The sequence below is a fragment of the Rhodococcus maanshanensis NBRC 100610 genome (assembly GCF_001894865.1).
Classification (GTDB): domain Bacteria; phylum Actinomycetota; class Actinomycetes; order Mycobacteriales; family Mycobacteriaceae; genus Rhodococcus_G; species Rhodococcus_G maanshanensis.
The window spans coordinates 1-107515 of record NZ_BCXA01000032.1 but is presented as its reverse complement, the minus strand read 5'-3'; the positions used below and the strand labels follow the sequence as shown (position 1 = coordinate 107515).

The following is a 107515-nucleotide window of genomic DNA, read 5'->3' as shown; positions in this document are numbered from 1 at the left end:
GCCCGCGCCCCCGGCGGGCGGCGGGTACACGCCCCCACCCGCACCCCCGCAGGGTGACGGCGGCGGCCAGATCGCGAACGACTTCGTCGACGGCGTCGGCGGGGTTGCCACCGGTGTCGGCAACGGTGTCGGCGGCGTCGTGGAGGGTGTCGGCAACGGCGTCGGCGGCGTGCTCGGCGGCCTTGGCGGGGTGGTCGGCGGCGTCGGACAGGGCGTCGGCGGACTGCTCGGCGGCGGGCAGTAGGACCCCTCACCGTGCTGACCTCCGAATCCACCGTCATCCCGGCGACCACCCTCGCCGGGATGCCCGGCGCGCAGGCGTTCCTCTTAGCTGCGCGAACGGGCAACCCGCACATGCTGATCCGCGGATCGGCTGGCAGTGGCAAAACAGCCCTGCTCGCCGCCATCCGAGAAGACCTGCGAGCCAACGGGATCACCGTCGCCACGACCGCGGGTGCGGGCCTCGAACCCGGCGGCGCGCTGGTCGTCGACGACGCCCATCGGCTGCCCGACGCCGCGGTCGACGCGCTGACCACTGTCGCGCACCGCCAGGACATCACAGTGATCGTCGCGACCGAACCCCGGCCGCACAGCCGGGTCCTGCGCGCGCTCGGCGACACGCTCGGCTCACTGGTCCTCGACCCGATGTCCGCGCGGGACATCGTTGTTCGCGCGGAATCGACACTGGGCGTACGCCTTCCCATCGGGCTGGCCGCCGCGATCCTGCGGATCACCGGGGGTGGCGTGCAAACCGTCGACGCTGCGCTCGGCGCCCTGTCCCACCTCGACCCCGCCGAACCCCGTACCCAGGCCGCCCTGGAACGGGTACTCGACGCCGCGACGGCCGCACACCTGCGCGCCCGGCTCGCCGAGCTCGACGCGGACCTGCTGTGCACCCTGGCGATCGCCGCGATCGGCTCCGGTCCCGACCCCGTCGAACTCGTCCGGGTGCTGTCCGTCGACCCGGCCGCGGCGCAGGACCTGATCGACCGGGCCCGTGGCACCGGGCTTGTCTCGCACACCCTCCTGCCCGTCGCCCGCGAACCGCTCGCCGCCGTCCTCGGAACGCAGCGGGTGGCCCGGCTGCATGCCGACTCGCTGCGCGCGAAGCTGGCGGACGGCACCCTCGACCTCCCCGCCGCCCGTGCCTACGGCGAGGCGGGCGTGACGGATCCGAATCTCGCCGGGTTCCTCTGTGGCGCCGCCGAAGACGCCGAACCACCGCTTGCCGCGAGCCTGTACGCCGAGGCCGTCCGCGCCGGTGCCGATCGGGCCACCCTTGCCCTGCGCTGGTCGGAGGCGGCGGCACTGTGCGCAGACTTCGACACCGCGGTCGCCCTCACCGACGGCCTGCTCGAACGGGCTGCGGACCTGACCGACACCGAACTCGCCGCGGCCGTGCGGATCGCGGCGAGCGTCGCGGCGCAGCAGGGCATGCTCGGCCGCAGCGCCGATCTCTACGAATGGCTCGGTCCGGCCCGCGTCGGCCCCGACGCACCCGTCGCGGCCACCGTGCTCCTTGCGGCGGGGCGGCCGGCACAGGCCGAGGCCATGACGGACCGCCAGGCCGGCGCGCCCCCGACGTCGACGTCTGCGGGTGCCTCGCTGCTCGCGCAGGGCCTGCGGCAGTCGATCGACGGCCAGGTCGCGATCGCGGTCAACTCGCTGACCCGTGGACTGTCCCTGTCCGTCAACGGTTCCCGTCCCCGAATGCTCCCCGACAGCGGGGCCGCCATCACCGCGCTGGCAGGCATCGCCTGCGGCGAACTCGCGGGCGCCCAGGCCGTGCTGCAGCGGGCCCTGGACACAGAGCCGCGCGAGAGCACCACCCGTCAGCGGCACGAGTTGCTCCTGACCTGGATCGCCATGATCCGCGGCGACCTGGACGCTGCGACGGCCCGGCTCGACGCGATGCCGACGGAGACCGAGCCCGCGCCGCGCGACGCGCTGTTCGTCGCGGCGCTGCGGGTCGGACTGGCCCGCCGCGTCGGGGACATCGGCGCCCTCACCCACTCGTGGGAGCGAGCACACGGCGTCATCGCGGAGCACTCTGCCGATCTCTTCAGCCTGCTGCCGCTCGGCGAACTGTGGCTTGGCGCGGCCCGGCTGCGAGACACCGACCGGCTGGCGCACCTCATCGAGCAGGCCAGGGAGCTGCTCACCCGGCTCGGCGAACCGACGCTGTGGGGCTCGCCGTTGCACTGGTACGGCGTGCAGGCCGCGATCCTGGCCGAGAGCCCGGCGGAACTGCTGCCGCACGCCAACGCCCTCGGTGTCGCGGCCGAGACCAGCCCGTACGCGGCAGGGCTCGCGGCCGCGGGCCGCGCCTGGCTTCGGGTGCTGCAGGGCGAGATCGACGCGACCGTGGTCGAACAGTCCGCCCGCACCCTGGACCGCATCGGGTTGCCATGGGACGGTGCCCGTCTCGCCAGCGAGGCCGCGCTCCGCGCCTCGGACACCAGGACCGCCACCACGCTGCTGCAGGTCGCGCGCTCCCTGCGTCCGGCCGCGTCGTCGGCACCCGGCACCGTGGCGGGAACCGAACGCGAGCTCAGCGCGGGCCTGACCGACCGCGAGGCCGAGGTGGCGAACCTGTTGGTGATGGGCCTGACCTACCGGGACATCGGCGCCCGGCTGTTCATCTCGGCGAAGACCGTCGAGCACCACGTCGCCCGGATCCGCCGCCGCCTCGACGCCACCTCTCGCGCGGACATGCTCTCGATGCTGCGCGCGATGGGCCACGGCGCGGAGAACTGACCGCCGGGCTCGGGTCACGACCCCGACACATCCGGCGTCGTACCCGCCTGTGACACCTATGATCACGACCTGACCTCTTCGCGTCAGACCCCGAGCAGGGAGGGATCATGTCACCGGACGAGCAAGTCACGCCAACGTCGAACCGGCCGTTGACGAGCCTTCCCGGCGCCGACGCGGTGTTCCTGACGATCGGCGCCGCGGTCACGGCGGCCGAGGCGGTCGGCGCAACGGCCCGCTTCGCCCTCGACACGCTGCGCCGGGTGCCCGGGTTGGCCCGGCGCCTCGACGCCACGGCGGACGCGTTGCGGGCGCGAGGCGAGGACGTGGTGCGGACGGCCGCCCCGACCGTCCAGGACCTGCTGCGGCTCGTGATCCGGGAGGTGGTCGCGGCTGCCCTGCTCGAGGTCGATCTCACCCGCCTGGTGCGCGAGAACGTCGACCTCAACCTGATCGCCGAGTCCCTCGATCTGGACCGGATCGCCGCCACCATCGACATCGACGCGATCGCGGCCCGGCTCGACGTGGACGCCGTGATCGGCAGGCTCGACCTGGACGGCATCGTCGACTCCGTCGACCTCGACAGGCAGATCGAGCGGGTCGACCTCGACGAGGCGGCGCGACGAATCGACATCGACGCGATCATCGCGCGCGTGGACCTCGTCGGCCTCGCCGACGAGATCATCGAGGGCGTCGACCTGCCGGACATCATCCGGGAGTCGACGGGTTCGCTGTCGTCAGAGGCGGTTCGCGGGGTCAGGAGCCAGGGCATGCAGGCCGACGACGCCGTCGCAGGCTTCGTCGGCAGGCTGTTCGGCCGCGGCCCCGGCCAGGACGACGAGCTGCCGATGGGCGGCGACGATCGCCCCGGGAACCCGGCGCCGTGACCGACCGGATCGAGCAACCTCCGCACCGGCCCGCCGGGATCGTCACCCGCGCGACCGCCGCCCTGATCGACCTCGGGGTGGTGCTCGCGATCATGGGCGTGACCTACCTGGGCCTGGCCCTGGTGCGATTGCTGTACTCCCCGCAGAACTTCCGGTTCCCCGAGCCGGCCGCGCTGGCCTCCGCGACCGTCACCCTCACCGTGTCGATCGTGTACCTGACCGGTTGCTGGGCGACGACGGGGCGCACCGTCGGCGCGCTGGCGATGGGGCTGCGGGTCGTCACCGTGAAGGGCAGGCTGCTCCGGCTGCCCCGCGCCACCCTACGGGCCGTGCTCTGCGTCCTGTTCGCCTTCGGCCTGCTGTGGGCGGCCGTCGACCCCCACCGCCGGTCGCTGCAGGACATCGTCCTGCGGACCCGGGTCGTCTACGACTGGCGGAAGGAATCGAGCGAGCTGGTCGGCTGAGCGGTGAGACCCGTCCGTCGTCGGCCTCAGCCGCCCGCCCTTGGTTCGAGCACCATCACCGGGATCCGCCGATCGGGCGCGCGCTTCTCGTAGGCGGCTCTGCTGGGGTACACCTCCAGGTCCATGCGCCACAGTCGCTCCCGCTCCTCCCCCTCCGCCTCGTAGGCGACCACCCGCAGGGGCTCACCGCCCGCGACGGTGACCGTGGCGTCGGGGTGCTTGCGCAGATTGAAGTACCACGCCGGGTTCGAATGCTGTCCGTAATTCGAGGCGATCACCACGATCCGGTCCCCGTCCGGCATCCCGACAAGGGGGACGGTGCGGCTCGCCCCGCTCTTCGCCCCCGTGGTGGTGAGCATGACCAGCGGCAGCCCCGTGACGAGGGTCGTGAACGTGTTGCGCCCCTTGGTGAGCCGGTAGACCGGACCATCGATGTGGTGGAGCGTTCGGGCGAAGAACCACGACATGGGCTTGGTCCCGCCCAGGGTGCGCATGAACCTGAACAACGGATTCGCGTCCCGGTAGTTCGGTGAGTGCGTCATCGGTCAGCGTCCCAGGACGACGGCGGCCTCCGCCGTCAACGACGAAAAGGTCAGCGTCTCCTCGAGATACAGCGTCACCGACTCGGCGGTGTGGCTGTCGTACCCGATCGACAGGTCCGAACCCAGCGTGAGCTGGTTGTCGCCGCCCCTGGTGGACAGCACGTAGCCGCCCGTCACGGCCGGGGCCCAGACGATGTCGCCGACGAGATCCTTGAGGTGGTGGAACACCGGGTGTCCCTTGTCCCTGGTCTCGCTCACCGCCGTGTAGGTATCAGCATCGAGGACCAGCGAATACGGTCCCTCCACGCCGGCCAGTCGCAGCGCCGACAGCGCGGAGGCGACGGCGTCGGGGACCAACAGCGGGTCCTCGGGCAGCGACAGCGGCGGGTTGCTGCTCGACGGCCCCAGCCCGGCGATGCCGGCCTCCTCGAAGCCTGCGAACACGGTGCGGTCCTCGGCGAACGCGATCGCCTTGGCCGCGTCCTTGACCGGCTGCCAGTCGGAATCCAGCGACCCGCGGGCCACGTCGTCGATCTCCGCACGACTGAGCGTGAACGGGAAGCGCAGCTCGACCAGCGGGTGCACCTCGCGGAGCTGTGCCCGAATCCTGCTGTCCGATGCGGTGATCGAGCGCACGCGGCCGAGGTTGTGCGCGGAATAGGAGTAACCGAACGGACCGGCGACGTCGACAACCCGACGCCCGGCGACGTGACGCTTGAAGGTGCGCGCGGCCTCCTCGCCGATCTGCTCCCAGGCGGCCTCGGTCACCGGCGCCAGGTTCCGGTGCAGATTGCTCGAATCAGTCATTGGGACACTCCTTTGAGATCACCGATTTTCAGGGACAGGTCGCGCGGCGCGACCTCCTCCGGCTCCGCTTCCGCTTCCCCGGGCACGGGGACGTCGGCGAGCGCCTCCAACAGGTCCTGGCTCGGCACGAAGAACAGTGTGCCCGTCGCCGCCTGGGAGAAGTCCAGGATCCGGTCGTGGTTGCCGGGGGGATCGCCGAGGAACATGTGCTGCAGCATCAGCTCCGTGACGGCAGGGTCCTTCGCGTATCCGATGAAGTAGGTACCGAACTCGCCCGCGGAGAGGGACCCGAACGGCATGTTGTCGCGCAGGATCTCGCGCTCGGTCCCGTCGTCGTCGACGATGGTGTTGAGCGCGACGTGCGAGTTGTTCGGCAGGTCCGCGTCGTCGAGTTCGACGTTCTCGAGCTTCGTCCGTCCGATCACCCGCTCCTGCTCCTCGGTGCTCAGCTCGGCCCATGCGGCCATGTCGTGCAGGTACTTCTGGACGATCACGTAGCTGCCGCCCGCGAATGCGGGGTCCTCCGCCCCGATCAGGGCGGCCGCGCCGGCGCCTGCCCCTGTCGGGTTCTCGGTCCCGTCGACGAAGCCGAGCAGGTCGCGGGCGTCGAAGTAGCGGAATCCGTGCACCTCGTCCTCGACGGTCGCCGCATCGCCGAGCGCCGTGAGGATCAGACGCCCCAGCTCGAAGCACAGGTCCGCACGCGAGGCCTTGATGTGGAACAGCACGTCCCCCGGTGTGGCCGGCGCGCTGTGCACGTCGCCGCGCAGCGGGATGAAGGGATGCAGCCCGGCCGGTGTGGCGCTCGGCCCCACCCGATCCCAGAACTCCGAACCGAAACCCACCACGCAGGACAGTGACCCGGCGAGTTCGCGGAAGCCCACCGCCCGGACCAACGACCCGACGTCCGAGGCGACATCGCGGAGCCGGATCGCATCCTCGGTAGCGGGTCCCGCCGTCATCACCAGGAAGAGGGCCGCCGCGCTGAGCGGCACGAGGACCGGCTGTGGCACCGGTGGCGATGCGGGATCGGTCATGTTTCTCCCAGTACCTCGCGTGGGGCCACGGGTCACCGCCCCCACTTGCGTCGATGCTCTCGGACCGAGAGTAGGCGAATGGATAGGCTATCGCCCGAGATCGCGCATCGGTCCGGCAGCGCGACGCGCGACACCCCGGCGAGCGCGGCAGTTATGAGACGGGGGAAGACATGGCCGCGGGGCTTGGGCTGGGGGTCGGCGGCACCAACGCCGTTGCGGTCCTCCACACCACCGGTGATCCTGGTACCGACGCCGAGCCGGCCATCATCGCTCGCCCCGCCACACTGCAGTTGACGGCGGCGGGCGAGGCGGTGCTCGGCTCTCCGCTCGATGCACCCGACGTCATCTCCGGGTTCGCCGCGCACGCAGGCGATCCGGCCGGGCTGGTGATCGGCGACGGCTCCGCATACCTGGCCGAGGACCTGGTCGCCACCGCGATGCACAGTCTCGTGCACGAGGCCGCCGACGCCTTCCCCGGATTGTCCGAGCAGCCCGAGATCGTCGCCACCCACCCCGCGCGCTGGTCCGAGGCGACCGTTGAGTCGATGCGGGACGCCCTCGCGCACGTCGGGCTGGCCGGGGTGACGCTGACCCCGGAGCCGGTGGCCGCGGTGGCCTGGCTGGAGGCGGCCCACGGCAGGCTGGGCGACGCGATCGTCGCGGTCTACGACCTCGGTGGCAGCGGGCTCGACATCTCCCTGGTTCGCACGGGGGCGGAGGCAGGGCTGCTCCGGCCGTCGACCTTCACCACCCGATTCGGTGGCGACACCTTCGACCAGGCGATCCTCGAGCACGTCCTTGGCGCGGCCGCGGGCGACCTCGGGCCGGTGGACCTGAGCGATCCGGCCACCAGGGCCGAGCTGTCGGCGTTGCGGCGCCGGTGCGCCGACGCCAAGGAAGCACTGTCAACGGCGACCGAGACGTCGATCGCGGTGGAGATCGCAGGCGCGACCGCCACCGTCACCCTGCTGCGGAGCGAGCTCGAGGAGCTGCTGGAGTCGTCGATCACCGGATCGCTCGATCTCGTGGAGCAGACCATCGGCGCCCATGACCTGGCGCCGTCCGACGTGTGCGCTCTGTTGCTGACCGGCGGCGGCTCGACGATGCCGCTGGTGTCGCGACTGGCCGAGGCGACCATCGGCCTGCCGACGGTGCTCGCGCCCCGACCCGGATGCACGGGAGCGCACGGCGCCGCGATCATCGCGGCGGGCGAGGCCTCGTCCGCCACGGACGACGGCATCGCCACGGTGGTCGTCGCCCCGGTCCGCACCGACATCGACGGCGACGCCGACACCGTGACCCTTCCCCCGGTCCCGGTTGCCGGCCCGCCTACCGCGTTCACCGAGGCCGGGCCGGGCCGCCCGGTGCTGCCCGTCCTGCTGGACCCGGACCCGGTGCCGCCGTCCTCCGCCGCCGCGGCGACGCCGATCGCCGCGGCGCCCCGCTCCCGGTTCGAACGGACAACGGTGATCACGGCGGCGGCCGCCGTGATCCTGACCGTCGCACTGGTCGGTCTGGTGGTGAGCCTGCGCTCCTCCGACGCCCCCGCGACCGCGGTTCCCGTCATCGACGAGTCCACGACACCCAAGGTCACCGTCTCGCTGCGCCCAACCACCACGACGACCACCAAGGCGCCCGCGTCCACGACCGCAAGGAGCAGCAAGACGTCGAGCGCAGCCTCGACCGCGCCCACCACCACGGTTCGCCCGACGACCCAGGCCCCGCCGCCCGTCACCACGACGCCACCCGTACAGCCGAGCCCGTCCCATCGGCCGACCACGACCACCAAGACCACGACGACGACCGAGCCCACCACGACGACAACCACGACCACCACAACGACCACGACCACCACGACGACGACCACCACCACGACCACCCCCGAGGACATCGCCTGACGCACGGTGCCCGACTTGCCCGAGTTGCCCGAGCGGTGTACCAGGGACACGGGCGTCGGGGCCGCACTTGCCCTAAGGTGGAGCGCTGATACATCCGCGCTCTCGACGAAGGGTCTTCATGCGTCTCCGGCTGGCGTTCCGCGCCGCAATCCTCGCCTCGGCCACCCTGCTCCCCCTCTCCGCCATCGCTCAGGCCGAACCGCATGAACCCCAGTCGAATTCGCCCGCCGAGGTCGCGCAGCAGCTGCCCGCCGAACTCGTCGACGCGATCGCCCGCGACCTGAAGCTGAGCCCGCAGCAGTACATCGAGCGCGCCGAGGCCGCCCAGCGGCTGGCCGGCTACGCGCAGACCCTGCGCGAGGGCCGCCCCGCCACCTACGCCGGTTCCTGGATGGGCGTCGACGGTGTCCCCGTCGTCGCGGTCACCACCACCGCCGAGGCGCAGCGGGTGGCAGGCGACGGCTACGCCACCCACCTCGCCGCGGTGTCCGCGAAGGATCTCGAGGGTTCGCTGGCACAGCTCAACCAGTGGATCCTCGGGCTGCCGAAGGACGTCTCCTCACAGATCAACTCCACCTCCATCGACGTGCTGGAGAACCGGGTCGTCATCGACGTGGTGAACAGCCCGATCGGCCGGGCACTGAACCTGCCGACGCTGCTGGCCGGGCTGAAGGTCGTGCTGACCCCCGGCGGCCAGCCGCCCGTCGACCAGCACGCGCAGGGCGGCGACACCTACATCACCACGCCGCGCCCGATCACCCGCGACGTCGACCCGGGCGAGATCGGGGTCTGCTCGTTCGGCTTCAACGCCGTCGACGCCGCCGGCGCCCCCTACAACCTCAGCGCGGGCCACTGCGATCCCTCGCAGGAGAACGCGAAGGTGCCCGCGGGCGCCCCGGTCTACCTGCCCGACTTCGCCGACGTCACCCGCAGCACGCAGATCGGCACCTTCCGGCACTCCGCGATGGGTGAGCCCGCCGGCGGCCTCGACTACTCGGTGATCAAGCTCAACGACGCGGGCACCGCCGCCGGGCTGGACAAGCCGACCGTCCGCGGGGCCAACGGCACCACCGTCACCGTGACCGGCACCGCGCGTCCCGTCATCGGCGCGCCGATCTGCAAGTCCGGCCAGACCTCCACCTTCACCTGCGGCCTCGTCCTCGCCGACAGCGTCGACGCCCCGCTGCACATGGCGGACGGCAGCACCCGCCTGGTCCGTGGGTTCGCGGGCTCGACCTGCACCCTCGGCGGCGACAGCGGCGGCGCGATCCTGACCGGGACCAGGGCCCTCGGCATCACCAGCGGCTCCAACTCCGGCGGCGCCCCGAACTGCACGGAGGCCAACCTCGTGCTGGCGCCGGAGGGCGGCACCGCGAGCATCGGCATCCCGATCGAGAAGATCGTCGACCACGCGAACGCGGCTCTCGGCCTCGACCTGCAGGTCCGGGCCGCCGACGCGCGCCGCTGAGCCCAATCATCCGACAGATTCCGGTAGGCAACGGCGGGCGTAACCCATATAGTCGCTACAACTGACCCGGCCCCTTCGGCTTGGTCATGCCCGCATGCCCTCAATCCGAAAGGTCCCCATGCGTAGCGTTCGCGCCCGCCGTGCCGCGATGATCGGCTCTGCGGCCCTCCTCCTGATCGCGCCCGGCGCGGCCCTCGCACACGCGGAGCCTGCCGCACCGGCGCCCGCGACCGCGCTGCCCGCCGACCTGGTGGCCGCGATCCAGCGCGATCTCGGAATCAGCCCGGAGCAGTACCTCGACAAGGCCGAGGCCGGTCAGAAGCTGGTGGAGTTCGCCAACACGCTGCGCGGCAAGTTCCCCGAGTCCTTCGCGGGCGCCTGGCTCGATCCGGCCGGCTCGCCGCTGATCGGTCTGGCGGACGGACCGGACAAGGCCGCCGCCCGCGCCGCCGTCGAGGCCGCCGGCTACAAGGTGAAGGACCTGCCGCGCAGCGAGCGCGCGCTGCGCGACCAGCTCGGCCACATGAACAGCTGGATCGAGAAGCTCCCCGCACCGCTGTCCGGTCTCATCAGCGGCGCCGCCATCGACACGGTGAACAACGACGTCGTGCTGCGCGTCCAGAACACCGCCGAGGGCCAGGGTCTGCAGCTGCCCGACTTCCTCGAGTCCGCACGCGTGGTGCTGGCACCGGCCCTCGGCTCGTCCGCGCCGCCGGCCGCCGAGAGCCCCGTCGCCGCCGACGCCCGCCTCGGTGGCGACGCCTACGCCGCCGAGAACGCGGACGGCGCGTTCCGCTGCTCGCTCGGTTTCAACGGCACCGACGGCTCCGGCCGCACGGTGAACATCTCTGCCGGACACTGCGACCCGAACCGCGACGCCGCGGGCACCGGCGCCGCCTCGATCGCATTCGAGACGCACGGCGCCAAGTTCGGCGATCGCTTCGGCACCTTCGCGAAGTCGACCGTCGAGGGCCTCGACTACTCGGTGATCAAGATCGACGACGCGGCCACCAAGCGTTTCGAGAACAACTTCGTCCGCGCCCCCGGCGCGAACCCGGTGCCGATCACCGGCACCGCCGATCCCGTTGTCGGGGCGCCGGTCTGCAAGTCCGGCCTCACCACCGGCTTCAGCTGCGGCACCATCAACTCCGTCAACCAGATCGTGGACGTCGGAACCCGCACCCTGAAGAACGGCTTCACCGCGAACATCTGTGCGCTGCAGGGCGACAGCGGCGGCGCCGTCGTGACCGGCACCAGGGCGCTGGGCATCTCGAGCGCCTCCAACGTCGGCGACATGGGCTACTGCGAGCTGGCCTCCGTGGTCACCACGCTGGTCGGCGACAGCCCCCAGCTGTACGCCACGCCGATCAACGCGATCCTCGCGGCCAACCCGGGCCTGAAGGTCCGCACGAGCTAGACGAGAACTCTCGGCCTCACGAAAAGGGGCCTCGGACGCGAGATTTCGCGTCCGAGGCCCCTTTTCGCATTCCCGGGTGACACCCCGACCCGCAGATCCGAGCCGACGCACGCCCCTGAGTCCACATTCATCCCATCAATTTTCGGTAGGCAACGGCGGACATCGCCCATACAGTTCCGCAACCGACCCCGGCCCCAACGCCTTGGTCATACCCGCATACCGAAAGGTCCCCATGCGAAGTACCCGAGCCCGCCGTGCCGCGATGATCGGCACCGCGGCACTCCTTCTGGTCGCGCCCTGCGCGACCCTCGCCCAGGCGGCACCCGCCGCACCGACACCCGCGCTGCCCGCGGACCTGGTGGCCGCGGTCCAGCGCGATCTCGGACTCAGCGCGGCCCAGTACCTCGCACAGGCAGAGGCCGGGCGCGAACTGGCGACGTTCGCCGACACGCTGCGCGGCAAGTTCCCCACCGCGTTCGCCGGTGCCTGGCTCGATGCGGCCGGCACCCCGCTGGTCGGCCTGGCCGATGGACCGGACAAGGCCGCCGCCCGCACCGCCGTCGAGGCAGCCGGCTATCAGGTCAAGGACCAGGCGCGCAGCGAGAACACCCTGCGCGAGATGCTCGGCCAGCTCAACAGCTGGACCCAGCAGCTCCCCGCACCACTGTCCGGCCAGATCAACGGCGCCAAGATCGATGCCGTCCGCAACGACATCGCACTCGAAGTCAAGGACACCGCCGCGGGCCAGGGCCTGCAGCTGCCCGACTCCCTCAGCTTCGTGCGGGTGGCGCAGGGGCCAGCACAGGAACCCATCTCGCCCGACCTGCCGGGGCTCGGTTCGCTCGGCTCATCCGGCCCGACCAAGCCCACCGAACCCACCGCCGAGTCGAGCACGGTCACCCTCGACCCCATCACAGCGGCACCCGACGTCAATGAGTACGAGCTGACGGCGAAGGTCACTCCCGCGGCAGCGGGCGGCACCGTCGAATTCAAGGACGGCACCGACGTCATCGGTAGCACAAAGGTCGAGGCCGACGGCACCGCCGTATGGATCTGGAGCCCCGAAACCAACGGCAAGCACACCATCACCGCCACGTTCTCTGGCCGCGACGGCGTCGCCGGATCCACCACCACCCAGCAGGTCACGGTCACCACGGCCGAGGGCACCACGCCCCAGCCGGACCCCGATGCCTTCATGGGTGGCGACGTCTACGATTTCGTGGATACCTCCGGCGGTTCCCACATGTGCTCGCTCGCGTTCAACGCCACCGACGCCTCCGGTCACGCGGCGGTCCTCACCGCCGGACACTGCGACCCGGCCGACCCTTCGACCGCGGCACCCCTGAGGCCTCGAGCGCACACGAGGTGGTCGACGGCGTTCGCGGCGATCGCTTCGGCACCGCCATCAAGACGTCAAAGAGCCCACTCGACTACACGGTGATCAAGATCGACCAGAACTTCGCCAAGCGCTTCGAGAACAACTACGTTCGTGCCCCCGGCCAGGACCCGGTAGCGATCACCGGCACCGCCGACCCCGTGGAAGGGATGCCCGTGTGCATGTCCGGCCGAGTCACCGGCTACCACTGCGGCACGGTCGGATTCGTCGACATCGACACTATTCCCCTCTGGCCGAGTCGTTTCACCGTGAACATCTGTGGACTGGGCGGCGACAGCGGCGGCGCCGTGCTGTCCGGCACCACGGCGCTGGGCATCGCGGTCCGATCGAATAAGGCCATCGAGGGGACGTGCGATTCCGCCACGGTACCCGAGGTGACCGCGACACCGATCACCAACGTCCTCGCGGGAACCCCCGGCCTGAAGATCCGCACCAACTAGGCGCATAGCCTTCCCGAAAAGGGGCCTTGGACGCGAGCTTTCGCGTCCGAGGCCCCTTTTCGCATTCCGGGGTAACTCACCACTTAACCGTTGGTTAACGGTAGAATCCCGTTGTTCCTGGGGCGGGGAGGATTGCGCGCCAGCGACACACCTGGCTGGGGGGCCCAGCCAGAACGATGCCTGGCATTCGCGCCGGCGGACAGAAGGAAAGTTACATGGAGGCATTGCTGCCCGTTCTGATGGATTCGTTCGGCTACGTCGTCAAGATCGCGACGAACATCGGCGGCGCCAACCTGTCCTAGCGCGCAACGCCGGTGCGGGCCTTCCAGCCGGCACCGGCGCCGCTGTGGACCTCGACGGTGCGGGCTCAGACGCCAACGTCAAACGGGCCTACGCAGAACTGCGGCCCGTCACCTCCGGAGAGGTGACGGGCCGCAGTCGTGTTTCTGGGCTTACTACTTCTGCAGGTGCTCCGCGTACATGGTGGTACCCGGCTCGGCGAGCAGGGTCTGACCCAGGCCGATGCCAGCAGCGATCAGCGTCGGGCCGCCGACGGCGATGGTGCCGACGATCGCGCCGATGCCGGCACCGGTGACGCAACCGGGCAGCGCGCCGATGATGCCCGCCGCAAGACCGGGAACGAGGCCCACAACGCAGCCGATGATGGTGCCGGTCAGACCGCCGGTCGCGGTGGCCAGCGCGAGCTGCGAGTTGAAGGTGTTCTGAGCGATCAGATTCTCAGACGGCGAGGCGATGTCCTTGATCGCGATGTTGCCGACGGCGCGGTCGCCGCGATCGGCCGGGGTGACCGACTTGGCCTTGCCGAGATCGAAGATCGGGGTCAGGGTGACGGACTTGCCGTCCTCGCTGATCTTCTGCTCCATCGGGAACTTGAGCGAGTTGAGCTGGAACGCCAGCGGCAGGCTCACGACGGCCTTGCCCGCGTTGTCCTGCAGCTCGATGTTCTTGCCGTCGCCGGAGACCTTGAAGGCGCCCGCGTCGATGGTGGTGACGACCGACTGTCCCTCGACCTTCGAGCTCCAGTCGATGGTCTCGGGCGCTGCCGGTGCCGCGTACGAGGTGCCCGCACCCACACCCATCGCCGCGATCGCCATCAGCGACGTCGCCGCGAACTTCTTCAGCCTCATCTACAAATCCCCTCTGGAAACCAAAATTGACACATGGGTCACAACACAGTCTCGGTGGAGACTAATCTGTGATTCTTCTGAGAACAAGGCGCAGCAATTGCCCGCCAACCACTTCGATCCGCTTACTTCTCCGCAGGTCATCCGGCGAAGTTAGGTTGACCTGCGCTGAACCCCTCGAAGGGGCACAAATTACGGTGAGCGTGAGAACTCCTGTGTCTCGCGTCGGCCTCCCGCTGACGTGACCATGGACTCGACGTTGGCTCGGGATGCTACCGGCGGGTAACTTAACCCGTGTTGGCGTTGCCGTCGTAGAAGGAAAGGCCGTGACATGAACGCCCTGACGATCACGTTGGGCACGATCGGCGCACTGCTCAGCCTCGTGTGTTGGGCCTCATTCTTGAGTGGGGCCTGGACCATGGGGAAGACGGTGCAGCTCGGTCAACCAGCCCCTGACCGCTGGCGCCCGTTCCTCCCCCGCTTCAAGCAGATGATCGTAGAGTTCATCGCGCACACCCGGATGCAGAAGTTCCGCACCGTGGGATGGGCGCACTGGCTCGTGATGATCGGCTTCCTCGGCGGCTTCCTGTTGTGGTTCGAGGCCTACGGCCAGACCTTCAACCCCGAGTTCCACTGGCCGCTGTTCGGCGACACCTGGGTGTGGCACCTGTGGGACGAGCTGCTCGGCATCGGCACCATCGTCGGCATCATCACGCTCATCGTGATCCGCCAGCTCAACCACCCGCGGATCCCCGCGCGCCTCTCGCGCTTCGGCGGCTCGAAGTTCGGCCCGGCCTACTTCGTCGAGATCGTCGTGCTCGTCGAGGGCCTCGGCATGGTGATGGTGAAGGCAGGCAAGATCGCCACCTACGGCCACGCCAACCCGTGGACCGACTTCTTCACCATGAACGTCGCCAAGCTGCTGCCCGCCAGCGCGGTCATGGTCTCGATCTTCGCGTTCGTCAAGCTGATGTCCGGCATGATCTGGCTGTACGTGGTGGGCCGCAACATCACCTGGGGCGTCGCCTGGCACCGCTTCTCCGCGTTCCCGAACATCTACTTCAAGCGTGAGGACGACGGCGACGTCGCCCTCGGCGCCGCGAAGCCGATGATGTCCAAGGGCAAGGCCCTGACCATGGAGAACGTCGATCCTGACACCGACACCCTCGGTGCCGGTCAGATCGAGGACTTCTCCTGGAAGGGCTGGCTGGACTTCACCACCTGCACCGAGTGCGGCCGCTGCCAGTCGCAGTGCCCCGCATGGAACACCGGCAAGCCGCTCTCGCCCAAGCTGCTGATCATGTCGCTGCGCGACCATGGCTACGCCAAGGCGCCGTACCTGCTCGCGGGCGGCAAGAAGGACATGGGCGGCGACGAGGTCGGCCTGGTCGACGGCGACGGCAACGTCAACGAGGCCGCGCTGGCCAAGATCCCCGAAGCCGCACGCACCGAGGCCGAGCGCAAGCTGGTCGGCGAGACCGTCGAGGGCGAGCTCGCGCCGGTCATCGACCTCGAGACGCTGTGGTCGTGCACCAACTGTGGTGCCTGTGTCGAGCAGTGCCCGGTGGACATCGAGCACGTCGACCACATCATCGACATGCGCCGCTACCAGGTGCTCATCGAGTCGGAGTTCCCGTCCGAGCTGGCCGGCCTGTTCAAGAACCTCGAGAACAAGGGCAACCCCTGGGGCCAGAACTCCAAGGACCGCCTCAACTGGATCAACGAGATGGACTTCGAGATCCCGGTGTTCGGCAAGGATGCGGACACCTTCGAGGACTACGAGTACCTGTTCTGGGTCGGCTGCGCCGGTGCCTACGAGGACCGCGCGAAGAAGACCACCAAGGCCGTCGCCGAGCTGCTCGCCACCGCGGGCGTGAAGTTCATGGTCCTGGGCGCCGACGAGACCTGCACCGGTGACTCCGCTCGCCGCGCGGGCAACGAGTTCCTGTTCCAGCAGCTCGCGATGCAGAACATCGAGATGCTCAACTCCGTGTTCGACGGCGTCGAGCAGTCCAAGCGCAAGATCGTCGTCACCTGTGCGCACTGCTTCAACGCGCTCGGCAACGAGTACCCGGAGGTGGGCGGCGACTACGAGGTCATCCACCACACCCAGCTGCTCAACCGCCTGGTGCGCCAGAAGAAGCTGATCCCGGTCGCCTCGGTGTCCGAGGACGTCACCTACCACGACCCGTGCTTCCTTGGTCGCCACAACAAGGTGTACGACGCGCCCCGTGAGCTGATGGAGGCGTCCGGCGCCAAGCTCAAGGAAATGCCGCGCCACGGCGAGCGGTCCATGTGCTGTGGCGCCGGTGGTGCGCGCATGTGGATGGAAGAGAACATCGGCAAGCGCATCAACGTCGACCGCGTGGACGAGGCACTGTCCACGGATCCGAAGAAGATCGCGACCGGCTGCCCCTTCTGCCGCGTCATGCTCACCGACGGCGTCACCGCGCGCCAGGAGCAGGGCCAGGGCGAGGGCGTCGAGGTCGTGGACGTCGCCCAGCTGATGCTGAACTCCATTACCCGGCTCGAGCCGGCGGAGCTGACCGCGAAGATCAAGGTCGAGCCCCGAGTCAAGGCAGCGGCTCCCGTCGCCGAGGCCGCACCGGCCGCCGAGGCCGCACCTGCCGCTCCGGCTGCGGAGTCCCCGGCCGCCGCTCCTGCCGCCGCGAAGCCCCCGGTCAAGGGTCTGGGTATGAAGGGTCTGGCCAAGGCGCCTGGCGCAAAGGCTCCGGGTGCGAAGGCTCCGGGTGCCAAGCCCGCCGCTGCCGCTCCCGCCGCCGAGGCTGCTCCGGCCGCCGAGACCGCTGCTGCTCCGGCCGCCGCACCGAAGGGCCTCGGCCTCAAGGGTGGCGCGAAGGCACCGGGCAAGGGTCTTGGCATGAAGGGTGGGGCCAAGGCTCCGGGCGCCAAGCCCGCGGCCGCAGCACCCGCCGCCGAGGCTCCGGCCGCCGCCGAGGCCGCTCCGGCCGCTGCTGCGGAGGCTCCGGCCGCCGCTCCCGCCGCCAAGCCGAAGGGGCTGGGCCTCGCGGCCGGCGCCAAGGCTCCCGGCAAGGGTCTGCAGATGAAGGGTGGGGCCAAGGCTCCCGGCGCCAAGGCTGCCGCTCCGGCCGCCGAAGCACCGGCCGCACCGGCACCTGCCGCCGAGGCTCCGGTTGCGGAGACCCCAGCTGAGGCTCCGGCCGCCAAGGCTCCGGCCGCGCCGCCGCAGCCGAAGGCGGGCGGGCTCGGGTTCAAGGCGGGCGCCAAGGCCCCGGGTGCACGCAAGGCCGCTCCGGCCGCAGCGGCGCCCGCGGCTCCGGCCCCGGCCGCTGAGAGTGCACCTGTCGAGGCCGCACCCGCCGCCGAGAGTGCACCTGTCGAGGCCGCACCGGTCGCCGAGAGTGCACCTGCCGCCGAGGCTCCCGCCGCGAACGGTGCACCCGCCGACAACGGTGCTCCCGCCGCTGAGGCCGCTCCGCTGCCTCAGCCGAAGGCAGGCGGACTCGGGTTCAAGGCAGGCGCCAAGGCCCCCGGCCGCAAGAAGTAGCAATACCCAGCAACGCGCCCCCACCGACTCTCGGTGGGGGCGCGTTCTGTTTCCGCCCCCACCTGCACACCCTTTCTCCGGCCGTCACACGGCCACTGCACGCCGACTACGGGTGTGCACGCGCCAAAAGGGGTGTGCGATCAAGGGTCCGGCGGGTCGTCCACAGGTCGAAGGTTGTCCACAGCCCGGATGGATACCCCGCTCGACCCCCTCCCCTCCGCCGAGCCAGGGTGCACGATGCCGCTCATGGGCGAGATCATCCGGAGACCCGAGGCACTGCGGCGCGGCGCAACCGATCGGCAACTCCAGCGGATGTGTGCTCGGGGGAGCTGGCGGCGGCTGCGTCCGGGATCCTTCACCGACCGCGAGCAGTTCGACGCCCTCGATTCCGTCGGTCGACATCGGATGCTCGCGGAGTCGACGGTCCTCGCGTCCTCTCCCGACGCCGTGCTCAGCCACCAATCCGCCGCCGTCGTCCACGGTCTCGCGCTGTGGAACACACCCCTGCTGCGCGTGCACCTCACCCGTGATCGCCGCACCGGTGGACGCGCATCGGCGGTCCGGCACGTCCACTCCGCCGCGCTCGATGCATCGGAGGTGACCGAGGTCGACGGGCTGCGGGTCACCACGCTGGCGCGCACAATCCTCGACCTCGCGAGGACACTGCCGTTCGAGCAGGTCCTGGTCGTCGGGGACCATGCGCTGCACAGCACTCCGCTCTCGTCCGACGACCTCAATGATGCGGTCGCGTCGATCGCAGGCCGCCCCGGCAGCGCCGTCGCCCGGCGCGTGCTCGGCCTGCTCGACGGCCGGTCGGAGAGCGTGGGCGAATCCCGTAGCCGGGTGCTCTTCCTCCGCCACCAGCTCCCCTTGCCTGAACCGCAGCCGAATCTCTACACCGCCGACGGAGAACACCTCGGTCGGGTGGACTTCCTCCTCGAGGAGCTCGGTGTGGTCGGCGAGTTCGACGGTCTGTCGAAGTACGGCAGGCTGGTGCCGGATGGCCAGACCCCGGCGGACGTGGTGTGCGCGGAGAAGCTGCGAGAGGACGCGATCCGGGCGGAGGGCTGGGAGGTCGTTCGGTGGACCTGGAGCGATCTGGCCACCCCGCCGAAGCTGATCCGGCGAATCCTCGACGCGATCGAGCGCGCCCGGCCGCGGTCGGCACCGAGCGGAAGGGTGGCGTACACCCCGCGCCCATGAGCACACGGCGCCGTCGTGACCGCGGGCCGACACACACCTTCTGCCTCCGTCACACCCCCAGTGCACGCGCAATCCGGGTGTGCCGGCGCGAACGGGTATGTGCCGGCGGTGGCTACGGACGCCAGAGCTCGAGCCGCGGGATGCCGGGCGTCTCGAAGCCGAGCACCTGGCCGTAGAACGACAGCTCCGCCTCGCGCGAGCTGACGATGGTCTCCACCTTCCGGAAGCCGTGCGCCTCGCCCTCGTACGCCAGGTACGCGTGCGGTATGCCCTTGCGCACCATCGCGTCCCGGAACCGCTCCGCCTGCGACGGCGGCACGATCGGGTCCGAGAGGCCCTGCAGCAGCAGCACCGGGCAGGAGAGCCCGTCGACGTTGTTCACCGGTGCCCGCCGCGCATAGAGCTCCTTGCTCTCCGGCAGCGGACCGATCAGACCGTCGATGTACCTGGACTCGAAATCGTGCGTCTCCTGGACGAACAGTTCGAGCTCGGCGACACCGTAATACGAGGCACCGCAGGCGAACACGTCGGAGGTTGTCAGCGCCGCCAGCACCGTCCAGCCGCCTGCCGAGCCGCCCTCGATCGCGAGCCGCCGCGGGTCGGCCAGGCCGGCGTCGGCCAGCCCGCGGACGGCTGCGATGGTGTCCTCGACGTCGACGATCCCCCACTGCCCACGAAGCCGGTTGCGGTACTCGCGACCGTATCCGCTCGACCCGCCGTAGTTCACGTCGATCACGCCGATCCCGCGGCTGGTGAAATACGCGAACACCATGCTCAGTGCGGGCGCGACGTGCGCGGTCGGGCCGCCGTGCACGAACGCGACGTACGGCGGCAGCTCCCCGTCCACCCCCGTGTAGTTCGGGTTGCGCGGCGCGTAGGCGTACGCGTGCACCTCACGCCCCTGCGGACCGGTGAGCGTGATCGGTTGCGCGGTGGGCAGATACGCGACGTCGGGCAGACCGTCGACGCCGAGACGGACATCGGTGACCGCACCCGTGCCCAGGTCCAGCACCCGCAGTCCACCCGGCGTCTGGGCGCCACCGCTGCGCAGCAGCACCCGATCGCCGCGCAGGTCCGTGATGCCGAGCGAGGTGAGGTCGCCGAGGTCGAGATCCGAGATCGAGCCGTCGGACGGGTCGACCACCGCCAGGGTGTCCGTGCCGACCGTGCGGGTGGTGAGCAGGCGACCGTCCGCCAGCTCGGTGTACCAGCGGACACCGAGATGCCACAGGGGCGCGCCGAAGTCCGCATCCAGCGGGCACACCGGCCGCGGCGGCTGCGGACCGAGATCCACCCGGTACAGGTTCCACCAGCCGCTGCGGTCGCTGATCGCGTAGAGAGAGCCGTCGTCGAACCACTGGGGCTGCAGCACCGATTCCTCTGGCCCGCCGAGCAGCACCCGACCCGGTCCGCAGACTCCGTTCTCGTCGAGCTCGGCGACCCGCAGTTCGGTACCGTCCCATGGCATCTGCGGGTGGTCCCAGGCGATCCAGGCGAGTCGCCTGCCGTCGGGCGAGAGCCGCGGGTAGGCGAGGAAGTGCGAGCCCGACACCACCGATCGCGGCCGCGCGGGATCGCCGCCCCCGGAACCGTCGAGCGGGATCGCGCAGATGTCGCGGCGCACCTCGCCATCGGCCGAATGGGTCTCGCGCACGCACCACACCTCGTCGCCGACGACGCTCAGCTCGCCGTACCGCAGCCCCGCACGGACCGCGGGCGGCGGCGTGAGCGGGATCGGGTGCTCGCCAGGACGGAGCGCGTACACACGTTGGTCGCTGAACTCCGCGAACACCAACCGGCCGTCGTGGGTGACCGTCCATGCGCCGCCGCCGTACTCGTGCACCCGCGTGCGGGCATTCCACGGCGGCGGCAGCACGTCCTCGGGCTCCCCGCGCCGGTCCGAGCGTCGGATCGAGGTCCGCCCGCCCTCGCTGGGGCGCAGCTCGGACCACCAGATCTCCTCGCCGACAAAGTGGCCGGCGTCGACCGGGTGCCCGCTCGAGGCGAGGTCCGCGGCGGTGATCGGTGATATCCAGGATCCGTACGGTGCGCGCTGTGGCATGCGGTCCAACTTAGGCCGAGTCGACGACAACGCGGGGTCGGCGCGCGAGCCCACATCACGCGGGCAACCACGCTCCGTGCAGCCCGGCGGGCACCCGGAGCGGCAACCGCACCCTGCCGAGCGGGCCCGCGCCGGGGTCCTCGGCAGGGAGCACACAGAACCACGACGACATGTCGGCGCGGTCGGTGCCGATCATCCCCCAGTAGTCGTGCTCCGCGCCGGGCATGAAGATCGGTTCGCCCACCGTGAGGCTGCCCGGATCCCAGTGCGCCTCGGATCCCGACGGGTCGAAGAACCACAACGAATCCATCGGGCCCTCGCGGCCGGCGAGCTTGCCGACCGTCGCGACGGTGCCGTGGCCCCTGGTGAGGCTGCGGTCGTCGATGCGGGGGAATTCGACGTCCCTGTCCGACAAGACCGTTCGCTGCACCGCGCCGGTCTCCGGATCGATCACCGCTCGCATCAGCGTGCCGACGGACGGGCGATCGGCGTCCGCGAACCCGCCCGGGTACGACCATTGCGCGTAGTCGACGCTCACCCGCCCGTCCGGCAGGTCGAACCCGTTCGCGAAGTGCCACACCCAGAACGCCTCGCAGCTGGCCCACCGGACCGGCCCGCCGTCGCGCGGGATCAGCGCCACCCTGGTGCCGTCCTCGGGCCGCCAGTCCAGTACCGACCCGCCGGTGAGCAGGCCGGCCATGTCGAACGCCAACGGGCACACCATCAGCACGATGTAGCGCTCGGTCAGGGCCATGTCGTGGATCATCAGCGCCTGGTCCATCCCGGTCACCGGCGTGGGCGGGCGGGCCAGCGAACCGTCGGCCGCGACCACGGACCAGGTCAGGTAGGGCGGGTCGAGCAGGTAGTTGAACAGCACCAACTCCCCCGTTGCCGGGTCGATCTTGGGGTGCGCGGTGCTGCCGACCGCCATCGCGCCGTCGCAGCTCTCCGGGCCGAGGGTGCGCAGGTCGGCCGGGTCGAGCAGGTAGGGCCGGGTGGTCTCGGCCATCGCCATCAGCCGTCCGCCGTGCCGGACCACGTTGATGTCCGGCAGCTCGCGCGGCGTCCCGGCCAGTTCGGGCCCGACCTCCGCCTCGCTCGGCGTGTACAGGTCGGTCACGCCTGCCCAGATCGCGTGCCCGACCTTCTCCTCCGCCACCACCATCGGCGTCCGGACGAACCGGTTGGTGTACCGGGCGGCGCCGTCCGCCAGCTCGATCCGGTGCACCATGCCGTCGCCGTCGAGTGGGTAGACGTACCGGCCGATCGGGTCGTACCGCGGGTTGGGCCCGTTGCGCAGGTACGCGCCGTACAGGTCCGACGGCAGCTCGCCCACGACCTCGAGGTCACGGACGTCGACCTCCTCCCGCTGCGGCTCGAAGACTCCCGTCAGGTGCGAGTGGTGCGCGAGGTCGACGGGCGCGGGCCGGGGAAAGCTCGGTGCGTTCATGGGAAGGCCACTTCCGTGCGGAGTTCGTTCCGTCTTTCAGGGTCCTCCCCCCTGGCGCCGCCGAACAACGATTTCGTGGTGCGGACCGCATCCGATCAGCCCGTTACCTGGGCCACATGCGGGGTAGTGCGAGAAATCCGCTTGAACCGGGGTGGCACCATGGACCGGTGACCGTCTCGGAGCCCTCCCACCACACCCACATCCAGCCGCGCGTGCTCAACCAGTCCGCGAAGCTGCAGAACGTGCTGTATGAGATCCGTGGACCGGTACACGCGCACGCCGCCCGGCTCGAGGCCGAGGGCCACCGCATCCTCAAGCTGAACATCGGCAACCCTGCCCCGTTCGGGTTCGAGGCACCCGACGTGATCATGCGCGACATGATCGCCGCGCTGCCCACCGCGCAGGGCTACTCCGACTCCAAGGGCATCCTGTCCGCCCGCCGCGCGATCGTCACCCGCTACGAGCTGGTCCCGGGCTTCCCCGACCTCGACGTCGACGACGTCTACCTCGGCAACGGCGTCTCCGAGCTGATCACTATGACGATGCAGGCGCTGCTCGACAACGGCGACGAGGTGCTGATCCCGGCGCCCGACTACCCGCTCTGGACCGCGACGACCAGCCTCGCCGGCGGCACCCCTGTGCACTACCTGTGCGACGAGTCCGACGGCTGGAACCCGGACATCGCCGACATCGAGTCGAAGATCACCCCGCGCACCAAGGCGATCGTGGTGATCAACCCGAACAACCCGACCGGCGCGGTCTACACGGCCGAGGTGTTGAGCCAGATCGTCGCGCTGGCCCGCAAGCACCAGCTGCTGCTGCTCGCCGACGAGATCTACGACAAGATCCTCTACGACGACGCCAAGCACATCTCGCTGGCCACCCTCGCCCCCGACCTGCTCTGCCTGACCTTCAACGGCCTGTCCAAGGCCTACCGGGTGGCCGGGTACCGCTCGGGCTGGTTGGCCATCACCGGCCCGAAGGACCACGCGGCGAGCTTCCTGGAGGGCATCGACCTGCTCGCCTCCATGCGGCTGTGCCCGAACGTGCCCGCGCAGCACGCCATCCAGGTGGCGCTCGGTGGACACCAGAGCATCGAGGAACTGATCCTGCCCGGCGGCCGGCTGCTCGAGCAGCGCGACGTCGCCTGGGAGCGGTTGAACATGATCCCTGGCGTCACCTGTGTGCGGCCGAAGGGCGCGCTGTACGCCTTCCCGCGGCTCGACCCCAACGTCTACGAGATCCACGACGACGCCAAGCTGGTCCTGGACCTGCTGCTGCAGGAGAAGATCCTGGTCGTCCAGGGCACGGGGTTCAACTGGCCCAACCACGACCACCTGCGGATCGTGACGCTCCCGTGGGCTCGTGACCTGGCGGTCGCGATCGAGCGGTTCGGCAACTTCCTGGCGGGCTACAGCCAGTAGGCGAAGCGTTACCGGCGTCACACACCTATTGGCGCGATCACACACTCGTTCGGCGCCCAGAACGTGTGTGATCCCGGCAACGGGTGTGTGAGCTCGTCAAGCGTTCGCACCGGCGGACAGCTGTCCCGATCGACTACCGTGGCTGGGGTGCACGCACCTCGGATTGCCTCAGCAGGACCGACCGCATGACCGGCGAACCGCTCTCGGTCTATGACGCCATCCGGATGCGCCGCGACGTCCGCGCCGAGTTCACGGGCGAGCGGATCTCCGAGGAGCAACTGACCCGGATCCTGCAGGCCGGGCACTGCGCGCCCAGCGTCGGCAACACCCAGCCGTGGGACTTCGTCGTCGTGCAGAAGCCGGAGACGCTCGACACCTTCGCCGAGCACGTCGCGGGCTGCAGGCGGAACTTCGCCGACTCGCTGCCGCCGGAGCGCCGCTCCACCTTCGACCCGATCAAGATCGAGGGCATCCAGGAGTCCGGCACGGGCGTGGTGGTGACCTACGACGCCAGCCGCGGCGGCGCCAACGTGCTCGGCAGGCACACCGTCGAGGACACCGGTGTGTTCTCCGCGGTGCTCGCGATCCAGAACATCTGGCTGGCCGCGGTCGCGGAGGGCATCGGCGTCGGCTGGGTCTCGTTCTACGAGGAGGACTACCTCACCGATCTGGTGCGGATCCCGTCCCCGGTGCGGCCCATCGCCTGGCTGTGCGTTGGCCCGGTGTCGGAGTTCCAGGAGACGCCCGACCTGGTGCGCTTCGGCTGGCGGGACGGCCGACCGCTCTCCGAGGCCGTGCACCGCGAGAGCTTCTGAACCCGGACACCACCAAAAGCCACAAATAGGCGACAAACCTATGGCCTCGATGTTGGTTAGGTGACCTAGCCAACATATGGTGAACCCATGGTCTCCGAGAGCAGAGCGCGCTTCGGCAGATTCGTCACCGAACGCCGCCGAGCCCTGAATCTGACCCAGGACGAGGTCCGCGCCGCGGGTGGTCCGTCCGATGCAGCACAGACACGGGCCGAGAACGGCACCGGCCCGGAGCCGAGCCAGCGCACCCTCCGCCGCCTCGACATCGGTCTGAACTGGGCCGAAGGCAGCGCGGCTCGCACCCTGCTGGGTGGCGTCCCCACCCCGCTCGAGGCCGAGCCCGACCGCGCCTCCGTCAGGCCGCGCGACGCCACCGAGTTCGGGCCCGACTCCGTCGCGGTGCCGGTCGAGATGATCGCCGACCTGCTGACCCCGCACGCCACCCTCAACTCGTTCCGCGGCAGGTGGGCCGACGTCACCGAGGAGGAGTTCGACAGGGCCACCGACGCGCTCAACGCGGCCATCTCCCGGATCATCGGCGTGTACGTCACCGACCTGCTCGAACGCAACGGCGGCCCGGGAGTCCCGGTCCCCGCCCTGATCGAGTTCGCCTTCGGCCACCATCTCGACGAACCGGTCGGCGACGACCCGGCCGACGCCGAGGAACGGCTCTACCGCCGCTGGCTGGCGGGTCGGCCGATCGATGCGGGCGCCGCCCTCGAGTCGAGGTTCCGACGACGGTGGCAGGCACGACGAGGAGCAGACGCATGACCCGCGCGGACGAACGGCCGATTCCCCTGTCCACCCGGGTCAACCGGCTGTTCGAGTGGGGGCACCGGCGCGGCGACCCCGAGCAGACGAACGAGGAGGTCGCGCTGGCGCTGGGCGAACGACTCCGGCGACCCATCGAGCCGCGGGTGGTCGAGTCCCTCCGCGACGGCAGCCTCGCCGATCCGCCCCTCGACCTCCGCGATGCCGTCGCCGACCATTTCGAGGTCGCGCGGGCATACCTGTCCTGCACCGACTACGGATACGTCGACACTCAGGTCCGGCTCTGCATCAGCGCCCGCGACGCCGGGGTGAGGAGCCTGTCGATGCGCTCACTCACCGATCCCGACCCGGCAGGTGGGACGCTGCCCCGTCAGGCGATGGAGGAACTGATCGGGTTGCTGGCGCGGCTCGGCGGAGCGACGGGGGATGTCACGGACTGACCCGCCTGCGCACCCGCAGCCGGAGCCCCTCCGGCTTGAGGGTGAGCTGCTCCTTGACCCTGAGCTCGTAGCCGGGCTCCGGCTCGAGGTCGTAGCGGTGCACGAGCAACGCCAACGCCAGCACCATCTCGTGCAGCGCGAACTGGCGGCCGATGCACGCCCGCAGCCCTGTGCCGAAGGGCTTGTAGACGTGGCCGGGGCGGGCCCGCACGTTCTCCGGCAGGAACCGGTCCGGGTCGAAGGTCTCGACGTCGGGTCCCCAGACCGGATCGCGGTGCAGGCCGAGCACCAGCACGAAGGCCCAGTCGTTCTCCGCGAACCCGTATCCGTCACCGATCGTGGTGTCGGCGACGGCCTCCCGGAAGTAGCCGGGGGCGGTCGGCCACAGGCGCATCGACTCGTCCACCACCCGGCGCACATAGCGCAGCTTCGCGACCTGCTCGAAGGAGACCTCCGGCCGATCGGTGCCCGGCCACAGCGACTCCACCTCGGCCCGCGCCCTTGCCGCGATCTCCGGGTTCTGCGCCAGGAAGTGCAACGCGAACGCCAACGCGTTGGCCGAGGTCTCGTGCCCCGCGACCAGGAAGGTCAGCACCTGGTTGCGGATGTTCACCTCGTCGAGCCGCTCGCCCGTCTCGGGGTCGGCCGAGTCCAACATCAGGTCCAGCAGGTCGGGGCGACGGGTCTCGTCGGGGCTCGCGCGCCGCTCGGCGATCACCTCGTCGACTACGCCTGCCACGTAGGCGATGTCGGCGTCGTTCTGCCGCTCGGCCTTGCCCGCGAACAGCCCGCGGAACGGGATCGGGATCGCGGTCTGTTCCGCATGCCGCAACGCCCGCAGCATCGCCCCGACGAACGGGTCCTCCTGACCGCCGTGCGCGCGGCCGAACGAGTCGAAGCTGTACCCGAACCCGGCGCGTCCGATCATCTCGAGCGTCAGCTTGCTCATCTCCGCGGGCACGTCGACGAACTCCGCGGTGGCGTGCTCGTCCCACCGAACGATCAGCTCGCGGGTGGTCTCCAGCATCGTCTGGTGGTAGCCGCGCATCGCCTCCCGGGTGAATCCCGGCATCAGGATGTTGTGCGCCTTGGACCAGTTCGGCTCGTGGTGGAACGCGGTGAACAGGCCGTCGGCGACGATGGTCCGCAGCTTCTCCAGCGGCCGGCCGACGTGCTTGCGGAACCGCTTCTCGTCGTTGATCTCCTCGACCAGCTCCGAACCGGTCACGAACGTGAGCTTGGTGCCGACGATGACGCGCTGATAGATCGGGCCGAGCCGCTGGTGCTGCCACAGCGTGCGCTGGCTGGGGGCGCTGCGGTCCATCCCGAGGATGTCGCCCAGCAGGGGGACGCGGCGCGGTGGGTGCGGGATCGGTCGTGTCTCCATCAGATGGCAGAACCCGCACTCACCACTGGTGGGCCGGGGACCGCGCTCCTCTCTCGGGTGTCGGTGCGGCGAAGGTCTCGGGCCTCGCTCGGTTCGGTATGCGCGATGGTCGCGGCGAGCCGCCAGCTGCGGGCCAGCCGCAGCAGCGCGCGCGTCTCGTCGGTGAGGTCGTCGTGCGGGGCGTCCGCCACCCCCGCGGCCGCAGCATCCAGCGGGCCACGCCCGGTCCGTTTCCGCTCGCAGGCGCGCAGCAGCTGGACCGAGCGGCGGACCGCGGACCTGGTGTCGCCGTGGAGCCCGCGCCGGTCCAGTTCGCTCTCCAGATCCGCGTCGACCGCGGCCGAGGTGTACGGCTCCAGTTGCATCGTGGCGTCCCAGATCTCGACGACCGTGCGATGCAGGCGCTCCTCGAACCCAGCGGCGGGCAGGACGACCTGGGGCACCGCGGCCGTCAGCGTCGACCACATCGATTCGAGCTGACGCAGTTCCCGTCGGCGCATCCACATCGCGACGACGGGGACGAAGCTGACCACCGCGATCAGCGCCACCTCGGGGAGGAAGAGGACGTCATTGGATCCGGCCCGCCACCGCGTCAACGCGTTGTCCACGTGGGCTGCCGAGAAGAAGGCCGCGACCGGTCTGGTGAGGTTGTCCACCAGGGAGAACAGACACATCACGCCCACGATCACGGCCATCACCCACTCGAGCCGACCGGGCCCGGACCGCAGGAACTCGTAACAGATCACCAGGGCCACGCACACCGCGACGACGATCGGCATCGAGTACAAGACGAAGTAGACCGCGCACTGCCAGCCGCCCGCCGCCTCGATCGTGAGGCCGGCATCACGGGACTTCTGGCTCAGCATCAGCAGCGAGACACCCAGCGCGAGCGTGAACGCGTACACCGCCGGCTGACGCCAGGACGGCTCGTCCGCACCCTCGGTGAGCGCCGCGGCGAGGCCGAGGATGGCGGCGCCCGCGAGCATCACGCAGAGGTGCGTCAACGGCCGGATGATCGCGACGTCGGTGAGATACGGCGCGAGGGCGGACTGCACCGCTGGCGCCCGCAGGGTCGCCGGCACCGCCCAGAAGAGCAGGACCATGTTGATCCGGCGCTGCGCCGGCGCCTCCCGCATCACGGCCAACCGGATCAGCGTGATCACCCAGATGCCGATCAGCAGCGGCCACATGATCGCCGCGGGCATGGTGGAGGTCAGCTTCGGCTCCAGACAACGTTGTTCAGCCGCGACACCCGCACCGACTGCTTGGCACCGGCCCCGGATCGCGCGCTCACCGCGCCAGAGTCGGCCAGGAACAGCCGCGTCGCGAGGAGCTCGGCCTCCTGCTCCACCTCGTCGTCGTAGGCGGCCCGGCCGAGTAGCGAGCGCACCGTCTCGGGCCGCACGTCTGGGGCCAGTTTCTGCAGCGCCGTCAGGTCGACGTTGAGCCCGGAATCGCCGCGAAGGATGTGGGCCAGTTCGTGGTAGATGATGTGCCTGCGCAGGTAGACGGAGGCGCCGGCGGCGTACATCACGACGTCGTCGTGTTCGCGACCGATCCACAGCCCGCAGGGGGCGCCGCTGATCACCGCAGCCTCGACCGGCTCCAACCGGATCGGTCGCCCGCGTTCGGCCTCCATCCAGCCGATGAAATCGTCGAAGGACCAGGGCCGCTCGATGGGCAGCGCATCCATGAACGCGTCCACCCGCTTGCGCGCCACTTCCAGTGATCGGGCCACCGGCCGACCCTATCGAACGGGTCCCACACACCACCTCGGAGGCTAACTGGACGGCCGACTACCCCCCGCGGTGACAGCCAGTTCCACGCCATGTACATTCTCAGCAGACACCTTGTGTGTCCAGCAAGCCCGATTGCCCCTCCCCCCCCTGTGGGCAATCGGGTCGGTGGCGGGGACACACCCCCCTGTTCCCCGCCACCGCTGCAAAAACTTCCCCGACGTCGGCGCTGACCACTCGCGCACCCGGGTCTCCCCAACCGAGCACGCGCCCCAGCGGTGGCGTCGGTGCGTTCCGCATCGTGTGCGCGCGACAATTGAAGCACAAGAAGCCACAAAAAAGCCACACAGAGGCAACGCTCGGGCTGCGTTCGGCCACAAGCCTGCCGTTGTCCGAGGCTGCACGCGATGCCGGCGATGTTCCTCAGTGCGAAATTGCGACGGCGATCGCGGGACGGTCGATCGATGATTCGACCGACACCGTCGGTGTACCGCTTCGGGTTCCCACGAAGGACTGCACCAGACCGGAGCTACTCGGGTAACCCAGGACCTCGACCACGGAAGACGCCTCGCCCTCGGTCGACAGCCGCATCGGCACCTCGCGCCGCAACGAGGCGATGTTCGAGTCCACTCCGGTCAGGTCGACCTGCAGGACGCACGCACCCGAAATCGGCACGGGGTCATCCGTGCCGTGCAGGAGAGGCATCTGCACGAAGCGGGCGGTCCACCCTATGGATCCGTCGCCGCCGAGACCGAAAACCACGGTGTCGCCATCCGGGGTCCGGTCGATCTCTATCGAATCCAGAGTCGGTAGAACCGGCGGGGGCAGCGGCTGGTCTCCTGGTTGAACTGGCACCAACCCCGGCACGGTGGGCAGGCCCGACGACGGATCTCCGACGTGGAGCTGCCCGGCGAACGACTCGAACTGCTGACACCGGGCCTCCCCGACAGGGTGGTCCACGTCCGGCGCTCCACACGCGGTGGACAAGACCAACGCCGAGAGGACCAGGCCCGCCGAACTCGCCCCGACTCGTTTGGCTACGCCCACAGTGCGGTCGTCCTTCGTCGTCAACGTCACCCGGTCACCGGGTACATCGTCATCGAGCACCGAGCCGTTCCAGGCGGCGCTCGCGCACGCGCCTTGGCCGCGGGAGCGGCTCATCCTTCCGCCCACCCGAGATCGGTACCCTGACCGGATGCGTCAACAGGGCCGCGCGGCCACCATCCGGGCGAGCGGGCCGACATGACCGAGGTCAGGAACAACCATGGCCACGGGCATGGGCACGGCCACGGCCACGGCGGTCCCATCCCGGTCGGCCCGGTCGCGGCCCGGGTGGTCGTCGGACTGCTCGTCGCGATCGGCATCGCCGTGCTCGCAGGCGCGGTCGCCCTGTGGCCGAGCAGCCGCAGCATCGACATCCCTTTGCCCTTCCAGACCTCCGGCGGCGGCGCCGTCGTCACCGAGGCGGGCACCGTCACACTGCAGGACATCGGGCCGTGCGGCAGCGCCTCCGCAGGCAAGCCCTTCACGGGTTCGCCGCAGCCGCCGCCGAACGACTCCTACAACTGCCAGCGCAGCCTCATCGACATCGAGTCCGGCCCGAACGAGGGCACCACGACGCTGCTGGAGATCGGGCCAGGCCCCGGGCAGCCGGATCTACGCGTCGGCGACAACATCCGGCTCGTGCGCCAGACGGATCCGTCCGGCGCCACCGTGTACTCCTTCGAGGACTTCGCCCGCGGGCTGCCGCTGCTTCTGATCGTCGCGGCGTTCGTCATCGTCGTCGCCGTGGTCGCGCGCTGGCGGGGCGTACGCGCCCTGCTCGGGCTCCTGGTCGCCTTCGCCGTGCTCGTCGGGTTCATGCTGCCCGCCCTGCTCGACGGCCAGCCCGCCATCCCGGTCGCCCTCGTCGGCGGCGCCGCCATCCTGTACGCCGTCCTGTACCTGGCCCACGGGGTGAGCCTGCGGACCAGTTCGGCCCTGCTCGGCACGCTGGCGTCGATGCTGCTCGCCGCACTGCTGTCCTGGGTGACGATCGAGATGACGCACCTGACGGGGCTGTCCGAGGAACAGAACACCAACGTGCAGACCTACATCGAGCACGTGAGCATCACGGGGCTGCTGTTCGCCGGGTTCATCATCGGCTCGCTCGGTGTGCTCAACGACGTCACCATCACCCAGGCCTCGACGGCGTTCGAGCTCGCCGACCTCGACCGCAACGCCAACCGCCGCCAGATCTTCGGCTCCGCGATGCGCGTTGGCCGCGACCACATCGCCAGCACCGTCTACACACTGGTGCTGGCCTATGCCGGCGGCGCGCTCCCGCTGCTGCTGCTCTTCAGCGTGGCGGGCCGCTCGATCAACGACGTGCTGCTCGGGGACGCGGTCGCGATCGAGATCGTGCGCTCCTCGGTCGGCGGCATCGCCCTTGCACTGTCCGTCCCGCTCACCACGGCGATCGCGGTGATGCTGGCCCGCCCACCGCGGTCCGGTGCGGCCGCCGCGGTCACGGCGCGGTCCGGCGGAAGGCACGCGCGCTGACGATGCGTGCGGCGCTCGTTCCCCTCGGAAGAGGCGCCCACTTACCGCCGGCCAGACGTCAGCGGACCATCCCCGGCGGCAGCTCCATGCCCGGCGGCACCTCGATCTGTATGGGGTCCGGCAGGTTGAGATAGCGCCGCGGTGGCGGACCAGGAACCGGCGGCGGCTCCGAGGTCGCCTGTGACGGCTCGGCGGCCGGCTGCGGCGCGGGCGCGCGCGGGGTCGACGACGGCGGTGTCGTGGTGGTGGTCGGGGGCGCAGTCGTCGTGGACGGCGCATCCCGGTCCTCGGTCACCGCGGTGGCGCGGCCCTCGCCCTGGGTGGTGGCGGCGCCGTCGCGCCCCATCGACAGCCCGATGCCGGCGACGACGACAAGGCCGGTGGCCGCCGCCCCCGCGATCGCGAGCTGACGGCGGGACGGGCCACGGGTCCGACGAGGGCTCAGGGCATCCGCGGCGCTCCACTGGGGTTCCGGCGGCGCGACCGGTGGCGCTACCGGTGTCGCCAGCATGGCCGCGCCCTGCGCCGCGACCATCTCCGGTTCGGCGGGCACCACCGTCGGAAGGTTGAGCCAGTTGCGCAGGATGGACTGCACCAGCGGGATGTGCGCGCCGCCGCCGAGCAGGACCACCGCATCGGGATAGCGGCCGGACGCCGCGATCACCCCTCGGGCGAACCGCGCCGAACCCTCGACGGGCACCACGATCATCGATTCGAAGGTCTCGCGGGAGAGCAGGATCAACCCGGCCTCGCTCGGCACGGCGATCGCCTCGCTGGCGGAGAGCTGCTCCTTGGCGAAGCGGCACCGCTCGTTGAAGGCGGTCGCCTCGTCGGCACCAACCGGCGAGACGATGCCCTGCGCATTGGCCTGGTGCTGGCTGATCAGCCAGTCGAAGTAGTCCCCCGCGATCTCGGTGCTGCGCTCGGCGGCCAGCACCGTCCCCGACGCCCTGTCGACCACGCTCACGGTCAGGCCGGAGCTGCCCAGGTCATAGAGGACCAGCGTCCGGAAGTCGTAGATCTCCCCGGTGGCCTCGAGCCGCGTGATCGCGGCCGTGCTCGCCGGGATCAACTGGTAGTTGTGCAGGCGCTGGCGCGCCATCGCCTGCTGCAACGCGTCGGCCTGACGCTGCGTGGCGTACGCGACGCCGGTGGCACCGACGGTCTCCCCGCCCTGCGCGAACAGCACCCCGATGGACTGGGCTGCCGTCTCCTCGGCGCGGTGCGGCACCGTCGCGATGACCTGCCGCTGGAACGCGTCGACCCCGCCTGGCCCGCGGCGGGAGGCGACGTCGGGACGCGCCATCCGCACGGCACTGGACCCCACCGACACACCCAGAACCGCACTCATCGAGCCGCCTTAAATCGGGTTTGCACGCAGCCGACGCTCGAATCGCGCGCACTTGGACGAGGTGAGCATAACGAACGAGTGTCCAGCCGCACCCCGCGCGCGGTGATCGCAGGGACGCCGACCTGGCCGATCGTCCAGCTCACCGCCCTCAGCTGCGGCCCAGGCCTCGGTAGGTCCATCCCGCGGCCGTCCACTCAGCGGGATCGAGGCAGTTGCGCCCGTCGATGAGCACCTTCGAGCGGACCGTCCCCGCGAGGTCCTCGGGACGCAGCGCCTTGAACTCGTCCCACTCGGTGGCCAGCAGCACCGCGTCGGCGTTGTCGCACGCCTCCTCGACCGAGGTGGCGTAGTTCAGCGTGGGGAACAGCCGGCGGGAGTTGTCGAGCGCCTTCGGATCGAACACGCTCACCACCGCGCCGTGCAGCTGCATCATCCCGGCCACGTTGAGGGCGGGCGAGTCCCGGACGTCGTCGGACTCGGGTTTGAACGCCGCGCCGAGGACCGCGATGTTCGCACCGAGCAGCGACCCGCCGCATGCTCTGGTCGCCAGCTCGACCATCTTGGTCCGGCGGCGCATATTGATGCTGTCCACCTCGCGCAGGAAGGTCAGCGCCTGATCGGCGCCGAGTTCACCCGCCCGCGCCATGAACGCCCGGATGTCCTTCGGCAGGCAGCCTCCGCCGAAGCCCAGTCCCGCGTTGAGGAATCGGCGCCCGATCCGGGCGTCGTAGCCGAGCGCGTCAGCCAGCTGCGTGACGTCGGCGCCGGTCGCCTCGCACACCTCGGAGATCGCGTTGATGAAGGAGATCTTGGTCGCGAGGAAGGCGTTCGCGGACACCTTCACCAGCTCCGCGGTCGGCAGGTCGGTGAGCAGGAACGGCACCTCGTCCTCGATCAGGCGCGCGTACAGCCGGCGGAGCAGCGCCTCGGCGCGCCCGGGGCGAGCGGGGTCGACCCCGAGCACGAGGCGGTCCGGCCGCAGGGTGTCCTCGACGGCGAAGCCCTCGCGCAGGAACTCGGGGTTCCAAGCGACCTCGACCTCCTCGCCCGCAGGCGCGAGCTCGCGGGCCCGCGCGCCCAGTTCGGCCGCCGTGCCGACCGGCACCGTCGACTTGCCGACGATCACCGCGGGCCGGTCCAGCAGCGGGGCGAGGGTGTCGATCACCGAGTGCACGTGCCGCAGGTCGGCGCCGTACTCGCCCTTCTTCTGCGGTGTCCCCACCCCGAGGAAGTGCAGGTCCGCGAACGCGGCGGCGTCGGGGTACGAGGTGGTGAAGTGCAGCCGGCCGGCGTCGATGTTGCGTTTGAGGACCTGCGCGAGGCCCGGTTCGTAGAACGGCACCTCTCCCCCGGAGAGCTTGGCCACCTTGCCCGGGTCGATGTCGACCCCGAGCACCTCGTGTCCCAACTCGGCCATGCAGGCGGCGTGCGTGGCTCCGAGATAGCCGGTTCCGAAAACGGTGCAGCGCATAGGTAGTTGATAGGCGCCCAGGGTTAGCGCAGCGGATACCCGGTGCAAGGGTCGCGGCAACAGCAGGTGTACATCCGGCGTCGGGCAGGCGAGCGGCCGGTCAGGGCCTGTCGATGACCTCGGGTTGGCCGCCGGCGCCCGCGTTGGCGCGCGGGAAGCAGGCGGAGGTGCCCGAGACCGACAGGCTGCCCCGGCCGTTGTCGTGGGCCACGATCGCGGATCCGTCGGGCATGGTCGCGACCGCGGTGCTGCCCTCCCCCGACGATCGTCGGACGAGCGGCCGGTCCCGGTCGTCCCAGTAGGCGGCGATCGCGTCCAGCTCCTGGGCCGCGCCGCCCTCGGGGATCCCGCTCACCCAGTAGTTGAGGGTGAGGAAGACGGGGCCGGCGGCGTCGCCGTCGTTGTCGTCGCAGGGCGTGACGCCGCCGGGGTTGAACGCCCCGATCGACGAACTGGGATGCGCCAGAGTCAAACTGGCGCCTTCGGGTAGCGCGGAGAGGGCCTCGCCGAAATACTCGACCAGCGCAGCGGCGGCGGCGACCTCGGTCAGTGCGGTGTCCACGTGGGGCTCCTCGTCTGAGCTGCAGGCGGCGGCGAGCAGGACGACGGCGCCGAGCGCGCTCGCCGTCAGCGTCCTGCCGACGCCGGTTCTCGGCGCGATCTCGGGCCTCACGAGGGCCCTCCCAGCCCGGCGATGATCCGCCCCATCCCCTCCAGCGACGGATTCCGCAGATCCCAGTACTCGCTGTGGACCCGGGGATTGGCGCCGAGGAGCGGACCCGGATCGCCCGGGTCGCTGGCGAACACCCGGCCCCCGAAGTCCGGGTCGGTCGGATCGGTCCCATGCACGTGCCTGCCGGCCAGCGTCGCGTCCCCGATGTACGGCACCGGGTCCCAGCGGGCCGCGGTCGAGTACACGTGCGCGCCGACATCGCCCGCGTTGACGCCCTCGAGGTGCAGCTCCGAGACGTGGTCCGCGTTGACTCCTGGACTGCCGACGAAGACCAACTCGTCGACGTCCAGCGATCCGCCGCCGACCGCGGCCGTCCCGATCACGGTGCTGCCGTAGCTGTGTCCGACGATCACCTGATGCGCCGCCTGCCCCTGGTGCGCGGCCCGCAGGCCGTCCTGGAAGCCGTCCAGCCGGGGTGCGCCCCGTTCCGCGAACCTGTCGAGCCCGGCCTCGGGGATGCTCTGCGGCGCGTTGTAGCCGTACCAGGTGACGACGGCGGTCACGGCGAGCGGATCGGCGCGGGTCGCGGCGTCGAGCATGCGGGCGGACCGGTCGATGTCGCCCCCGATGCCGCCGAGGTGCGAGCCGGTGCCCGGCACGAGGGTGGCGACGTTGTCGGCGAGGTCGGGGTTGCCAAGGGCGATCGCCGCCCGTCCGCCGCCGTCGATGCCCATCAGGAGCCTCGGCGGCGCCGACCCCACGTCGAGGGCGCGGCGCACGGCCCCGTACTCATCGGATTTCGCCTGGAGCGGCTCGCGTTCGCCCCGCCACGCGCTGTACTCGGCCCAGGCCTTCCACGCCTTCTCGTCGCGGGAGTTGGACGCGGGCTGGGCCGGCACGTGTTCTCCCGCCGCCCATCCGGGATGCTTCGTGTCCACCGCGTCCAGCGCCGCCGCCGCCCGGGTCTGCAGGTCCTCGAGATGCATCCGGTTGTAGCGATCCTTGTCGGCGGCCGGGATGCCGTCCCGGTTGCCGACCTCGCGGTCGTGCGCGAACAGTGCGTCCTTCTCCTCGGCGGTCAGGCCCGCCCAGAACTCGTGGAGCTCCGCCGCGCCCGCGGGCAGGGCGGATCGCCCGTCGACGATGTCCTGGACGCGCGGGCCCGGCGCAGGCGCCGCGGAGACCTGATCGAACTCCGCCAGACAGTCGGTCAGCGTCGCGGCGGTGCGGCTGTCGGCGAGCGCGACCTCGTCGAGCGCCCGGGCGATGTCGTCGGAGAGCTCGCGCGCCCGGGCGTCGAGGACCCGCTGCGCGAGGGCGCCGTCACCGGCCGCCGCCACGGTCAGTCCAGCCCCGGCCGCCGGCGCGGTGACGGTGCCGTCCTCGGACACCGCGAAGCCCTCGCCGAGCGCGCCGTCGATCACCGAGACGGCGTGCGCGGCAGCCGATTCGATCGTCGCCGCGCCCCGGCGCAGCGACGAGGAGGTCGCGAGCAACGCCATCGCGATCGAGTTGCCCGCGGACCGTTCCGCCACCGCGCGCTCCCAGGCAGCGCGCGCCGCGTCGCCGTGCCAGGTGTCGAGGACACCGTCGACGCTGCGGACGACGAGGGCGATCTGCGCGTCCAACTCGGCGGTGGTCCGGGCGAGCTCGTCCGCGGAACCGTTGAGGCATTGGGGATTCCAGCCCCGCAGCTGGCTGAGCGTGGGGCGCATCAGGCACCGCCCGCCGACGCGAGCAGACCCCTGTTCCCGGCCTCGGTGTCGTCGTACCTCGTTGTGTTGGTGGCCGCGATCTGTGACATCACCCGGACCCTCGACCCGATCGCCCGCACGCCGGCCGCGATCCGGTCCGCTCCCGCGGCGTAGGCCGCGGCCGTGTCGGACCCGGCGAGCCCCTCGGCCGCACGCCGGAACGCGCGTGCGGTGTCGATCTCCTCGATGGCCTCGGCCGCCGACTCCAGCGCCACCGCGAGCCGTGCCAACGCGGCGGTGTCGACCGCCATCTCCCCTGACGTCATGGTGCCCCCCAGCAATCAGTCCACGCCATCTGCCAGCACCCTAACGCAGTCGGCGGCGCGTCGGCGGCGGATCCGGCCCCGCCGCCTCGACGTAACGTCCGACACATCCGCGAATTGCGCTAACGCGGGATCGGCACCGGTCGATAAGGTTCACGGCGGCGCGCGGGAGGGAGATCGCGCGCCGGCCGGGGCTCGGTTTCGGGCTACCGCCATGAGTTCAGGTGATAGGGGGTTCGGTGCCGGCATCCATCCGCATCGGGCAGGACGAGTCCGGTATCGAGTTTCTCGGCCAACCGCGACGAGAACCCAACCGCGCGGGCGTCGGTTCCGCTGCGACAGTGATGGATTCACGCCGACCGAGCGTTCGGGGCAGGGACGCGGCAGCCCCCGCTGGCGCCCTCCGCGGTCTCGACGAATGCGTACGGGTCGCCGCGGTGTGGGCGGACGAGGTCGATCGCGACGCACGGTTCCCGGCGGAGGCCGTCGCGGCGCTCAGGTCGGCCGGGATGCTCGGCGCCGTGGTGCCGACCGCCCTCGGCGGCGGTGGGCTCTCCCTGACCCAGCTCGCCGCGATCACGCGCACACTGGGCCGGTCCTGCGGGTCGACGGCGATGATCTTCGCGATGCACCAGGCGCAGGTGCTCAGTGTCGTCCGGCACGGGCGCAGCGAGTCGATGCGCGCGCTGCTCGCGGCCATCGCCGCGAACCAGCTGCTCGTCACGTCCGCCACCACCGAGATCGATGTCCGCGGCGGCATCCGGTCCAGCGGTTGCGCGGTCGAGCACAGGGACGGCCGCGTCCGCCTGGCGAAGACGGCGCCGGTCATCGCGTACGGCGCGTACGCCGACGTGGTGATGGTGACCGCCCGCCGCACCCCGGCCGGCGCGCCGAACGATCAGGTCGTGCTCGCCTGCCCGAGGTCGGAGATGAGACTGACCGCGGTCGGCACCTGGGACACTATCGGCTTCCGCGGCACCAGGAGTCCCGGCTTCCGCCTCGCCGTCGACACCGGGACCGGAGCGCTACTCGACGATCCGTACGCGGAGATCTCGGCGCGGACGATGCTCCCAGCGGCGCACGTGCTCTGGTCCGCCGCCTGGCTCGGGATCGCCGACGCCGCCCTGCTCAGGGCCAGGCGGTCGGTGCAGACGGCCCGACGCCGCTCGGCCGGGCCGCCGCCCCTGAGCGCGATCCGGCTCGCCGAGCTGGTGATCGCGCACCAGCAGCTGGTCGACACGGTCCTCGGGGCGGCGGCGCGGTTCGAATTCCTCGCAAGGAACCCGGCCGCGGTGTCGCCGGTCGGGGTGGTGCTGGAGTTCAACGCGGTGAAGGTGAGCGCCTCGGCGCTGCTCATCGACCTGGTCGGCCGGGCACGGACCATCTGCGGGTTCGCCGGGACGCTGCCGGACCACGACCCCGCGATGAGCCGGCACCTGCGCGACGCGTACGGGACGGCGGTCATGGTCAGCAACGACCGCATCCTGAGCCACGACTCCCAGCTCGCCCTCCTACGCGAGGGGCACTAGCCGGGGCCACGGTCGAGCCGAAATGCGGTGCGGCCGTCCGCGTTCCGACCGCGGTGGTGCGGGGCTACTGCGTGGGCGCCTTCACGAAGTTCAGGTACGCCTTCGACGGCGTCGGGCCGCGCTGGCCCTGGTACTTCGACCCGACCGCCGCGCTGCCGTACGGGTTCTCGGCGGGGCTGGACAGCCGGATCAGGCAGAGCTGACCGATCTTCATGCCGGGCCACAGGGTGATCGGCAGGTTCGCGACGTTGGACAGCTCGAGGGTGATGTGCCCGCTGAAGCCCGGGTCGATGAACCCGGCGGTCGAGTGGGTGAGCAGGCCGAGGCGGCCGAGGCTGGACTTGCCCTCGAGGCGTCCCGCCAGGTCGTCGGGCAGGGAGCAGAACTCGAGCGTGGAGCCGAGCACGAACTCGCCCGGGTGCAGCACGAACGGCTCCCCCTCCGCAGGCTCGACGAGGCTCGTGAGCTCGTCCTGCTGCTGAGCGGGGTCGATGTGCGTGTACCGCGTGTTGTTGAAGACGCGGAACAATCGGTCCAGGCGGACGTCCACGCTGGACGGCTGAACCATCGAGTCGTCGAACGGATCGATGCCCAGCCGCTGGGTGGAAATCTCGGAACGGATGTCGCGATCGGATAGCAGCACAGCTAGAGGTTAGCGGTCTGCTAGAGTTGCCGCTCGCAGGGTCTTGCAGTGCCTCGTCGGGCGCAAAACCCCTGCATGCCGATGTAGTTCAATGGTAGAACATCAGCTTCCCAAGCTGAATACGCGGGTTCGATTCCCGTCATCGGCTCCATCCATCCCGCCTCCCAGTGTGAATCGTCATCGTAGTAGTCATTTCCCGGCGCTCTGACCTGCGGTGTGACACCTCGCGTGACGACGACAGGGCACGAGGTCGTCATCAAAGTTGGCATTTGTTCACGGCTGTTCGTTGGCTTCACGAAGTGTGGCGGTAAGTCGGATCGGCAGACTGGTGCGTTCCTGGACCGGCTCACGTGAACTTGGCGAGCAGGCACATCGTCGCGATCGGATGGGGGAGGGATCACCCGAGCGTGCTGAACCATCCTCTGTGACGCGTCGGTCACGCCCTGACGCCAGTTGGTTCTCTCGGAATGCGGGCCCTACCAGTTACTCGGCCGATGACGCAGGTCGGGCGGATATCGCGGCCAGCGAATTCACCCGCGACGGGCGAAGGTGGCTCTCCCACGGGCGATTAGCGTCACGGTTGACCTGTTGATTCGAGAAGGGACGCCCGTGGCTGAGATCGTGACGCGAGACAACTTCGTCGAGGCTGAAACCGCGCACTACTTCCGGGAGCAGCTCGCCAAGGCCCCGGTCAACGAGTACTTCCACTCAAGGGTGCCGGTGAACGTGGAAACCCAGGTCGTGATCCGGTCGAACGTGGACCTGATCTACTCCTTCGCCGTCGTCGACGCGACCGAGGAGGCGACCTTCTCGCTCGCGCCGTCCAACGAATACCAGGTCGCGGAGATCATCGACGAGAACCATTACGTCGTCGGCGTGATCTACCCCGGTGAGACGTTGACGGTGCGCAACGCCGACCTGTCCGCCGGCACCCACGTGTATGTCGCGGGTCGCACCGCGACTGCCGGCGGGCTCGAACGCGCCCACGAGTTGCAGGATGCGCGCCGGATCACCGCCGCGACCGCCAACCCGTACCGAGGCCGGGAGTTCGACGAGGACACCCGCAAGTCGGTCGGCGCCGAGCTGGAGACTCATGCCGCCGAGGCGGACTTCTCCAAGGGCTTCGGTACCCCAGCCAGTACGGACCCGTACCAGCATCTGCTGGGCGCCCGCCTGGGCTGGGGCGGTTTGCCGCCCGAGGATGCCCAGTACTTCCAGGCGGTGGCCACATCCACCGGTGCCGATGTGTGGACATTCGATGTTCCGCCGCTGGACTACGAGCACAACGGCTACTTCTCGGTGATCAAGTACGACGGGATGGGCTGGCTCGACGTCGACCGACCCGGCCTGTCCGACAGCGAACTGGTCCGCAACGACGACGGCACCATCAGCATCTGGTTCGGCGACGACCGCGTAGCGAACAAGCCGAACGTCATCCGCGCGACCGAGGGCCAGAAGTTCTATTACGGCATGCGTGTCTACCGTCCGCGCGACGTCGAGGAAACTCGTCAATTCATCGAACAGGTTCGGTCGACACCGATCACTCCAGCTGGCTGACAGCTGCACTGCCAGCCGCTCCACTGCAGCCTTGCGCAGCGCACGACCGCAGCATCAACCACCGACCCAGTCCTTCCGAGCCCGTTGGTACACAAGCGAAGCCGGCCAGCATCGATTGGACCGCCAGGCCAGGTCAGCAGGGACCGTTTCTGTATCGCGCACCGACAACAGCCACTCGCAACGCCGTGCGATCCGGAGCCGACCTTTGGCCAACTGTCCTGACCAATGGCCAACAATGTTGACGAAGTGGCCAACTTGGGTGACCGTTCACACGGCCGGGCCGTCTCCAATCCATTACCGCGCCACCAGCCAATCAGTTCCATGGCCTGCGCGCCACCAGACGCGAAGGCCAATCGGTGCGGGCAGCGACCGACCGCTCGTCGCTACCGATGACAGTAGATGCCCACGCCGACAGAGCAGCTCAGGACCGCAAGACTCTCAACTGGACTCGGCCCGATCTGCCTGGGTCTCTGGTTCGTTCGGCCACCATCGTCCATCATCATCGACCGTGCATTTCGCGGCCTCCGCGTGATACCGAAGGTCTGGAATGAGGCCACTCGCGATCCCCATCACGATCATCCGCGGAGATCGGTGTTGCTGATGCCCGGAGATGCCGCCACCGCTTCGCGGATCTGTACCGGGATCGGAGTCCGACCACGACGCATCCGGTCGAGCAAGACGTTCCGCTCATCCTCGGTGATCAACCCGGCAGCCCACTACGCCTCCGGCGAGGCGAGCCCCACCTTGATCCACGGCCGACTGGTCCGGCCTCACTTCCGCCAGAACAGGTGGTGCGTCACGCCGCTCGGGCTGGGCACGACGTCCTGGTGGAACCGGTCGAGCAGCTCATCGGGGGACTCCCACAGCCGGGCCCCGGAGCCGAGCTTCGTCGGCGCGACCGCCACATGCAAGGTGTCGAGGAGGTCGGCCTCGAGGAACTGCCGGATGATCGTGGCCCCACCGCCAAGCCGGACGTCCTGGCCCTGCGCTGCCTCCTTCGCCTGGGCGAGCACCGCGGCCGGGCCGCCGTCGACGAAGTGAAACGTGGTGTCGGAGAGCGTGAACGACGGGCGCTTATGGTGCGTCATGACGAACACCGGCGTGTGGAACGGGGGCTCGTTACCCCACCATCCCTGCCACTCGTGGTCCTGCCAGGGCCCGCGCTGCGGCCCGAACTTGTTGCGGCCCATGATCTCGGCGCCGATGTTGCGGGTGTGGTCCCGCGTGAAGTAGTCGTCCAGACCTCGGCCACCGGGCTCGGAGCGGTTGATGGGCGGGTGGTCGGTGGCAAAAGCCCAGGCGAGCAAGTTCCCCGGATCGACATGACCGAACGGCTTCTCGAGGCTCTGGCCCTCGCCGGCGCCGAACCCGTCGCTCGAGACGGTGAAGTTCTGGACCCGCAGCAACTGGCTCATGTCGCTCCTCCTGTTTCGCACTTTCTGATCATCTGACGAACGGTAGACCAGCCAGGCCAGGAAAACTCATCGCCGCATCATGCAGTTCTCATCGAGCGCCCACAGCCGCGCGCCGGGCGACGACTCCCCGTGGTCATCCCCGGTGCGGCCGCGTACCCCTCGCCCGGCGAGCGTCCAGCGGAAGCGGGGCTTCCGGCCCTTGCTTTCGCCGCGGCCGGCCGCAGCCTCGTGGGCCAGCGTCCGGTTGGCCACCAGCACCTCGATCACCTGGCCGTGCGTCAGCTCCGCCCGGGGATCGGGCGGGCAAGAGGGGCATCGACGATCCCCGCAACATCCAGCCGGCACAGAGGCTCGGCAGCGACGGGCAGAGCACCCAAACGCTTGGTCACCACGGACTCAATCATTCACTCCAATACGGGGGCGTTCCGTTCGTGGCCGCGGGGACGGGGCTGAGGAGCGGGACTCGAAAAGCGGCGCTGAGCCGATCTCTGGCACGGGACGCCATTCCAGGTGGCACCTGAAGCCAGCTACCGCAGATAATTTCGCGACTCAGACACCACGAGACAGGCTGTCAGGCCAGCAAGCGGACGAGGGTTGCCGCAGATAATGCGCCACAATCTCGGCAGGCCAGCCGGCGAGCGCCCGGCCGAACGTGGTCTGGTACGCCGTCCGCATCGCATCCAACTGCTCGGGCGGGAACAGGTCGTCGGTGTTCGAGTCCCGCAGCCGCTGTGCTTTCTCTTCCGACAGGTAGTCGACGATGTCCTCGTGCGTCGGGTCGAGCAGGACCAGCCCGGTGACCTCGCCGGGAAACCGCTTCGCGTAGAGCCGCGCATACAGGCCGCCGAGTGAGTGCCCGACCAGCACGTATGGGCCGGGTACAGCAGCAGCGTGCAGCAGCTGGTGCAGATCGTCGGTCACCTGTGTGCCGCTGCGCGGGAGGTCCACCGTTTCGCTCCAGCCCGTGCCGAGCCGGTCGTAGATCACGCTGGTGGTGAACTCCGCGACGAGATTGTGGACGTTCCAGTAGTAAAGGCTGAACATTCCGCCACCGGCCAGGAACACCACAGTCGGCCCACCGGCACCGGACCGGTGCAGCAGCGTCGCGCCATCTTCGACTTCGAAGCGCCTCCCCATCGGGCTGTGGCCGCGCTCGCGGTGTTCTCCACCTTGTTCACTCCTGTCGCAGGGAATCTGGTCAGCGCACCAGAGCATGCGGTCTTGCCAGGCTGCCCACGAGGCAGCTCTGCCCAAGGTCCGACCAATCCGGATCAAGCGGCACCGCCATGCACACTTCGCTGCTGAAAAAGGTAACCGGGCGACGCTGCGGGTTACTGTCCCTTGTCACGAGACCTAGGTCAAACCTAGGGTGGCGCGGGCGCACAGCGGCCGGTATTCGGTGGCCCAAGCTGGGCGAGAAGCCCTCAGTCTCTTTGCACATCAAAGACGCTCCGGCCAAGCGGCCGGCGGGCGAAGTCGTCACGATCACGCTTTGAACACCTCTGATGGGCGGCAGCTTGGATACTCAAAGCGTGACCACCGGCTCCTTCTTCGCTGACCTGTTCCAACCGACTACGCCGCGGAAGGTGATCGTGTCGGTGCGGACTCTGCGCACCGCGATCGAGAGTGCTCTGATGTCGTACACCCGTCCAGAGCTCGAAGTGGTGCTCGCCGACGAGCTGAAGCTTCCCTGGACCCACAGCGAATCACCCGAGGACCAGAGCACTAAGCGATCGCTGATCGAGGCCTACATGCCCGAATGGACAGTTCCACAGTTGGTGGGCCTCGCGCGGAGGATCCTCTCCGAACACAACGTCTACACCACAGAGATTCAGGATCTTCTGGCCGAATACGACCGAGGCGGCGGCGTCGGATCCCCCGCCAAGAACCTCATCTTCGCCGCGAACGGCCCCAAACCTGAACTCGTCCTTCGGGACGCCGTCAACAACGACATCGAGATCGTCAAGAACGCCAAGTACTGCCTCGTGTTTGAACAACCGATCCCAGCCGACGGCCTCAGCTTCGAGCGGCTCATCGACTGGTGGCGCGATCGCGAGGGTCTCACGGAGTCCGATGACAGAGCGGTGGGACTGGATCTTCATCAGCGCCTCGCCGCGAGCATCGGCGACAACCCCGCCGAACGCCTCGTCTTCGATGTCTACAGTCGCCGCTACAAGCAGCACGGATTCGGAATCCCAGCCCTGATTCCGCAGGTCTACCTCCACTACGATCCCTACACCGTCCGTAGCCGCGGCACCCGGAACAACCCCCTCGCACGACAGCGAATGGATTTTCTGCTTCTCTTCAGTGACCGCCAACGTGTGGTCATCGAGGTCGATGGAAAGCAGCACTACTCGGACCGCGACGGCACCGCGAATCCCACGCTCTACGCGGAGATGGTGGCCGAGGACCGCCGCCTACGACTTGCCGGCTACGAAGTCTACCGATTCGGCGGCAAAGAACTCATGGAACCTCTTGCAACTGAGATGGTTTCGTCATTCTTCGACGAGTTACAGCAACGCATGAGCTGACCGACGCCTTAGTCTGGCAGAAGGCCTCATTTCACGGTGCTGCGAAGCAGGCGGGCCGGCAGGGGCTGCGTCCGGACAGTCGCGCGGTGGTGCCGGTCAGATTGATTCTGCGCTGTTGGCCGACTCGACGAACCGGGACCAAAACGGCACGCGGACGGTGATGGGCGAAAGAGACTTCCGGCCCTGACCGAGAGGAAACTCATTGGTCAGATATTCGACGAGGTTCGCCCCGTAATAGATGATGTCGGTCTGCCATGCCGAGAAGACCGGCGATCCCGTCGGGGAGGGTGCGGCGGGCGTGAAACGGTGCCCGTAGATCGGGACGAGGCGCGGCCACGCCCCGAGTTCCCGACGCACGGTTGTGGCCACATTCTCGGATGTGGAAGGCAGTTTGCCCCACGACGCCGGCCAGAAGGGCGGTGTCTGATGCAGTGCATCCCAAATGAAGCCCTCGGCGACGCGGTCCAGCCAGGTACCCAGCTTGAGATCGTCGCCATTACGCCAGTCCGGCCAGCCGTCGCCGACTGGTAGAGCCGTCGCCAGAAGACTTCGGTGGTCGGGGTTGAAGTGAAATCCAAAGCGTTCGTGAACATTGGAAAACTCAGCATCGGTCAGACCGCGGTCGAGTTCGACCCCAGCTTCGTTGAGCAGTGCTGCTGCTTCGCGCCCGATGTGTTCCATTCGAGGAGTCTCGCAGACACACCGACAACGATAGGAAGACCGCACCGTGGGAAGCCTGCACATCCGCCAGTTGACCGACCTACGCGATACTGATCCCACGTCACCGCCGCCTGCGGATCGCAAGCTACGAAGTCAATCGGTTCGGCGGCAAAGAACTCGCGGAACCTACGGCAACAGAAATGGTCTCGTCATCCTTCGACGAGTTGCACCGCGCATCCACTGACCCGATCCGTAGTCCAGTAAAAGGCCCCACTTCACCGTGCTGTTTGACCTGCCGGACCGGGTCGACGCCGGGCTCGTCGCTGGGCGACCCTTCAAGCACCACGTCCACCCGCTTCGTCGGGGCGATGTTGTAGGACGGCGGCAGCTCCTCCCCGACCGCCTTGGTGGCCTCGAAGGCCGAGAGCAGGTCTCGTCGGCTGCTGGTGGATGCGGAGCGTCCGCACACGACCTCATCGCCTCCTCGTGGTGGGCCTCGACCACTATCTTCCCGCAGGAAGGCCGTACGGACGTCATCGTTTGTAACCAGCATCGCGACTTCGCAGACGCGAATTCCCGCCACCAACTGCCAAACCCGCAGAGAAGGAACGACCTGCCGCAGCACGGCCCCACTGTCACATCCGGTGACCCGGCGGTGTCTTCATGGCGGACAGGCCGACAGGCCACCGAAGGAGGAGAAAACCATGACACCGCGCATTCCGAAGGCAGAGCTCCCCGCCGGGATGAGGGAAAACCTGATCAGGCAACTCGGTGCCGTACCCGAGCCCGTCGAAGTGCTCTGGAACAACCCCAGGCTCGCCGAGGACAACCAGGAGTTCACGGCCAAGATGGGCGCGTGGGACGCGGCCGACGCGAGCCTCAAGACCTTCGCGCACATGGCCGTCGCGGCGCAGGTCGGCTGCAGTTGGTGCCTGGACATCAACTACTTCGCGGCGCTGAATCAGAACCTGGACCCGGCCAAAGCGAGCGAGGTGCCGCGTTGGCGGGAGTCGGAGGTGTTCACGCCGTCGGAGCGGGACGTGCTGGAGTACGCCGAGGCCATGACGAACACGCCGCCGACCGTCACCGACGAGTTGTCTGCGCGTCTGCTCGACCGGCTCGGCCCGGCGGCGCTGGTCGAACTCACCGTGTTCATCGGCTTCGCCAACCTGTCGACCAGGGTCAATACCGCGCACGGGATCACGTCCCAGGGCTATTCCCAGGCCTGCACGATTCCACTAGCCACGCGTACCAAGCCTTTCGACGCCGCGCCCACGGCATGACCGAGGACACCGAGGACCCGTTCGTCGCCCGTCGCGGCCTGTTGTCACGGTCGCCTAGGCGCTTCGCCGATGCTGGCCACTCTCGGCCAGCATCGGCAAGTCCGGGGTGGGCATTCGAGATGAAGTGGGACGGGTAGCGCGCTATCGCCGTCGTGCGCTGTGACCGGTGCCACCTGTTCAGCCGCAACGGCAACGAGGTGACCGGGCGCCTTCCCCGATCTGGTTTCGCCGCTCCTGGACGTGCTCAGGGGCCGGGGACGCCACCGCGACCCCAGGCGGGGAACGAGACACCTCAGGCCTGGTTCGTGCCGTGATCTGTGAACTCAGCAAAGCTCTCCACCTGGTCAAGGTCCGGCCCGAGGGCGCGGGCGAGCCAGAGTTCGTACCAGTCGAGGAACGTCAGCGACTCGCGGGTGTCTGGGTGAAGCACAGGCAGCGCGGCGGCGTGCTCGTAGCTGTGCAACCACACCTGCCCCGCAGCCGGGCCGCGCAGGATCAGGAGGTTGTACATGCCGCATCCCTCGTCCGCGAGGAATGTCGCACCTCGATGGATCCGGCCGATGTTCTCCGACCACTGGAACTCGGAGTCCTCGGCGGCGGGCGGGCAGGGTCGCTCGGCGGAGAAGGGGAAGTCCGCGGCGTAGTCGATCGCGGCGTCCTCGGCCTCCTGCGCCAGCGGGAGCAGTCCGAGCATCGGTCCGGCTCCTCCGTCGCCCACCCGGGTGATCCACTCGCGGTAGTCGGCAGGAAGGCCGACGCCGAGCCGGTTCTCGAATGCAGCGAGCACGTCCGGGTCCGCCGGAGCAGCGTGCTCGTAGCGATGCACGGCTGCCCCGTGGATGCGGCATCTGTAGCCGATGACCTCCCGGTCGCCGAGCGATACGACGGTGGTCTTCAGATCGGCTGCTCGTAGTCGGTCGAGGCCGGTCAGGATCTCGGCGATCCGGTCCGGATCCGTTTGCGCGTGTTTCATATTCACATCCTGATGGATGCGAAGACCTGCCTCTGGGGTCGGTGACACACCTACATTGACAGGACGCGTCCGACACGCCCGACCACGGTCAGAGCGCACAGGCGCGTCCTGTCAATCTTCGTTGCAACTCGACCACCCCGCGCACGCTGCCGACACTCGCTGCTGGGCGCCCAGCAGCGCCCACACGAAGACAGCAGGAAGGCCGAGCACGAACCACCCGCGGCCACCAGAGCCACCGCAATCGGAGTGGTGACCTGTCCGGTCAGGCGGACCGGTAGCTCGCGCGTGCGAGCACGGCAACTTCTCCTGCAACCGTTGCCGAAAGATTGATCGTGCAGGAGTCTTCGGCAGCGTGTTCGACAACCGCGGACAGATCCACTCGAGTGCTCGACGGGATCAGCGCGCGCGCGTCGATCAGTTCGGATGATGTCGGGATCACCTTCCGTCCAGCCAGAATTTCGGAGGCCAGGATCGCCCCGAGCTCGAACTTCGCGCTCAACAGGTACGCGATCGGCATTGCTGGATAACCGGAGAAGTGGCCGATGCACTGCTCGGGGGTCACCTTCGAAAAGGCTGTCGCTGAACGCGTTTCGACTCGCACGTCGTGTATCGGCATCGGGGCCGTGTATGGGTTGAAAAGCAGATCGTCTTCCGTGTCACGCCTGAGGTACCCAAAGATCTTGCCGAACGCCGACTCAGTGAAGACGCTGTATCCGATATCCACACGAATCACGGAGCCCCCACCAACTGTCACCGCACACTGTGCTTGCGCGGTTCGCTGGGAAGTGAGTGCGCCGGTTGCTTTGGCCGAGATGATTGCCCCCGGTCCGTATTCTGTGTCGCTCAGTGGCGTCATGGTTCCGGTTCGCGCGAGGTAGTAGCGTCGACCGCCGTCGTCAAACGAACTCGCGACGGCACACAAACCCGCGATAGCCGAATGCCGGGCGAGTTCAGCCATCGTGATGGGCCCGTCATCGCCTGGGTCGACTTCCGTAGGGAAGTTGCAGGTCACCGTGCCGCCAGAGGGGATAGCGAGGTCTTGTAGCGCAAAATATGGCGCCCGAACGCAAATCCGATTCAGCAGTGCACCGACACCTTCATTAACAAAAGTCGTTGAAAGTGACGAGAACCCGACAGTGCTGTTCAAATCTTCCACGGTAACCTCCGCTGGTCAGTAACCAAACATGGGCTAAGCAGGAGAACTGAATTGGGATTGAAATGACGGAACGCGCGCCGAATCGAGGCTCGCACGCCAATCGGCGGAAGTCAAACACAAATCCCGGGTTACTGAACCGGACCGCTTAAACAGCAATTTACCGCCGAATTGACAAATTGCTGTTGTCAATCGCGTGCGCGGGCAGCGGACACGCCCTGTGGGACTCCGCCGCAGGTCACGCCTGTGGGCGGTTCTTGGACCTAGCCCGGGAGATCAGCAACCCGAGGCAAGTTCCGACGACGCAAATCAACAGAGTCGCAAGCCCTTTAGTCCAGCTACCAGCCGAAACACTTAACACGACGCCAAGGACGACGGACATGACGAGACCTGCGATCAACCCCCGCCGCTCCGTGAACGTCATACGCACTTGAAGAACAGTACAGTTCCCGCGATCCGAATCTCGACGTATACAGCATTCCGCAGAGGTGGTAGACAGGAGTTGGTTGAGTCCACAGCCCCGCAGATCGCCTCTCGCGTGATCGCCGGTACCAATCGGCACCTGCACTTCGGGCGTGGCCCTTTTCGACTGAGAGGCCCAAATTAGGAGTCCTGTCATGTCGATTTCACCCATTCTCGCCCGCGCGCCGGCGACGTCGGAGGGCCTTGCAGTTGGCCGAATACCCGCAGGTGTACCCAGCGTCGCAATCGGCGTCATCGAGGTATCGGGGGACGTGGACGCGGACACGTTGCCCGATCTCGTCGAGCGCCTGGACGCCGGGAGTAGACGCCGCCGACCACGGCCTCATCGTCGACCTGTCCCGAGTCACCTTCCTGGCGGTGTGCGCGATCGAAGCCCTCATCGAGGCGCACTACCGCGCTGGATGCGCGGGGATCGACGTGGTCCTGGTGGTCGGTCCGCGCTGTGTGAAGCGCGCGGTCGCTGCCACCGACGCTGACATGCGGTTCCACTGCTTCGCAAGCCCGCAGCGCGCGTTCGAGGTATGCGAAAGCCGCTATCGCTGGTCGTCGCTCTGGTAGGCGCCCACTGTCCGCAATAGACTGGACTCAGTGTCACACCTACCACCGCCTGCGTAGGTGTGACGCAGGTGGTGGCGCCCCATTGCGTCACCGCGCCAGCAGGGTGGCCGCTTCCATACTCGTGGCCGCTCGCTGAGTGACCGCGCGCACGGCGCAACGGGTTTCAACCGTGCGCGCGGCCCGCGGGCCACGCAGCACACCGTTGTTGGCCGATGAAAATGCGCTTCACGGTCGGCATAAGAAGGCCTCGCCGCCCGAGGGAGCGGCGAGGCCTTTGCCGCAGCTTTGGGAGGTAACGGCGAGGCGGAACGATAGGCGACCCCGGTCGGGGCGCGCTTCGATACTCAGCAAATTCTCAGCAACAAGGTCCACGAGCCGACCCGCACCGCGTGCCCGGGGCGACGCGGCGGGAAGCGTGGTTCACGCCAGGGCCACTGAAGGCGGCGGGAGAGGCGGTACAGTTCAGCCTGGGACCTGGTGAATCTGGTTGGGGCGCACCAGCTCCTCCGCGGCCCTCCGCTCGACGAGGACGGGTACGAAGTCGCGAACCCCGCGGCCATCGAATCGGTGGTGCACTCGATCGACCGTCTCGCAGATCACTTCCCCGGTCACATCGGGGTGCTTTTGTCGGAGGCGGTCGCTCACGAACTCCAGATGGCGGTGTTCGTCGCTCGGCGGCAGATCAGGATTCATCGTTGCCACCTTGGGCCTGTGCCGGGTAGCGCTCGAGGAGGTCGAAGTACAGGTCCTGACGGATGAGCTCGCGGCGCCCGGAGCGCACTGCGGCGAGAAACAGGGTCGCGCGGTCCCGGTCATGTAGGAGGGATTCGCGGTCCTGGTCGTCGACCTGTTCATTCGCCAGACGTGATTCGATCTCAGTCACGACCGCGGTGAGATCCCCGACGTCACTCACAACTTCGATTGTGCCGCCGGTCGCGGGGAGCCGGGCAGGAATCGATCCGACTGCCGCGAGACGCAGCATGTGCGGAGCTTGGTGCGGTGGCCGTAACGGCTGTCACCGCAATACGATGTAACTCAGTGTCACACCTACTCACCCCCCTGCGTAGGTGAGGCACCCCGGTGGTGGCGTCCCATACGTCATCGCACCAGTCGGTGGCCCCTCGCGGCCGCTCGCTGAGTGCCCGCGCGCACGGCACTGGTTGGTCCCCGGCCGTGCGCGCGGTCCGCAGACCAGGGTGCGCGACGCTGCTAGCCAGTGAGACTGGCGACCTCATCAGCGACGATCGGTTATGAGTGTGGGCCCCGCCGCTCTCCACGACTGCGAGGCCCACGTGCCATCCCAACTCAACGCAGGACCAGGACAGCGGGGAGGACGGTAGGCGACCCCGTGCGGGGCGCGCTTCGATACTCAGCGAACTCTCAGATAGCGCGATGCGGGTGGCGAAGGCTGCGCTCTCCAACGCCTTGCGACCACCGCGAGCGCAGGTGCAGCCTGGCTGCTGGGCCACGCGTGCGCGCTACGGACAGTGCACATCATTGTGCGCCCATGCGTGCCTTGCGGTCGGCAGCGACGATCAGGTCGAGGAGCCCGGGGAATGCCTTCTCGAGGTCGTCACGGCGTAGTCGGGTCATGCGGCCGTTGCCGACGTCGCGTTGCCAGACCAGTCCCGCGGTTCGGAGGACCTTGAAGTGGTGGGTGCGGGTGGATTGGGCCCAGGGCATGCCGAAGACGCTGCAGAACTGCTCGGTGTCGTCGGGTTGTTCGGCAAGCTGGACGATGACGCTGCGCCGGTTTTCGTCTGAGAGTGCGTGCAGGATCTTCGAGAGATCGAACTCGTCGAGGTCCGGGTGTCCGTCCTGATCAGCCATGTCAACCGTGTTCCTTTCGCGGAGGCGCGGCAATACCTCCGCAATAAATGGTACCTACTGAAAATGTGGCTGGTTGCACTCCCGTGGGATCAGATTGCGGAGTCGACAGGCAGGCTCAGGGGGCGGTGCACAAGCACACCGGTGTCCCAGGCGATGGTTTCGGGGTCCACCGCGAGGCGAAGGTTCGGCAGGCGGTTTGTCAGCACGGTTATCGCTTCGATGATCTCCATGCGGGCCAGGGCTGATCCCATGCAGTGGTGCATACCGTAGCCGAACTGGAGGTGCCGCTTTCCCGTTCGGGCGGTGTCAACAACCCATGGTTCCGGGAAGACCTCGGGGTCACGGTTCGCCTTGTGCGCATCGGCGTAAACGATCTCGCCTGCTCGAAGGGTTCCAGTTCCACTGGAAAGTTCGATGTCGCGCGATGCGATGCGGGGGAATGTCGAGATCCGCCCGAGCGGGAGCAGACGGAGCAGTTCCTCGACTACGTCGGGGACCGTCCTCCGGTCGTCCGCCATCAGGTCCCAGAGGCTGTGCTCCACCAGGGCTGTGTAGATGATCTTCGACAGAACCGACAGGACGTTCTGGTCGCCTCCGACCAGGGAGCCGAGCAGCGTCGCGGCGTACTCGGCGTCGCTGACCGGTGGTTCGACGGTGTCTCGGGCGGCGAGGAGATCCTTGATGAGCCCGTTACTGAGGTCGCGTTGGCCGCTGACGAGGTCTTCGATGTAGTGGTAGAGCTCCCAGAAGTCTTCGAGAAGCTGGGGCACGTCGGTGTCGTGGGCGAGCTGCATTTGTCGGGACAGGTGCCGAAATTTGGGGATGTCGGATGCGGGGATCCCCAGGTAGTAAGCGTTGACGTTGATTGTCAGGGGGTCGAGGACCTCGCTCATGAGGTCGACGTCGGCGCCCGCAGTGAGGGTGCTGCTGAGGCTGTCGACGGCGGAGTCAGCGAGTCGACGTACGGTCGGCGCGAGGCCAGTCATCGCGTTTGCGCTGTAGCCCGCGGCGACGAAGCGCTTGAGCCGCCCGTGATCTGGCTGATCGAGGTTGAGGAGCATGTCCTCGGGCATGATCGTCGGCAGGAAGCTCGGGCCGTCATCGACGTTGGTTTCGCGTCGGATGAACGAGGTGTCGGTGAGCACCTGGTGCACATCGGCGTAGGTGGTCAGATGAACTGCGGTATGGCCGGTGGGCAATGTGATCTGCGGGAGCCCGCCTGGTGAGAGGGCTGCTTGGGTGGTGATCATTCCCGGCGGGGTGATGTTGGGTATCGAGCGAACGTCGAACCGGACACGGCTCGGGCTGGCGGGTGCGGACATCAGGCCTCCTTGGTCGACTGTGCGGACTTGCTGCGGACGATAAGGATCGCGATAGTGATCGCGATGAGGAGGCTGATCAGGCCGACGACGGTGGTGTCGAAGGCGCAGCGGTACACCTCGGGGTGACCGGGCTGGCCCGCGGCGGTGTCTTCCGCGGCGGCGCCGGTGAGTTGTTGACCGACAACCGTCGACAGAACGAATGCGTAGCCGGCGACGAACATCGCTTCGCTGCCGATGCGGAAGAAGTTCAGTAGGCCGGCGGCGGTGCCGGCGCGTTCGGCGGGGACGACAGCGAGCGCGTGGCCGTCGACGAGACCGATGGGCAGGCCAAAACCGAACCCTAGCAGGACCATTGGGACGATGACCCAGGCGATCGAACGGTTTTCGGACAGGAGCAGCATTCCGATGTTGCCCAGGATGAGCGCGGCGAGGCTCGCGTAGACGACGGATCCGACGTGGACGGATCGGACAGTGTTGACGAGCTTGGCGACCGCAGTCGGGGCGACGAGCACGGGAATGGTCATGGCCAACATGGTCAGACCCGCGGCGCCGGGCGACATGGACTTGATGCCACTGAATGCCGACGGCAGATAGGTCAGCAGGGTGACAAAGCCGATGGAGCCCGCCACGGGCACGAGGCACATCGCGAGGAACTCGCGGTTACGCAGGAGGGTCAGGTCGAGGATGGGCGCTCGTTTCCCGCCTGCGGGGGCCGGAGCAGGTCGCGTGCTCGGGAGAGCCCGAGAGCCGACAGCAGCGAGAGCGAGGACTGCGGCCTGAACGAGGAAGACCCCGCGCCACCCGACACCTGCGACAAGGAGACCGGAGATGGTTGGGCCGAGGGCGAGACCGAGGCCGTTGATCGTGCCGAACAGCGCGAACGCTTGAGTCCGCACGGCCCCTTCGAAGGTCTTGGAAAGCATGGCGGTTGCGCCGGTGAGGATGGCGGCGGCGCCGATACCGGCGACGAGGCGAGCTCCGTCGAGGATCGCGAGCGACGGTGCGGCTGCGCTGATAGCGCTGCCGACGGCGAACAGTGTCGCACCGAGGGTGAATGTCACGCGGTAGCCGATGCGGTCGCTCAGGGATCCCCACGCCAGCACCCCGAGGGCGAACGCGACATTGAACCCGTTGACCACCCACTGCAGGGCGGTCGGTTGGGCTCCAAGGTCACTGGAGATTTCTGGGAGGGCGATTGCGGTACCGGCGATCGCCATAGGAGTGACGAACTGCGCGGTGAGCACGATCGGGAGCGTCCACCGGCTCGGTGGCGGCGAGATTGTTACGGAGTCCTGCGAGGTGGCAGTCACAAGGGTTCTCACTTCTTCGTAGGTTCGAGGACTATAGTAGCTATCATGTCTGTTGAACCCCTGCAACTGGAGTCGCTCCGATGACGCCGCCGATCAGCGTCGATGTCGTGATTGTTGGAGGTGGCCCGGTAGGGATGCTGCTCGCCGCTGAGCTGGCTCTTCAGGACGTGGAGGTGCTTTTGCTCGAGACACGGACCGAGGTCGACGAACGTCCTCGGGCCGGAACAGTGCATGCGCGGTCGCTGTCGCATCTCGCTCGCCGTGGCTACATCCCCTCATGCGAACCAGAACAGATCCCCCAGGTTGCTGGCACCGTGCAGCGCACCGGGTTTCAGTTCGCCGGCGTTTCCGGTTTGACATTGAGCGCGCCCGCCGAGGAGCCTGCGCCCATCGCAGGAATTGGGCAGGCGACCCTCGAGGCGGCATTCGAGCTACGCGCCCGCGAGCACGGCGCAGATATCCGTCGTGGGGTTACCGCGCGCTCTGTCGTCTGCAGCGGGATCAACGGCAATAGGCGTGTCCAGGTGCAGTTCTCATCCGGTAGTGGTGCCACGAAATCCATTGGCACAGTGACGGCGCAGTACTGCGTGGGGGCCGACGGTGCGCGCAGCCTCGTGGCGACCGCTGGCACATTTCCATCCGTCGAGGTCCCGGCGACGATGAACGCGATCGCCGGCCTCGCACGTGCCGGATTCGGCGGTCCGCCGGCCGGGTGGAACCCCACGGCGAACGGCTGGACCATGCACAATCCGAATCCGATCGGCCAGGGACGGGTGATCGGGATGGATTTCCGCGGCCCTGCGGCCGACAGATCAGTCCCTACTGAGTCGGAGTACCTCGACACGATGACTGCGGTCCTGGGTGAAACGCCTGACCTGACTTTGATTTCCCACCTGACCCGATTCAGCGACTACGGGCGCTATCGCTCCGCGATGCGCAATGGCAGGCTTCTCCTGATCGGCGACGCCGCCCACATCCACTACCCGCTGGGAGGCCAGGGCCTCAACACCGGGATGCAGGATTCGTTCACCCTCGGCTGGCGCCTGGCAAAGGTCGTGCAAGGGAAGCTGGCCGATAACACGCTCGACGACTGGTCCCGACGCCGCGCGGCCGTCGCAGCGGTCGTGGTCGGGAACACTGTCCTCCAGTCGCGAATGATGAATCCCGCCATGACCGATCTCCGCGACGCGATGCAGGCGATGTTGACAGTTCCGTCGATCCACGACGGATTCGCAGAAATGATCTCCGGCCAGTTTCAGCCGGGTTTCGTGACCGATCTCGCTGTCACGGACCACGACTCCGGGAAGACTACGAGCCTGGCGCGACTATTGCAGTCTGGACGCAGCGTCGAGCTTCGAGTGGCCGAGGACGCACCGCGGCTGGGCGAGGACGATTCTGACCGGATGTCGATGACCGGTTCCATCGCCCCCGCCCCTCCGTGGCGGTCGGCTCACATCACACCGGATGGCTACTTAGCGCATTCCGTTTGCTGAGCAGCTCGCGGACATCGCCGATCGCCTGTTCTGCGTCGACGAACTGAACTGCGGACCAACCGGACTGACGAGCTGCAGCGCAGTTCTCGGCGATATCATCGATGAGAATGCAGTCATTGGGCAAGACGCCGTTCCGCTCGGCCGCAAGGCCGAAGATGGATGGGTCAGGCTTGCGGACCCCGACTTTGCATGAATCGACAACGTCGGTGACAACACAGTCGAGACCGACCATGGGTCGCCAATACGGCTCCCATTCGACGACATTGTTGCTGAGGATCCCCACCGGAATGCCGGACGTGGCGAGTTCCAGCGCGAACTGCCGAACCGATTCGTTCGCCCGGTGTCCATCGAACCACTGTCGCCCGAAGTCGAGCTCGCTACGCGTGAGATCAACGCCGGGGTACTCGCGGGCGATCACCTCGTGCAGCTTCCTCACCCACGTCCGCTCGTCGACAACCGCGAGCTCGATGGGAGCGAGCGTCGGCATCGAGTACTCAAGGGCGACCGCAGCCATCGCCTCCTGCAGGATGACCGAGGGGATCCCCGTGCGTTCGGCGTAGGTATCGAAGAGCTCAGGCAGTGACGGCGAAAGGACACCGCCGAAGTCGAACCAGACGAAGGGCTTTCGCAGAGTCACTGGACCATCGTCCAAATGTCGACCGGCATCACCTGGAGGTGAACGCGCCCGGTGGCGATGGCCTCATCGCCCTGTGTAATCCGGATAGCCGCGATCACTGCACCCTTGCCGTCCGGGTCGGTCTCGACGACAGCATGCGCGATGGTCTCGAGCTCGAACTCGCCGAACTTCTCGAAGCTGATCTCGAGCTGATGCATCACCATCCGGTTGGTATCCAACCCCAGCGAGGCGTTCGCCGCGGCCATCGCGATCTGGCGGGCGGCCTCGAACTGGAGCATGCCCGGCACGTGATCGAGGGCGTGATCGAACAAGGACGGGTGATTGGTGTCGATCACCGTCACGGCGCTGATTTCGGCGGTGTCGAACGTCGGGTTGGCCAAGATCGCATTTCGCGGATTGTGTCGACCGACTGCACCGGGTCGCATCCGAGCGACCGGTGTGGCATTGGGGATTTCATGCATATCGGGCAGCCCCAGGCTATTACGCCCACGGCACCGGATACGCGTCCACACCTCAGCGGGCATCCACTGGTAGGCCATCGCCTCGCGCGCAGCAACCTTGCCCTCGATGTAAGCGGTCATCTCCAGCGTCAGTCCGGTCACCACGCCGTCGCGCGTCTTCTCGTTGACCACTTCCGCGATGATGGTGCAGTGTCCGGGACACGTCCCGATTCGGAAGGTCTCGCGATCAATGATCTCGAAGTCCGCGGATCCGAAGATGAACTTCTGCGAACGGTCAGCGCCGGCGAAGGTGTGGGCGTAGTAGATCGCAACCTGACGGAATACCTCGATCAGCAGCATCGGATCGTACGTCGCAGCCGTGCCTCGATGATCACTGAAGTAGGAGTGATTGCGCGGTAACCGCGTCACCCCATGGCCACGCCGTGCCTGACTCCGCCACCTCGTTCTGCACCAGGTCAGCCATCGACATCAGCACCTTTTCCTCGTCGTCGTCAACAGACGCGCCCATGCCACTCACTCCGAGCCCGCTCGGGCGGTGGCCCGCTATCGTGACCGAGCTCAGAAGCCACACCCAACCGCCCTCAGGGTCGTACTCGGCTACCCAGTCGATGCGCTCGACATCACCGCCGTACTGACGCACCTTCAGATCCCGGCCAAGCCGATCCAGGGAAATCAACCAGGGGTCGGGCAAATCCGAGAACGTCACTCGAACCCCGTCCTGCGGTGTCCAGGTCGCGGTCAACACTTGTTCTCGGTGATCGAAGGGGACCATCGTGCGAGTCTGTCAGCCTTTCCTCCGCAAGCTCTTACCGGTCAGTTCAAGCGGGCCGAACTTGAGCAGCCGTGAAACGCGCACCGCAGATGTTCCGACCACGACCCCTACCCGCCTCAGCACTGACCCGGCACTTCGGGTATCAGCAGTAGTAGGGCGGCTCAACGTCTGGGTCGTCGACGACGACGTCGACTTCCGGCAGGGCCAACGTCGCAGCGATCGCCTCGGCGGATGCGCCGATCGTGGCGAAGTGGGGGTCGACGTCACACGTCACGCACCAAGCGCGATCTGCGGGCCACACGAACGACGGAGTCGGTGCGTCCTTGTCACCGAGCAGCGCCTCGAACTGACTGTTCCAGTAGGGGAAGTCCGCGAGCGAGCCGTGAAAGAGGTAGTAGCCACGGTTGGGGATAGCCACCCTCGGGAACGGGCCGTCGGAGTGGAAACTCGGCCATCCCTCCCAGACGAGGAAGTAGCAGTCGTCGGGAGTTTCGGTGTATCGCGCCAACGCTGCCAACACGACCCCGATCTGGTCGGTGTCGTGCAAGGCGTCGGCACCGACGTGGACGTCGGTCTCCCGTTGCCCCGGAAAGGCCGGGTCGGGGATGATCCGCAGCCTCGAGTACCTGTCGAAGCAGACCGGGCCCCGGGCGGCGAGCCGACCCCAGTCCTCGGGTCGTTGTTCGATCCACCGCGCCGCGGTCAGGTCCCTACACCGTGTGATGCTCACCCAGCCAGTATCACTGCCGTCCCCAGCCGAGCAGCGACGAGCGGCGGCTGAAACGACGATGCCGGACGGCGTGGCTCGATTGATCAGAACGACAAGATCATTATGGGCAATTCCCACGCGCGCCATTCGGCCCTAGACCGGACAGGTCACCACGCTGCTTCGCAGAGCGCACCGATCGGGGCCACCACCTGACCGGTATGGCCGTCGAACCACACCGGTGCACAATCCACCTGCCGTGCTTGCAGCAGATGCACACCCCTGAGGTTCTCGACCGGGTTGACCCTGCGCCAAGCAACCAAGGTCCTGTGGATACCGAGCACCACCGCGTCGCGCGGTGGTGCCGGTCAGATTGATTCTGCGCTGTTGGCCGACTCGACGAACCGGGACCAAAACGGCACGCGGACGGTGATGGGCGAAGAGACTTCCGGCCCTGACCGAGAGGAAACTCATTGGTCAGGTATTCGACGAGGTTCGCCCCGTAATAGATGATGTCGGTCTGCCATGCCGAGAAGACCGGCGATCCCGTCGGGGAGGGTGCGGCGGGCGTGAAACGGTGCCCGTAGATCGGGACGAGGCGCGGCCACGCCCCGAGTTCCCGACGCACGGTTGTGGCCACATTCTCGGATGTGGAAGGCAGTTTGCCCCACGACGCCGGCCAGAAGGGCGGTGTCTGATGCAGTGCATCCCAAATGAAGCCCTCGGCGACGCGGTCCAGCCAGGTACCCAGCTTGAGATCGTCGCCATTACGCCAGTCCGGCCAGCCGTCGCCGACTGGTAGAGCCGTCGCCAGAAGACTTCGGTGGTCGGGGTTGAAGTGAAATCCAAAGCGTTCGTGAACATTGGAAAACTCAGCATCGGTCAGACCGCGGTCGAGTTCGACCCCAGCTTCGTTGAGCAGTGCTGCTGCTTCGCGCCCGATGTGTTCCATTCGAGGAGTCTCGCAGACACACCGACAACGATAGGAAGACCGCACCGTGGGAAGCCTGCACATCCGCCAGTTGACCGACCTACGCGATACTGATCCCACGTCACCGCCGCCTGCGGATCGCAAGCTACGAAGTCAATCGGTTCGGCGGCAAAGAACTCGCGGAACCTACGGCAACAGAAATGGTTGCGTCATCCTTCGACGAGTTGCACCGCGCATCCACTGACCCGATCCGTAGTCCAGTAAAAGGCCCCACTTCACCGTGCTGTTTGACCTGCCGGACCGGGTCGACGCCGGGCTCGTCGCTGGGCGACCCTTCAAGCACCACGTCCACCCGCTTCGTCGGGGCGATGTTGTACGACAGAGACAGCTCCTCCCCGACCGTCTCGGTGGCCTCGAACGCCGCGACCAGGTCCGGCGACTGCTGGTGCTCGCATACCGTCCATCCACCGTCTCGTCGCCTCCTCGTGATGAGCTACCACGTTACGACCGTAACGAGCGGATACGACCTCTCTAGACTCCTTCGGAGACGGCCGTGGCGCCCGGTCTGGAAGTCAGCGCAGGCGCTCGTATCCGGCAGGCTCCAGCGCTGACTGATCCTCGTGTTCTGCGATGGCGGCAAATACGACGTTCTGCCTGCGAGATCTGGTGTCGCAAGTAGCTTGATCGAGTGGAATCGCTGGAAACACCTGGGCAGTTCTGGTCCTCTGAAGACAACAGCAAGCGCATCGATGGCGCGTTGACATGGGAGCCAGGGTCGCCGGCACGGCTCACTCTCAAGTCGCGAGTGATCGACGAGGCCGCCGCGCCATTCACCGTGACGCCCGAGACTGGCGGGTTACAGATCACACGCAGCGGTGATCCAGCTCGAATCGTCGCCGACGGCGTGCCCCGTCTGATCTTGGGCGACACCGACCTGGGTCCGGTGACGTGTGTCGATTCTTATCTCCAGCACCCTCCGATGAATCTGTTCGACTTCACGACGCCGCCCCTCCAGCAAGTCTGGGACCCGTACACGCTCATCATTGGCGCCCATCTAACCGAAGGGCATGCGACCCAGTTGGACGCGGTGAAGCTTGTCCTCGATAGCCCGGTTTGGTGGTCGCACCTGCCCGACCGCGCGTCGGCGTCCGATGATGCGGGCGAGATCGTGTGTGAGCGTGTCGGAGGCGAGACATGGCTGGAGTTCCGGCCGTCGTCGACCATGTCGATCCGCTCGGCCGATCGCGCGGTCCGATCCGTGGTGACGTTGGCGAAGCTGGCGCTCGACGCGGAGCTGACACCAACGCGGGTACAGATCCGCAACGCCGGACAATCGGACTGGTTGGAGGTCAAGACAGATCGCACGGATCCGTGCACAACGTCGGCACCCAACCCGCGCAATCTCTTGTCACCCGACGCTCTCACACTCGAGCGCGTCGCGCGGTGGCTGGCGATCGAACAGACGATGGATGGGCTCGCCGCCGCTGTTGCCGACCCGGTCGAAAAGCAGGCGATCCAAGTTCACGCGCTCATTGCGTGCTCCCTCGTCGAGGGGATTCACAAGCGAATTGTCGGCAGCAAGCGAGACTACGTCGGCCGCGCCGGAGACCTTCACGCGATGGCCCAGCGTATTGCCAGCGATATCACCGATCCCGTCGCCGAGTGGGCGAGGTTGGTAAAGACGGCACGAAACGACCTGGCGCATCACAACACTGGGCGAACATTCGACGCTCAGTTCCTCAACTGGATGATCGCGGAATCGTCTGTGATCTGGGTCCTTCGGCTGTGCCTTCTGGGCCACACGGGATTCACCGATGAGGAGGTACGCACCGCGCTCGCGGATCATCAGCGATACGCGTTCTACCGCGAAAACCTGAGAATGCACGTCAAGGAGCGCGACGCGATTACCTCGCCGTAACCGGGCACAGCTAGGGCACTGTCCACATGCCCGCGCCCGGTAGAAGCGTTGTGGGTGTACCCGGGAAACCGGACGCGCCACCTGCCGTGGCAGCAGGCCTCGGACCTTTAGCGTGTTCGCAGGCCGGCCGCAATCGTGAGGTGGGTAGTCCGGCAAACGCGGGGCCGGGATCGGGGCCGCCGCTTACCTGCGTGACCGGATCCACCGGCGCACCAGTGCCCCCGCGATCACGACCGCACCTCCCGCGAAGGCGAGCCTCCACCACCACGATGCACCGGCGGCGTCCCCGGCGCCCTCACCGCCGTCGTCGATGAAGACAAAGACCTGGTCCTGTGGATCAATTGCTAACGGCGCCCCATAGACGGTCACCGCAGCGTCGCGAGTCCGGTTGTTTCTCGATTCGGTTGTCGCCGAACAACTGTCGACCGACCACGGTGCACCCTTGGTGTCGTATGTCGAAGTGAACACAAGATACTCGGTACCGATATCGAAGCCGCGCCCACAGGCAGCGCTCTGCACACTCGACGACACCACCGTCTCAGCACCGACGTCGCCCTCGAACACCTCACGGACATCGAACTCGTAAAACTCGGTTTGATCTTCGACGCGCTTCGCCGTCGCGGTCCCGGTGAAGACCGACGCGGCATACGAGACCTGCTCGACTATCCGAGGACCGTCGGGCTCGTAGACGCACGAGCAGGCATGAGCCACGCCAGGAGCGGACAACGGCAGCACTCCCGCCAGCCCCAGCACCGCGAGTACCGACAGCAACCACCGCACAACGCCCCCGTTCCGGCCGGCGTGATCGCCGACCGGAACCGATGCTAGACCGGGGCCCGCACCCAGAGGAGGCAGATTCCAGCGACGGCGATCATCGCCGGGCCAGTACGGTGACCGCGACCAAACCATCTATGGCGGGCCACACGATTCGGCCGATATGTCGCCCCACCAGCGCGGTGCCGACTTCCGCTGCGGATGAGCCGACGAGCCTGACGGGGTGGGCACCGACTGCCCTCTTTGAACGTGTTCAAATGAGGCGTTACGCTGAAGTTGAACGCGTTCAAATAGGGAGATGCGATGAGCGATCGCGGGACCGAGACTCGGGAGAAGCTGGTGGAGACCGCGTTGCGGCTCTTTCGTGACGAGGGCTTCCAGCCGACGACCATGCGTCGGATCGCGAAGGAGGCAGGCGTCTCGCTCGGTAATGCCTACTACTACTTCGCCAGCAAGGACGAGCTCGTTCATGAGCTGTATCTGGTGATCCAGCGCGATCACCGTGATCGGGTGCTGCCGCTCCTGCGTGAGGGTGGCTCACTCGAGGAGAACTTGAGGACGGTCCTGCACTCCGGACTCGATGTCATGGCTCCTTATCACGGCTTCGGCGGCACATTTCTGCAGAGTGCCCTGCCGACCACATCGCGATCTAGCCCGTTTTCGGTCGAGTCGACCGACGCGCGGGCGATGGCCATCGATCTGATGCGCGATGTTCTGGTTGCCTCGCGTCAGAAGACGCCGCCGTCATTGGAGAAGCAGCTCCCCGCACTTCTGTGGCTCGCGTATCTCGGTGTGACGTTGCACTGGGTCACTGATTCGTCTCCCGAGCAGACGCGCACCCGTGCGCTGATCGACGGTCTTTCCCCTGTGGTCGCCAAGGCAGTCAAGCTCGCCCGGTTGCCAGTTGCCCGGGGCATCGTCGGCGACGTCGCCAAGTTGATGGCCAATATCGGTGTCAGAGAAGGAGTCACAACGCGATGAGCACTATGAACAGCGTCGTCATTTGCGGCGCTTCGGGTTACATCGGGCAGTACCTTCGCCGATCGCTCGAAGCGGGCGAGGTCGCGGTGCGGACGATCGGCCGAGGCGGCGTGAGCGATGCGACCTGGTCCGATGAGCAAAGTGTCGTCGATGTTCTCAGCGGCGCAGATCTGGTCGTCAACCTCGCCGGCCGTTCGGTGAGCTGCCGCTACAACAAACGCAATGCCGATGAGATCTTCTCATCACGGGTGGAAACCACCGCCTTGCTTGGTCGTGCACTGGCCCGCACGCCGCAGCCTCCGTCGCTGTGGGCAAATGCCAGCACCGGCACGATCTACCGAGATGCTCGTGATCGACCGATGGACGAGGCGACCGGCGAGCTAGGCAAGGGATTCTCGGTGGCCGTCGCACGAGCCTGGGAGCAGGAGCTATCCGATGCACCAACACCCATCCGCAAGGTCGCGCTCCGGATGTCGATCGTGCTCGGCGCCGGCGGCGGGGCGATCAACCCCATCATCAATCTGACCCGCCTGGGCTTCGGCGGCAAGATGGGCGATGGTGGGCAGATGTTCAGTTGGGTGCACGTTGAGGATGTCGTTCGCTCGATCACCCATGTCTTCGAACACCAGGACATCTCTGGGCCGGTCAACATCGCAGCGCCGGTCCCGGTGACCAACGACCAGATGATGCGTGAGATGCGAACTGCTCTGGGTCGACAGCGCGGGTTACCGACACCCGACTGGATGCTGGAACTCGGCGCACGGATCATCCGCACCGAGGCTGAGCTGGTACTCAAGAGCCGTTGGGTCGACCCGGCTGTGCTCGCAGATACCGGCTTCCGGTTCAAATACCCGACGCTCAAGTCGGCGTTGAACCAGATCACTCAGGAGACTCCGCGCGGCCTACTTCCCGTGGCACTCGGCTGAACGACAACACGCCCTATCAACATTCTCAAAACCATCCACCGCGTGCCGCTCTAGGTCCCGCTACGGCCGCTCGCCTACCGACCCCACGCGAGCTGTGTCGAGCCAGACTGTGTAATTGACTGTGGAGGGCAGGGGGATTGGAACTTCTGCAGCTTCCGGGATGAGTGCGATCTCCTCGTAGTCGAGTAGTGCGCCGGTCGATTCGTCGAGGATGAGGACGAGCTTTCGATCGCCGGTCGAGGTGCTGACGGCGATTCCGGGGCGCCCCACACGATCGTTGACGGCTCCGAGGACCTCGATGTCGTTTTGGTCTGCGAGGAGGCTCAGGTAGGCCGATTGGAGTTCCGGCGAGGCGATCTGTGATGCCCAAGTATCTCTGAACGCGCCGAACCATTGCTGGACTGTTCGGCCCTGCCCGTCGTCGAGGAGTTGATCGCGTAGCACCGGGGCCGATTCGTCCCCCGTATCCAGCCGAGTCCATGGGTGTTCCTGGGGACTTACTTCCCAGGATTGGGTGACACCGTTCTCGGTGTCGGTCACACGACCAGACCCGTCCTCGGCGCGCCACTGCTCGCGGTTGATCTCCGCGATCTCGGTTCTGAGAACCAGACCATCGGTGGTCTGATGAGTTGTCAGGTACCACCCGCGGCTCGTCACATACTCGTACGGCCCTTCGCCTCGAGCGGGTGGCTGCTGCTCAGCTCGGTCAGCCAGGTTCAACAGCAGCTCGTGTGAGGAGACCGGGCTGCTATAGGCGACGAAGTGCAGCATGGGGGCGGTCGCAGCATCGCCTGGATTCGCGCCGACCGGTGGGAACACGGCCGCATCGGGATTGGTTGGCGGCAGCGAGAAGGTCCGTTCGGCAGTCGAGCCGGGGGTGGCGACGGTTCGTCCCTGCTCGTCCTGATTCAGTGCGACCAATGCGCTGATCGCCAACCCCGCCGCAACCATGACGCTCGCCGCAACGAGCAGCGGCCGGTACTGCCGAGTGCGGCCTTCCGAGTGGTCTCGTTCGTGTAGCAGGATCGATTCCAGGGCACCGGGTGGCGGCGCCAGCTCGGCATCCGGCGACACCGGATTCTGACGTTCCATCCTGGCGAGAGCTGTTCGGTCGTCGCTCATCTCGCGTCCCTTTCGCTCCGCAATGTGGGGTTGACGGTGCTCGGGTCCTGGGCGGACAGTGCGACCTCCAGCCGACGCCGGGCGCGGTGATGCCGGACCGCAAAGGCCGAGGTGCTGCAACCCATGACTTCGGCTGATTGTGCGTGGCTCAGGCCATCCCACACTGTCAGCATCAGGGTCTCCCGGTCGCGATCGGAGAGGGATGCCAGCGCGCCCAGTACTGCGAGGCGTTCAACAGCAGCGTGGTCCGCTCCTGGCTCGGCAGCCTCGAACTCGAGCAAGCTCGCCGTCATCCGTTCGACCAACGCCTCCTGTCGGTCAGTGCGGCGCCGATACTCGGAGAGAACGTTTCGCGCTGTCACCAATAGCCATGGCAGCGGATCGTCTGGGAGCTGGTGCAGCTTCCGCCACGCGATAAGGAAGGTTTCGTCGGTGGCGTCCTGGGCGGCCGAATCTGTGGCCCGCCGACGGGTGTACGCCCCCACGCGGGAGTACAACCGCGTGTACATCTCCGTGAATCTCGCCTCGTCGGCGCCCATCGGTCCCCCTCGCTCACCCCGTCCTCAAGTAACGGCCGCTCGGTGGGCGAAAATTACACAGCCCCGCACACCTACTTGAATAGACAGGACACGACGACAGTTCATGGGCTGATCCGTCATGAGAGCGGACTCGCCGTCGACCTCGAGTGAGCGGGATGCGACTGGCGCCGACTACCACCGCGCATCGAACCTCTAGATGAGATTGGGCTCGGTCCTGTTTGGCGTCCTGACGGCCAAGAACCGAGCGATCCCAACAGTCAGCCCGATCCCGACGGCCACAACACCGATGACGACCGCTACACCCACCAGGTACGCCGTGAGAGACGTGAAGAAGTTCGTCGTCCGCGTGATGAGAACCACCGCACCGACACTGAGCGCGGCACCAACCGGAAGTAGCGCAGCGAGCCACCGCACGGTCGACGTGGCGCGAGGATCACCGTAGTTGTGCAGGAACCGCCACACGAACAACAGTGCACACAGATATCCCAGAATCCCGGACGAGACATTCACCGGGCGTGCGTACTGCCCCATCTGGATCGCCGAAAGTGGCGAGAGCACTAGTGAGAGCACGAGCCAGAGCACGAGCGAAGGAGTAATTAGACCAGCCACGAGTCCGAGAACGGCGGCTGGAATAGCCAATTCCAACCGCAACGCGCGACCGCACATACCCCGTTCGAGCGCCCGCTCCCGGAGCATCCGCTCGCTCACGGGATCCGGGGCCGCTTGCATACCGTGACCATCTGGGTCGACGCCGCGGAGTTCAGTCTTCAATTCCGAAAGCAGCATCCTGCGATCGGCCCCGCGGACACCGGCACGTCGCCAGAGGCTGTTCGCCTGCTGGATGATCTCGGATCGTTCGGCGCTGTCAGCGCGCGCGATGGTGTTCATTCGACGTCCGTTCCACTGTCAGCTGTCCCCGCCCGGCGGGCAGCTCCCCCCTTGATGTGTTCAGCGGGGATCGTATTCTCTGAGCGCCTCTCGCGGCCACGAACCTGTCGAGGAAACCATCGAGTGTTCACTCATGAGGCCCGCTTGGGTTCACCAGTGCGCACAGCCCAGGATCTCCTTGCACTAGGTCGCGCGTTACCCGGAGCTGGATCGCTATGCCACGCCGAGGATTCGCCCGGTGCGGTCGAGGTTGCTGTCGATGGTGTGCTGGTCTGCGTCCACTCGAGTCTCGATCGCCGGCATCAGCTCAAGCAACGTCGGCTCCCATTGTTCGTAGTGTTCGGGGAAGCAGGTCGCGAGGAGGTCGACCATCACGGACGGGGCGATCGAGGCACCAGGTGATGCGCCAAGCAGTCCCGCGATGGTCTCGTCGGCCCCAATGACCAGTTCGGTCCCGAAGGTCAGTACACCGACCCTTCGCGGGTCCGGCTTGATCAACTGAGCGCGTTGGCCCGCCTGCACCAGCTCCCAGTCGGCGGGGTCGGCGCCTGGGTAGAAACGCTTCAGCTGTGCGAGCTTTCGTCTCCGTGATGCCAGCAGCTCACCAATCAGGTAGCGCACGAGCGGCAGGTTCTGAGCGCCGACGGCGAGCAGCGGTGCGATGTTGCGCAGTCGGATTGTCGTGAACAGGTCGGTGAGCCTGCCGTGCTTGAGGAGCCTGGTACTGAACGTCGCGTAGGGCCCGAACATCAGCGACGGGCGACCGTCGACCACTCGCCGGTCGAGGTGGGGCACCGACATCGGCGGGGCACCAACGGAGGCTTGGCTGTAGACCTTCGCGGTGTGCTGTGCGACGACGTCGGGGTTGCTGGTGCGCAGGAACTGCGCGCCGAGCGGGAAGACTGCGTACCCACGCACCTCCGGAATCTTTGCCTTCTGTAGGAGCTTGAGGGCGTATCCGCCGGCGCCGACGAAGACGAACCGGGACCTGATCCTGAAGCGATCCCCGCAGCTGCGGTCGCGGCCCGTCACGGTCCACTGGCCGTCGGCTCCCCGGGAGAGCCCGGTGACCTCATGGTGCAGGCGGACCTGTGCACCGCGCCGGGTCATGGCGCAGACCAGAGAACGGGTCAGCGCGCCGAAGTCGACGTCGGTGCCCGCCTTATACCGTGTCGCAGCGATCGGCCCAATACCGGTGCGCCCCTCCATCAACAACGGCGCCCATCGACGGATCACGTCGGGATCCTCGGTGTACTGCATCGCCGAGAACAGCGGCGAGCGCTGCAGGGTGGCGAACCGTTGCCGCAGATAGTCGACATCGCGATCGCCGAAGACGACGTCCATATGCGGCGTCGAATTGATGAAAGACGCGGGAGTGGGCAGGTCACCGCCCTCGACCAGCGCGGCCCACAACTGACGAGAGAGGTGGAACTGGCGTCCGATGGCCTCCGCCTTCGCCGAGTCCCCAGGATCGGGCATGTAGTTGAGCTCGCACAGCCCCGCATGGCCGGTACCGGCGTTGTGCCATGTACACGAACTCTCGCCAGCGATCTCGCCGAGGCGCTCGAGCACGACAATCGACCAGTCGGGCTGCAACCTGGCGAGCAACGCACCCAGGGTTGCGGACATGACGCCGCTACCGATGAGGACGACGTCGACTACGTCGTGGTCGATACTCGTTCCTGCGCTTGCCGATTCACTGTGGTCCATGGGATCGCGCTCCTTGTTCGTCGGTGGTGGCCCCCAGGGTGCTCCCGCACCACTCATCCGTCCAATGACCAGATCAAGGCCTTATCATCCGAGTATGGATCGATTCCTGTCGGACGAGGTCGCGGCCGTGGTTCCGCTACTGGCCGCGTTCGACACCGCTGCCCGTGAAGGCCACATCACCCGCGCAGCGGACCTGCTCGGAGTGCCGCAGTCGTCACTGAGCCGACGCCTCAAGGCCTTGGAGCACACGCTGGGTGTGCCCCTTTTCCAACAAGTCGGGCGTGGAGTCTCCCTCACCACCGCCGGACGCGAACTCCACGAACGAACCCGAGACCTGGTGTGGGCACTCGATGACGCTGTGAGCGCGGTGCGCAGCAACGCCGACCCCGACAGCGGACTCGTCCGCTTCGGGTTCCCCCTCACCCTCGGACCGGTGAGCATCCCCTCGTTGCTCGCCGAGTTTCACCGGGTAGCGCCGAGAATTCGACTGCATCTTGTGCAGGCACACGGCGAAGCGCTCGCCGGGATGGTGCGCGATGGCCGCCTCGACCTCGCCGTGATGATCCCGCCGCCCGACGACCTGCCCGTAACTGTTCTGGGACACCAGCGCATCCTGCTCCACGTCGCACGCACCCACCCGCTGGCCGGACGCACACAGGTCGACCTCGCGGAACTCGATCAGGAGCATTTCATCGCCAGCCCACCGTCCTACCACCTGCGGCAGAGCCTCGACTCCTGGTGCGCCGATGCAGGGTTCAACCCGCACGTAGCATTCGAGATCAGCGAGTTCGAGACGATCCGGGTCCTCGTCGGGCACGGCCTCGGCATTGCCCTGCTACCGGCCGCGGAAACCCCTCACCCCGACCTCGTGAGCATCCACCTGCCCGGAGTGAGCGACCGGACCATCGGGCTCGCCACGGGCAATCATCGGCCGACCGCCGCAGTCACCCGTCTGCGCGACCACATCACCCACCGCGCCAACGAGTTCATCACGAGGTGACTCTGCTGCGCGAGGGGACCGCTGCATCAACGGCGAAAGATCGAGCGATTGCACCCCGGGAGCTCATCCAGTTTGTGATCAAGAGCCGTTGTCGATGCGTGACTACTGACTGGTCAACCTAGCCATTCACATGTAACCCAGGATGAAACGAGATGGATTGACACGCCGAACATCCATCCGCGGCGGCCTTCCAGCTCAGCCGGTCCTGCTCAGTGTTTGCTTCGCGAGGCGGTGTGATCAGCACAGTCAGTCTCCTGAACTCAGCCACGTCCTAGATGAGCGTTCGCAAGTCGGGTGGCGTGAAAGCAGTCGATTGCGCGCGCGACCGACCGTCGCGCCGCTACTCGTTGATGTCGGGATCCCGGCGAGTGCTCGCGACAGCCGCCTGCATGTCAGTCAAGAACCTGACCACAGTCTCCATTTCCTGAGGGCTGTACGTGCCAATGGCGGCCAACGCATTCGCGATCGCTGGCCCGAAGAACGCCCAACCGAGCTCCACGGCTTCAGGAGTCACCTCAACGAAGACCCTTCTGCGGTCCTGCGAGTCCCGTTGACGCCGCACATGTCCCGCCTTTTCCATGCGGTCGATCAGTGCGGTCACTGATGCGGAGTTGAGGTGGAGCTGCTCCCCCAACCAACTCGGGGTCGCCGGGCGGCTGCTGCGTTCGGCGTCAAGTAGGCAGATCAGTGCTCGGACGTCGGTGGAATGCAAGCCATACACTCGCCCAAACTCCGCGCCCAGAAGGTGCAACTCGACCGTCAGCGCCCGAAGCCGGTGCACCGTATTGAGCGAATCCTCGGCAGGTCTACTTCCGGTATCCATCACGATCTCCTGCGGTCGACAGCATTGCCTCAACAATCTACTATCTCGACAGATCCATTATCTCGATCAATCGAGCTATCTGCCGAGGAGACCGGATGCCCCAGTTGTCGACAGTCGATTTCGCCACCACCCCGGAAGGAGTCGCCTTCTACGGTGCATACGACCTAGTTCTCGAAAAGTGGCCGGTCGACGTCACCAGCGTCGACCTCGAAACGCAGCACGGAACGACCCGGGTCAACATTTGCGGGCCGGCAGATGCCCGAGCTCTGGTACTCCTGCCCGGAGGTGGGGCGACCTCGACGGTGTGGTTCCAGAATGTCGCTGCTCTCGCCGATCGATACCGGGTCTTCGCGGTGGATCTGATCGGCGACGCCGGCCGGAGCGTCGCGGGCGACAACCACCCGCGGACAGTCGATGACCTCTTGTCATGGCTCGACGATGTCACCACCGCCGCCGGTCTGGCAGCTTTCAGCCTCGTCGGCCACTCCTATGGCGCAATGATCGCGCTCGCCTACGCGCTCCGCGAGCCCGATCGCGTCCAGAACCTGGTGCTGCTCGACCCAAATTCGTGCTTCGTCGGCATGCGAGCGCAGTACCTGGCCCGCGCCATTCCGTTGCTTCTGCGGCCCACTGAAAAGCGCAGAGGCGACTTCATCCGTTGGGAGACCAACGGGCAGCACATCGATGAGGACTGGCTCGATCTGGATGCCCGTGGCGCGGAGCATTTCCCGAAGTCGAGAACCGTTGTTCCTAAGCGGCCCAAGCGAAATGCTCTCGAAGCATTGACTGTCGACACGACGGTGATTCTTGCGGAGGGCAGCAAGGTGCACGACAGCCGGCGACTGGCGACCGTGACCGAATCAATCCCGCGGCTGCGCACGATCATCGTTGGCGGAGCAACGCACCACACCATGCCCATGAGCCCCGCCACGGAGTTGAACTGCGCTCTGCTGGACGGCCTTGCCCCGCGCGAAAGCGAGAGGCCAGTCGGAGAGGCGGACAGTCCGTGACGGAGGTTCTGCCCCCAGAATGATGGCGCCGTCCTGTGGTTCCACCGGAAACGATGAGTCCGGGGGCAACGGCGAAGAGGTCTGAATGGAGGATTCGACGTCGTCGAGGCCCGGGGTGTCGAGGACGCAGCGAATGACCCGACCGCTGGCCATCAGGATCGCGCACAGCAGCAGGATCTCGATGGTCACCCGGGGTCTGCGCGCTTGGGTTGTGAGCGTCGTCGCTCCTGACCGTTGTCGTGTCCATAACAGCCGGACTCGATCGGCCGACCTGGCTCGAAGCGGAGATTGTTCCAATCGGGCCCCGACCATCAGCAACATGGAACTCATCCAGGTTTGTGTGATCTGGAGCCCTCGTTAAGTGTGATTACCGACTGGTCAACCTATCCAATCAGCATGCAGCCCAGAACAAGCCGGCATAGGTGAACACCCCTCCATCCATCCATCTGTTCTATTCTGACTGTTGATCTGATGCTCCATTCCTTAGCTGCGCGCGCCTCCATCGCCTCGCTCGCTCGCTCCATCTCGCCGCGGACCGGACCCGCACCATTCCATCCATCCACTGCTGCTCTCTCTCGCGCCTCTCCATCGCGCGCCCACGCCACTACGCGCGCGCGTTCCATCCACCCCCGTGCGCTTCCAAGCCGCACCACTCCACGGCCGAGTCGGCAGGCTGGCTACGGCTGGCGGCGGCGTCGCTCACCCGCTTCGCCCGCGCGCCTCCATTCCTCCCACGTGTACGGCACCATTCGGAGGTCATGCCAGTTGTAGTGTCACGAATGTGACAGCTCACCCCGCCGATGCTGAGTGCTTGCCGGTCCGCCATCTTGATCTGGTCGAAACGTCACATCTCACAATCACGCCGGATCAGCGGGTCGCGATGAACGCAGTGTGGGACGCTGCAACTCGAGAGAATCCGAATCTCTTCGACGGTCCTGTGGTGGTATGCACAGCGGTCGAGCAGCACCCGCCGGCAGCACTGCGGATCTCATGGGCCAGAGCCACATACCGGATCCATGCTTTGCGTCGTGTTCCAGGCGCCACCTCCTGGCATCCATCACTTTTTGTCACCGCTTTGCAGCCGACGCCTGAGGGATCATTGCTGGTTGGACAGATGTCGTCGTCAACCGCGGCACCCCGACGGTGGCAGTTGCCCGGTGGATCGGTTGAGCCGCCTCCCGACCACGAAATACTTGACCTCGATTGGCTCCAACGCCAGGCCTCACGGGAGCTCGAGGAAGAAACCGGCGTCGAGGTGCAGCCAGCAGAGCTAGGACTTTGGACAGTGACCCGCGGTCACGATGGCAACATCGGAGTTCATTTCCTAGCCCCGCCAAAGTCTGCGACGTTCCTGCATGATCGATACTCCTTGCTCATGTCCTCAGAGAAGGCGGCCGGCCGCACTCCGGAGTTCGACCGGATCGCCCTGGCGTGGTCAACTGCAGATCTACGCCACCTCGACGGACAAAAGGCCGACTACCTCGGTCCAGTCATCCGCGGATTCAGTGAGGGTCGGTAGGGCGGCCGGAATCGAAGCCCATTGAAGCTGACTTCACAAACTGGAACTTGTCCAGATTTGTGTGATCGGGAGCCTCCGTAAAGTGTGATTACCGACTGGTCAACCTATCCAATCCGCATGCAGCCCAGACCGAACTGGCATTGGCGAACACCCCTCCATCCATCCATCGGCCGGCCATCACCTTCGGGACGACGAGCACAAGTCGAGTACCACTCCCTGATTGGGCCGATCGCGCTTCGGGGTCCCGCGAGTGAGTCGGATATCCCCATGCACGCGTGGATGGTCACCGGAATGCGCGCTTCCGAGGTGATCGAGGTACGAGGGCGGTGGCGGCTGCACGGGTCAAGTCCGAACCGACAATCCTCTACGATCCACCGTAGTAGCCGAGAAGTCACGGGGGGCTCATGCCGGTCAACACCACGCTGGCGCAGTACAGCGACTACGCGTTCGCGTCCGCGTTTGCCATCTATGTTCTTGCTCTGGTTCTTTCGGCGTTCGACTTTGCGGGCACCTCAGTTCGACGGAGGGTCGCGGCAGACGCCCAGACCCGGGCTGTGACCGCTGTCGGCGCACCTACCCCGGATACGCCGGGGCGGATTTCGGCCGCGGACAGCATCCGCCCGCCAAGCGAGCGAGCTGGACGTGCCGCCATCGCAGTCACGCTCGTTGCCCTGACATTGAACGTGGCCGCGATCGTCCTACGTGGCATGGCGACCGGCCGGTGGCCGCTGGGCAACCTCTATGAGTACGCACTGTTCCTGTGTGCAGCGATCACTGCCTGCTGGCTGGTCGCGGTGCGGCAGTACCCGATCCGCAACCTGACGGTGTTCGTCCTCGCACCGGTGGTCATCCTCCTGTTCATCGCGGCAGCGGCGATGTACAACGAAGCAGCTCCCGTCGTGCCGGCGTTGCGCTCCTATTGGATTGCAATCCACGTGACAATCATCGTGTCCGCGTGCGGGATCCTCACCTTCGCCAGCACCGCGAGCTTGCTCCACGTCATCGCCGTCTACGGACGCGATGGCGCCCGTGGCTCGCTGGCGTGGATCGCCAACCGGCTCCCATCCGCGGAACTGCTCGACCGGGTCGCCTACCGCACGACCCTCGTCGGCTTCCCGCTTTACACCATCGGGGTCATGTGTGGTGCGATCTGGGCCGAGGCCGCGTGGGGTCGCTTCTGGGGCTGGGATCCGAAGGAAACCGTCTCTTTCATCGCATGGGTGCTGTACGCCGCATACTTGCACGCCCGAGCTACCAGCGGATGGGGAAGCCTTCGCGCGTCCTGGATCAATGTCGCAGCACTCGCCACGACACTGTTCAACATGTTCGCGATCAACTTCGTCGTATCGGGCCTGCACTCCTACGCAGGACTCAACTGACGTACCAGCCCGACACGACTGCTGTGGACGATGGACAGATACAGCAGCTTTCGCGTACAGGGCAGCAAGCGAGACAGGGGAGGCCAATGAACGAGCTACCGCCGATGCGACCGGTTGAGGTGCGCTACGACCCGCCGATAGATGCGCCGTGGTGGCAAGTAGTGCCCGCGATGGTGCTGTCCCCGGCAGCGTTCATCTACTCGTTGATGGCGACTCCCGGTGCCGCGGTCGCATGGACAGTCGGAATTCTCGAGGTCATAGTCGGCATGGGATGCATGAGCATTTCGACAGCGCGGACGCTGCATGAGAATGCCGGTCACCGGATTCCGATGTTGGGTTCGCCGCCGGTGCGACCGCGGCGGTTCGATCTGTTTGCCGGAGTCGGGTTTTCATTGGTGCTCGGAGGTGCGGTCCTCATCGTCGGCGCACTCGACCGCGGCCCGTCGCCAATGGTTGCCCTCTTCGCGGTCACCGCGCTCATCGCGGTCACCGAGACCGTCCCCTACGTGATCCACAACAGGCGCTTGTAGGTCGACACCGCAGGACGATCGTGGGGATCGTCGGCACACCGGCCGCCCGGCAAACCGACCCGGGCGACTCGACACGTCGCGGACTGAAATGAATGCCAGGGGTGGGTCTCGAATGACCACTGAGCGCTACGTTTCCGGCAATTCCACGGTACTTCAGGCGCGCTCGATCGCTCCGAACCTTTCACCCGATGAGAAGTCAGTGAGCTGCGTGTCGAGTCGGTCGGCGCGGCCGTCGCGCATGGTTTGCCAGAGTTGTTTCGCAACTTTCCATTTGAGACAGCGCATGCCTCGCCTGGTCCTGCACCCAGGCTGCGCCTCCCCCGCCCAGCCCGTGGGACTTTTGCTGAGAATTCGCTGAGTATCGTGGCGCTCCCGCGCGTGGGCCACCTACTGTCCTCCCCGCTATCCCGGTCAGGAGATGGGTCGGGACGGCGCGTTGGCCTCGCCACCCACCCGAATTGGGTGGCGAGGCCCTTTCCCATACCGGCGTGACGCGATTCGCGCTCGGGGCAGCACCGCCGCGCCCTACTCCGCGTTCCACCGCCCGCCCTGCGGCTGCGGTCCGGCACGTAGCAGTAACGCGACGCCCTGAATCCCCGATTTCCAGAATGTGCCACTCCCATCCCCCTGTGTGTGGCACACGAGCCCTGCCGGATGCGTGACATTCGGCAGGGCTCGTTTCATGAGCGAGGCCGTCGGCGTCCCGACACACCAGCGGCCTCTCGAAGGCATACACGGCCGACGAAGTTCGACTAACGCCGTGCATGCGTGGTCCTGCTACTAGGCAGCGCTTCCCCCCGCCCCGTCTGTGGGCTTTTGCTGAGAATTTGCTGAGTATCGTGGCGCATCCGCGCGCGGGTCACCTACCGTCCTCCCCGCCACCCCGGTCCGGAGCTGGGTCGGGACGGCGCGTGGGCCTCGCCGTCGTGGAGAGCGGCGGGGCCCACACTCATACCCTGAGCGGCGCCGATGGAATCGCCATTCTCTTCCGCTCGCAGCGTCGCGCACCCCAGTCCACGGACGCGCGCACGGCCGGAGACCGACCTAATGCCGTGCGGGCACTCAGCGAACGGCCCGAGCGTGGACGGGGCCACCTACTGGCACGATGACGCATAGGACGCCACCACCCACCTCACCTGCACAGGGGGCAAGTAGGTGTGACACTGAGTACATCAGTAGTGCGGAAACCGCTGTTACAAAACAGATCTCCGCCGGCACGGGCGGCCAAGCTCGGACCGGACGATCGACCGGGAAAGTTCGCCACGGGGTCCTGCGAGAGAACGGCGTTCGCCGCCCTCAACGCGCTTTCTGAGAATTCGCTGAGTATCGAAGCGCGCCCCGACCGGGGTCACATATCGTCCTGCCTCGCCGTTTCCGGTCCCAGCCAGCGGCGGCGGCCTCGCCACTCACCGCATGGGGTGGCGAGGCCTTCTCATAACGATGGACGATGAGGTGGAAGCCGTTCATCGGACGCTCCCGTCCCGCGCGGGTGACTGTTCGGGGGTGGCGTGCTGAAGCCATTGCGGCGGTGGTCAATTCGATGCGACTGGCCGCCAAGTAAGGGTCAGGGCGCTCGGGGTGCCAGGGCCGGTGTGGATGGCACAGGCGGTATTCGGGGATTGGCGATACCAGGCGGGGAACTGGCCGCGCAAGGGGTCACGGGCGAAGGGCCAGCGGCCACTGAGCTCCAGGCGAAGTTGTTCGCCGCGCCGCAGACGGGTGGCATGGGGCAGCAGGGCCAAGTCGATGGGGGTGGGGTGGCCCGGGGTGAGGGGTTCGGGCTTGTGGTGGGTGTGGACCGGTTGCAGAGGAGTGGACAGAGCCGGGTCGAGAGTCTGGTGGGCCAGGCGCTGCCAGCCCTTGGTGACGACATCGGCATTGAAGCCGTAGGAGCCTTCGAAGCAGATCTCTCGACCGTTACGGAATTTGCGGAGGACGGCGAAGAGGTTGAGGTCCTCCGCGTCGGCGAGGGATACGTGCAGGTGCAGAGCGGACGCGCCCAGGATGTCCAGATCGGTGGGCGCGGTCCAGGTCCAGGCCAGGGGGCGGCCACGGGAGCGGAAGGAACGTTGTCCGTCGGCCGGCCCAGCGTCGTCGGACAGCAGGCCGTCGGCACGCAGGTGGAGGGTGGTGGTCTCGACGTCCCGGGGCGGCCAGTCGTCTGCGTAGTGGATCTCGGTCGGATGCGGGCCCTGCTCGTGAACGGCGATGCGGACCGCCGGTCGGGTGTCCCACCCGTTGTCGACGTCGCGCAAGACGTGGTCGAAGAAGCGAATTCGCTCGGCAGTGGCCTCCGGGCCGTAGTAATGCGACCACTTGCCGTCGCGGTGGGTGTAGAGCCATTTGCGCTCGGAACCGGCCCGCCGGAACGCCTCGAAGCTGCCACGGCTGTGCAGGCTGTGGTCGGAGAAGGAGGCACACACCAGCATGGGAACGGTGATGCGAGCCAGATCCGGTGTGCGGTCGGCATACCAGTCGTCACGGTCGGGGCGGCGAAGGATCTCGGCGCGGATGTCGTCCGTGACACGGGCCTCGCGGGAGGTGGCCTTGCTCCAGAAGACGCTGAAGCCGTCCTCACGAACTCCGCCGGGGTAGGCGAAGTCTCGATAGAAATCGGAGAAGCCCTCCCAGACACACAGGGCGGCCAGGTGGGGCGGGCGGAGCGCGGCCACCCGGTACTGGCTCAGGGCCAGATAGGACACCCCGTCCAGACCCACGCGGCCGGTGCACCACGGTTGAGCCGCGACCCATTCGATGAGGTCGTAGTAGTCCTGGGCCTCGGTATCGGTGAACAGCGAGCCGACGCCCTCGGAGGTGCCGCCGCCGCGCAGATCCGCGTTGACCACGACGAAACCGTGCGCCGTCCAAATCAGCGGGTCGGGTGCCTCCCAGCTGGTCAGCTCGCTGAACCGGACGCGGGCGGGCTGCGGCATCAGCCGGTACTGGCCCGAGACCGCGCGCCGGTTCCTGCCATGGGCGGGGACGCGGTCTTTGCCGTACGGGTGCGCGGACATGATCACCGGATGCGGGCCCGCCGAATCGGGGTGAAAGACATTGATCCGCAACACCGTTCCGTCACGGACCGGAACCGCCACGTCGTAGTCGGCGCGGACGTCGGGGGCGGGCACGATGTCGACACCGGGCCGGATCAGGTTGGCGATCCGGTGGCCGGCCCGGCGCAAGGCCCCCGGTCGGCGAAGGTAGGACCTGGTCATCGTTTTCCCCCGTCTCGTCGGTGCGATATGCCCACTGTGGACCGCACCGCTGCCTAGAATCAACGGCGATGAATAAACCCGGGCCCCGCGGCCGCCGATCCGGAGCGCCCGATACCCGGCGCGGCATCCTCGAGGTCGCGCGCCGGCGTTTTCTCGCCGAGGGCTACGTCAAGGTCACGATGCGTTCCCTCGCCGCCGATGCCGGTGTGAACGCGGCGCTGATCAGCTATTTCTTTGGTTCCAAGCGTGGACTTTTCGCTGCCGCCATGGCGCTGTCGGCGAACCCGGCGGACCTGTTGGCCGAGGCACTGCCCGGTCCCCCGGCGCGATTGGCCGCCCGGGTGCTGACGGCTCTGGTCTCCACCTGGGACGATCCGCAGCGCGGCGGCACGATTCGCGTACTGCTCACCGCCGCCGCCCACGACGAGGATCTGGCCCGGCTGATCAGGGAGATGATCGACCGCGAACTCGTCACCGTGCTGGCCGAACACCTCGGCGGCACCGGGGCGCGCGCCCGCGCCGGACTGTTCGCCGCGCAGGCGCTCGGTGTCATCCACGCCCGCTACGTCCTGCGTCTCGAACCGACAGCCTCGATGCCCGCTGATGAATTGGTGCGCGGGCTGGCACCCGGATTCACCGCAACACTGTTCGGCGCGCCGCCGCGGGCGCAGCGCCGACCCTCCGGCTGACCCCTCCACCCACCCACGCGGATCCACGGGGGGAAGCGGAGGGGGTTCACCCGTAAGGGTGGTGGCCTGCCGGAACTTCTCAGTGCGGGCGTGATGACCAAGGCAGACACAGTTCGACCCCGAAGCCCCCGTCGGGTTCCGACTGCGCGCTGAGCGTGCCGCCCAACAGTTCGGCGCGTTCTGTCAGACCGCGCAGCCCGTGCCGCGAACCGGGTAGCTCCATTGCAGGCGCCTCGGAGTGGCTGTTCACCACAGCAACAGTGATAGTGGTCGTACTCGAACCGTAGTCGACAGTGACCCGCGCGCCGGGGGCGTGCTTACGGACATTGGTGAGCGCCTCCTGCACGGTGCGATAGATCGCCCGCTGGATCGCGGCAGGCAGATCCGGCGGCAGGTTGCCGCGGACCGAGACGTCGAGTCCGCTGGACTCCACGAGCTCGGTCAACTGAGCGACGGTCGGTTGCGGGGCCAGACCAGTTGCGCTGGTGCCGGATGCGCGCAGCACGGTGATCATGTGTCGCAGCTCGTCGAGCGTTCGAACGCTGAGTGTCCGGATGGTCGCCGCGATGTCCGCGGTGAGCTCGTCGCGACTGCTCACCTCTAACGCACCGGCCTGCACCGCGATCAGGCTGACCTGATGGGAGACGACATCGTGCATCTCGCGAGCGAGCTGGGCACGGTCACGGGCGAGCGCGGTCTCGGTGCGCAGAACATCACCCTCCTCGTGGGCACGGGTGATCTCGGCGATCTTGCCCTGCAACGTGATTCGGGATGCGACCAGTCGGCCGAGGAGCACCGGTGCCGCCGCGAGCATGACGATGAATATGAGATCACTGACGAACCACCGCGTATCGATTCGCCAATCGATCGGGTACCGGCTCACAATCCCCGCGACGCAGAGGGCGGCGACGCACAGCACCACCACAGCATCACGCCGGATCCAACGGCCCACGCTGTAGATGGCAATGGCCGGGATCAACACGGACACTCCGAGCGCCGCGACCGGCAAGGTCGCCACGAACGCTACGACCGGAAACCGGGAACGCAGAAAGAGCGCGGCAATACCTATCATGACGGCAGCCTGCCCCTGCCCGTCCATACCGCCACCGACCAGCCAGATATCGAGCGCCGCAACAAAGATCAGAGCCACGAACGCCAGCCGCGCGATCAAGGGATGATCGATCACGGCGACTCACCGTCGATCAGCCCGGCCTGCTGCGCAATCAACGCGGCCTGAACGCGGGTCGCTACGCCGAACTTGGCAAGCACCGCGCTCATATCGTCCTTCACCGTCCCGATGCTGTGCTGGACGAGTCCGGCGATTTCCCGGTTGGACAGGCCAACCGACGCGTGTGCGAGCACGGTGCGCTCTCGTTCGGTCAGTTTCGCGACCGAGGTCACGGCCGAGGCGACCGCGCTGGACGCGGCGAATCCGCTTATGACCGACCTGGTCACACGGGGCGACAGCACAACGCCACCGGCCGCGAGAGTCTTCACCAGAGTCGCGAGTTGACGTGGATCGGTGTCCTTGAGCAGGAACCCCGACGCGCCCAGCTGCAGTGCCTCGACAACGTATTCGTCCGCGTCGAACGTGGTGAGGATGGCCACGGCTGGCGGTTCGTCGCGTCGCAGCGTCTCGCGCAGAATGGTCAACCCGTCGATGTGCGGCATGCGAATGTCGAGCAGCACCACATCGGGGCGGTGCCGCTCGATCCGGTCGAGCGCCGTTCGGTCATCTGCCGTCGCAACGACCTCGATCTCCGGATCCTGGCCGAGAATCAACTCGAAACCGGTCCTGACCAGCGCTTCGTCGTCGATCACCATCGTTCTGATCATCGGCAGCAACGATACGCCGGTCGACCGGCGACGAGTGGCCGAAGTTTGTGCAGCCAGGTGGCTGGCACGAATCGTCCCCAAGGGCGACGACGGGCCGTCTGCCGCGCCATAGCGTCGGACACGACTCGAGAGGAAGGGACCGCGTCGTGACGACCACTGCCACAGCCGAAGCCGCTGTGGGGGACAAACCGAAGAGCGAGCGAGTTCTCGCGCTGGATGTGCTGCGCGGTATCGCCATTCTGGGCACGCTGGCTAGCAATGTCTGGATCTTCACAAGTGGCTTCGGCACGCTCCGAGGCTCGTCTGCCGCGAGTAGTTGGCTGTACAACTTCTCGGGATGGCTGCCGAATGGCAAGTTCCTGGGGCTGCTCACCATCATGTTCGGCATTGGGCTCGAGATCCAGCGTCAGTCCGCGCTGCGGGCGGGCGCGAGATGGCCGGGCAAATACCCAGTCCGCGCTCTGTTGTTGTTCGCCGACGGTGTTCTGAACTACATCTTCGTTGTCCAGTTCGATGTGCTGCGCGCCTACGCCGTCGTGGGTGTGCTCGTCGCGTTTCTGTTGCTGACGAGCGAACGGGTCCAGTACTGGTTGATCGGTCTGTTTCTGACCGTGCATTTCGCGGTGATGGCCTGGCAGGGCCACCGCAGCAGCGTCGAGCGGCCGGAGATGGACCCGCCACCGATGGACCCGACACGGATGGACCTGACACGGGCCGACACACTGCCCAGCGACACCATTTCCAGCAGCTACCTCGCCGAGGTGGTCTCCAACATCAAGGGCCTCGGCTGGAGCTTCGGCTACGGATCGGAGTTCCTGACCATCCTGCTCATGGGACTGGGCCTGTTCCTGCTCGGCGCGAAGCTATACCGAATCGGCATCTTCACGGAGGAGAGGCGCCGGCTGCGGTTCGCGATGATGAGCTTCGGATTCGGTGTCGCACTTCCACTGGACTACCTACTGTCCATGACCTCGGTATTCCCGTCGAGCCTCAACCAGTTCGCCAGGTACGGTGCCGCCGCCGGCGTCGCTCTCGGCATCCTGGCACTGACCGGCGAGTACATCGGCCGACGCGGTCGGGTCGGCGCCCCGAGACGCATGCTGTCCAACGTCGGCCGCATGGCACTGAGCTGCTACCTGCTGCAGAACGTACTCGGCGTGCTCGCTCAGCGGCTTCTCTTCAACCGTCCGTTCTTCCAACAACTCGACCCGACCTACGGCACGTACGCGGTATTCGCGACGATCTCCGCGCTCCTGATCGTGTTCTCGTGGGCCTGGTTGCGGAAGTTCACCCGCGGCCCCTTCGAGCTGGCCTGGAACTGGTCATATCGCATGCTCACCCGCGAGGGCCGCGATACCGAATGAGCGAATCCGGCTGGCTGGTTGGCGAGGCAATGGCCGGGACAGGGGTGGATGCGTAGACGATCCTCCTTTCCCCGTTCGATGCCCACTCTGTCGCCCACCCTCGGCCAGGACATCACACGTATGGAACTCATCCAGATTTATGTGATCTGGAACCCTCGCGATGTGTGATTACCAACTGGTCAACCTATCCAATCCGCATGCAGCCCAGACCGAACCGGCATAGGTGAACACCTCTCCACCATCCATCCATCGTGGAGCTGCGCCCATCGGACACCTAAGGCGTGTCCCCTAAATGTCTGGTCATCGCCCACGGTGGCGCCAGGGCGCTTCGGACTGTTGACACTCATCGCCTTCTGATCGTGCTCTTTGACGCGCTTGTCGCCGACCTCTGCATGCTCTTCTCGGATACGCCCGCCTCTCGGAGAGGCTGGCGTATCGATCCCTATGATGTGGGCGTGTTCGAGTTCGTTCTCTGGGGCTCCACTGGACTCATCGTGGCGGGGCTCCTCGCATTCTGGTGGCGTCAAGATGCCCGAGAATGCAAGGAGACCGAGCTCGTCAAGCGGTGGTCCAACGCGACCGTCTGGAACAGCGATCCATCGGCGAAGATCGTGGTGATATCTCGGGCGGTCGAGGATGTCGCCACGCTCAGTGACGGAGTCGTGGAGGTCGATGCGGTCTTGACCTCAGCCTCGCCAGTAGTCGCGGAAGCGGGATGGTATCTCCTCATCACGGGTTGGACGGATGCTCAAGACCGTGCGAAACGGGGAGAATCCATCGCGTTCGGGCCCGCTGAGATCCTCGACTCGTTCCCACCCCACACGCCTGAGCTCGTAGATCGACTGAGGGGGCGAGGGGATCGACCACCTCGCCTCGCGAGTCGGCTGCTCGGGCTCCGGGGACTCTAGGGTGTGTCCTCACTCGCGACTCACTCAAGAATCATCGCGCGAACAATCACCGGCTTTAGGAGACACGCCCTAGTCACGTCCTGTCGGCCACTAACTTCGAACGGATCCAGATTTGTGTGATTTGGAACCGTCCTCAAGTGTGATTACCGAGTGGTCAAACAATCCAATCTGCATGCAGCCCAGAATGAACCGTCATAGGTGAACACCCTCCATCCATCCATCAAGAATGAAGAAAATAGGAGCGCGGCCCGATCATCTGCCAGCGCTGGAAGTCCCCCCCCCCCGCGAGATGTATGTGGTGATCGAGAACTTCGCCTCACCCGACCGTAGTCCGGCCGTGATCGGCGATCCCCCACCGGTCCGCGGGTCGATAGCCCGGTGCCAGCTCATCACACGGACCACCGCCAGTCGGCTTCCAGGATGCCGCACAACTCGACAAGGTCGGTGAGGGTGTCGCTGGGTGCACGGCGCGTGCCATCTGGCTGGGGGTCGGTCCATCCGTCAGATCGTCGTGCCTAAGGAGTTCATCCTCGAGGGGGAACCATTGCGGCCCAACCCCATCCGTCGTGCCTCGGGCTCGTACGATTCCTCCCGGCCCGCTCAGTGTCCCGCCACCGGCGCCAAGGCGGATCCATCGTTCATTGGACAGTCCCCATCAACCGCGTCGAGCAGATCTAACGAAGGCTCAGGGAATGCCAATACACGACTTGTCAGCGCGACGCACCCCAAGCCGATGGGTTCGTGGATTCCCGGTTCCGGGCGCCGCCGCGGAATACAAGCTCATGTGAGCTGAAAGTTGTAGCGGTTGAGGGAGGGGCTGACCAGCACGCCAACGTCTCGTACCCACTCGCCGCGCGGCCCGGTCGACTTCCCAGGGTGTGACCTGCCGGCCGGTGGTGGCCTACTGTCGCGCGACGTCCTCAAGCAAGGTGCGGGCCGAGTCTGCGGTGACCGTAGTGCCCTGGCGGGCGAGCCGGCGCAGCACCATCGGGTGGGGTTTGTCGGTCTGCTGGTCCCCGATCAGCATCCGCAGGTAACGGCGGGAGCCGGAACCGCCATGTGGCGGAATTCGACGATCTGCTTCGGGCGTGTGTCTACCATCAGTGCCATGCTTGTGCCACGGCTGCAAGTTCTCGGTCTCGTCGTCGGGCCGCTGATCTTCGCGCTGTCGCCCCTGTTCTGGGAAGACGGACACTACGGGGGGGGTGTTCACCTATGACGGGTCGTGCTGGGCCGCCTGCGGAGTGGATTGGTTGACCAGTTGGTGATCACACTTAGTGGAGGCTTTGGATCACACCGACCTGATGGGCTCCTTGGATTCTCGTCCCTCGTAGTTGTACCTGGCTCAGGTATCTGCTTGGTCGGACGCGACGGAGTGGCTCGTTGAGTGCATCGGAAGCGAAACTCTTCGGTCCGCATACGTGGAGGATCGTTGCTTCCTGGATCCTCAGATCGATGTCGGACTTGGCCGAGCGTGGACATGCTCAGTCGGGTTGCATCGTCGAGCCGTGGCCCAGTGATGCGAGACACCGAGGAGATTCCTCGGCTACAAGGAACTCCTCGATGAGTCGGACTTTGGTGCCCCGCACTGCAGTTCGAGAGTTGGTCGGGTCCGTCCAGTTCGGCGTGGGCCACACCGCTCAGGCGCATGTGATCCCGTGCCGGGCCTGCAACTACGGGGTCTTTGACGACGTCGACGGGGAAACATGGTTGAGGTCGGACGGTGACCGAAAAGCGTCTCTCTGACTTCCGCGGGTTACCAACTCGACGGAAAGTGTCCCTCTACCCAGCCAAGCTCTGTGAGGTCCTCCCACAGCCACGACAGTGCGAGCCTGGTCGCTGGCGTGGCGCTGTGCATGTCGAAGCGGCCAGAGTGAGTGGAGAAATTGGGCGCGAAGGCTTCGTACGGGGGGTACGCCTCGACGTAGGCTCTGAATGAGCTGTAGAGCGCGTCGCGGTCATCGTCGATCTCTTTGATCCGTGCTTCGTCGTTCAGTGTCAGCGACACTGTGTTGAATCCGGGGCGACGTCCGTCCGGGCTCGGCGTGCCAGTCGGTTTGAGCAACCATCGGATCCCGGGCTCGTCCAGCCCGGGAAATTCGAACGGGCTGCGTTCGCGGGTCGGGTCGTGGGAGACGTTTCCGTAAAACTCTGCCGGCATGAGACCGCGGTGTCCGAGGGTGTCTCCGAATCGGGGAGTCACGGTCTCGGCGAGTTCGAGATAACAGGTCATCGCCGCAGTGATGACCTGCTGCACACGGTCAAGCATCCGCTCGGGTGTGAAGGACCACCAGGGCGTCGCGTACGTCGGTGCGATGTCGCCCTCCGGGTACAGGGGAGCAATTGCCTCGGGATCAGCTTCGAGTTGTCCGGGCAATGCGAACTGTGCATTTCGGATTCTGGTCCCGTCGTGCACCTCGCGCTGGACAACGCCGGGTTGCTGCTGACCGATTCGTAGAGCAATCCCGAGGAAGCGCTGCGCCACGTCGTCAGCGAGGTGGTCGCGCGAGATTTCCCATACCCAATTCAGCCCGGTCGGGACGGCGTGGCTACGAGAGACTCGCGAGCGATCCATCGGTAGGTTCCCTGAAATCACCGAAGGAAGAACGTCGTTCGTCCCAACATCGGAGACCATCCAGCTGACGGCCAGCTTGGAGCAGTCGATATTGACCGCCACGGTGACCTCGTCGAGGTCCTGGGCCTCGGCGGCCGAGAAGAGGAAGAATGCCTCGGCGAGGGGGCCGAGTCCGTCCAGCCACGCCGCGGTGGCAGTGCGGAGCCTGTGGCCCACCTCTTCCCAGTCATCGGGCTCGAAGTCCGGAGCGGTGTGTGAGAGTCCGCCGCTGTGGGTTTCGTCGATCACCCACGATGCGGCACCGGGGTTCCATCGCGCGACCGCCGCCATCACCGGGTCAACTCGGGTGGGCTCCCCTGCGGCGAGGACCATCGCGAGCACGTACTTCCAGCGGTCGAAAGCCCGCAGCGATGTCAGTAGCTCGTCGACAGACTCCTCCCCCTCCAGGAGAGCTTTCGCTGCGAACCACTGCTCGTAGATTGTGAGGGAGAAGTTGCATTTCCGCCCCGTAGTCGTCACCAGAGACGATTTCCGAATCTGCACGGCCACATCGGTTGTGGTGAACCGCGCGGGATCAACAGCCTTGCCGCTGCGAATTGTCTCGACCGCGAGGCGCCGCAGTCCGGTGTACAGATTGTGCCCTTCGGCAGCAACGACGTCCTCAACGACGAGGTCGATCAGTTCCGGAACCCCGGTCGTGCCTTCCACAGCGCTGGCGTGCAAGGCCACCAGAAGGGCGAAGAACGGGCGCTCAACGGCCTCTTCGAGGTGCCGTCCCAGGCCGCCAATCGGGCGCCCCGCGACCAGTCTCATCAGCCGCTCGGCGCTCGACCTGGTCAGCATCGGGACTGGAACGACGCGTTTGGTGACCTTCTCCTGCGTTCTCGATGTCAGGATGATTCTCGACTTCGGCCATTTGGCGACGAACTCGGAGGCCTGTCGGAGAACTGTGGCTGCCTCGTCGGTGCGCTCGTCAAGGCCGTCGACCACGACGTCGGCGCCGAGACCGGTCAGAGCATCGAGTCCGACCTCGCTGACGATGTGATCACTAATCTGCCCGTCAAGGTCCCGGACGGGTACCCATACCGGCACGGGCGCTGTCGGGTTCTTCTTGGCGTCCTCGATGCGGCAACGGAACCATTCTTCGGCGATGTCGGACTTACCTGATCCCAGCGGACCGACGAGCAAACGGTAGTCACTGGCGATGAGTTCATCGAGTTGCTGAGGAACCCGTACCCGTTCGGTGAGGGTCCGAGCGACCTGTTCCGGCGAGAGTCCGGCACCGAGTCGCCGGTGTTCGAGCCTCGACCGAGAGGCCGAGTTCAGCCGGTCGAGGTACTCATTTCGATCTGCTTTCTCGTAGGGCGTTGTAGCTGTCGTGGTGATGTGGGTGTTGTGTACGTGGTAGCCGCCCACGGTGACCGTGTTGCCGTTGCCGACGACGCTGATGTCTCGCGTCGCGGTGTTCCCCGATGGCTCCGGGCCTCCAATGCCGCCGGTCGCTCGGCCACGCGCCGGCGACTGCAGACTGCTCGACTCGGCCGGGATGAGTTTCGGCGACAGCGCTGATCGTTCCGGAGGCAGGTCAGGCAGCAGGCCCAACTCTGGAAGGACGTGCAAAGGACGCTTGTGCAGCATACGAAGGAGACGTTGGATGCCATCGTCGGTGTCGGTGAACTCTTTGATGTAGAACCGGTTGAGCCGGTACAGGTCCGCGGGTAGATCTTCGTCGGACACGCCCGGAAGCATCACGATCAGCGTCTTCTGCTGAAACTCGTGCTGGTTCTTGTTGAACCGTCCCTTGAGGGTGTCCGCCTCCACGACCGCGCCGGCACCGACGGTGGGTTCGTTCGTTCCCTCCCAGCGCTGTTTCCACGCCGTGCTGACCGCGACAATTACGAAGTCGCTGTCGCGGACCATCTTCTGACCCCAACGAGTCCAGTCGATCGAACTGTCGCTCTGGTAGTAGAGGTCGACGTGTGCATCGACACCCTTCGCACGCAGACACTCCACAAGGGACCTGACCGCGTTCTCCCACGACTGCTCCTGCTCCGGGGCCCAGGCGGTGTTCTTGTGTGCCCAGCTGACCAGGGCGGCGGGTGGCGTCGGCGAAGTCACCCAGCAACCCTACCGCCAACATGGCGTTGACACCATATGGTTTCAAATACATACTGAGTGTGTGAACGTCGACGCGCCCATCTCGGAAACCCAGGACCTCAAACGAGTCCACGCCGAAAGACTCGCCGACATCCGTAAGGCCGGCAACCTCACGCAGCAACAAGTCGCCGCATTGCTCGACACTGACCAAGGAACCGTGTCCCGAATCGAGCGCCGCGACGATCTCATGCTGTCAACGCTGCGGCAATACCTCGCCGCGACCGGCGCCGAACACGCGAGGATCGTCATTGAAAAGGAAGGTGTCGAAATCGTCCTCGATCTTGACACTTTCGCCTGAACCGGCAGATCGCGACCCGGCCGCGGCAGCGAAATCCACGGATCCCGCGACTCGACTTCGGTCGCATCGCGGAATCGGTCAACGCCAGGCGCACTGTGAAGGAACCGTGCCCAGCTTGAGACGGGATCGTGCCGTGAAAAGGCCGAGAAACCACCGAATCTGCCCAACCGCGCAGTACCGAGGGGAATCGGGTTCGGCCTGAGGTCTCATTGGTGAACGCAACGGGCCTCAATAGGTGAATGCCACGTGGATGGTGGAGTGGAGGGGTGTTCACCAATGGCGGAGCGCGCTGGGCTGCACGCGGATTGATTAGGTTGACCGGTCGGTAATCACACATAAGGACGGCTCCAGATCGCACAATCTGGATGAGCTCCAGGTTTGTTCGTGCTTGTCCTTCGGGCCGCACAGGCCGTTCGATTCACCCAGCTTTCAGGATCTTGTTGGTCACCGCGGGCTTGTCAGTTGGCGGCGTTTCCGTAGGGCGGTCTGGTCTGTCGGGTGGGGCCGCTGCGGATGCGGATGCGCGCCCATCCGTCGGCCCGGATGGCGCGGGTCAGCCTCTTGGCGTCTACCCGAGGCCGGACTCTCCGGATCCATAGCGGATCAGGTCCTGTCGGCCAGAATTTGGGCCAAATCGTCCGGGACCTGCATCGGTGTGGTCAGCCCGGCGGCGGTGCGGCCGGTGTTGCCCTCGGGGTATCGGTTAAGTGCCGATCCTGGTGCGGCGACGATGACCCTCACGATCTGCCCGAGGGCCTCGCGACGGTCGCGCTGACGCAAAGCGAGGGCGAGCATGGCGAAGTGGTTGCGGGTGTGCGGCCACGGATACGGCTGAGAGATGATGTGCGCGCGCTCGAGATGCTCCCAGCGCCCCGAATCGGAGTCGAGGGTGCGGGCCGCGGACATTTCTGCGGTGTAGGCGGATCGGATGTGTGCGGGCATCGAAGTCACGACAATCGCCCCGGCCTCGTGCACCAGCCTGCCCGCGTCGGCGGCGGTCCGGACCTCGGTGACCTGTCACCTCTTCTCCGGTTGGCGGGCTTGTCCGCTTTCGGGGTGGGTTCGTCGTGGCCGCACCCGCACACGTCACTCATCCCGTCACCTCTGCGCCTGTGTCGGTGCCGTAGTTCGGACACAACGAGACCGCCGATCCCGTTGCCGCGAGCAGGGTCTCGGCCGCAGACAACAGGTCGAGCAGTTCCGGCGGCGCCAGCGAGTAGAACACCTGCCGTCCCTCTGGCCGCCCCTGCACCAATCCGCAATCACGCAGGCACGCCACGTGCGCGGACACTGTGGACTGTGCCAATCCGAGCTCGCTGACCAGGTCCGCCACCCGAGCCTCGCCATTGGCCAATCGGCGCACGATCGCCAGCCGGGTTCCGTCGGAGAGGCTGTGGAACAACGCCGCCGCCGCATCCAGACTCGAGCCGGTGCCCGCGGCCAGGCACTTGTCACTATCAATCGCCATACGGCGATGATAGCGTGTTTGATAGATGCATCGCCAGCTGGCGATGACACCCGCCAAGCCGGTCCAACGGGGTGAGGTGGTGCGGGCAGCAACAGGGGGAGATTCAGATGACGGACGCGGCTCGATATGCAGGTTTCCTTCCGGAGGGCTACCGATCGGCTAGCAGCGAACCGGAGTCGACGTGGTGGCAATGGCGCGGTCGCCGTGTCCACATCGCGCGTGCTTCTCGCCCCGATGCGCCCGTCCGTGTCATGGGAATCCACGGCGCCGGTGGTCACGCAATGGCTCTCTGGCCCTTTGCATCCCTGGCCGCGGACGAAGGCGTCGAAATCCTGTTCCCCGATATGCCGATCTACGGACTCACCGTCGAACCTCGGCCGGCGCAGGTTCGCTACCGAGATTGGATCGACCTGCTCTGCGACTTGGTCGAAGCCGAGCGGGCCAGCGACCCGCGTCCGCTGGTGCTCTTCGGGGCGAGTATGGGCGGGATGATGGCATACGAGGTCGCCGCTCGCACAAGACAAGTCGCTGCAGTGCTGGCGACCTGCCTACTCGACACCGCCGATCCTGAAGCCCGGGCGGCCGCAGCCCGATGGAGTTTCGCGGGCAAGGCTGCACCCACACTCCTGCCGCCTGTTGCGCGGGTTGCCAGCAATCTGCGACTACCGATCAAGTGGCTCGTACGCATGAACCAGATGAGCAACAACCCCGACCTGTCACGCCTGTGCAGTTCTGACCCACGAGGAGGTGGGGTCTGGGTCCCTCTCGGATTCCTCGCCGACTGGTTCACCTACCCGCACACCGCACCTGAGCAGTTCACCGCCGCCCCGGTCACGCTTCTTCACCCCGCAGCGGACCGATGGACTCCGCCGCAACCCAGCCAGCGGTTCCTCGACCGCATCGCCGCACCCACACAGTCGGTCCTCCTCGAGAACTGCGGGCACTTCCCGATCGAGGAACCCGGACTGTCACAGCTGATCACCGCTGCCCGATCTGTAATTGCTGAAGTCGCAGAATACAGCTGACAGGATCGCCCACACCCTGTTCTCTGTGCCGACGCTGGTCGAGAAGCCGTGCGCATTCGTCGAAAACTGCGGCGCTTGCTAACCCGCAGCGAACCTTGCGGAAGGGCTGGGAAGAAGCCGGTTTCTGATGCGGAGCCGTTCGCTGGTAGGTGGAGCCCTCACCTGAGTTGACGACCTGAGAACGTCCGTCATCTCGGCAGCCAATATGCCCAACCGTTCTGCCAGGATTGCCCGACCTGCCGAGGCTCGGCGCGTTGCGGCCGCGTAGGTGCCGTCACTGAGACCAAGTCCGAAGTTCTCGACGACGACGACCGAGTTCTGCTCGGCGAGGCGCTAGGCCAGTGGGGCGAAGTCGAGGATCGGTTTCGGTATGCCCTATCCGGGCAACAGGACGATGGTTCGCGATCCTGAGCCCTGGACCGCGACGCTCATCCGGTGCCCGTCCACCTCGACCTGGCGGTGGTCGGCCCCGATTGCACCGTGGATGGTCGGCGGCAAGCACGCCGACAAGGCCCCGATGAGGCCCGCTGCAGATGCTTCCATCGCCGAACTCAGAGCACACTCGTCGGGCACTCGCCCCTTGCCTTGACCGTTCGCCCAGGCGCCTGCTCATCGATTACCAAGCAAATCCGAAGTCAATCGTGACTATAGTCAAAATATGGACGAAATGCTGGCCTCCTCACCCCGCACCGCTATGGACGAGGCATTTCTGATGAGTGCCCAGCTCAGCGACTTGATGGAGCGAGGCGTCAAAGAACTAGGGCTCACCTCGATTCGAGCGAGGATGCTGCACGCGATATTCCACTTGGGGCCGGTGCGCCAGCGTCAGATCAGCGACGCGATGGGCTGCAGTGCCCAGCAGGTTGCCGCCGTACTGGACGTACTAGGGCAAAAGGGGCTGATCGAGAGACATCCGGACCCGACCGATCGGCGCGCACATTTGGTATCCCTAACCGAAACGGGTACCGATCTCGCAGCCCAGATCGAATCGCATCGGACAACGGCCGCCGAGTGGCTGCTGAAGGACGTCTCGCCTGAAAACCTCGAAGCCTTCGTCTCTGTCACTCGACACATCCGGCGTCTCACTGTCCTACCGCCTTCGGTATAGGAGGCTGACGGCGAATCTGTGGCGGAGCCTGTAGTCCAAGTTCCTCCGGGCGTCATGAAGGACGAGGCCGACGGCTGCGAACGCTCCGAAAATCGCACCAGCTCGCGTAACGGCTGCCGCCATAGTGGCATCGATACCCGCGTCGGCAGGTCGAGGCGATGATCCGCGTGCTCTACCGACGCAGGGACTGTTCGAGTTCGTAGGGCGTGCCGAGCGAGAATAGACGACGGTAGTGGCGACCTGCCGGATGGAGAACTCGTCGACGCAATGTATCGCCCCCCGGTCTGATTGCCGCGATCGGCGCACGATCGGCCCGGGTAGCTTGGCAACGCCGCTGCTACACGAAGCGACCAACCTCGTGTCGCCCCTCGAAGGGTTCGGCCATGGGTGCGCATACCTGCTGCACTCGGTTGACGACCAGTTAGGCATGAAATCCGCTTGTACGGTGCGTCACCACCTCATTCTTCGGGTGGTGTCCACGACCGCACCCATCGCTCAGCCCTTGTGGTGCCGGGTGGCAATCACGGACGCGCCACGCAGCCGAGCTGCATCTTTCGCGGAACATCGAACGGCCGGCCTCCACGCTGTGCACACCCGTGCATCCCAGCGTTTGACAATCAACTTTATTGACAGTATCTATGTTCATTAGGGGAGAGTATTCAGGACAAGGGGGAGTCGAATGCTGTCTGATGAGCGCACACTCAGTAGGTACCGCAATGCGGGTGAACGGACCCGGGATGCGATCGCGGAGCGGACTGCCGACGGGCGGCTCAACATGCTGTTCGCTGGCGCGTCGGTAAGCGAGGAGGCCGCTCGCCTAGCTGTAGTCCTCGACCGCGCCGTGCGGCGGCCGGAAACCGACCCGCAGAGGCACTACTCGTTCTTTGCGAACTCGGCAGACGAGGCGACCTTCGGCGCGATAAAGCTATTGCGGCACAACGCAATCATCGCCGATGACTCTTCTTCGGGGCACGTCCTTGTCTTCGACGGGCGGAACCGCAGCGTCGACGACCCGATGCTGTGGTCACTCACCGCTTTCATAGACCTGCATCCGGGCGTCGACGTTGTACACACGGCCGACGATGCCCAACGAGCCATCGAATCGGCCGCCTACGTTGCAGTTGTTGTGGTGGAGGATTCCGCAGCCGACAAGTCATCGATTCGCGTGCGTGAAACCGCGGTGAATTCTGGAATCCTCGTGGCACTAGCCAGATTTCACCCGCTGCGCTCTCGCGACGACATCGGCGATCTGGGGCCGGTGCCAGACGTATACGTCTTTGGTGAGAATCTTGCCGACTATCAGGTTCCGTTCGGATGCATGGTGATGCCGGCATCGAGCTATCGCGTCTGGAACAACGTCACAGACAGCCTTGCCCATACCTCAACATTTGGCGGGAACGGAAACTGCCTTCACCTAGTCGAACACCACCTTCGGAACTTAGGTGCAATCGACGGTGACACCGAGAGCCTGCTGTGCGCAATCTCCGGCGATCGCAAGACCAGGAACACGTACTTCCGCCGGCACGTCAACCCCAGCGCGGGAGCAGGGCTTGAGATGTTCGGACAAGACCTCGACATCGTGGAGGCGAAGGGAATGCTCCTCACGCTACGCGACGGGAGCACCGTGTACGACTGCGCAGGTGGCACTGGAGCCAGCTTGCGTGGGCATAACCCTTCCAGCGTCGTCGCGGATATCCTCATGAGCCACGACAGCAACCACGACTACTTCGCCGATCTCGAACGCGCAATGCGAGAACAGGTCGGCGGTGTACGGCTCTTCCCGGCGGTGAGCGGTGCCACGGCCGTTGACAACGCTCTCTATCTTGCAGCTCTGGCCTCGCCAGGAAGAACGATCGTTACATTCAAAGGCAACTACTCGGGAAAGACCCTGCCTGCGATATCGCTCAGCAAGCATGGGCCGCAACGTTCCGCATCCCATCCTCAGGCTTTTGCTCCATACAACCGGAACGTTGTCTACATCGATGCCTTCGCAGACACCGCTCGAGAGCAGTTTGCTGAGACCCTCAACCAGTACGACGTCGGACTCGTGTGGTGCGAACTGATCCAAGGTATGCAGTGTCGACACCTACCCGAAGACCTGCTTCGGGACATTGTCGGCGGCCGAGAACACTACGGCTACCTGATCGGAATCGACGAAGTACTCACCGGGTACCACCGAGCGGGTAAGAACTTGCTCTACCAGGCCGACCTCGGGTTTCGTGCAGATCTCACGACCTTGGCCAAACCAATGAGCGATATGGTTCTCCCCTTCGGGCTGGCCATAGCATCCGATGACCTCGTTGATCGCGCAGCGGCGTCCAATCCAGCTGCCGTACAGCAGATTCGCGAGAACTACCTGAATCAACTCGGATGTCACATTGCAGTCGACTCGCTTCGTCATGTAACCGAATCCTCAAACAGTGGCCACATTGACTACTCGAAGTCCGTTGCGAAGCGTGCCTTCCAATCGGCTGCCTCCGCATCACCTGTGTTCTCTGGGATGGCTGGGACTGGATTGTTGCTTCGTCTCATTCCGAATCGCCGCTGGTTTCCCGAACCATCGACGAGCGCCCTGGGTCAGACTCTCGAAGCATCTCTACAGGACGTCATGCTGCGTCGTTCCAACGTCCTGCTCGCACAGCAACGCCTGTTCCCTCCTCTTGTGCCGCCTCAAGCCGAATACTTCGAGGCGATGTTCCGGATTGCCGAATCGTCGCGACAACTCACAGTGCTGGGTGTCTATACCAACGCCATCACTCGGATCGCCGCATCAGCACGTAGCCGGCTGGCCTACCAGCGCACCGTCCGCCGTGGCGCTCGCTGACAACAACTTCAAGACCATTCCGACGGAAGAAGCGACTACCTCCCATGACGAACATCAACGCGACGACGACAACTCGCGTAGGCGACCACCGAGTGTGGTTCCTCTCCCGCCTCGGGCAACAGACATCAGCGACCCACGCGATCGCCACAGCTACAGTTGCGCGAGCGATCGCCCCAGAGGTGATAACAGCGGCGATCGCTGAAGTCGAACACGACTTTGACGTTCTGCGTTCATACCTAGTGCTGATCGGAAACCGTCCTCAGATTGAGGCCGCCGACTCCGCCGGAAGTCCCAGCGCCAGCATTCTCCGTCCAGCTGGGAATAACGGCACATCATTCACAGAATCACTGTGGGCCGACGTCCATCAGCCTGGCGATCGCTTGACGAGATGGTCGATGGCGACAGTCGGCGATAGAACAATGATCGGTCTCACCGCAAGCCGGATGCTATGCGATGAGTTCGATTGTGCCCGTATCCTCGCAGCTCTGCTGGAGCGCCTTGGTTGCCACGTTGAGGTCCACGAACCTCACAGCATGGAAGTTCGCCAAGTTGCCCCCGACCTACGTGCAAGGCTGCTCGACCGACTCGCCGCCGCCGAGCCCCTTTCATTGCCGGCGCTCGTTGCCCGCCCACCGATCAAAGGGACGCAATGCACAGCGGTCCCGCTTCGAAATCCGATGGCGTTCACCCATCACCTTGACATCATCGGACAACGCTCCAACGCATCTCGCATCGACGCCGCAGCAACGATCCTTGCCGCCGTTCTCATGCGGCACTCAGGCATCAGGTCAACCGCAATTGGCGTGCCAGTCAAGTCCCCCCGCGATGGCAGAGAACAGCTCCTGCCGGTGCCGATCGAACTGAGTACCACGACATTCGACTCCGTTGTTAGCGAGACCAACTCGCTCCGAGGCTTCTACACCGAGCATCCCACAGACATGACACAGCTGATCGACCAACTCGCACCCGATCGTGACCCGTCACGTACACCGCTCTTCCAAGCAGCTCTCGCAGATACGTCTCCGTACCTCGGGATGGCGGACATCGACGGCATCGTTGCGAGCCGGGACTTCCGTTCCCCATACGACGTGGCGCTTGCGGGGCCGGCTACGGCGGTCCACCCGGGCGATGCCGCCCAACAGTGGAACTTCGTTTTCGATCCAAGCATCATCGACCGCCCGACCGCGACCGCCATAGCTACCCATATCGAGATGGTTGCCAAAAGCGCAGCAGCCGATGGCTCCGTCTCCACGCTCGAATGCCCAATGCTCGACGAGCGCGAGGTCACCGAGTTCGAGGATTGGAGCAGTGGTGGCCCTGCCGCTTGCGAGAACGAAACCCTCCATTCGCGTGCTATGACTCAGTTGACGCAGGACCCGTCCCGCACGGCGATCGTCGACCAGGGACAGCAGGTGACCTACGGCGAGCTGGGAGTTGCGGTCGACCGGATTCGTCGGGCGATCAGAGCACACCAGCCCGCGGAAGACAGCCTGGTCGCAGTTGTGCTTCCCAAGTACAGCAAGCAGATCGCCGCCGTCCTCGCTGTCAATGCAGAGGGCGCCGCGTACCTACCTCTCGATGCCCAGGTCCCCGACAGCCGCCTGCACTATCTCCTTGAGCGCGGCCGGACGACGCTCGTACTGACCAACGCCCAGACACGGCTTGCACACCAGTGGCCTGACGGCATCACTGTGATCGACATCGATAGCCGGGAAGACCCGATTCCTGATGACGCAGTGGCACTTGAGGCGATTGAGATCGACCCTGGTCGTAGCGCCTACGTGATTTTCACATCAGGATCAACTGGTCTCCCCAAGGGGGTTGAGATCGCCCACTCGAGTGCCGCAAACACGGTCGTCGACATATGCCGGCGCTTCGAGGTGAATCGATCTGACGCTGTTCTTGCGTTGTCCGCGTTGAACTTTGATCTATCGGTGTTCGACATCTTCGGAATTCTGGGCGTCGGTGGAACCGTGGTACTCCCAGACGAAGCGGAGTCGCGTGACCCCGCGCATTGGGCCCGGTTGGTCGAGAGCCAGGGAGTTACTGTTTGGAACAGTGTGCCGGCGCTGATGGAACTCGTTGTCGGCGAAGCCGAACGCCATGGGATCGACCTATCTAGCCTTCGCTTGGTCATGATGTCCGGCGACTGGATCCCGGTGACGTTGCCAGACCGAATCCGTGCACTTTGCCCGAACGCTCGGGTTGTCAGTATGGGTGGAGCTACCGAAGCGTCGATTTGGTCGATCGTCTACGACATTCACGGCGTTGACCCTCGGTGGGACTCGATCCCTTATGGCACACCGCTCGCCGGACAAGCCTTCCGTATCCTCGACGAGATCGGAAACCCTGTTCCCGTCAATGTTGCCGGCGAGTTGTACATCGGTGGAATCGGTGTGGCGCAGGGATACTGGCGTGACAAGGAGAAGACTGACGCGGCGTTCGTGACCTTGCGGGATGGCTCACGGTGGTACCGGACTGGCGATTACGGAAAGTACGGGCGAGACGGAATCATCAAGTTCCTCGGCCGCCGCGATACACAGGTCAAGGTCAACGGCTATCGGATCGAGCTGACCGAGATCGATCACAACCTTCGTGAGCATTCTTCCGTCCGTGATGCTCACTGTGACGTTCGTGCTGACGATGGAACTCGCCGGATCGTGGCATACGTTGTTCCTGGCGTCAACGACCTCGAGATCTCCGATTTGCGTGAGTTCCTCCGCGGTCGACTTCCCGCGTACATGGTTCCTAGCCGCTTTGTCGTCCTTGACTCCTTCCCGCTGACTACGAACGGAAAGATTGACAACAAGTCCCTGCCGGCGCCGGGGATCCAGGATTCCGGATCCGAGAGTCATAGCGCTGCAATGACTTCCACCGAGCACACGATTCACGACGTATGGTGCCGCGTACTGCAGCGCACGGCGATTTCGTTAGACGACGACTTCTTTGGGTCGGGCGGCGATTCGCTTGCCGCCCTGGATGTGGTGAGTAATCTCGGTATTGAGGGTTTGGCTGTCAGACCTCAGGACCTCTTCGACCACCCCACAGTCCGAAGTCTCGCCGCTGTCGCCCTCCCCGTAGAACGAAAGACGCGAAATGATCGGCAGATCATCCCAATGCCCGGCGACCATGTTCCGCTTACGCCGGTGCAGCGGTGGTTCTTCAGCCTCGAACTCAACGACCTTCATCATTTCAACCGGTCGGCATGGCTGCGTACCGACGAGCCGGTAGACACAGCACGGTTGAAGGACGCAATCGGTCTTCTTGTCCGTCGGCATGACGTCCTCAGATACGTGTATCGACATGAACCAAGCGGATGGCAACAGTCGATCGGGCACGCCGATCAGATCGATCTCGACAACGTACTCACGATCGCCGACTTGGGTGCCGACGAGGATGCCCTCGTGCGAGAGGTCCAGGCCTCGTACTCCCTCCACACGGCGCCGCTATTCCGTGTGGCAGTACTTCCTTCGCGGCACGGAACACGGCTGCTCGTCTCGGCACATCACCTCATCGTCGACGGCGTGGGAATCAATGTTCTCTGCGACGAACTCGACCGCGCATACATGGGGGAGATCACTGAAGAATCAGCACCAGGTAGTCCTTTTGCCGCGTGGGCTCACGAGTGCGCCGAGTACACGAACTTTGGCAACCCAACCTCCGAAGTGGAGTACTGGAATGCCCTGGCCGATCAGGAGACCCGCCCCACAGGTCACGCTTTGCCCGATGGTTCACGAGCCGCTGAGCTCACCGCGGCGCGCTACGAGTCGAACGATCCACTAGAAGAGGCCCTCACACGTTGTGCATCTGAGCAGCGCGTGACAGTACGCGATCTTCTCTTGGCCGCCAGCATCTCCGCGATTCACCGTTGGAAGGGCGAATCTCGAGTACAGATCGACATCGAGGGACACGGCCGACACGACCTTCGCGGGAATCTTGAGATCTCCCGGACTATCGGCTGGTTCAACGTCATCTATCCAATCGCGGTGCAAGCAGGCCGCGGCAACCAACTCAGTGTCCTGCGTCGAACACGACGAGCACTCGACCAGGTGCCTCAGCATGGCCTTGGGTACGGCCAGCTGAGATACCTGCACGAGCGCGGCCAGGCCATGACCTGGCGTGACTCCGATGTCGCGTTCAACTACCTCGGCCGGACTGCAGACAGCGGCACCACGCTCATCCGAGACTCGTCCGCCAACGTCAGTCATGAGCGCTCAATGGCCGATCACCAGCCTCATAACCTGGCCATCACACCATTCCTACACGGCAATGCCCTGGTTGTGGATTTCACCGCTCGCAGGTCCTACGCCGACGACACCGAACTGAAGCACCTTGCCGCCCATTTCAGTGATGAACTTGCGGCCCTTCTCATCCAGTCGACTAGTCAACGGCAGAACCCCGACGCTCTCGAATCATTCCGATCGGCACTGCGCTGAACCCTGCGCCCTACGGACAAGGAGAACAGAGAATGAACGTAGATGTCACCATCATTGGTGCGGGGCCCGCAGGGTTGAGCTGCGCGCTGACATTGGGCCGAACCGGCCGTACGGTTGCCCTGCTCGACACCGGAGCAGGGCGGAATCGCTTCGCCGAACGAGCTCATGGGTTCCTGACAAGAGACGGCGCACCGCCGAGTGATCTACGAGCCGCGGCCCACGTCGAGCTCGCGCAATACGCATCGGTCACCCGTATCGATCGCCCCGCCGTTTCAGCGTCGGGAACTCCAGGGGCATTTGTCGTCGACACAGCTGGTGTTCCGGCAACAATCAAATCGCGCCGAGTTGTTATTGCTCAGGGTGTCACAGATGTCCTCCTCAACGTCCCGGGATTCGCCGAGAACTGGGGAAGAACGGTCTTCGCCTGCCCGTACTGCCACGGTTGGGAAGTGCGGAACCGGAAACTGGTAATGCTGGGCTTGTCGCCGCTGGACTACTTCCACGCCGAATTGCTCACCCAATGGTCACCATCGGTCACCCTGATCGCCACCCCCAATTCGGGCGACTCCAGCCCTCACATGGATCTGCTCACGAAGGCTGGGGTGGAGGTCATACACGGAGAACCTGCCAGAATCGCGGCGGACGGAAGTACCTGCACCGCAGTGGAGCTTGTCGACGGACGCTCGGTGCCGGCCGAGGCCGTCGTAGTACATCCCCCAATCGACTACACCAGCGACATCGCGGACGACCTCGGGTGCGTACGGCTCGACGATGACGCCATCGAAGTGTCCGAACTCGGACAGACCTCCGTCGCCGGGGTGTATGCCTGCGGCGACATCGCCCGCCGCAGCAGCGCTCCCTCGGGGATGCACTTCATCGCTCGAGCGGTCTCAGACGGACTCAACGTCGGCGCAGTCCTGAACCAGGAACTGACCTTCAATGACATTCAGGCGAAGGCGGCGCCGTGAACCCGCATTCCCAGATGTCGGACCATCAAACGCAGAGCGAACCTCCCGTAACGTCGGACACTGCGTCACGAGGACCCATCCCCACAATCCTCGTCGGCGCAATCATCCTGTCCATGTTCATGGCTGTGTTGGACCAGACAATCGTCGGCACCGCACTTCCCAAGATTGCCGAGGACATCGACGGTGCACACGTCTATACCTGGGTCGTCACCTCCTACCTACTCACCTCCACGGTCTTCGTACCGATTTTCGGATCGCTCTCGGACAGATTCGGGCATAAGCGACTCTTGGTATTTGGCATCGTGGTGTTCGCCGGAGCATCGATCGCCTGTGGACTAGCCGGAGATGCGGCCGTCCTGGTTGCAGCGCGTGCCGTGCAAGGAGTTGGAGCTGCTGTCCTTGTGACAGTGCCTCTAGCCCTCATGCTCGACCGAGCACCAGCAGAGAAGGCAGTTCAGATCCAGAGTGCGTTCGGCGCGATCATTGCCGTCAGCCTCTTGATCGGCCCCTACCTCGGTGGCCTGCTTTCCGACCAGCTGAGCTGGCATTGGGTGTTCTTCATCAATGTTCCAATCGCCGTTCTGGTGCTGCTGATCGTCGTTCGAACACTGGACGAACAGCCACCTGAAGGTGATCGGACACGCCGAATCGACTGGCCGGGCTTCGTGGTGTTTTCGGCAAGCGTCTGCCTAATACTGATCGGACTCAGCAACAAGGGCGGCAGCGCGAGTTCTGTACCGCTGGCATGGCGTGACATGTCGGTATGGCCACTCATTGCAGCCGGCGTCATCGGGATCATGCTCTTTGTTGTTGTCGAACAACGTGCATCGAACCCCATCATTCCCGTCACCACGCTCAAGCGTGGTCGACTCGCGCCGACCCTCATCGCGTCATTTGCGGTCGCCTTCCTCATGTACCCGGCAGTCATCTTCATTCCGCGCTACTTTCAGACCGCTCTTGGAACCTCGGCCACCGAATCGGCGATCCGCACCTTTCCCCTGATGGTGGGTCTCGTCCTGGGCATGGTCGTACTCGGTGCGATCGTTAAGGTGACCGGTCAATATCGCTGGCCCCTTGTCGCATTCGGGATCATCGCCATAGGCGGCCTGGTCCTCCTGAGGGAGCTACCGAGCGAGGCAACACCGGCGATCTACGGCGGGCTAACCCTCCTGGGCATCGGAATCGGCCCGATGATCTCAGGGCTGATGATGGTCGCGCAGCACTCACTCGGCCCGAGCGACGTCGGGCTGGCCACTTCCGCAGTCACCTTCTTTCGTCAGATCGGCGGAACCGTGGCACTCGCATTCGCTGGCGGCATCTTCGCTGCCGGAGCTCAGCAGGCAAGCACCACCGGAGCAAGCACCCGCGACGCCACAGCTCCCGCCGTCTCCGACGTGATCATCCAACTTGGAGGAGTCGGCGCGATCGTGGTCATCGTGTGCGTGCTTGCACTCCCGTCTGTCGACCTCATCGACCGCAGCCATCACCCACTTCCAGAGGAGAAGTAACCGTGACTATTTCGACAGGAAACGACGGACTGCTCGGCGTGATCGATGTACCAGTAATGAGCCTCCCCATCAACGCAACGCGCGTCTATCTCATTGAAGGCGTGCACGGGCCCATTCTCATCGATGCCGGATGGGACGATGAAACCGCTTGGCAGGCTCTCTCGAGCGGCCTCGCATCACTCGGCCTGAACATCGGCAATACCGAGGGCATCATTCTCACGCACCACCATCCTGACCACTCCGGGCTGGCCGGCCGTATCCAGGAAGCGTCAGGTGCATGGATTGCCATGCACGAACTCGACGCCGACCTTATGGAAGGCATGCGCACAACTGAATCACACGACTCCCACCTGTCATGGGAACTGGACAACCTGGCATCTGCAGGAGCACCGCGCTCAGCGCTCGATTCATACAGCGACTGCGGAGGAAGCTACTCCATGGCGATACCCACAGCCGAGGTGGATCGACGCCTGCGGAATGGGGACACGATCGCAACCGCGGCAGGCGATCTCACTGCACTGTGGCTTCCCGGACACACCCACGGACATATGGGTGCATTGATGGAGAAGCAGCGGATGGTCTTCACCGGAGACCATGTTCTCTCGAGGACCAGCCCCCACGTCGGCGAGTTCGTATTCCCTGTCGACGAGCACCGTCTGCTCCATAGGTATCTCGAATCACTCAGCACTATTCGAGAGCTCGTGCGCGACGGCTACTCGCTACGTCCCGCGCACGAAGCAATCGAAATCAATTGGGATACAAGGATCGACGAAATCGTCGATCACCATCATCGGCGACTCGACAACCTGCGAGCAGTCATCACGGACGGTCATCCCAGGTCGCTGTGGCAAATCGCGGAGTCGATGACCTGGGCTACCCGATGGGAAGACATCCCCCCGCTCGGCTGGCAGCTCGCCCTGTCCGAATGCTCGGCGCACCTGACATACCTCATTGACATCGGCGAGGTCACAGCCAATACATCAGACGACGGCCCATCGACCTTCATCACTCGAAACAGCTGAGCCGCAAACACTCCAGATCTTGACCTGACGAAAGGCCAAACCATGCCCCTCGCCCGTGTGAATGAGATTGACATGTACTACAAGATCCACGGCGAGGCTGGTGATCCCGTCCTGCTGATTCCTGGCGCGGGTATGCCGGGCCTGGCATGGCTGCCCTATCAGGTGCCGGCACTACTCGAAGCCGGATTCCGGCCGATCATCGCGGACGCACGCGGCGTCGGCCGGTCACAATCAACACCCAATCCGTACACCTTGGATCTGCTCACCGACGACTTCGCCGCACTGATAGAAGAACTCGAACTTGGTCAAATGCATGTTGTCAGTCTGTCGCAGGGAACTTTCATCGCAGAGAACATGACCATCCGTCGACCGGACTTGTTGAAATCCGCGGTCATGATGGGCGGCGTGGGAGAAACAACGGCGATGACCCGAGTGTGGGCCGAAAGTTGGCGTGACCTACTGAAATTCGGGTCCGAGCTCCCGGACAGCATGTTCATCGCCGATGATCTCGCTCAGGGTCTCCCCAACACCATCCTGCGTGACGACGACGACGCTGTACGGAGCTGGCAGCGAATGGTCTCCTCACGCAAAGGACTCGCGACCCCCGGAATGCTAGGTCAGTACTCCGCATGCAATGAATGGATACTCGAACGCGACCATCATCAACACTGGTCGCAGGTAGGGGTCCCCGCTCTTGTGGTGGCGTTCGAACATGACCTTCGCTGGCCACCCCGCACAGGGCGCGCTGCCGCGGAGGCTATGCCGAACGGAGAGTTCAGGACCATCATCGGTGCCGGCCATACCAATGCAATCTTCGACCACCACGAAGACGTCAACGACGTCATCGTGGAATTCCTACTCCGGCACAGCCAACACGCAGTCGAAGCTTGCCCCGCTCACCACTAGCCACGGCTCTCCCTATGGAGAGGGTTGCAGCGTTTCGCGCTATGTCGCGATCAAGGTATCCCCATTCTGGCATCAACTCACACCCAACGGCGAAAGAATAATGGTGACCACTACCCCTCCCCAAAGCATGAAGCGACGTCTAGTCCTCCGAGTCAGCCGGGCACGATTATTTCCGCGGATCGCAAAATATATCGTCCGGCTGGATGAGTACATCACGCGCGGCGGAAATTACCAGAATTCGTTCGTTCGCAGGGCTGGAATGAAGCCAGTGATCCTATATATACCCGGACGCAAGACCGGGACTATACGTCCCATACGGCTCCTTTCCATCCGTACCGCTAAAGATGAATATGTGGTTGTTGGCTCGAACTGGGGAAAGCCGAACCACCCATTGTGGAGTACCAACCTACTCGAGGCAGTCGAAATCGATGCGATTGTGCGGGGAGAACAAAAGCGAGTTCAGGTGCACCACATAACCGGAGCTGAACGAGATGCCCTCTGGCCACGGCTGGTCGCTGAATGGCCCAACTTTGAAATATATCAGACTCGAGCAAATCGCGAACTCCGGGTCTTTATGCTGCAACTCCCGACACCGGACAATAATGTAGGAACACCTCGACCTGAATCTAGTCCCTTAGGTTCCCGTCCACATGTAGAGGCATAGCGGCCATCATCGTTATTCGGGCGGAGGCTGCTGCCGTCCTCGCAGTGCTATCTACTTTTGGTTGGCGCAAGCTTGGGAAAAGCAGATAGATCGGCCGCCAAGGTCCTGGGCCCGCGAATAGCGAGACCAATACTGGACGATTTGCAATCCTTGCTGCAATTGGCTCGAGGTAACTAATCGCGATTCCATTCCCTCGCGGCCACGGAATCATCCGGGGCGGCTTCAATCGACCGTAGACGCTGGGGGGTCGATCTACGCCTGATCGGTTTGGTGTCCAGCCGTGTGGGTGAAGGTCAATACGCCCATCTCTGAGTCTCTGCCGGTGGGACAATCGGCCAATTTCGGTTGCACTGGCGGCAGGCGAGGCGCACCTCAAGAGAGTCCGAGTGGTGGGCGTGGCATACAACTCGGCACCGCTGGCTCAGGACGAATGGTGCCGGTACTGCTCAGCCGCACTTTCTGTGCGGTACGGGGTTGGTTGGTGGCCTGTGTCCTCCCGCGCGGCTAGCGTGGAAGTGCATCCGAATCTCTATTGAAAGGGTCGGGTGGTCGTGATGGGCGAGATGGCGAACGGGACGGTGGAAGACCGCTATTTGCGCGGCGAGGTCGGCTTCGAGGACGCGTTGCGGGAGGTGACAGGTATCGACATCGATCGCGGCGACCTCGCCCAGATCCTCCGCGGCCTCGCCGGCCGCAGTCCTGGTAGTCCTGAGCTCTCCGACCACGACGCCGGCGTCCTCGCCAGCGCTGGGTTTGTCGAGGATCCGATCGCAGCCACCGGAGCCCGGGTGGAGGGCATCGCCCGAATGCAGGACCTGGTCCACAATTGCCTGTCAGTCGCCGAGGCGGCGGACCGACTCGGGGTCACCGCGGCCCGAATCCGTCAGCGCCTGTCCGACGGCACGTTGTGGGCATTCGGGGAGGGGCGCAGTCGACTTCTTCCGCCGGCCCAGTTCACGGCCTCTGGCGCGGTGCCTCATCTCGAGCGTATTGCGCCGCTGCTCGCGAAGAGCCTGCATCCGCTGACTGTGCAGGCCCTGCTCACCGAGCCGCAGCCGTCCCTACTGATCGAGGGCCAGCCGGTATCGATTGTGGCGTGGTTGACCGGTTGCGCCGGCACCGCGGCAGACATTGAACAGGCTGCGGACGTGATCATCGTGGCTGAGTGGGAATCTGCATAGCCGCGGTTGGTGGCAGCCGAGCTGCGTGGCTGATCCTCCATGTCACCGGAAGCCCCTGATCGATCCTTGGCGTGGACTGCAATCAGAAGCGTTGTACGAAGACACACCACAGAGGGCCTGGCCGATGTCGATGGATCGTGTCGATCCAGTGCGTCTTAGTCAGGTAGGCAACGAGTTTCGATCCGAGTACGGCTTGAAATTCGGCGATCATCCCGCGGGCGGTGGCGTCATGTGAGGGTGTGCGTCTGCCCATGACGCTTCGCTTCCGTGAGCGCGTTGCGCGATTGATGGCGGCATACCGGGCGCCGTCCCCAAATAGGCGCCCGATGTCGCCGAGCCATGTAACGTCGGGGGCCCTCCGCTGGCGTTACTGACCGCGCCGCCCCGTTGTGGCGGCACTTCGGGTGATCCGCTCGCAATATCTGCTGCGTCCCGCAGTTCCAATAATAGGCGTGCATCGCGCAGTTGGCGCGATGAGATTGGATGCGGCCGTGCCCTGAGCAGTCGTTTGTTCGTTCCGTGGTTCGTTCTTCTGAGGCGTTTCGCGATTCGGAATCGGGGACTAGCCTGGGTGTTACGCCACCTGAATTCCGTTGACTCGTTATGCGTCCGCGCATACCGAGTACCGAAGTGGGCCTTCGTCAGGGTGGTGGTCGCTATTCGCCTCTGATACCTCGAAGGACACCGAGTCGTATTCGGTGTCCTTGTGTATCGTCAGCCAGGATCCCGCGGGATCGCATGTGACTCATGAGGTTGTGACCACTCATGACAATACTCCTCTGCGCCCCAACGGCGCCAGAACCTTCACAGTGCACTACGCGTACCGATGGTCGCGGTGGTCAGTGATGGCCGCGTATCGGCGACGCTCCGATGACCCGGTCTCAATTGCGGCGTGTATCAGGTGTTTTGAACCACGATCGGTCGATCCGGAATCGTGGTCATTGGTGGGGCAGTGGGTGCGCGAGACAGTGACGCTGTCGGAGCCGACGCTGCACAGTCAGGCCGCGAACGCACTCAAGGTACTGACCCGATTGGCGGTGTGGGCGGTCGACGTCGGGTTGGTCCTTGACCGTGAGGTGGTGCTGACTCCGGAGGTGCTTGAGCGGTACCGGGTGACCGGGATGCGGGAGTTGGCCCCGACATCGCGGTCGGCGGAGATCTCGCGATTGCGGACGTTGGCGAGATCGGTGACGAAGCGGGCGCCGTGGCCCGGGCCGGACGAGCGCGGGTCGCGGCAGGGTTTGTCGCCGCCGTACACGTGCGAGCAGGTCGAGGCGTACTGGAAGGCGGCGGCATCGCAGAACGGACCGTTCCGCGTCCAGGCGATGACGGCGATTCTGACGCTGACTGTGGGTGCGGGTGCTCGTTCGGGTGAACTATTCGCCGTCGTGAGTTCGGACGTGGTCGATGTCGGTGGCGTGGTGGCCGTCAGGCTCGGCGGGGGCGCGGGCGCTGCGGGGCGGGTGGTTCCGGTGCGGGCCGGTTGGGTTGATCGGCTGGAGAAGGTCGCTGCTGGGGCGGGGGCGGGGCCGTTGGTGGCGTCACGTCGTACGGGCCGTGATCAGGCGGCAGCGCTGCTCGCGTCGTTCGAGTACCCCGCTGGGATGCCCCGCCTGATGGTGCCGCGTCTGCGGTCGACATGGCTGGCCGGGGTGCTGTCCGATTGCGGTGTCGCGGAGATCCTCTCGGCGGCAGGGGTCGTCAGCGGCAAGGCTTTCTCGGACCTGCTCCCGTATCTCCCAGTGCCGCAGGTCGGTTCGCTGAGCTGGTGCCGGCTGGGAGGGCAGCAGTGATGGCGCGTCGAACCCCGGAGGAAGTCATCGAGTTGTACACCCCCCACATGCCGGAACAGGAGTGGGAGGAGATCGGGCCGTTCGTGCGTGACATTGTCCGGCGAGGGTTCGCGGCGACGCAGGTCATCCAGGTGGCGGTGGACCGAATGGTAATGGTGACATCGCTGGTGCGGTGGGCGCTCGAACAGGGCCTGCCGCTCGACGTCGAGCAGATCTTCCACCCGGCGACGGTCAACCGATATGCCGTCACCGTCGCCGGGTTGTCCGAGTCGACGCGGTCTACACGTCGAGCCGCGCTGACGTCATTGTCGCGCCGGATCACCCGTGCCGCTCCGTGGGAGCCGCACCGCACGGTGCTGCACTATCCCTTTACGGTGAATCCGTATACGCCTGCGGAGGTGTCCCGTCTGCTGTGGTGGGCTCCGCGGCAGGCGACCGCGGTGCGCCGACGGGGGCTTGCTGCTGTGGTGGCGCTCGGTGCGGGTGCGGGCCTTCGCGGCACCGAGATGGTGTCGGTCAGGTCGTCGGACGTCCGGGAACGCGGCGACCACGTGATCGTCGCGGTGCGGGGTCCGAGCGCGAGGCAAGTCCCGGTACGTCCGGCATATGCCGATGCAGTGCTCGAAGCGGCAGAGAATGCACATGGTGGTCATGTGTTCCACGATCCATTCCCAGCGGTCAATACCCTTGGGAATGTACTGGAACGCTGTGAGGTCCCCGAGACACTGCGGCCGCTGACGTCCTCCCGGCTACGGTCGACGTGGGAGTGCGCGATGATCCAGGCCGTTCCGTTGCCCGTGTTCATGAAGATGTCAGGGCACACCGGAACCGGGAGGCTCGCCGGCATCTTGGGCGGAGTGCGACGGCGGACCCGACCGTGGTGGAGTGCAGCGGAATTGGACGCACTTGCGCAGGCGGTGCCGTGGTGACCAGGAAGAAGCACCCACCTCACCCCCGCAAACGTGATGGAAGGGCGGACGCTGGCAGGGTGCGGCGTCTGCACGAGGTGAGCACCGCCGTGCACCGCACCGAGCCCTGGCAATTCAAACGGGTCATGGCAGATGATCGACTTCTTGCGCCGC

General features: G+C 66.0%; 89 protein-coding genes, 1 tRNA gene and 1 pseudogene. 47 read left to right on the top strand and 44 right to left on the bottom strand.

Annotated elements, in window-relative coordinates:
- The 4 genes and pseudogenes from RM1_RS16675 to RM1_RS16660 all read left to right on the top strand — a co-directional run.
- Nucleotides 1-244, top strand: a pseudogene (locus RM1_RS16675) (Hsp70 family protein); the annotation flags it as partial.
- A 59-nt stretch (nucleotides 245-303) separates the two neighbouring features.
- Nucleotides 304-2757, top strand: coding sequence for a LuxR C-terminal-related transcriptional regulator (locus tag RM1_RS16670; protein ID WP_083576781.1), 2454 nt, complete (start codon nucleotides 304-306; stop codon nucleotides 2755-2757).
- A 107-nt stretch (nucleotides 2758-2864) separates the two neighbouring features.
- Nucleotides 2865-3641: a hypothetical protein gene (locus tag RM1_RS16665; protein WP_174562960.1), complete on the top strand. Its 777-nt coding sequence runs from the start codon at nucleotides 2865-2867 to the stop codon at nucleotides 3639-3641.
- An 8-nt stretch (nucleotides 3642-3649) separates the two neighbouring features.
- Nucleotides 3650-4105, top strand: coding sequence for an RDD family protein (locus RM1_RS16660; protein WP_174562962.1), 456 nt, complete (start codon nucleotides 3650-3652; stop codon nucleotides 4103-4105).
- 26 nt (nucleotides 4106-4131) lie between these two features.
- On the opposite strand, the gene RM1_RS16655 is transcribed toward RM1_RS16660, so the two are convergent.
- Genes RM1_RS16655 through RM1_RS16645 form a run of 3 tightly spaced genes read right to left on the bottom strand, consistent with a single transcriptional unit; the run spans nucleotide 4132 to nucleotide 6491 of the window.
- The gene (locus RM1_RS16655) at nucleotides 4132-4647 is read right to left on the bottom strand and encodes a nitroreductase/quinone reductase family protein (protein ID WP_083576777.1); all 516 of its coding nucleotides are present in this window, start codon (nucleotides 4645-4647) and stop codon (nucleotides 4132-4134) included.
- 3 nt (nucleotides 4648-4650) lie between these two features.
- The gene (locus RM1_RS16650) at nucleotides 4651-5454 is read right to left on the bottom strand and encodes a family 1 encapsulin nanocompartment shell protein (protein ID WP_027501616.1); all 804 of its coding nucleotides are present in this window, start codon (nucleotides 5452-5454) and stop codon (nucleotides 4651-4653) included.
- Nucleotides 5451-6491, bottom strand: a complete 1041-nt coding sequence (locus RM1_RS16645; RefSeq protein WP_072752854.1) for a Dyp-type peroxidase — start codon at nucleotides 6489-6491, stop codon at nucleotides 5451-5453. Before RM1_RS16645 ends, RM1_RS16650 begins: the two co-directional genes overlap by 4 nt.
- A gap of 170 nt (nucleotides 6492-6661) precedes the next feature.
- Here RM1_RS16645 and RM1_RS16640 point away from each other — a divergent pair, with 170 nt between their 5' ends.
- The 6 genes from RM1_RS16640 (at nucleotide 6662) to RM1_RS27065 (ending at nucleotide 13412) form a co-directional block, all read left to right on the top strand.
- On the top strand, nucleotides 6662-8389 hold the full coding sequence (locus RM1_RS16640) for an Hsp70 family protein (RefSeq protein ID WP_072752853.1): 1728 nt from the start codon (nucleotides 6662-6664) through the stop codon (nucleotides 8387-8389).
- Nucleotides 8390-8507: 118 nt separating this feature from the next.
- A complete protein-coding gene (locus RM1_RS16635; RefSeq protein ID WP_072752852.1) occupies nucleotides 8508-9857 on the top strand; it encodes a S1 family peptidase in 1350 nt (449 codons plus the stop codon).
- A 118-nt stretch (nucleotides 9858-9975) separates the two neighbouring features.
- Nucleotides 9976-11274 (top strand): S1 family peptidase, encoded by a 1299-nt coding sequence (locus RM1_RS16630; RefSeq protein ID WP_072752851.1) that lies wholly within the window; start codon nucleotides 9976-9978, stop codon nucleotides 11272-11274.
- Between the two features lie 232 nt (nucleotides 11275-11506).
- A complete protein-coding gene (locus tag RM1_RS16625) occupies nucleotides 11507-12715 on the top strand; it encodes an Ig-like domain-containing protein (RefSeq protein ID WP_083576776.1) in 1209 nt (402 codons plus the stop codon).
- A complete protein-coding gene (locus RM1_RS16620) occupies nucleotides 12712-13110 on the top strand; it encodes a S1 family peptidase (protein ID WP_072752849.1) in 399 nt (132 codons plus the stop codon). Before RM1_RS16625 ends, RM1_RS16620 begins: the two co-directional genes overlap by 4 nt.
- A gap of 176 nt (nucleotides 13111-13286) precedes the next feature.
- Nucleotides 13287-13412 (top strand): hypothetical protein, encoded by a 126-nt coding sequence (locus tag RM1_RS27065; RefSeq protein WP_281252173.1) that lies wholly within the window; start codon nucleotides 13287-13289, stop codon nucleotides 13410-13412.
- Between the two features lie 153 nt (nucleotides 13413-13565).
- Here RM1_RS27065 and RM1_RS16615 read toward each other — a convergent pair whose 3' ends face one another.
- Nucleotides 13566-14258, bottom strand: coding sequence for a DUF8020 domain-containing protein (locus tag RM1_RS16615; RefSeq protein ID WP_072752848.1), 693 nt, complete (start codon nucleotides 14256-14258; stop codon nucleotides 13566-13568).
- A gap of 328 nt (nucleotides 14259-14586) precedes the next feature.
- On the opposite strand from RM1_RS16615, the gene RM1_RS16610 reads away from it, so the two are divergent.
- Nucleotides 14587-17784, top strand: coding sequence for a (Fe-S)-binding protein (locus tag RM1_RS16610; protein ID WP_072752847.1), 3198 nt, complete (start codon nucleotides 14587-14589; stop codon nucleotides 17782-17784).
- A 246-nt stretch (nucleotides 17785-18030) separates the two neighbouring features.
- Complete coding sequence (locus RM1_RS16605; RefSeq protein ID WP_072752870.1) at nucleotides 18031-18987, top strand: type IV toxin-antitoxin system AbiEi family antitoxin domain-containing protein; 957 nt, start codon at nucleotides 18031-18033, stop codon at nucleotides 18985-18987.
- Between the two features lie 112 nt (nucleotides 18988-19099).
- Here RM1_RS16605 and RM1_RS16600 read toward each other — a convergent pair whose 3' ends face one another.
- Nucleotides 19100-21049 (bottom strand): S9 family peptidase, encoded by a 1950-nt coding sequence (locus RM1_RS16600; RefSeq protein WP_072752846.1) that lies wholly within the window; start codon nucleotides 21047-21049, stop codon nucleotides 19100-19102.
- A gap of 55 nt (nucleotides 21050-21104) precedes the next feature.
- On the bottom strand, nucleotides 21105-22499 hold the full coding sequence (locus RM1_RS16595) for a carotenoid oxygenase family protein (RefSeq protein WP_072752845.1): 1395 nt from the start codon (nucleotides 22497-22499) through the stop codon (nucleotides 21105-21107).
- Nucleotides 22500-22615: 116 nt separating this feature from the next.
- Here RM1_RS16595 and RM1_RS16590 point away from each other — a divergent pair, with 116 nt between their 5' ends.
- The 4 genes from RM1_RS16590 to RM1_RS16575 all read left to right on the top strand — a co-directional run bounded on the left by RM1_RS16590 (nucleotide 22616) and on the right by RM1_RS16575 (nucleotide 25946).
- Nucleotides 22616-23923, top strand: a complete 1308-nt coding sequence (locus RM1_RS16590) for a pyridoxal phosphate-dependent aminotransferase (RefSeq protein ID WP_425528699.1) — start codon at nucleotides 22616-22618, stop codon at nucleotides 23921-23923.
- 185 nt (nucleotides 23924-24108) lie between these two features.
- Nucleotides 24109-24738, top strand: a complete 630-nt coding sequence (bluB, locus tag RM1_RS16585) for a 5,6-dimethylbenzimidazole synthase (RefSeq protein ID WP_072752843.1) — start codon at nucleotides 24109-24111, stop codon at nucleotides 24736-24738.
- Between the two features lie 87 nt (nucleotides 24739-24825).
- Nucleotides 24826-25506, top strand: coding sequence for a helix-turn-helix domain-containing protein (locus RM1_RS16580; RefSeq protein ID WP_072752842.1), 681 nt, complete (start codon nucleotides 24826-24828; stop codon nucleotides 25504-25506).
- Nucleotides 25503-25946 (top strand): hypothetical protein, encoded by a 444-nt coding sequence (locus tag RM1_RS16575; protein WP_072752841.1) that lies wholly within the window; start codon nucleotides 25503-25505, stop codon nucleotides 25944-25946. Before RM1_RS16580 ends, RM1_RS16575 begins: the two co-directional genes overlap by 4 nt.
- Here RM1_RS16575 and RM1_RS16570 read toward each other — a convergent pair.
- The 4 genes from RM1_RS16570 to RM1_RS16555 form a co-directional block, all read right to left on the bottom strand.
- Entirely contained in the window at nucleotides 25936-27333 is a 1398-nt protein-coding gene (locus RM1_RS16570; protein ID WP_072752840.1) for a cytochrome P450, read from the bottom strand. The two genes, RM1_RS16575 and RM1_RS16570, sit on opposite strands and share 11 nt — an antisense overlap.
- A complete protein-coding gene (locus RM1_RS16565; RefSeq protein ID WP_072752839.1) occupies nucleotides 27333-28538 on the bottom strand; it encodes an MAB_1171c family putative transporter in 1206 nt (401 codons plus the stop codon). Before RM1_RS16565 ends, RM1_RS16570 begins: the two co-directional genes overlap by 1 nt.
- Before the next feature lie 8 nt (nucleotides 28539-28546).
- Nucleotides 28547-29071: a hypothetical protein gene (locus tag RM1_RS16560; protein WP_143069454.1), complete on the bottom strand. Its 525-nt coding sequence runs from the start codon at nucleotides 29069-29071 to the stop codon at nucleotides 28547-28549.
- A 421-nt stretch (nucleotides 29072-29492) separates the two neighbouring features.
- Complete coding sequence (locus tag RM1_RS16555) at nucleotides 29493-30029, bottom strand: AMIN-like domain-containing (lipo)protein (protein WP_245816399.1); 537 nt, start codon at nucleotides 30027-30029, stop codon at nucleotides 29493-29495.
- A 282-nt stretch (nucleotides 30030-30311) separates the two neighbouring features.
- On the opposite strand from RM1_RS16555, the gene RM1_RS16550 reads away from it, so the two are divergent.
- Nucleotides 30312-31610, top strand: coding sequence for a YibE/F family protein (locus tag RM1_RS16550; protein ID WP_072752838.1), 1299 nt, complete (start codon nucleotides 30312-30314; stop codon nucleotides 31608-31610).
- 58 nt (nucleotides 31611-31668) lie between these two features.
- On the opposite strand, the gene RM1_RS16545 is transcribed toward RM1_RS16550, so the two are convergent.
- From RM1_RS16545 to RM1_RS16525, 5 genes are all read right to left on the bottom strand, one after another.
- Nucleotides 31669-32961: a DUF7159 family protein gene (locus RM1_RS16545; RefSeq protein ID WP_083576774.1), complete on the bottom strand. Its 1293-nt coding sequence runs from the start codon at nucleotides 32959-32961 to the stop codon at nucleotides 31669-31671.
- A gap of 148 nt (nucleotides 32962-33109) precedes the next feature.
- Nucleotides 33110-34432, bottom strand: a complete 1323-nt coding sequence (locus RM1_RS16540) for a UDP-glucose dehydrogenase family protein (protein WP_072752836.1) — start codon at nucleotides 34430-34432, stop codon at nucleotides 33110-33112.
- Nucleotides 34433-34532: 100 nt separating this feature from the next.
- Nucleotides 34533-35105: a hypothetical protein gene (locus RM1_RS16535; protein WP_072752835.1), complete on the bottom strand. Its 573-nt coding sequence runs from the start codon at nucleotides 35103-35105 to the stop codon at nucleotides 34533-34535.
- Entirely contained in the window at nucleotides 35102-36820 is a 1719-nt protein-coding gene (locus RM1_RS16530) for an alpha/beta hydrolase (RefSeq protein ID WP_072752834.1), read from the bottom strand. The genes RM1_RS16535 and RM1_RS16530 overlap by 4 nt, the downstream gene beginning before the upstream one ends.
- Complete coding sequence (locus RM1_RS16525; protein WP_143069453.1) at nucleotides 36820-37125, bottom strand: hypothetical protein; 306 nt, start codon at nucleotides 37123-37125, stop codon at nucleotides 36820-36822. Before RM1_RS16525 ends, RM1_RS16530 begins: the two co-directional genes overlap by 1 nt.
- A 236-nt stretch (nucleotides 37126-37361) precedes the next feature.
- Here RM1_RS16525 and RM1_RS16520 point away from each other — a divergent pair, with 236 nt between their 5' ends.
- Nucleotides 37362-38651, top strand: coding sequence for an acyl-CoA dehydrogenase family protein (locus RM1_RS16520; protein ID WP_092667833.1), 1290 nt, complete (start codon nucleotides 37362-37364; stop codon nucleotides 38649-38651).
- 64 nt (nucleotides 38652-38715) lie between these two features.
- Here the strand turns inward: RM1_RS16520 and dcd are convergent, their stop codons facing one another.
- The gene (dcd, locus tag RM1_RS16515; protein WP_027501596.1) at nucleotides 38716-39294 is read right to left on the bottom strand and encodes a dCTP deaminase; all 579 of its coding nucleotides are present in this window, start codon (nucleotides 39292-39294) and stop codon (nucleotides 38716-38718) included.
- A gap of 77 nt (nucleotides 39295-39371) precedes the next feature.
- Here dcd and RM1_RS16510 point away from each other — a divergent pair.
- Both RM1_RS16510 and RM1_RS16505 read left to right on the top strand, forming a co-directional pair.
- A tRNA-Gly gene (locus tag RM1_RS16510) sits at nucleotides 39372-39445 on the top strand.
- Between the two features lie 458 nt (nucleotides 39446-39903).
- Nucleotides 39904-40851 carry a DUF1254 domain-containing protein gene (locus tag RM1_RS16505; RefSeq protein ID WP_072752832.1) on the top strand — a complete coding sequence of 316 codons (948 nt, stop codon included), beginning with the start codon at nucleotides 39904-39906 and terminating at the stop codon, nucleotides 40849-40851.
- Between the two features lie 770 nt (nucleotides 40852-41621).
- Here RM1_RS16505 and RM1_RS16500 read toward each other — a convergent pair.
- The 3 genes from RM1_RS16500 to RM1_RS16490 all read right to left on the bottom strand — a co-directional run bounded on the left by RM1_RS16500 (nucleotide 41622) and on the right by RM1_RS16490 (nucleotide 43481).
- A complete protein-coding gene (locus tag RM1_RS16500; protein ID WP_072752831.1) occupies nucleotides 41622-42266 on the bottom strand; it encodes a dihydrofolate reductase family protein in 645 nt (214 codons plus the stop codon).
- Between the two features lie 66 nt (nucleotides 42267-42332).
- Nucleotides 42333-42533 carry a hypothetical protein gene (locus RM1_RS16495; protein WP_072752830.1) on the bottom strand — a complete coding sequence of 67 codons (201 nt, stop codon included), beginning with the start codon at nucleotides 42531-42533 and terminating at the stop codon, nucleotides 42333-42335.
- 282 nt (nucleotides 42534-42815) lie between these two features.
- Nucleotides 42816-43481, bottom strand: a complete 666-nt coding sequence (locus RM1_RS16490; protein WP_218019712.1) for an alpha/beta fold hydrolase — start codon at nucleotides 43479-43481, stop codon at nucleotides 42816-42818.
- Nucleotides 43482-43798: 317 nt separating this feature from the next.
- Here RM1_RS16490 and RM1_RS16485 point away from each other — a divergent pair, with 317 nt between their 5' ends.
- Nucleotides 43799-44797 carry a putative endonuclease domain-containing protein gene (locus RM1_RS16485; protein WP_072752828.1) on the top strand — a complete coding sequence of 333 codons (999 nt, stop codon included), beginning with the start codon at nucleotides 43799-43801 and terminating at the stop codon, nucleotides 44795-44797.
- Nucleotides 44798-44893: 96 nt separating this feature from the next.
- On the opposite strand, the gene RM1_RS16480 is transcribed toward RM1_RS16485, so the two are convergent.
- Nucleotides 44894-45478, bottom strand: a complete 585-nt coding sequence (locus RM1_RS16480; protein WP_072752827.1) for a hypothetical protein — start codon at nucleotides 45476-45478, stop codon at nucleotides 44894-44896.
- A 124-nt stretch (nucleotides 45479-45602) separates the two neighbouring features.
- Entirely contained in the window at nucleotides 45603-46082 is a 480-nt protein-coding gene (locus RM1_RS26205; RefSeq protein ID WP_143187333.1) for an SOS response-associated peptidase family protein, read from the bottom strand.
- Nucleotides 46083-46161: 79 nt separating this feature from the next.
- Between RM1_RS26205 and RM1_RS16475 the strand changes: the two genes are divergently transcribed.
- Complete coding sequence (locus tag RM1_RS16475; protein ID WP_072752826.1) at nucleotides 46162-46740, top strand: carboxymuconolactone decarboxylase family protein; 579 nt, start codon at nucleotides 46162-46164, stop codon at nucleotides 46738-46740.
- Nucleotides 46741-47032: 292 nt separating this feature from the next.
- Here the strand turns inward: RM1_RS16475 and RM1_RS16470 are convergent, their stop codons facing one another.
- Both RM1_RS16470 and RM1_RS26200 read right to left on the bottom strand, forming a co-directional pair.
- On the bottom strand, nucleotides 47033-47713 hold the full coding sequence (locus tag RM1_RS16470; RefSeq protein WP_072752825.1) for an SMI1/KNR4 family protein: 681 nt from the start codon (nucleotides 47711-47713) through the stop codon (nucleotides 47033-47035).
- Between the two features lie 262 nt (nucleotides 47714-47975).
- Nucleotides 47976-48869 (bottom strand): hypothetical protein, encoded by an 894-nt coding sequence (locus tag RM1_RS26200; protein ID WP_143069527.1) that lies wholly within the window; start codon nucleotides 48867-48869, stop codon nucleotides 47976-47978.
- A gap of 663 nt (nucleotides 48870-49532) precedes the next feature.
- Here RM1_RS26200 and RM1_RS26195 point away from each other — a divergent pair.
- A complete protein-coding gene (locus tag RM1_RS26195; RefSeq protein WP_169922339.1) occupies nucleotides 49533-49907 on the top strand; it encodes an STAS domain-containing protein in 375 nt (124 codons plus the stop codon).
- Nucleotides 49908-50369: 462 nt separating this feature from the next.
- Here RM1_RS26195 and RM1_RS27195 read toward each other — a convergent pair whose 3' ends face one another.
- The 5 genes from RM1_RS27195 to RM1_RS16435 form a co-directional block, all read right to left on the bottom strand.
- On the bottom strand, nucleotides 50370-50600 hold the full coding sequence (locus RM1_RS27195) for a three-helix bundle dimerization domain-containing protein (RefSeq protein WP_072752822.1): 231 nt from the start codon (nucleotides 50598-50600) through the stop codon (nucleotides 50370-50372).
- A complete protein-coding gene (locus RM1_RS16450; RefSeq protein WP_143069525.1) occupies nucleotides 50590-50889 on the bottom strand; it encodes a hypothetical protein in 300 nt (99 codons plus the stop codon). The genes RM1_RS27195 and RM1_RS16450 overlap by 11 nt, the downstream gene beginning before the upstream one ends.
- A gap of 512 nt (nucleotides 50890-51401) precedes the next feature.
- Entirely contained in the window at nucleotides 51402-51737 is a 336-nt protein-coding gene (locus RM1_RS16445) for an ArsR/SmtB family transcription factor (protein ID WP_072752820.1), read from the bottom strand.
- Nucleotides 51738-51826: 89 nt separating this feature from the next.
- Nucleotides 51827-53059: a cytochrome P450 gene (locus RM1_RS16440; RefSeq protein WP_245816396.1), complete on the bottom strand. Its 1233-nt coding sequence runs from the start codon at nucleotides 53057-53059 to the stop codon at nucleotides 51827-51829.
- Nucleotides 53059-54303: an MFS transporter gene (locus RM1_RS16435; RefSeq protein WP_245816395.1), complete on the bottom strand. Its 1245-nt coding sequence runs from the start codon at nucleotides 54301-54303 to the stop codon at nucleotides 53059-53061. The genes RM1_RS16440 and RM1_RS16435 overlap by 1 nt, the downstream gene beginning before the upstream one ends.
- A gap of 146 nt (nucleotides 54304-54449) precedes the next feature.
- On the opposite strand from RM1_RS16435, the gene RM1_RS16430 reads away from it, so the two are divergent.
- Nucleotides 54450-55862, top strand: a complete 1413-nt coding sequence (locus RM1_RS16430) for an FAD-dependent monooxygenase (RefSeq protein ID WP_072752819.1) — start codon at nucleotides 54450-54452, stop codon at nucleotides 55860-55862.
- On the opposite strand, the gene RM1_RS16425 is transcribed toward RM1_RS16430, so the two are convergent.
- From RM1_RS16425 to RM1_RS16410, 4 genes are all read right to left on the bottom strand, one after another.
- On the bottom strand, nucleotides 55825-56499 hold the full coding sequence (locus tag RM1_RS16425) for an HAD-IA family hydrolase (RefSeq protein ID WP_245816393.1): 675 nt from the start codon (nucleotides 56497-56499) through the stop codon (nucleotides 55825-55827). The two genes, RM1_RS16430 and RM1_RS16425, sit on opposite strands and share 38 nt — an antisense overlap.
- Nucleotides 56496-57368, bottom strand: coding sequence for an AfsA-related hotdog domain-containing protein (locus RM1_RS16420; RefSeq protein WP_072752817.1), 873 nt, complete (start codon nucleotides 57366-57368; stop codon nucleotides 56496-56498). Before RM1_RS16420 ends, RM1_RS16425 begins: the two co-directional genes overlap by 4 nt.
- Entirely contained in the window at nucleotides 57331-57732 is a 402-nt protein-coding gene (locus tag RM1_RS16415; RefSeq protein WP_143069523.1) for a hypothetical protein, read from the bottom strand. The genes RM1_RS16420 and RM1_RS16415 overlap by 38 nt, the downstream gene beginning before the upstream one ends.
- Nucleotides 57733-57874: 142 nt before the next feature.
- The gene (locus RM1_RS16410) at nucleotides 57875-58462 is read right to left on the bottom strand and encodes a hypothetical protein (RefSeq protein ID WP_072752815.1); all 588 of its coding nucleotides are present in this window, start codon (nucleotides 58460-58462) and stop codon (nucleotides 57875-57877) included.
- Nucleotides 58463-60057: 1595 nt separating this feature from the next.
- On the opposite strand from RM1_RS16410, the gene RM1_RS16400 reads away from it, so the two are divergent.
- A complete protein-coding gene (locus tag RM1_RS16400) occupies nucleotides 60058-61287 on the top strand; it encodes an ApeA N-terminal domain 1-containing protein (RefSeq protein WP_143069489.1) in 1230 nt (409 codons plus the stop codon).
- Nucleotides 61288-61470: 183 nt separating this feature from the next.
- Here the strand turns inward: RM1_RS16400 and RM1_RS16395 are convergent, their stop codons facing one another.
- Complete coding sequence (locus RM1_RS16395; RefSeq protein WP_072752813.1) at nucleotides 61471-62067, bottom strand: hypothetical protein; 597 nt, start codon at nucleotides 62065-62067, stop codon at nucleotides 61471-61473.
- A gap of 297 nt (nucleotides 62068-62364) precedes the next feature.
- Here RM1_RS16395 and RM1_RS16390 point away from each other — a divergent pair, with 297 nt between their 5' ends.
- Nucleotides 62365-63042, top strand: coding sequence for a TetR/AcrR family transcriptional regulator (locus RM1_RS16390; RefSeq protein WP_072752812.1), 678 nt, complete (start codon nucleotides 62365-62367; stop codon nucleotides 63040-63042).
- The gene (locus RM1_RS16385) at nucleotides 63039-63968 is read left to right on the top strand and encodes a TIGR01777 family oxidoreductase (protein WP_245816391.1); all 930 of its coding nucleotides are present in this window, start codon (nucleotides 63039-63041) and stop codon (nucleotides 63966-63968) included. Before RM1_RS16390 ends, RM1_RS16385 begins: the two co-directional genes overlap by 4 nt.
- 60 nt (nucleotides 63969-64028) lie before the next feature.
- Here RM1_RS16385 and RM1_RS16380 read toward each other — a convergent pair whose 3' ends face one another.
- From RM1_RS16380 to mqo, 4 genes are all read right to left on the bottom strand, one after another.
- Nucleotides 64029-65090, bottom strand: coding sequence for a hypothetical protein (locus tag RM1_RS16380; RefSeq protein WP_143069488.1), 1062 nt, complete (start codon nucleotides 65088-65090; stop codon nucleotides 64029-64031).
- Entirely contained in the window at nucleotides 65087-65629 is a 543-nt protein-coding gene (locus tag RM1_RS16375; RefSeq protein WP_072752809.1) for an RNA polymerase sigma factor, read from the bottom strand. The genes RM1_RS16380 and RM1_RS16375 overlap by 4 nt, the downstream gene beginning before the upstream one ends.
- 192 nt (nucleotides 65630-65821) lie before the next feature.
- A complete protein-coding gene (locus tag RM1_RS16370) occupies nucleotides 65822-66517 on the bottom strand; it encodes a hypothetical protein (RefSeq protein WP_072752808.1) in 696 nt (231 codons plus the stop codon).
- A gap of 213 nt (nucleotides 66518-66730) precedes the next feature.
- A complete protein-coding gene (gene mqo / locus RM1_RS16365) occupies nucleotides 66731-68227 on the bottom strand; it encodes a malate dehydrogenase (quinone) (RefSeq protein ID WP_072752807.1) in 1497 nt (498 codons plus the stop codon).
- Between the two features lie 94 nt (nucleotides 68228-68321).
- Here mqo and RM1_RS16360 point away from each other — a divergent pair, with 94 nt between their 5' ends.
- On the top strand, nucleotides 68322-69227 hold the full coding sequence (locus RM1_RS16360) for a LysR family transcriptional regulator (RefSeq protein ID WP_174562959.1): 906 nt from the start codon (nucleotides 68322-68324) through the stop codon (nucleotides 69225-69227).
- A 340-nt stretch (nucleotides 69228-69567) separates the two neighbouring features.
- On the opposite strand, the gene RM1_RS16355 is transcribed toward RM1_RS16360, so the two are convergent.
- Nucleotides 69568-70050 (bottom strand): MarR family winged helix-turn-helix transcriptional regulator, encoded by a 483-nt coding sequence (locus RM1_RS16355; RefSeq protein WP_072752806.1) that lies wholly within the window; start codon nucleotides 70048-70050, stop codon nucleotides 69568-69570.
- A gap of 95 nt (nucleotides 70051-70145) precedes the next feature.
- Between RM1_RS16355 and RM1_RS16350 the strand changes: the two genes are divergently transcribed.
- The 3 genes from RM1_RS16350 to RM1_RS16335 all read left to right on the top strand — a co-directional run bounded on the left by RM1_RS16350 (nucleotide 70146) and on the right by RM1_RS16335 (nucleotide 74488).
- On the top strand, nucleotides 70146-71060 hold the full coding sequence (locus RM1_RS16350) for an alpha/beta fold hydrolase (RefSeq protein WP_072752805.1): 915 nt from the start codon (nucleotides 70146-70148) through the stop codon (nucleotides 71058-71060).
- 1923 nt (nucleotides 71061-72983) lie between these two features.
- Nucleotides 72984-73958, top strand: coding sequence for a c-type cytochrome biogenesis protein CcsB (ccsB, locus tag RM1_RS16340; protein ID WP_072752803.1), 975 nt, complete (start codon nucleotides 72984-72986; stop codon nucleotides 73956-73958).
- Between the two features lie 86 nt (nucleotides 73959-74044).
- Nucleotides 74045-74488, top strand: a complete 444-nt coding sequence (locus RM1_RS16335; RefSeq protein WP_169922338.1) for a hypothetical protein — start codon at nucleotides 74045-74047, stop codon at nucleotides 74486-74488.
- 1532 nt (nucleotides 74489-76020) lie between these two features.
- On the opposite strand, the gene RM1_RS16330 is transcribed toward RM1_RS16335, so the two are convergent.
- Entirely contained in the window at nucleotides 76021-77703 is a 1683-nt protein-coding gene (locus tag RM1_RS16330; protein WP_072752801.1) for a CocE/NonD family hydrolase, read from the bottom strand.
- A gap of 68 nt (nucleotides 77704-77771) precedes the next feature.
- Here RM1_RS16330 and RM1_RS16325 point away from each other — a divergent pair, with 68 nt between their 5' ends.
- Nucleotides 77772-78392, top strand: a complete 621-nt coding sequence (locus RM1_RS16325; protein ID WP_072752800.1) for a TetR/AcrR family transcriptional regulator — start codon at nucleotides 77772-77774, stop codon at nucleotides 78390-78392.
- Between the two features lie 79 nt (nucleotides 78393-78471).
- On the opposite strand, the gene RM1_RS16320 is transcribed toward RM1_RS16325, so the two are convergent.
- Nucleotides 78472-79578: a sensor histidine kinase gene (locus tag RM1_RS16320; RefSeq protein ID WP_072752799.1), complete on the bottom strand. Its 1107-nt coding sequence runs from the start codon at nucleotides 79576-79578 to the stop codon at nucleotides 78472-78474.
- Nucleotides 79575-80216, bottom strand: a complete 642-nt coding sequence (locus tag RM1_RS16315) for a response regulator transcription factor (protein WP_245816389.1) — start codon at nucleotides 80214-80216, stop codon at nucleotides 79575-79577. The genes RM1_RS16320 and RM1_RS16315 overlap by 4 nt, the downstream gene beginning before the upstream one ends.
- A gap of 158 nt (nucleotides 80217-80374) precedes the next feature.
- On the opposite strand from RM1_RS16315, the gene RM1_RS16310 reads away from it, so the two are divergent.
- Together RM1_RS16310 and RM1_RS16305 are read left to right on the top strand one after the other, a co-directional pair.
- A complete protein-coding gene (locus RM1_RS16310) occupies nucleotides 80375-81592 on the top strand; it encodes a DUF418 domain-containing protein (RefSeq protein WP_072752797.1) in 1218 nt (405 codons plus the stop codon).
- Between the two features lie 359 nt (nucleotides 81593-81951).
- Nucleotides 81952-82500, top strand: coding sequence for a hypothetical protein (locus RM1_RS16305; protein WP_072752796.1), 549 nt, complete (start codon nucleotides 81952-81954; stop codon nucleotides 82498-82500).
- 1756 nt (nucleotides 82501-84256) lie between these two features.
- On the opposite strand, the gene RM1_RS16300 is transcribed toward RM1_RS16305, so the two are convergent.
- Complete coding sequence (locus RM1_RS16300; protein ID WP_143069486.1) at nucleotides 84257-87193, bottom strand: NACHT domain-containing protein; 2937 nt, start codon at nucleotides 87191-87193, stop codon at nucleotides 84257-84259.
- Nucleotides 87194-87254: 61 nt separating this feature from the next.
- On the opposite strand from RM1_RS16300, the gene RM1_RS16295 reads away from it, so the two are divergent.
- Nucleotides 87255-87530 (top strand): helix-turn-helix domain-containing protein, encoded by a 276-nt coding sequence (locus RM1_RS16295; RefSeq protein ID WP_245816387.1) that lies wholly within the window; start codon nucleotides 87255-87257, stop codon nucleotides 87528-87530.
- A gap of 603 nt (nucleotides 87531-88133) precedes the next feature.
- Here RM1_RS16295 and RM1_RS16290 read toward each other — a convergent pair.
- A complete protein-coding gene (locus RM1_RS16290; protein WP_072752862.1) occupies nucleotides 88134-88472 on the bottom strand; it encodes a DUF3703 domain-containing protein in 339 nt (112 codons plus the stop codon).
- A 148-nt stretch (nucleotides 88473-88620) separates the two neighbouring features.
- On the bottom strand, nucleotides 88621-88998 hold the full coding sequence (locus tag RM1_RS16285) for an ArsR/SmtB family transcription factor (protein WP_072752794.1): 378 nt from the start codon (nucleotides 88996-88998) through the stop codon (nucleotides 88621-88623).
- 107 nt (nucleotides 88999-89105) lie between these two features.
- Here RM1_RS16285 and RM1_RS16280 point away from each other — a divergent pair, with 107 nt between their 5' ends.
- The 12 genes from RM1_RS16280 (at nucleotide 89106) to RM1_RS16225 (ending at nucleotide 107362) form a co-directional block, all read left to right on the top strand.
- Nucleotides 89106-90023 carry an alpha/beta hydrolase gene (locus RM1_RS16280; protein ID WP_083576778.1) on the top strand — a complete coding sequence of 306 codons (918 nt, stop codon included), beginning with the start codon at nucleotides 89106-89108 and terminating at the stop codon, nucleotides 90021-90023.
- A gap of 658 nt (nucleotides 90024-90681) precedes the next feature.
- Nucleotides 90682-91131 carry a MarR family winged helix-turn-helix transcriptional regulator gene (locus RM1_RS16275; RefSeq protein ID WP_072752793.1) on the top strand — a complete coding sequence of 150 codons (450 nt, stop codon included), beginning with the start codon at nucleotides 90682-90684 and terminating at the stop codon, nucleotides 91129-91131.
- A 679-nt stretch (nucleotides 91132-91810) separates the two neighbouring features.
- Complete coding sequence (locus RM1_RS16270; RefSeq protein WP_072752792.1) at nucleotides 91811-93955, top strand: aminotransferase class III-fold pyridoxal phosphate-dependent enzyme; 2145 nt, start codon at nucleotides 91811-91813, stop codon at nucleotides 93953-93955.
- A gap of 44 nt (nucleotides 93956-93999) precedes the next feature.
- Entirely contained in the window at nucleotides 94000-98391 is a 4392-nt protein-coding gene (locus RM1_RS16265; RefSeq protein WP_083576771.1) for a non-ribosomal peptide synthetase, read from the top strand.
- A 32-nt stretch (nucleotides 98392-98423) separates the two neighbouring features.
- Nucleotides 98424-99359, top strand: coding sequence for an NAD(P)/FAD-dependent oxidoreductase (locus tag RM1_RS16260; protein ID WP_072752790.1), 936 nt, complete (start codon nucleotides 98424-98426; stop codon nucleotides 99357-99359).
- 113 nt (nucleotides 99360-99472) lie between these two features.
- Nucleotides 99473-100867, top strand: a complete 1395-nt coding sequence (locus RM1_RS16255; protein WP_169922337.1) for an MFS transporter — start codon at nucleotides 99473-99475, stop codon at nucleotides 100865-100867.
- A gap of 2 nt (nucleotides 100868-100869) precedes the next feature.
- A complete protein-coding gene (locus tag RM1_RS16250; protein WP_143069485.1) occupies nucleotides 100870-101889 on the top strand; it encodes an MBL fold metallo-hydrolase in 1020 nt (339 codons plus the stop codon).
- Nucleotides 101890-101961: 72 nt separating this feature from the next.
- Nucleotides 101962-102795, top strand: coding sequence for an alpha/beta fold hydrolase (locus tag RM1_RS16245; RefSeq protein ID WP_169922336.1), 834 nt, complete (start codon nucleotides 101962-101964; stop codon nucleotides 102793-102795).
- Nucleotides 102695-103459, top strand: coding sequence for a nitroreductase/quinone reductase family protein (locus tag RM1_RS27185; RefSeq protein ID WP_083576769.1), 765 nt, complete (start codon nucleotides 102695-102697; stop codon nucleotides 103457-103459). The genes RM1_RS16245 and RM1_RS27185 overlap by 101 nt, the downstream gene beginning before the upstream one ends.
- 554 nt (nucleotides 103460-104013) lie before the next feature.
- Nucleotides 104014-104640 carry a helix-turn-helix domain-containing protein gene (locus RM1_RS16235; RefSeq protein WP_245816385.1) on the top strand — a complete coding sequence of 209 codons (627 nt, stop codon included), beginning with the start codon at nucleotides 104014-104016 and terminating at the stop codon, nucleotides 104638-104640.
- A gap of 956 nt (nucleotides 104641-105596) precedes the next feature.
- A complete protein-coding gene (locus tag RM1_RS16230; protein WP_245816383.1) occupies nucleotides 105597-106433 on the top strand; it encodes a hypothetical protein in 837 nt (278 codons plus the stop codon).
- Between the two features lie 47 nt (nucleotides 106434-106480).
- Complete coding sequence (locus RM1_RS16225) at nucleotides 106481-107362, top strand: site-specific integrase (protein ID WP_245816382.1); 882 nt, start codon at nucleotides 106481-106483, stop codon at nucleotides 107360-107362.
- Nucleotides 107363-107515 lie beyond the last annotated feature (153 nt).

Excerpts from the sequence above, each read along its gene's own strand:
- RM1_RS16635 (WP_072752852.1), top strand. The coding sequence starts at position 8,508 with ATGCGTCTCCGGCTGGCGTTCCGCGCCGCAATCCTCGCCTCGGCCACC.
- RM1_RS16315 (WP_245816389.1), bottom strand. The coding sequence starts at position 80,216 with ATGGTGATCGACGACGAAGCGCTGGTCAGGACCGGTTTCGAGTTGATT.
- RM1_RS16490 (WP_218019712.1), bottom strand. The coding sequence starts at position 43,481 with ATGCTCTGGTGCGCTGACCAGATTCCCTGCGACAGGAGTGAACAAGGT.
- RM1_RS16590 (WP_425528699.1), top strand. The coding sequence starts at position 22,616 with ATGCGGGGTAGTGCGAGAAATCCGCTTGAACCGGGGTGGCACCATGGA.
- RM1_RS16570 (WP_072752840.1), bottom strand. The coding sequence starts at position 27,333 with ATGGAGACACGACCGATCCCGCACCCACCGCGCCGCGTCCCCCTGCTG.
- RM1_RS27195 (WP_072752822.1), bottom strand. The coding sequence starts at position 50,600 with ATGAATCCTGATCTGCCGCCGAGCGACGAACACCGCCATCTGGAGTTC.
- RM1_RS16330 (WP_072752801.1), bottom strand. The coding sequence starts at position 77,703 with ATGACCAGGTCCTACCTTCGCCGACCGGGGGCCTTGCGCCGGGCCGGC.
- RM1_RS16655 (WP_083576777.1), bottom strand. The coding sequence starts at position 4,647 with ATGACGCACTCACCGAACTACCGGGACGCGAATCCGTTGTTCAGGTTC.
- RM1_RS16575 (WP_072752841.1), top strand. The coding sequence starts at position 25,503 with ATGACCCGCGCGGACGAACGGCCGATTCCCCTGTCCACCCGGGTCAAC.
- RM1_RS16370 (WP_072752808.1), bottom strand. The coding sequence starts at position 66,517 with ATGAACACCATCGCGCGCGCTGACAGCGCCGAACGATCCGAGATCATC.
- RM1_RS16375 (WP_072752809.1), bottom strand. The coding sequence starts at position 65,629 with ATGGGCGCCGACGAGGCGAGATTCACGGAGATGTACACGCGGTTGTAC.
- mqo (WP_072752807.1), bottom strand. The coding sequence starts at position 68,227 with ATGGACCACAGTGAATCGGCAAGCGCAGGAACGAGTATCGACCACGAC.
- RM1_RS16540 (WP_072752836.1), bottom strand. The coding sequence starts at position 34,432 with ATGCGCTGCACCGTTTTCGGAACCGGCTATCTCGGAGCCACGCACGCC.
- RM1_RS16665 (WP_174562960.1), top strand. The coding sequence starts at position 2,865 with ATGTCACCGGACGAGCAAGTCACGCCAACGTCGAACCGGCCGTTGACG.
- RM1_RS16595 (WP_072752845.1), bottom strand. The coding sequence starts at position 22,499 with ATGAACGCACCGAGCTTTCCCCGGCCCGCGCCCGTCGACCTCGCGCAC.
- RM1_RS16360 (WP_174562959.1), top strand. The coding sequence starts at position 68,322 with ATGGATCGATTCCTGTCGGACGAGGTCGCGGCCGTGGTTCCGCTACTG.
- RM1_RS16480 (WP_072752827.1), bottom strand. The coding sequence starts at position 45,478 with ATGGAACACATCGGGCGCGAAGCAGCAGCACTGCTCAACGAAGCTGGG.
- RM1_RS16565 (WP_072752839.1), bottom strand. The coding sequence starts at position 28,538 with ATGCCCGCGGCGATCATGTGGCCGCTGCTGATCGGCATCTGGGTGATC.
- RM1_RS16615 (WP_072752848.1), bottom strand. The coding sequence starts at position 14,258 with ATGAGGCTGAAGAAGTTCGCGGCGACGTCGCTGATGGCGATCGCGGCG.
- RM1_RS27065 (WP_281252173.1), top strand. The coding sequence starts at position 13,287 with ATGCCTGGCATTCGCGCCGGCGGACAGAAGGAAAGTTACATGGAGGCA.
- RM1_RS16265 (WP_083576771.1), top strand. The coding sequence starts at position 94,000 with ATGACGAACATCAACGCGACGACGACAACTCGCGTAGGCGACCACCGA.
- RM1_RS16355 (WP_072752806.1), bottom strand. The coding sequence starts at position 70,050 with ATGGATACCGGAAGTAGACCTGCCGAGGATTCGCTCAATACGGTGCAC.
- RM1_RS16245 (WP_169922336.1), top strand. The coding sequence starts at position 101,962 with ATGTACTACAAGATCCACGGCGAGGCTGGTGATCCCGTCCTGCTGATT.
- RM1_RS16285 (WP_072752794.1), bottom strand. The coding sequence starts at position 88,998 with ATGGCGATTGATAGTGACAAGTGCCTGGCCGCGGGCACCGGCTCGAGT.
- RM1_RS16235 (WP_245816385.1), top strand. The coding sequence starts at position 104,014 with ATGGGCGAGATGGCGAACGGGACGGTGGAAGACCGCTATTTGCGCGGC.
- RM1_RS16475 (WP_072752826.1), top strand. The coding sequence starts at position 46,162 with ATGACACCGCGCATTCCGAAGGCAGAGCTCCCCGCCGGGATGAGGGAA.
- RM1_RS16670 (WP_083576781.1), top strand. The coding sequence starts at position 304 with ATGCCCGGCGCGCAGGCGTTCCTCTTAGCTGCGCGAACGGGCAACCCG.
- RM1_RS27185 (WP_083576769.1), top strand. The coding sequence starts at position 102,695 with ATGCAATCTTCGACCACCACGAAGACGTCAACGACGTCATCGTGGAAT.
- RM1_RS16440 (WP_245816396.1), bottom strand. The coding sequence starts at position 53,059 with ATGTCCGCACCCGCCAGCCCGAGCCGTGTCCGGTTCGACGTTCGCTCG.
- RM1_RS16350 (WP_072752805.1), top strand. The coding sequence starts at position 70,146 with ATGCCCCAGTTGTCGACAGTCGATTTCGCCACCACCCCGGAAGGAGTC.
- RM1_RS16290 (WP_072752862.1), bottom strand. The coding sequence starts at position 88,472 with ATGCCCGCACACATCCGATCCGCCTACACCGCAGAAATGTCCGCGGCC.
- RM1_RS16280 (WP_083576778.1), top strand. The coding sequence starts at position 89,106 with ATGACGGACGCGGCTCGATATGCAGGTTTCCTTCCGGAGGGCTACCGA.
- RM1_RS16640 (WP_072752853.1), top strand. The coding sequence starts at position 6,662 with ATGGCCGCGGGGCTTGGGCTGGGGGTCGGCGGCACCAACGCCGTTGCG.
- RM1_RS16255 (WP_169922337.1), top strand. The coding sequence starts at position 99,473 with ATGTTCATGGCTGTGTTGGACCAGACAATCGTCGGCACCGCACTTCCC.
- ccsB (WP_072752803.1), top strand. The coding sequence starts at position 72,984 with ATGCCGGTCAACACCACGCTGGCGCAGTACAGCGACTACGCGTTCGCG.
- RM1_RS16645 (WP_072752854.1), bottom strand. The coding sequence starts at position 6,491 with ATGACCGATCCCGCATCGCCACCGGTGCCACAGCCGGTCCTCGTGCCG.
- RM1_RS16335 (WP_169922338.1), top strand. The coding sequence starts at position 74,045 with ATGAACGAGCTACCGCCGATGCGACCGGTTGAGGTGCGCTACGACCCG.
- RM1_RS16650 (WP_027501616.1), bottom strand. The coding sequence starts at position 5,454 with ATGACTGATTCGAGCAATCTGCACCGGAACCTGGCGCCGGTGACCGAG.
- RM1_RS16605 (WP_072752870.1), top strand. The coding sequence starts at position 18,031 with ATGGGCGAGATCATCCGGAGACCCGAGGCACTGCGGCGCGGCGCAACC.
- RM1_RS16430 (WP_072752819.1), top strand. The coding sequence starts at position 54,450 with ATGACGCCGCCGATCAGCGTCGATGTCGTGATTGTTGGAGGTGGCCCG.
- RM1_RS16525 (WP_143069453.1), bottom strand. The coding sequence starts at position 37,125 with ATGACGTCAGGGGAGATGGCGGTCGACACCGCCGCGTTGGCACGGCTC.
- RM1_RS16625 (WP_083576776.1), top strand. The coding sequence starts at position 11,507 with ATGCGAAGTACCCGAGCCCGCCGTGCCGCGATGATCGGCACCGCGGCA.
- RM1_RS16225 (WP_245816382.1), top strand. The coding sequence starts at position 106,481 with ATGCCGGAACAGGAGTGGGAGGAGATCGGGCCGTTCGTGCGTGACATT.
- bluB (WP_072752843.1), top strand. The coding sequence starts at position 24,109 with ATGACCGGCGAACCGCTCTCGGTCTATGACGCCATCCGGATGCGCCGC.
- RM1_RS16270 (WP_072752792.1), top strand. The coding sequence starts at position 91,811 with ATGCTGTCTGATGAGCGCACACTCAGTAGGTACCGCAATGCGGGTGAA.
- RM1_RS16630 (WP_072752851.1), top strand. The coding sequence starts at position 9,976 with ATGCGTAGCGTTCGCGCCCGCCGTGCCGCGATGATCGGCTCTGCGGCC.
- RM1_RS16610 (WP_072752847.1), top strand. The coding sequence starts at position 14,587 with ATGAACGCCCTGACGATCACGTTGGGCACGATCGGCGCACTGCTCAGC.
- RM1_RS16260 (WP_072752790.1), top strand. The coding sequence starts at position 98,424 with ATGAACGTAGATGTCACCATCATTGGTGCGGGGCCCGCAGGGTTGAGC.
- RM1_RS16545 (WP_083576774.1), bottom strand. The coding sequence starts at position 32,961 with ATGAGTGCGGTTCTGGGTGTGTCGGTGGGGTCCAGTGCCGTGCGGATG.
- RM1_RS16275 (WP_072752793.1), top strand. The coding sequence starts at position 90,682 with ATGGACGAAATGCTGGCCTCCTCACCCCGCACCGCTATGGACGAGGCA.
- RM1_RS16325 (WP_072752800.1), top strand. The coding sequence starts at position 77,772 with ATGAATAAACCCGGGCCCCGCGGCCGCCGATCCGGAGCGCCCGATACC.
- RM1_RS16470 (WP_072752825.1), bottom strand. The coding sequence starts at position 47,713 with ATGAAACACGCGCAAACGGATCCGGACCGGATCGCCGAGATCCTGACC.
- RM1_RS16500 (WP_072752831.1), bottom strand. The coding sequence starts at position 42,266 with ATGAGCCAGTTGCTGCGGGTCCAGAACTTCACCGTCTCGAGCGACGGG.
- RM1_RS16415 (WP_143069523.1), bottom strand. The coding sequence starts at position 57,732 with ATGGTCCCCTTCGATCACCGAGAACAAGTGTTGACCGCGACCTGGACA.
- RM1_RS16390 (WP_072752812.1), top strand. The coding sequence starts at position 62,365 with ATGAGCGATCGCGGGACCGAGACTCGGGAGAAGCTGGTGGAGACCGCG.
- RM1_RS16600 (WP_072752846.1), bottom strand. The coding sequence starts at position 21,049 with ATGCCACAGCGCGCACCGTACGGATCCTGGATATCACCGATCACCGCC.
- RM1_RS16550 (WP_072752838.1), top strand. The coding sequence starts at position 30,312 with ATGACCGAGGTCAGGAACAACCATGGCCACGGGCATGGGCACGGCCAC.
- RM1_RS16445 (WP_072752820.1), bottom strand. The coding sequence starts at position 51,737 with ATGGCTGATCAGGACGGACACCCGGACCTCGACGAGTTCGATCTCTCG.
- RM1_RS16450 (WP_143069525.1), bottom strand. The coding sequence starts at position 50,889 with ATGCTGCGTCTCGCGGCAGTCGGATCGATTCCTGCCCGGCTCCCCGCG.
- RM1_RS16380 (WP_143069488.1), bottom strand. The coding sequence starts at position 65,090 with ATGAGCGACGACCGAACAGCTCTCGCCAGGATGGAACGTCAGAATCCG.
- RM1_RS16530 (WP_072752834.1), bottom strand. The coding sequence starts at position 36,820 with ATGCGCCCCACGCTCAGCCAGCTGCGGGGCTGGAATCCCCAATGCCTC.
- RM1_RS16385 (WP_245816391.1), top strand. The coding sequence starts at position 63,039 with ATGAGCACTATGAACAGCGTCGTCATTTGCGGCGCTTCGGGTTACATC.
- RM1_RS16580 (WP_072752842.1), top strand. The coding sequence starts at position 24,826 with ATGGTCTCCGAGAGCAGAGCGCGCTTCGGCAGATTCGTCACCGAACGC.